Here is a 113,703-nt window from a genome sequence, read left to right as displayed (position 1 = left end):
CGGCGATGCCCGCCGGGAGCAGGCTGCTCATCGAGCCGACCCAGCTCTCCACCATCAGTAGATGTCCCACGTGTCCTCCAAGCCCTCCATCAAGGTGTAAATGATAACCATTATCGTTAATATGTCGATAGTCGAGCATCCGTTCGACCGGAACCTGATGAGGAAAACGCATGTTGTTGAGGAAAATCGTTGTGCCCATGGCTCTTTCACTGGCGGCGCTGACTGTCACGGCCGGGACCGGTCAGGCGCAGGCCCCCGAGCAGCCGGTCTCGTTCACCGCGCACGCCACCGACACCGCCTCGATCATCGAGATCGAGCACGGCGACCTGGTCGTGGCAGACGGCGCCCTCCAGGTCCGTGACCGCGCCGGCATGGTGGTGGCGGCCACCCCGCTGACCTTCACCCTCGACGACTTCCAGTTCCCGATCGCGGCCGAGATCAGCGGCGGCAAGGCCACCCTGACCCCCGAGCTGGACATGGCCAAGGCCGTCTACAAGCCGGTCGCGCTGCCGTTCGAGGACAAGGCGCCGTGGAAATCCGAATACGACCGCGAGCAGGCCGCCTGGTCGCGGATGACCAGCACCATCAGCCTCGGCGCCGCCATCGGCACCCTCGTCGGCGGCCTCGGCGGCGCGGCGGTGGGCTGTGTGCTCGGCGGGATCGCCGGGGCCACCATCGCCTCGGCCACCATCGTGGGCCTGTTCGGCCCGTTCATCCCCGCCGCCGCGGTCGGCTGTATCGGCGGCGTGCTTGCCATGGGTTCGCTGGGCGCGGTCGCCGGCCAGATCTTCATCACCGCGCCGGTGGCGGTCGGTGCGGCCATCCAGTACTTCACCACGATCAACCAGCCCTTCACCGCTCCGGCGAAGTAGGCGGCCGGTCCCGCGGCGGGGTCCGTCGCGGGACTGAGGGAATGCTGTGGAATCTCGTTACCGCCGCGAAGGGCCGCCCCGGCGGATTACGCTGCGGCCATGAGCTCTGCGGTCCATGGATTCACCGATGACGCACTGGGCACGCTCGACGCCGTCGGGGTGGCCAGGGCCTTGCGGGCGGGCGAGGTGACGCGCACGGAGGTGATCGCGGCGGCCGTGGCCCGCACCGAGCGGGTCGATCCGAGTCTGGACGCCGTCCAGGTGCGGTGTTTCGAGCGGGCCGCCGCGTCACCGGAGACCGCGGGCGTCTTCGCCGGGGTCCCGGCCTTCGTCAAGGACAACACCGATATCGCCGGGCTGCCCAGCTGCCACGGGTCGGCGGCGTTCACCCCGCACCCCGCCACCGCCACCGGGGGACCGGGCGCGCAGTTCCTGCATTCGGGCGTGGTGGTGCTGGGCAAGTCGACGCTGCCGGAGTTCGGTCTCACCGCCAGCACCGAGTTCATCGGCCGGGCGCCGACCCGCAATCCGTGGAATCCGGAGTACTCGGCGGGCGCGTCCTCGGGCGGGTCGGCGGCGCTGGTCGCGGCCGGTGTGGTGCCGATCGCGCACGCCAACGACGGCGGCGGCTCGATCCGCATCCCGGCCGCGGCCAACGGCCTGGTCGGGCTGAAGACCACCCGCAACCGGCTGCTGGACCAGCCCGGTGCGCGCAGCCTGCCGGTGCAGCTGGTCACCGAGGGCGTGCTCACCCGCTCGGTCCGCGACACCGCGCACTACCTGGCCGCGGTCGAGCAGTTCGCGCCGAATCCGAAGCTGCCGCCGGTCGGGCTGGTCGAGGGGCCCACCGCGCGCCGCCTGCGCATCGGCCTGATCACCGCCGATGTGCTGGGCCGCCCGGTCCACCCCGACAACGCCGCGGTGCTGGATTCGGCGGCGGCCGTGCTCACCGGACTCGGCCACGAGATCGTCGAGATGCGCCTGGACGTGGACCCACGCTTCGTCGAGGACTTCAAGCAGTACTGGGCGGTGATGGCCGCGGCCATGACGCTGTCGTTCCGGATCGGGCACCGCGGCTATTTCGACGCGGGCAAACTCGATCCGTTCACCAAGGGCCTGATCGGCCTGGTCAAGCGCAATCCGTTCGCCACCGCGGCGGCCACCTGGCGGCTGCGCTCGGGCACGGCCACCTACGACCGGCATTTCGCCGATGTCGACGTGCTGTTGACCCCGGTGCTCTCGCATCCGGCGCCGCGGATCGGCGAGCTGGCCCCCGGGCAGCCCTTCGAGGAACTGTTCACCAAGCTGGTCGACTACGTCGGGTTCACCCCGCTCAACAATGTCGGCGGTGGGCCGGGCATCTCGGTGCCGCACGGCCTGCTGCCCGTGGGTCTGCCGGGTTCGGTCCAGCTCGCCGCCCGCCGCGGCGACGAGCGGACCCTGCTCGACCTGGCCTATCAGCTGGAGGCGACGAGCCCTTTCCCCAGGATCGTCGACCGTCCGGCCGCCGCCGGCGCCGCCTGATCAGTTCGGCCGCGCCGCCACATTGATCGGGCGCAGCCGTCCGGGGCTGGCGGTCCCGGCCTCGAAGGCCCAGTGCTCCCCGGTCCAGCCGGGGTGGTCGAGCCGCCAGCGCTCGACCAGGCGCGCGTCCTCGAGCGAGGTGACGACGCCCGCCGAGCCGGTGTACTGCAACCGCTCGTACTTGTGACGGGTGATGGTGTCGACCGAGTCGACGGTGGCAAGCGAGGACATGGACCCTCCGGGGATCGCGAGGAACGGTGAGGTGTGTGACGAGAGCGCTCCCCGGACCGCTGGTCCGGGTGGCCGCGGTGGCGCGTCACCGCTCGAACCCGAGTATGCCGCGCACCGTCTCGACACGGTGGTCTTTTTGAAAATCCTGTTCTTCCGATTAACAGGTATTCGCCTGGGCATCGCGAAGATCGGCGAAAGGGTTACGCCTCACCAATTAGGGCGCACGCGTCCCGGCGTGACGACCTTTGCCAGCGCCTGCCTGACCTGCGAAAGCGTGTTCGCGCCGAGCGTTTCGCCCCAGCCGCGGGTGAATTCGGCGAGCGCGGCGTCGGCGGCCCTGGTGCACGCCCAGCCGCGTTCGGTCAGCGTGATCAGCCGGGCGCGCGCGTCGTCGGGATGGGGATTGCGGTCGGCGTAGCCCTTGGTCACGAGCTCCTCGACCAGCTGACTGGCCGCCTGCTTGGTGACGCCCAGATGCTCGGCGATCTCACCCACCGTCGCCCCGTCGGGCGCCATCCGCACGAAGGCGAAACCGTGCGCGGGGCGGATGTCGGGGAAGCCCGCGGCGGCGACACCGTCCTGCACCGCCCGGCTCACTTCGGCCGCCGCGGCGAGCAGCAGCAGCGGAAGGTCGCCGGTGGGCGGCGGATTCGTCGGCACGACAGCCATTGTGGCACTTGACAGGATAGTCAACCAGGTTGACCATATAGGCAAGTTGCTTGACTGATAGGAGAGATTCATGCCCGTCGTCCGCGCCGCCGACGCCCCCGTCCACGAGATCCACAACGCCCGCTTCACCTCGCTCATCCGCCCCGGCGTCGGCAGTGCCGAGCTGTGCGTCTGGCAGACCGAGGTCGCGCCCGGCTCCACCGGCGTGCCGCATCGCATCCTCGGCGAGGAAGCCTTCGTGTTGCTGTCGGGGGAGGTGACGCTGACCGTCGACGGCGAATCCGCCGACCTGCGTCCCGGCGACGCCGCCGTCGCCCCGGCGGGCGCGACCATCGCCCTCACCAACGCGTGCGCGGTGCCCGCGGCGCTGCTCGTCACCGTGCGGGCGGGGTTCGCTGCCGAGTTGCCCGATGGCTCGACCTTCACCCCGCCCTGGGCATCCTGAGCCGTCAACAGCCCTGTTTCGTGCCTTGAACTTGAAAGTTCGGTGACCCGAACAATATAATTCCGGAATGAGGGTTGGGTTTCACTGTGCGCCGGGCCGCCGGGCGCTGTCGGCAGTAGTTCTGAGTGTCCTGGCGATCGCGCTCACCGCCTGTGGTGGGGTGGGCGCCGAGGACGACGGCAAGAAGGTCGTCCTCACGACCTTCACCGTGCTGGCCGACATGGCCCGCAATGTCGCGGGCGACCATCTGCGGGTGGAGTCGATCACCAAGGTCGGGGCCGAGATCCATGGCTACGAACCCACCCCGGGCGACATCAAGAAGGCCGCCAAGGCCGACCTCATCCTGGACAACGGCCTGAACCTGGAGGCCTGGTTCGCCCAGTTCGTCGCCGACCTGGACGTGCCGCACGCGGTGGTCAGCGAGGGCGTCACCCCGATGGACATCGGCGAGGACGCCTACCGCGGCAAGCCCAACCCGCACGCCTGGATGTCACCGGTGAACGCGCAGATCTACGTCGACAACATGGTCCGCGCCTTCACCGACCTCGACCCGGACAACGCCGCCGCCTACCGCGCCAACGGTGACGCCTACAAGGCCGAACTCGGCGCCGTCCGCGACGACCTGACCGCCGCGGTGAACACCCTGCCCGCCGACCACCGCGCCCTGGTGACCTGCGAGGGCGCGTTCTCCTACCTGGCCCGCGACGCCGGGCTCACCGAGAAGTACATCTGGCCGGTCAACGCCGAACAGCAGGCCACCCCGCAGCAGATCGGCTCGGCCATCGACTTCGTGCGCCAGCGCGGGGTGCCCGCGGTGTTCTGCGAGTCGACGGTGTCCGACGCGCCCATGCAGCGTGTCGTCGAGGCCACCGGCGCCCGCTTCGGTGGCACCCTGTACGTCGACTCGCTCTCCGAGCCCGACGGCCCCGTCCCCACCTACCTGCAGCTCATCCGCCACGACGCGACCACCATCGCGACCGCCCTGTCCGGAGTGCCCAAGTGACCGCACCGGTTGTCGAGATCCAGGACGTGACAGTTCATTACGCAGACGTGCTCGCCCTCGACAATGTCGAGCTGACCTTGAAGTCGGGCCGCGTCTGCGGGCTGATCGGCATGAACGGCTCGGGCAAGTCGACCCTGTTCAAGACCATCATGGGCCTGGTCACCCCCGATCGCGGCCGGGTGCTGATCAACGGTCGCGCGCCCGCCGCCGCCCGCAAGGCTGGCACCCTCGGCTACGTCCCGCAATCCGAGGACGTGGACTGGAGCTTCCCGCTCTCGGTGCGCGATGTCGTGATGACCGGCCGCTACGGGAAGATGGGCTTCACCCGGCGCGCGAGCAGGGCCGACCGCGCCGCCGTCGCCGACGCGCTGGCCCGCGTCGACCTCACCGACCTGGCCGACCGCCAGATCGGGCAGCTCTCCGGCGGGCAGAAGAAGCGGGCGTTCGTGGCCCGCGGCATCGCCCAGGAAGCCACCATCCTGCTGCTCGACGAGCCGTTCGCCGGGGTCGACAAGCGGTCCGAGGCCACCATCACCGCGCTGCTGCGCGAGCTGGCCGCCGACGGCGCGACCATCCTCGTCTCCACCCACGACCTGCACGCGCTGCCCGCCCTGGCCGACGAGGCCGTGCTGCTCAACCGCCGGGTGCTCGAACACGGCGACCCGGATGTGGTGCTGCGCCCGGAGAACCTGGCCAAGGCCTTCGGCCTCGATGTGGACGCGTGAGGAAATCCTGATGAGTCTCGAAGAATTCTTCGTCGAACCGCTGCGCTACGAATTCATGGTGCGCGCGCTGGCGACCACGGTCACCGCGGCGCTGGTGTGCGCGGTGCTGTCGTGCTGGCTGGTGCTGATCGGCTGGTCGCTGATGGGCGACGCCGTCTCCCACGCCGTGCTGCCCGGTGTAGTGCTTGCCTACATCGTCGGCTGGCCGTTCGCGGTGGGGGCGGTGGTCTTCGGTTTCCTCGCCGTCGCGCTGATCGGCGTCGTGCGCGACACCAGCCGGGTCAAGGAGGACGCCGCCATCGGCATCGTGTTCACCACGCTGTTCGCCTTCGGCCTGGTCCTGGTCTCGGTGACCCCGAGCCAAACCGACCTCAACCACATCGTTTTCGGCAATCTGCTCGGCGTGAGCCGGGGCGAGATGGTCCAGATCATGATCCTGGCCGCCATCGTCCTCACGGCGCTGGTTCTCAAGCGTCGCGACTTCACCCTCTACGCCTTCGACGCCACCCACGCCCACGCCATCGGCCTGAACCCCCGCGTCCTCGGCACCGCCCTGCTGGCCCTGCTGGCCCTCACCTCGGTCGTCGCCCTGCAGGCCGTCGGCGTCGTGCTGGTCGTCGCCATGCTGATCATCCCCGGCGCCACCGCCTACCTGCTCACCGACCGCTTCTCCCGCATGCTGCTCATCGCCCCCACCATCTCGGTCCTCTGCGCCGTCACCGGCCTCTACCTCAGCTACCACCTCGACACCGCCGCCGGCGGCATGGTCGTGGTCACCCAGGGCGTGGCCTTCACCCTCGTCTACCTCTTCGCCCCCCGCCACGGCATCATCGGCCGCCGCCTCACCACCGCCCGCGCCCGCGCGGCGACGGCCGCCGAGGTGTAGGTCACCTGTCGGTCGGTGCTGCGATGATCGGGCGCATGGATGTGACCGGGGACGATGTTCGTGCCGTAGCTCTCGCGCTGCCCGAGGTCGGTGAGCATTTCGCCTGGGGGATGCCGATTTTCAAGGTCGCGGGGAGGCTGTTTCTCACGTTGCCGGAGGAGGAGAGCTCGATGGCGGTGCGGTGTCCGATCATCGATCGTGACGAGCTGGTGGCGGCCGAGCCGGAGAAGTTCTGGATCGCGGCGCACGAGGCGAACAATGCGTGGGTGCGGGTGCGGCTGGCTGCCCTCGACGACCGCGACGAGCTCGCCGCCATCGTCACCGATTCCTGGCGGCAAGCCGCGCCCCGCGCCCTGGTCGCCGACCAGGAGGGCGGTTAGACCGGGGTGATGGTGGCCTCGATGGTCTGGATCGAGTCGGTCGGGATGACGAAGGTCTCGACGATCTCGACGGTGGTCAGGCGCACGCCCGCGACACCGGTGTCGAGCAGGTAGCGGGTGGTGACGGTGTCCCCGGCTTCGGACATGGTCAGCTCGCGGATGCCCTGGATGACGCGGTACTGCGGGCCGTGCTCGAGATCGTGGGCCAGCTGCGGGCCGGAGTAGCCGGTCTGGAATCCGGCTTCGACGCGGGTCGCGTCGGGGGCGAAGGGGACGGCGCTCGCGTCGTGGGAGACCAGGGCGTCGAGGTAGCTGCGGGCGATGGCCTGGCGTGGGGTGTCGGCCGGATCCGCTTGCGCCGCAGCGCTTGCCGTGCCGAGGGTGAGCAGCACGGCGGCCAGGGCTGAAACGTGGGTGATTCGCATGCAGAGATGCTGGCGGTCCGGACCGGTCCGCGCAAGCGGGGACCGGTAGGCTCGGAGCTCCTATGGCACTCAGCGCAACCCTGCACCACTTCGCCGTCCAGCTCGCCGATGTCGACCGCGGCGTCTACACCGACCTCGAGCTGCGGGTCGCCCGCCACCCCTCGGAGACCCTCGAGTACATGGTCACCCGCATCCTCGCCTACTGCCTGCAGTACGAGGAGGGCATCGTGTTCAGCGAGGGCGGCATCTCGGCCACCGACGAACCCGCCGTGCAGATCCGTGACCTGACCGGCCGGGTCACCGCCTGGATCGAGGTCGGCGCGCCCGACGCCGACCGCGTGCACCGGGGCAGCAAACTCGCCGGGCGCGCGGCGGTCTACACCCACCGCGATCCGGCCAAGGTGCTGGCCCAGTACGCGGGCAAGAAGATCCATCGCGCCGAGCAGATCCCGCTCTACGGCGTCGAGCGCGCGTTCGTCGACGCGGCCGCCGCGCTCGTCGACCGCCGCAATACCGCCACCCTCTCGGTCACCGAGGGTGTGCTCTACCTGGACCTCAACGGCACCAGCCTGCGCGGGGAGATCGCCGAACACCGGCTGGCCTGAGCCCGTATCGTCGCCAGGGTGTCCGATCTCAGCGTGATGAGCCGGTTCGTGTTGCCCGCGTTCCTGCGGCTCACCCGCCGCAACCGCAAGTATCTCGACGTGGCCGCGGCGCACGCCTACATCGCGCAGTGCGCGGCCTCGCCCGCGAGCTACCTGCCGCCCAAGCGCCTGCGCGGGGTGACGGTGACGCGGACCGAGGATCAGGGGTGGCCGGTGTTCACCCTCACGCCGTCCTCGGGGCGCTCGCGCGGCGGGCTGGTCTACGCGCACGGCGGTGGCTGGGTGGGCGAGATCGCCACACCGCACTGGCGGCTGGCCGCGCGCCTGGCCGCCGAGCTGGATCTCACGGTCACCGTCCCCATCTACCCGCTGATCCCCACCGGCACCGCGGCCCAGGTGATTCCGTGGTTCGCCGGTCTCGTCCTGGACAGCGCCGAACGCCACGGCCCGACCTTCCTGGCCGGTGATTCCGCGGGCGGCCAGATCGCGCTGTCCACCGCGCTGCACCTGCGCGACACCGCCCAGGCGAAAGTGCCACGCACGGTGGTGATCTCACCCGCGGTCGACCTCACCCTCGAGAACCCCGCCATCGACACCGTCCTCCCCGACGACCCCTGGCTCGGCCGCGACGGCGCCCTGGTCTTCGGCAACCTCTGGCGCGGCGACCTGCCCATGAAGCACCCCATGGTGAGCCCCCTGTTCGGCGACTTCACCGGCCTCGGCCCCCTCACCGTCTACAGCGGCACCCACGACATCCTCAACCCCGACACCCGCCTGCTCGTCGACAAGGCCACCTCCGCCGGCGTCGACGTCGACTATCACGAGGCCACGGGCCTGGTCCACGTCTACCCCCTCACGCCGACACCCGAGGGTGCCCGCGCGCGGGACCATCTCGTCGCGACCCTCCGCGCCGACCTGGACGGCTGAGTGTCACGCCCGCTCAGCGCTGGGACAGGTGCAGGTTGAGCAGGATGGTGAGTTGGGTGACGGCCTGGTCGAAGGGGTGGGGGGACTTGAGGGCGCGGCTGTGGACGATGGTGCCCTCGATGGTGGTGAGCAGGAAGCCGGCCAGGGATACGGCGGTGGCGCGTTCGATGCCGGTGGCGACGATGCCGTCGGCCAGGCGGGCGGTCCACTCGGCGAAGGCCTGACCGGCCACCGACTGCACGGCCGGGTCCAGCTCGTCGAGGGCGGCCGCCATCATGAACGAGCCCGCGCTGAAATCGGAATCCTCGAGCGGGGTGCGCCAGAAGGCCAGCAGGTCGGTGAGCCACTGCTGCACCGAGGGTGTGGTCTGCAGGGAATCCGCCATGGCGCTGACGTGCGAGTACACCAGCCGCGACACGATGCGTGCCGCCGTCTGCACCAATTCGCCCTTGCCGGAAGGGAAGTGCTGATACAGCGAATTGCGTGAGGTGTTGCTGCGCTTGAGCAGCTCGCTCAGCGCGGCCGCGTGCACGCCGTGCTGCTGCACGGTGCTGATGGTGTGTTCGATCAGTCGGGCGCGTGGTCCGGCGGCCATCCGATCTCCTCCCAACCCTTGATTGAACCGATCGGTTCATGTTAGACCTATTCGACGTGAACCGATCGGTTCATATGGAGAGGATGCCATGCCCACCCCCATCGCCACCGCTGTTCCGATCACCCATACCGGAATTCTCGGCCTCGGCGTCTACCGCCCGCGCCGCGTCGTGCCCAATGCCGAGATCGTCGAGGCCATCGATTCCTCCGACGAGTGGATCAAGACCCGCTCCGGCATCGAGGCGCGGCACTGGGCCGACGACACCGAGACCATCGTCGGCATGAGCGTGGCCGCGGCCCGCGACGCGCTCGCCGCGGCCGGGATCGCCGCCGAGCAGGTCGACGCGGTGATCCTCGCGACCTCCTCGCAGATGGTGCTGGGCCCGTCGGCCGGTGCCGTGGTCGCCACCGAACTCGGCATGCACGACACCGCCGCCTACGACATCTCCGCAGGGTGCGCGGGCTTCTGCTACGCACTGGCCGACGCCGCGAACCTCGTGCGCGCGGGCCAGGCCCGGCACGTGCTGGTAGTCGGGGTGGAACGACTCTCCGACCTGCTCGACACCGCCGACCGCACCTGCGCGTTCATCTTCGCCGACGGCGCGGGCGCGGTGGTGGTCGGCCCGGCCGAGCAGGAGGGCATCGGCCCGGTCGCCTGGGGTTCCGACGGCAGCCGCACCTCGGCGATCAAACAGGACAAGGACTTCGCCGAGTACTTCGCCGAGGTCGCCGAGAAGGGCGCCGACGCGGTGCGGCCGTATATCCGGATGAACGGCACCGAGGTCTTCCGCTGGGCGGTGACCTTCCTGGAGAAGGCGTGCCGTGCGGCGCTGGCCAACGCGGGCGTGGCCGCCGACGCGCTGGACGCCTTCGTCCCGCACCAGGCCAACAGTCGCATCACCGACGCCCTCGTCCGCGTCCTGGACCTGCCGGAGTCGGTCGCCATCGCCCGCGACATCGTCGAGACCGGCAACACCAGCGCGGCGTCGATCCCCATGGCCATGGAACAGTTGCTGCGCACCGGCGCCGCCCAGCCGGGTGACACCGCCTTGCTGCTCGGTTTCGGCGCGGGCCTGGCCTACGCGGGCCAGGTGGTGCACCTGCCGCCGATCGCCTGAGCTCAGTCGGCCGCGTGGTCCGGGGCCCGGCCGGTGACGTAGTCCCTGGCCCAGCGGTAGTCGGGTTTGCCGCTGGGGGAGCGGGAGATGGTGTCGGCCAGCCAGATCCGGTGCGGGATCTTGTAACCGGCCAGGTGGGGGCGCAGATGGGCGCGCAGGGCGGCGGGGTCGAAGGGGTGGCCGTCGGTGAGCGAGATGACGACGGCCACCTGGTGTCCCCAGCGCTCGTGCGGCACCCCGATGACCACCGCGTCGTAGACGGCGTCGTGGGATTTCACCACCGCCTCGACCTCTTCGGGGAACACCTTCTCGCCGCCGGTGTTGATCACCATGTTGCCGCGCCCGATCAGCGTGATCGACCCGTCGGTCTCGGCACGCGCCCGATCGTCGGTGACCACGATGCGGGCGCCGTCCACGGTCTTGAACAGCCGTTCGGTGCGTTCGGGGTCTTTGTAGTAGCCCAGCGGCACGGCGCCGGTCTTGGCCAGCCAGCCCTCCTCGCCGGGTGCGACGGGCCGCCCGTCCGCGTCGACGACCACCGCGCCACGCCCGGTCCGCACCCGTGGCCCGCGCCCGGGATCGTCGTCCTTCTGCGCGAATCCGATACCGCCGAAACCGGTTTCGGACGAGCCGATCGAATCCGACACCATCGAGGCCGGGAACTGTTCGAGCAGCGCGTTCTTCACCGGTTGCGACAGCAGCGCCGCGCCGGAGGCGATCACCAGCAGCGAGGACGCGTCCACCGGCCGGGCGGCGAACTCGTCGAGCAGTGGGCGGGCCATGGCGTCGCCGGTGATCACCATGACGTGCGGCTGGTGGTTGGCCACGGCCTGCCAGATCTTCCCCGGGTCGAATCGCGGCTCGAACAGCACCGCGTTGCCCGACCACAGGGCGTTGAAGGTGGGCATCATGGCGGCGGCGTGGATGAGCGGCGGCAGCACGAACCAGGTGCTGGGCACGCCCTGCGCGCCGGTGGCCGACTGCTGGTACTCGTCGCGGACCGGCTCGCCGCTGTAGAAGTCGATGCCGCCACCGAGCACGCGCCACATGTCCTCCTGGCGCCACATCACGCCCTTGGGCAGGCCGGTGGTGCCGCCGGTGTACATCATGAACAGGTCGTCGGCGGTGCGGGTCACGGTGGGGCGGAAGGGTTTTCCCTGCGCGATCAGCGCGTCGTAGCGCAGGTCGCCCTCACCGGGACCGGTGGCGGCGCGGTCGTCGTCGACGCGGATCACCGTCCGCAGTGCCGGGGTCTGCGTGAGCGCCTCGTGCACCGCCTCGCCGTAACAGGCGTGGTAGAGCAGCACCTCGAGGTCGGCATTGCCGTAGACGTAGGTCAGTTCGGTCGGCCCGTAGCGGTAGTTGATATTGATCGGGACCGCGGCCAGCTTGAAGCAGGCGATCAGCGTCTCCATGGTCTCGATGCTGTTGTGCAGCTGGAAACCCACATGGGTGCCGTGGCCGACGCCGCGCGCGGCCAGCTGATCGGCCAGCCGGTTCGCCCGGATGTCGAGGTCGCGGAAGCTCAGCCGTCGCTCCTGCTGGATCAGCGCCACCCGCTCGGGCATGGCGTCGACGGCGTGTTCGAACAGGTCGGCGAAGTTGTTGGCCATGGTGCATCCATCTCTGGGGCGAAGCACTCACACGACGGTGAGCGGGAGGGGTTTTCCGCGATCGGTGAAGGTGAAGGCGGCGCCGGTGCTGAACCGGGTCACCGCGACCTCGGGGGCCTCGCGGAAGGGCTGGTCGGCCCGCGTGACGGTGACGGTCCAGCCGTCGGGGCCGGATTCGGTGACGGTAGTCGTGAAGCGGGGATTCACCCCGCGCACCAGGGCGTCGAGCGGGCGTGGGTCCTCGGGGGTGAGCAGGGCGGGCCAGGTGCCGTCGGCCAGGGCGTCGCTGGTGGCTGGAAGGCGCACGCGCACAGCCTCGTCCACGACGCGTACGTCTATCCCGGTGTAGCCCAGCGGATTCAGGGCCGGGTGCACGCTCAGCACCGTGGCCAGGGCGTGCGCGTCGTCGCCGAGGCCGAGGCAGCGGCGTAGGCGTTCGGAGGTCAGACCCGCGATGCCGGTGAGCTGTTTGCCGCCGATGACGCGGGCGGTGTCGTCGTCGGAGCGGTCGCGGATCGCGATCAGGAACCCGAGGGTCAGCAGGTGCTGTTGCAGGCAGATCTCCTCGGCCAGTCTGCGCAGGGCGCTGTGCGAGAAGTCGGCGAAGCGCAGATCGCTCAGCAGCGGGCCGGCGTAGTCGGCCCGGCCGTCCTCGGCGGTGTCGATCGCATTCAGTTGCTGCTGTGCCGCACGGGAATCCGCGACCAGCGCCGCGTTCCGGGGGGCCGGTGGTGGGACATGCGCGGGGTCGATGACGACAGTCCACGCGCACACCGGCGTGCGGTCGGCGGGCACCCGCGGCGGGCGGTGCACCGGCCTGACCTGAGCGTGCGCATTGGTGGCCAGGGCGGTCGCGTCGAAGGTGGGGTCCTCGATGTCGTGGCACATGGCCACCACGAACGGCTCGCCCATCGGCTCCACGTCGGCGAGCGCGCCGCAGTGGTCGAGCCAGAACTCGCCGTGGTCGTGGTCGTCCACCCGGAAGCGGAAGTCCATGAACTGCGGTGGGGCGCCGATATCGAGTTGCAGGCCCTTGAAGATGGTTTCGACGCTGTCGCCGGGGAAGCGCAGCGCGCGCTGCATGCGGCGGGTGTAGACGGGACTGGCCAGCTGCCATTCCTCGATGGCGACCGCGGTCATCCCCTCCCGGCCGAACGCGGCGATGGTGTGCGCCATGCCCGACCGGTCGATGAGATGACCGCACAGCAGCAGCTCGGGCACCAGTGCCGCGAGCTGATCGCGCGAGAGCGCGGCGAATCCGCTCATCGCTGTCACCAGAGCGGGGCCGGGGACTCGCCGATGCGATACCAGCCCGGCAGCGGCTGCGCCGACACCGAGCGTTCGATGCGCTTGTGCATGCCGGGGGAGAGCGCGTTGTCGGTGATCATGTCCAGGAACAGCGCCGACACATTGCCGAAGTCGAAGAAGTCGCGCTGCCAGGACCATCGGAAGTCGCCGCCGTAGCGGAACCAGCTGCCGCCGATGCCCTCGGGCGAGTACGGCCGCCCGTCGGCGCGGGTGTTCTCGTTGACCTGCTTCCAGAAGCCGATCACCGTGCCGCTGCGCTCGTCGACGACGAACTCCTGATACGGATACGTCCAGCCCTCGAGCCCCAGCATCTCCTGGCCGAGGGCCAGCTCGCGGATCTCCTCGCGGCCCACCGACATGAACTCCTGCTTGGGCCCGTAGTTCCAGCCGTAGGTGGCGTCGACGGTGTACATCTCGGCCAGCGGCCGCCAGTCCCCGGCGCGCTCGCAGTCCTGGTTGGCCACCACCCAGCGCCGGACCATCTCGTCGAGTTCGCCGCGATCGAAAGCTGTCATCGGTGGGTCCCTTTCGAGGAATCGGGCTCGTCGGTGATCGACAGCGCCCGGGTGGGGCAGTAGCGGATGGCGGCCCGCACAGCCGCGTGCTCGTCGGCGCCGGGGGAAGGGTCGACGATCTCGACGGTGCCGCGCTTGGGCACGGTGAACACCGTGGGCGCCTCGTCCTGGCAGACCCCGTGGCCCTGGCACAGGTCCGCGTCGACCTCGATCCTCATGCCGCACCCCCGTCGGACCGCAGCGGCGCCTCCGGCTGCACCTCGACCAGCACCATGTGCACCCCGCGCGGCATCGAGACCACGGTGGTGACGGCGTCGGCGAGGTGTTCGGGCTTGAGCATGTAGGCGTGCCGGGCGAAACCCCAGTCCTTCCAGTCCTGGAGCAGCGGACCGACCACCTCGGGGGTGGCGTCCATGCCCATGCCGGTCAGCGTGGGCCCCGGTCGCACCAGTGACGCGCGAATCCCGCTGCCCTCCAGCTCCATACGCAGCTGGGTGACCATCGCTTCCAGCCCGGTCTTGGCCGCGCTGTAGGCGCCGGTGCGCGGGCGGACGTGGTCGGCGCAGTCGGAACTGATCACCACCAGATCGCCGCGCCGCCGGGCCCGCATCCCGGGCAGCACCCGATGGATCAGGCGTTGCGCGCCGACCAGATGCACCTGCACCTGGAGCAGGAACCGCTCGGGGTCCATCTCGCCGACCAGCGCGAACTCGATGTCACCCGCGCCGGAGACCAGGATCTCGGCCGGACCGACGGCCTGCTCGGCGGCACCGACGAACGCGTCCACCGAGGCGGCGTCGGTGACATCGAGCCGGTACGCGACGGCCTCGCCGCCGCCCGCGCGGATCTTGGCGGCCAGCTCCTCGCACCGGTCGACCCGGCGCGCGCCCAGCGCCACCGGATGACCCAGCTCGGCCAGCGCGACGGCCGTGGCCGCGCCGATACCGGAGGACGCCCCCGTGACGAGGGCGGGTCTGCGGTCGGGATGAGGGGTGAAGCGGGGCATCAGCGGGCCTCCACGGTGATCGGAAGATGGGCGAAGCCACGGACATTCGTGGAATGCACGCGCGCGATCCCGGCGTGGCCGACCGTGAAAGCCGGTACCCGGGCGACGAATTCGCCGAGCACGATGCGGGCCTCCAGGCGGGCCAGATGCGCGCCGAGGCAGAAGTGCACCCCCGCACCGAAACTCGCGAGCGTCCCGCCGTCCTGGCGGTCGATCACATAGCTGTCGCCGTCGTCGAAGGCGGCGGGATCGCGGTTGGCCGAGCCGATCAGCAGCAGCACCTTGGCGCCGGCGGGGATGGTCGCGCCGTGGTAGTCGATGTCGACGGCGGCGGTGCGCGCGACGATCTGGCTGGAGGTGTCGTAGCGCAGGGTCTCCTCGACCCAGTCGGCCACCAGCTCCGGCTCGGCGACCACCTTGGCGTACTCGTCCGGATTCGCCGCCGCCCAGTACAGGGCATTGCCCAGCAGTTTGGTGGTGGTCTCGTTGCCCGCGACGACCATCAGGAACAGGAATCCGATGATCTCCTCGTCGGTGAGGCTGTCCCCGTCGATCTCGGCGTCCAGCAGGGCCGAGGTGAGATCGTCGGCGCGGGTGACGCGGCGCTGGGCGACCATCTCGGTGTAGTAGCCGAACAGGCGGATCGAGGCGTCGATGGCCTCCACCGGTACGTCGAGCACGCCCTCCGCGCGGTGTACCACCAGGTCGGCCAGCCGCCGGATCTCGGCCCGGTCGGGCTCGGGCACCCCCATCAGCTCGGAGATGACATCCATCGGCAGCTTGCCCGCCACCTCGTCGATCCAGTCGAAATCCCCGCGCGCGACGGCGGGTTCGAGATGCTCGAGGGTGATCTCGCGGATGCGGTCGGTCATCTCGGCGACGCGCTTGGGCGTGAAGCCCTTGAACACCAGTTTGCGCATGCGCATGTGCCGCGGGTCGTCCATGGCCAGAAACGACATCACCCGGTGCGCGTGTGGCCCCCAGGCCGCCGGATCCAGTGACACCCCGTTCGCGCTGGAGAGCCGTTCGCTGTCGCGGAAGGCGGCGAGCACATCGGCGTGGCGCGACAGCGCCCAGAAGTCGAGGTCCGGGTTGTGGTACAGCGGCGCCTCGGTGCGCAGACGGTGATAGGTCGGGTACGGGTCCTCGTGGAACCGGTAGTCGTACGGGTCGAAGGTCACGGGTTCCACAGCGGCGCTCGTCATCGCGAATACCCCGGTTCCGGAAGGTCGTCCCCGCCGCGGGCCGAGGTGTTCGACCCGCTGTGAGACACGTAGCTGGACATGTGTCTGGACGGTACCACCGACACTGGTTCGGTACAACGCTTTCGGTCTGGAAAGGGGGCTCGACCGGCCTCTGAGCTGGTCGGAGCCAACTGGTCAATAATCTGAACCAGTGTCTGGAATGTGGTCTAAATCATATGGTACGGTCCCTCGCATGGCAGGGGTAGACGGCGAGGTCACGGCCGCACCGGAGGGCGCGGGGCAGCTGCTCCGGCGCAATTTCTCCGAGACCGTCCTGTCGAGTGTCGTGACGCTGGGACGCGCCCTGCGGATGGGTGCCGCGGCGATCCATCTCGGCACCGTCGACGCGCTGCGGCTGCGTTTCCCGCTCGGCGAGACCCTGACCCAGGCCTGGTTCCTGTTGCGCGTCACCGCCGTGCCGAGTGTGCTGATGGCCGTTCCGTTCGGGGTCATCGTGTCCGCGCAGGTCGGCAATATCGTCTCCGAGCTCGGTGCCGATTCGATGATCGGCGCGGCGGGCGGGCTCGGGGTGATCAAGCAGGGCGCGCCGATGGCGACCGCCATGCTGCTCGGCGGGGCCGGGGCCGCCGCCGTCGCCGCCGATCTGGGCGCCAGGACCATCCGTGAGGAGATCGATGCGCTGCGGGTGATGGGGGTGGACCCGGTGCGCAGGCTGGTTGTGCCGCGCATCGCGGCGATGATGCTGGTGGCGCCGGTGCTCACTGTCGTGATCATCGTGGTCGGGATCGGTTCGGGCTTCGCGGTGGCGGTCTCGGCGCTGGATGTGACGCCGGGCAGCTACTGGCAGTCGTTCGGGGCGTTCACCATGCCGCTGGATGTGTGGGTCGCGCTGGTGAAGGCCGTGATCTTCGGGTTCCTGGTGGTGGTCATCGCCTGTCAGCGCGGGCTGGAGGCCGGCGGTGGTCCGCGCGGGGTCGCCGACGGGGTCAATGCCGCGGTGGTGATGTCGATCGCCGCCGCGGTGGTGCTCAACACCGTGATCACGCAGGTGGTCACGATGTTCTTCCCGGTGCGGATGGCCTGATGACGGCCGCGGGTGGGGTGTGGCGGCGTGGGCTGGGGCCGGTGGAGTCGATCGGGTTCGTGGTCGGCTTCGTCTGGCAGGTGCTGTCCTCGGTGCCGTACACGCTGGCGCACTACCGCAAGCAGACGATCACCACGATCACCGACATGACCTGGGGGCGCGGGTCGGTGATCATCGGCGGCGGGGTGGTGCCGCTGATGCTGCTGCTCGGCGCGGCCATGGGCGCCTCCATCGGGATCGAGGCGTTCAGCGCGCTGAACCTGCTCTCGCTCGGCCAGCTCAGCGGACTCGTCTCGGCCTTCGGGGTGACCAGGGAACTGGCGCCGATCGCGGCCGGGATCGGCTTCGCCGCGCAGGCGGGCTGCCGGATGACCGCCGAGATCGGCTCCATGCGCATCTCCGAGGAGATCGACGCCATCGAGTCGCTGGGCATCCGCTCGGTGCCCTTCGTGGTGACCACCCGGGTGATCGCCGGAATCGTCGCGGTGGCACCGGCATTCGTCGTCGCGCTGATCCTGAGCTACTTCTCCTGCGCGTTCGTGGTGACCACGATCCACGGCACCCCGACCGGCACCTACAACCACTACTTCGACCAGTTCGTGGTCGGCTGGGATGTGTTCGCCGCCGTCGTCAAGGTGACGGTGTTCGCGATCGCGGTCGTGCTGATCCACTGCTATCAGGGCTATTTCGCCACCGGCGGGCCGGAAGGGGTCGGCATCGGGTCGGGGCGGGCGATCCGCGCCAGCCTGGTCGCCATCATCGCCCTGGACATGCTCGCCACCATCGCACTGTGGGGATTCCGGTCTCCCGTCACATTCACCGGGTGATGCCATGCCTGCCTATGCCCTGCCGGGGACCGAGGTCGGTCCCGCGCGTGCCCGCCTGCTCGGGGCGCTGACCCTGGTGCTCGCCCTGCTCGGTGTGCTCGGCTGGCGGGCGCTGCCCGACGGCGGTCCCGGCGACGAGATCCGGGTCGCGCTGCTGGTCGGTGCGGTCGGGGCCGGGATCGAGCCGGGGACCCACGTCCGCCTCGACGGCGTCCGGGTCGGAACGGTCGAGACGATCGCTGCCGCCGGAGTGGGCAGGCAGCGGATCACGGTGGCGCTGAGCGGTTCCCAGCTGTTCGGTCTCACCGACGCGGTGGCGCTGGACTACGCGCCCGGCAATCTGTTCGGCATCAGCGCCGTCGAGCTGCGCGCGGGTACGGGCGGGACGGCGCTGCGCGACGGAACGGTCGTCGACCTCACCGGTCCCGGGGAACGGGTGCACGACGCCACCCTCTCGGCGCTGCTCACCGCCACCGGCGCGCTCACCGAGGAGGTGCTGACCCCGCGCCTGGCCGCCCTGCTGAGCACCGTCGCCCGCGACCTCACCGCCTTCACCCCGCTGTTCGAGGCCATCGGCAGCACCGCCCGCTCCTACACCGAGACCCGGCGGCTGGCGCCCTCGTTCCTGTTCGGGCAGTGGGGTTCCGCGTTGACCGGCCTGCCGCCGATGCTCACCGGCAGCCTCACCCTGCTCAACGCCGAATACACCAACGCGTACCTGAGCGTCCCCGACCAGCTCACCCGGTTCGGCGCCATGTTCGCCGGCATCCAGTACCAGCTGCTGCCCACGGTGACCCGGCTGCTCAGCACCTCCCGGCTGTACTTCGGCGGCATCCTGCCCATGATCGGCCTGGTCCTCGACCGCGTCGCCGGTTCGGTGAGCGACCCGCGACTCTCGGCGGGGGAGCTGGCCGACCTGCTCACCCGGCTCGACGCGGCTTTCGCCGACACCCCCGACGGCCCGGTGTTGCGCGCGGGAATCACCCTCGACGGTGTGCCCGCGCTGGCGGGGCCGCTGGCCGCACTGCTCGAGGCGGGCGGACGCTGATGCGGACCGGATCGCTGCTGCTGCGCGTGACGCTGGCCCTGGTGTTGACCGGGGTGGCGCTGGCCGGGGTGCTGCGCGTCATCGAACGACCCGTCGACGGTGAGACCGACACCTATACAGCACTGTTCACCGACGCCAACGGACTGCGCGACGGCGACGACGTGCGGTTGTACGGGGTGCAGGTCGGCAAGGTGGTCTCGGTCGAACTCGACGGCGCGTTGGCCCGGGTGCGTTTCACCGTGAGCCGGGACCGGGTGCTGTTCGCGAACAGCAGGATCGCCCTGCGCTACCAGAACCTCACCGGCTTCCGGTATCTGGAAGTCCAGCAGCCCGAGCAGCCCGCCGGTCGGCGTGATCCGGTGACGGTCTTCGGCACGGACGAGACGGTCCCGGATTTCGATATCACCCGGCTGTTCAAGGGATTACAGCCCGTGCTGGCCGAACTCTCGCCCGACGACCTCAACCGCTTCGCCACCAGCCTGCTCGCCGTGATCCAGGGTGACGGCTCCGGCGTCGGCCAGGCACTGAGCGCCATCGACACGCTCAGCCGCTACGCCACCGATCGGCAGGCGGTGCTGTCGACCCTGGCGGGCAATCTCGCCCAGGTCGCCGGGCAGCTCGGCGGGAGGTCGGGCAATGCCATGCGTCTGCTCACCAATCTCACCAACCTGTTCATCACCATCACCGAAAAGCTGCCCGGCCTGGTCGATTTCGCCAACGGCATCCCCGACGTACTGAAGCCCTTGCGCAGCATGCTGACCGTGTTCGGGGTGACCGGCACACCCCGGACGCGACCTCGATGCCGCACTGCGCCAGGCATTTCCGAATCCCGCCGAGGCGGTGGCCGCCTTCGACCGGCTGCCGGGTCTCGTCGAGGCGATGGCTCGTACGGTCCCGGCGAGCGGCCCCGGCCTCACCTGCACCCAGGGCACCGCTGCCGCACCGGCGCCGCTCCAGGTACTCATCGCCGGACAGGGGGTCGTGCTGTGTCACCGATGATCCGGAGCAGTGATCCGCGTGCCGCCGAAATACGTTGGGGGATAGGCGGACTCTGCGCGGCGGTGCTGCTGCTCGTCGCGATCGGCGTCGTGTACGTCACGGGGACCTCCGCGCGACACACCTATGTCGCCGAACTGAGCCAGGCCGGATCGGTCCGCCCCGGTGACGACGTGCGGCTGGCGGGAATCCCCGTCGGCAAGGTGCGGTCGCTGACGCTGCTGGCCGACCGGGTGCGGATGGAGTTCACCGTGTCGGCCGAGGCGTTTCTCGGCGACGCGACCACCCTCGACATCCGGATGCTGACCTTCGTCGGCGGCTACTACGTCGCCGTGCTCCCCGCGGGCACCGAACCCTTGGGCGAGAAGGTGATTCCCCGCGAGCGGGTGATCGTGCCCTACAACCTGACCCAGGCGTTCCAGGACGCGGTGGACCCGGTCCGGCGCATCGACGGGACGGTGTTGCGGCGGGACCTGGCCGCCCTGTCGGCCTCGCTGGACCGCAGTCCGGACGCCGTGCGCTCGGCCGTGCGCGCCGCCGGTGACCTGGTGACCATCCTGGACCGGCAGAGCGCCGACATCTCGCGCACACTCGCGCTGGCCGACGAGTACCTCACGGCGCTGGCGGCCAACGCCCAGGTGCTGGCGAACCTGATCGTCACCCTGGGCACGCTCGAGCAGATCATCCAGACCAACAAGGCGCAGGTCGCCGATTCACTGCGCGATCTGGCGGTGGTGCTGCGTGATCTCACGCCGCTGGGCGTGGCCTGGGACGAGTCGCTGAAACAGCGCGCGCGACCGCTGGCCGAGGCCATCCCCACCCTGGAGGACCTCGGCGGCAGGCTCGGCACGCTGCTGGACGCCGTGCGCGCGCTCGAACAGAGACTGCTCCCGCTGCTGCCCGCCGAGGGCGGCGTCCGGATCGACCGGTCCGGCACGACGATCGAGGTGCCCGCCCTGTGCGTGCCACTGCCCGGAGGTGGGTGCTGATGGGGACGGCGGTACTGGCCTCGCGCGGGGTCATGTCGGTGGCGGTGGTCGTCACGCTGGTGCTGGCCGGTGCGCTGGGGCTGCGGCTGAGCAGGCCGGAGCCGCCCACCCGGGCCTATTGCGCCGAGATGCCCGACGCCATCGGCTTGTACGAGGGCAGCGCGGTGACGGTGCTGGGTGTGCAGGTCGGCCGGGTCACCGGAATCCGGGTCGCCGGGGCTACCGCCCATGTCGAATTCACCGTCCGCGCCGACCGCGCGCTGCCGCCCGATGTCGGCGCGGTGACGGTGAGCGACACCCTGGTCGCCGACCGGCGCCTCGCCCTGATCGGCGCCGAACCCGACGGACCCGGCTGGAATCCGGGGACCTGCATCACCAGAACCCTGACACCCAAGAGCCTTTCGCAGACCTTCGACGCGCTCGCCCGGCTGGCCGACCAGCTCAACGGCGCCGACGCCACCGGCCTCGGCGCCGGGATCGACGCCCTCGACCGGGCCACGGCGGGTACCGGCGGCCAGGTCAACGACATCATCCTGGCCCTGAGCCGGGCACTGGACGCGCCCGACGCCGCCATCGGCCACCTCGGAGAACTCCTCGACGCCCTCGCCGCCCTGGCCCAGCGCGCCCGCGGCGGCTGGGGGCAGGTGGAGACCACCGTGAGCGGCTTGCCGCAGACCTTCGAGGACATCGTCACCATCGCCTTCCCACCGATCATCGAGATCGTCGACACGCTCTCGGATCTGCTGCCCCAGCTCAACGACGTGATCCTGATGTTCGGCGGGCCGGCCCTGCGGGCGGTGAACAGCGTGCCCGATCTGCCGCGCCTGATCGCGGCGGGTGTCGCCTCGCTCGCGGAGGTGATCGCGATGACCCCGACCATCGCCACCGGACTCGCGGGGGCCGTCGATCCGGTCAGCGGCACCGTCACTCTCGGCTACGCACCGCCGAGACTGGCTCTGGCACAGCAGGACACCGAGCGATTCTGTGCCGCACTGGCCGCTGTCACGGGGGAACGCTGCGCACTGTCGGACGGCGGTGTGGCGACGATCCCGGCCCTGCCCGCACTACTGGCGGGGGTGAGTGCCCGATGAGGTGGGTCGTGACGACGGTCCTCGCGGTCGCCCGGCGGGACGCGGGCTGTTGCGGTCGACCCGGCCGTGGACGTGCGGTGCGGACGGTCGTGTCGCTGTTGCTGGTCGGGGTGCTCGCCGGGTGCGGGTTCGGTCCGGACGATCTGCCCGGCGCCGGGATGTCCGGGGCGACCTATCCGCTGCGTATCGAATTCGCGAATGTGCTGAATCTGCCGCAGGGCGCGAAGGTGATCGCTTCGGGGGTGCGGGTCGGCAGCCTGACCGGGGTCACCCTGGTGGACGCGGTCACCGCCACCTCGGACCAGGTGCCACGCAGCGGATACGCCGTGGCCGAGGTCGTCATCGACCGCTCGGTGCGGCTGCGGCAGGGCACCACAGCCACCCTCCGCCAGGAGACCCCGCTCGGTGACGTGCACATCGCGCTTGCCGAACCCGCCACGGCGACACCGGAACTCGCTCCGGGCGCGACCATCCCGCTCACCGACACCACCCAGGCGCCGCCGATCGAAGACATCCTCGCCGGGCTGTCCACCTTCGTCGGCAGCGGCGCGGTGGGCGACTTCCAGCACATCGTGCGCACCATGAACGGCGTCTTCCCGGCCGACCCCCGCGACACCGCCCGCATCGCCGAGGTGCTGCGCGGCGACACGATCGACCTCGGCACCCACCTGGACTCCGTCGACGCGCTGCTCGACGGCATGGAAGCCACCGTCGAGGACGGGCTCCAGCACAATGTGCCGATCCTCGACGAGCTGCTCACCCCGTACGGCGTCGAGCACACCACCGACGCGGTGAACGCGCAGATCGGCGTCATCTTCGTGCTCACCGCGCTCGGCCCGGTCGCGCCGAGCGCGCAATGGCTGGGGCCGCTGCTGTCCTCGCTCGACGACACCACCCGCGCGCTGGTCCCCATGCTGCTGGGCCGCAGCCCGCTCGACACGACCGCGCCGTCGAACCTGAAGGCGCTGCGGGAGTTCATCGACACGGATCTGGTGCCGTTCGCCACGCGCGGACCGAAGATCGACCTGGTCGAGGTCACCGTCGCGCCCGCGCTCACGCCGGACGCGCGCAGCGCGCGCATCGTCGACACCCTGCGGATGATCGGGCTGGTGCGATGAACCTCCGGGCTGTGGTGTCACTGGCCGCCATCGCGGCGGTGCTGGTCTTCGGCGTGGGCTACATGTCGCTCGGCGTACTGCGGCTCGACCCGCGCATCGGCTACATGACCGCCGAACTGGCGCTGGACGAGACGGGCGGGATCGGCCCGAATGCGCCGGTGCTGCTGGCAGGCGTCCGGGTCGGGCAGGTCGAGACGGTACGCAGGCAGGCCGACGGGGTGCGGGTGCGGCTGCGCATCGATGATCGCCACCGCATCCCGCTGTCCGGCACGGTCCGTATCGAACAGCTCTCCGCCCTCGGCGAACCCTATGTCGCCTTCGCCCCGGCATCCGGCGACGGCCCGTATCTCGCGGACGGCCAGGTGATTCCGGCCGACCGGGTCCAGCTCCCGATGACGGTGACGGCGCTGTCGGCCCGGCTGGTGACGCTGCTCGACCAGCTCGACCCCGGCGCCATCTCACGCCTGGTCGGCACCGTCGACCAGGCGCTCACCGGCACCGAGGCCGCCGTGGGCACGCTGCAACGCTCCACGACCCTGCTCGCGGCCACGCTGCTCAGCCGCACCGCCACGATCCGCCAACTCCTCGCCGACATGCAGGCGCTCGGCGGCGACATGGCCTGGCTCGGACCGTCCCTGGGATCGGCGGGCCCGAACTTCGGCGAGTTCGGCGTCACCCTGAGTGCCATCGTCGAATCCGGTTCGGCCCTGGTCGAGAGCAGACCACTGGACGACTACTTCACCGGTGACGGTCTGGTGCCGTTCCTGGACGCACTCACCGCGCTGATCACCGAGATCGGCCCGAGCCTGGCACCCCTGGAACAGGTACTGGGCCCGGTGGTCGCCGACGCGGTGCACCGGGCGCCGGTCATCGACATCAGCGCGCTCATCAGCCAAGCCCTGCAGAACGTCGACGCCGAAGGCACCGTGCACTTCCGTCTCGGCATCAAATAGACCCCACCGAGGAACGCCCATGCCCGAAGCCACGCCCTCCCCGCGCACCGTTTCCGTGCGGCTCTCGACCGTGCTGGGCGCCGTCGCCCTCGCCGCGCTCACGATCGCCACCGTCACCTTCGCCCTGCTGTACTCCACGGCCGCGGGCAGCCTCGCCGAGCGCGACGCCAGGGCCGCCGACGACCGGCACGTCACCCAGCTCGCCACCGACTACGCCGTGGGCGCCTCCACCATCGACTATCGCGAGGTGCCCGCCTGGCTGGGAAGGCTGAAAACCGGCACCACCGGGCAGCTCGCGGCCAAGTTCGACGCCACCGCACCGCAATTGGAACAGATCCTGCTCCCGCTGCAATGGACCTCTACCGCCACCCCGCTCTCGGCGGCGGTGGTCTCGGAGTCCGGTGGCGTCTACCGGGTGAACGCCTACCTCGACGTCGTGTCCACCAGCGCGCAGACACCCGAGGGCACCCGCGCGACGGTCGCCTACGCGCTGACCATCGACCGGGCCGCGGGCTGGCAGATCACCGAGGTCGGCGGGCTGCAGAACACGCTGCCCGCCAAGTAGCTCAGTAGGCGATGAAGAGGATCTCGTCGGGGGTGTAGTCGTGGCCGGGATGGTTGGCGGCCAGGTGCTCCTGGGTCAGCGCGATGAGGTTCTCCTCGTCGGTGCCACGGATCTGCTCGCCGCACGGGCAGTTCAGGCGGGTCTTCATGCTGCTCTCCTCATTTCTGGACAGTAGTCCGGATTGTATTCCAGGTGGTGTGCTAGCGTCACCGCATGGGTGCTGTGGACGAGATCTCGGCCGGGGAACTGTTCGCGTTCGCCGAGCAGGTCACCGGGTTCATGCCTGCCGAGGAGGGGCGTGCTCTCTACGCGGCGGCCCGGGACCATGCCGGGGACGGCGTCATCGTGGAGATCGGGACGTACTGCGGGAAGTCGACCGTCTACCTGGCCGCCGCCGCGCGGGAGACCGGCGCGGCCGTGGTCACCGTCGACCACCACCGCGGTTCCGAGGAGCACCAGCCGGGCTGGGAGTACCACGACGCCTCCCTGGTCGACCCGGAGACCGGTGCCTTCGACACCGTGACGGCCTTCCGGCGCACCATGATTCGCGCGGGCCTCACCGATACCGTCACCGCGATCGTCGGCTCCTCCTCGGCCGCCGCGCGTATCTGGCGCACACCGATCCGCATGCTGTTCATCGACGGCGGCCACACCGAGGAGGCGGCCCAGCGCGACTACGACAACTGGGTGCACTGGATCGCCGGTGGGGGCCTGCTCGCCATTCATGATGTCTTCCCCGATCCCGCCGACGGTGGTCGTCCGCCCTTCCATATCTATCGTCGCGCACTCGACAGTGGCAAGTTTCGCGAAGTCTCGGTCACCGGGTCGTTGCGGATTCTGCGCCGCAGCGCGGGCTGCGGCTGACCGCTCAGCGGGTGTCGCGGAAGATGCCGTTGCCCGGGGTCGTGCGCGAGAGCGCGTCGGCGGCGAGGACGACGGCCGCCGCGGTCCAGGTGGTGCGTTCGACCGGCCAGCGTTCGCCGTCGGTGAAAACCAGTCCGGTCCAATAGGACCCGTCGTCTTCGCGCAGGTGCTGCATGGCGCCGAACAGCCTGGTCGCGTTGGCGGTGTCGCCGATCGCGTCCAGGGCCAGGACCAGTTCGCAGGTCTCCGCGCCGGTCACCCACGGGGCGTCGGACACACAGCGGATGCCCAGCTCGGGCACCACGAACTCGTCCCACCGCTGGGCGAGCCGGTCGTGGGCGGCCGCGCCGCGCACCGCGCCACCGAGCACCGGGTAGTACCAGTCCATCGAGTAGCGGCTCTTGTCCAGGAACGCCTCGGGATGATGCCGCAAGGCGTCGCCGAGCCTGGCCCGGGCCGCCGCCCAGTCCGGGCGGGGATCACCGACGAGCTCGGCCAGGGTCACCGCGCAGCCGAGACTGTGGAAGATGCTGGAGCTGCCGGTCAGCAGGGCTTCGCCGCTGGACCCGGATTCACCGGCCGACCAGTGGATCTCCCCGCGCGCGGTCTGCCGGCCGAGCACGAAGTCGATGCCCGCGCGCACCGTCGGCCACAGTTCGGCGGCGAAATCGTGGTCGCCGGTGACGGTGAACGCGTGCAGGACGCCGGTGGCGAGGTAGGCGCAGAAATTGGTGTCGGCGTCGTGGTTCTCGATCGCGCCCGCGCGAAACTGCGTCGGCCACGAGCCGTCGTCGCGCTGGGTCTTGGCCGACCAGATGTAGGCCGCGCGGGCGGCGTCCCGGTGACCGGTGACGGTCAGCGCCATGGCCGATTCGATGTGGTCCCACGGGTCGGTGTGCCCGCCGGTGAACCAGGGCAGCGCGCCGTCGGGTTCCTGTGCGGCGGCGATGGATTCGCCGGTGCGCCGGATCGCGCGCGCCGACAGGACGCCGGGGACCTCGGGCAGCCGCGGCGAGCGCGGCGACTCAGCGGGCATCGGCGGATACCACCGGTTTGGTGAAGTAGAGGGCGACGGACTTGCCGATCAGGGGATCGAGCAGGCGTTCGGCCGTGCGGGTGAGCGCGGGCGCGGACATCATGTCCCACACCAGCATCCGGTGATAGGCGCGGACCAGGGGATGGTCGTCGTCGCGGACACCGACCGCGCACTTGAGCCACCAGTACGGCGAGTGCAGGGCGTGGGCGAAGTCCTGATCGCGGTAGCGCAGGCCGCGTGCGGTGATGGCGGCGCGCAGTGCGTCGGCGCGGTAGATGCGCACGTGCCCACCTTCGTTGGCGTGGTACTCGTCCGAGAGTGCCCAGCAGATCCGCTCCGGCAGCCAGCGCGGAACCGTGACCGCCAGCGCGCCACCGGGTTTCAGCACTCGCACCAGCTCGGCGATGGCCTGCTCGTCGCGGGGGATGTGCTCGAGGATTTCCGAGGCGATGACCACGTCGAATTCGCCGTCACCGTACGGCAGGTCGAGTGCGTCCCCGCGCACCGTCTCGGCCTTGGCGTAGTCCGGGGCCTGGCCCTCGGCGGCCATGGCCTCGAACATCACCGCGACCTCGGCGAGGTCGTCGGCGTTCTGATCGAAGGCGACGATATCGGCACCGCGCCGGTAGGCCGCGAAGGAATGTCTGCCCGCGCCGCAGCCCACATCGATCACGCGGGAACCGGGGCCGACGCCCAGATGGTCGAAATCGACGGTCAGCACGGAGCCTCCTGGGAGTCGGCGGGCGGGGTCACCGGGCCGGGCCGGTGGTGGGCGGCGATGGCCCGGTCGTAGACGGCGACGGTTTGCGCGGCGACGGCGGGCCAGCTGTACAGTGCCAGCGCCCGGGCCCGGCCTGCCGTGCTCAGCCGCTCGCGTTCTTCGGCGTCGCCGAGCAGTTCGCCGAGGACGTCGGTCAGCGCGGGCACGTCCCCGGGGGTAACCAGCCGGGCGCAGTCACCGACCACCTCGGGCAGCGCACCGGCCCGGCTCGCCACCAGCGGTGTCCCGCTGGCCATGGCCTCCACGGCGGGCAGCGAGAACCCCTCGTACAGCGAAGGGATACAGGCGATCTCGGCCGAGGCGAGCAGTTCGGCGAGCTGGCCGTCGCTGAGCCCGCTCACCGGCGTGACGATATCGGCCAGGCCCAGCTCGGCGATCAGCTTCTCGGTAGGGCCGTTGGGTTCCAGTCTGGCGACCAGCCGCAACTCGACCTCGTGTGCTGTGCGCAGCCGGGCAACGGCATGGAGCAGGTGCGCGATTCCCTTGAGCGGTTTGTCCGCGCTGGCGACCGCGACGATCCGGCCGCGCACGCGGGGAGTCCCGCGCGGCCGGAACAGTGTGGTGTCGACGCCGAGCGGAACAGTGCGCAGCCGTGTGGGTTCCACGCCGAAGTCGGTGGCGATATCGGCGGCCGAGGACGCCGACACCGTGATCAGTTCGGGAATCCGCCGGGCCACCCGCTGCTGCATGCCGAGGAATCCGTACCAGCGCCGTACGAACAGCTTGCGCCGCCAGGGCGCGGCGGCGAGGTCCACCGCGCGGTCGCGGGTGATCGGATGATGCACCGTCGCCACCAGCGGCAGCGCGCGGGCGATGTCGAGCAGCCCGGAGCCGAGGCACTGATTGTCGTGCACCACATCGAAATCGGCGGTCCGCGAGGCCAGCACCCGGGCCACACGCAGGCTGAAGGTCCGCGGTTCGGGGAACCCGGCCGTCCACATGGTGGCCAGTTCCAGCAGGTCGATCCGGTCGCGCAGCTCGCGCGGGTGCGGGGTGCGGAAGGGGTCCTCGTCGCGGTAGAGGTCCAGGCTCGGCACCTCGGTCAGGCGCACGCGCGGATCGAGGTCCTCGGGATAGGGCTGACCGGAGAACACTTCCACCCGGTGACCGAGTTCGGCCAGGCCCTGGCTCAGATAGCGGACATACACGCCTTGACCACCACAGTGCGCCTTGCTCCGATAGGACAGCAGCGCAATCCGCATCAGGACCTCGTTCCGCTCGCGTAGTCGACCTGCCAGTGCTTGATGCCGTTGATCCAGCCCGACCGTAGCCGCTGTGGCTCGGCGAGCTGGGTCAGATCCGGCATCACCTCGGCCACGGCCTGCAAGATCAGGTCGATCTCGAGCCGGGCCAGGTTCGCCCCGACACAGAAGTGCGCGCCGGTCCCGCCGAAACCCAGGTGCGGATTGGGGTCGCGCAGGATGTCGAAGCGGAACGGGTCGGCGAAGGCGCCCTCGTCGAAATTGGCCGAGCTGTAGAACAAGCCGAGGCGCTGACCGGCGCGGATGTGCTGTCCGCCGAGTTCGGTGTCGGCGGTGGCGGTGCGCTGGAAGACCGTCACCGGGGTGGCCCAGCGGACGATCTCGTCGGGCGCGGTGCGCGGCCGCTGCCGCCGGTAGAGCTCCCACTGGTCCGGATGGTCGACGAAGGCCTTCATGCCGTGGGTGATCGCGTTGCGGGTGGTCTCGTTGCCCGCCACCGCCAGCAGGATGACGAAGAAGCCGAACTCGTCGGAGCCCAGCGCCTCGCCGTCCAGGTCGGCGTGCACGAGCTTGCTGACGATGTCGCCGGTGGGTTCCGCGCGCCGCTGTTCGGCCAGGTTCCAGGCGTAGCCGAGCAGCTCCGCGGAGGCCAGGGTGGAGGCGTCGGTGGTGGTGGCGTCGCCGTATTCGGGGTCGTCGTAGTTGAGCATCTGATTGGACCAGTCGAACAGCTTGCGCCGGTCTTCCTGCGGGACGCCGAGCAGTTCGGCGATGGCTTGCAGCGGCAGTTCACAGGCGACCTGCTCGACGAAGTCGCCGCCGCCGGTCTCGGCGGCGGATCGCACGATGGCGGCCGCCCGCTCGGACAGGGCCGCGCGCAACCCCTCGACCGCGCGCGGCGTGAAGCCCTGGGAGATGATCCGCCGGATCTTGGTGTGTCTGGGCGGGTCCATGTTCAGCAGCAGCGCGCCGGTGAGCTCGATCTGCTCGGGGGTCACCTCGCCGGGCAGCCGGATGACCGAGCCCTTGCGCTGGGAGGAGAACAGTTCGGCATTGCGCGAGACGGTCTTGATGTCCTCGTGGGTGGAGACCACCCAGTAGCCGCCGTCGCGGAACCCGCCGGACCGCTCATCGGTCTGGGCGTTCCACCACACCGGGGCGGTGCGGCGCAGTTCGGCGAACTCGCGCACGGGATTGCGGGTGGCCCACAGGGCCGGGTCGGTGAAATCGAATCCGGGAGGGATCACGGCCGGTCTCCTCGCCGCGCTCAGCGCTGCCTGCGGCGGTAGCGCACCCGGCACGGTTGCTCGAGCTGCACCACCATCTTGGAATGATCGTTGCGGTAGGTCTGCGGCGGTTGGGCCAGCTCGAACTCCCAGTCCCGCAGCAGGATCGAGAAGATCGCCTTGAGCTGCATGAGCGCGAACGGGGCGCCGACACAGCGGTGCCTGCCCGCGCCGAAGGGGATCCAGGTCCAGCGGTTGACGATGTCGTCCTGGCGCGGATCGAGATAGCGGCCGGGATCGAAGGCGTCCGGATTCGGGAAGTCCTCGGGGATGCGGTTCGAGACCGCGGGCGTGGCCGCGACCATGTCGCCGGGGGCGATGCGGTGCCCGCACACCTCGAACTCACCGCGCGCCACCCGCATCAGCACGATCAGTGGCGGATGCAGGCGCAGCGTCTCCTTGAGCGCGGCCTCCAGCTTCGGGATCTGGCGCAGCGCATGATGACTCACGTCGGCGCCGTCGGCGTAGAGCTCGTCGAGTTCGCTCACCACCCCGGCCAGCGTCTCGGGATGACGCAGCAGTTCGATGATCGTCCAGGCGGCGGTCCCGGAGGTGGTGTGGTGGCCGGCGAACATCATCGAGATGAAGATGCCGGTGATCTCGCTGGCCGAGAAACGTAGCGCGCCGTGCTCGTCGGTGATCGACACCAGCACGTCGAGCATGTCCCGATCATCTTTTCCCGCAGGGGGATTCGCGATGCGCTGGTCCATGATCGCCTGCACCAGCTCGACCAGGGCGGCCCGCGCGGCATCGCGGCGGGTGAAACTCTCGATGGGCGCGTAGGGATCGACGTAGGCCAGCGCGTCGGTGCCCTGCTCGAGCTCGTGATACAGGTGCGCGAAGCGGCCGTCGAGCTGCTCGCGGAACTTGCGGCCGATCAGGCAGGCCGAGGAGGTGTAGATGGTCAGTTCGGCGAAGAACTCGAGCAGGTCGATCTCGCCCGCGTCGGCCCAGCCCGCCACCATCCGGTCGACCTCGGCGGCGATGGTGCCCGCGTGCCCGCGCATGTGGTCGGCGCGCAGGGCCTGGTTGTGCAGCATCTCCTTGCGCCGCTCCGGGGGAGCGTCGAACACCACGCCCTCGCCGAAGATCGGCTTCATGAACGGGTAGGCGGCGCCCTGGTCCAGGTCGTCGTCACCGGCCCGGAAGAAGAACTCGTTGGCTTCGGCGCCGGAGAGCAGCACCACATCGCGGCCCGCGAGTTCGAAGGTGCCGACATCGCCGCATTCCGCGCGGACACGGCGCATCAGCGCGATCGGATCGGTGCGGAATTCGCCGAGGTGCCCGTGTTCGTCCGCGCCGCCGGACACGCGCCGAGGTTCGACCAGCGTCATGGGGAGATCCTTCCCGGAATACTGTCCAGACACGTTATGGACATGTGTCTGGACGGTACTACGGTTGCCGGTTCGCGACAAGGTTCGCGCGGTCAGCCCCCGGTGACCGGATCGGCCAGCAACCGGCGTGCGCAGGTGGCGAGCAGGTCGGCGACCTGGGCATACGAGAGCAGGCCCATCCCGCCCTGGAGCAGGGCGCCGGAGTACAGCAATTCGAGCGCGGCCAGGCGCTCGGGGTCGGGGGCGCCGAGCGCGTCGCCGAGCCTGCGGCGGATCTCCTTGCCGATGCGCAGGCGCAGATGCCGCACATCGGGGTCGTCGCCGAGCAGCGCGCTGCTGACCGCGCCCGCCAGCGCCGGTTCGTCGGCCACCAGCATCGACACCTCCCGCAGGACGGCGACCACGCGGGTGGCCGGGTCCTCGCCGCTCTCGGCCGGGGTGGGCAGGGCGACCAGGCGTCGCCAGTACACCTCCGAGATGAGGTGCTCCTTGGAGGAGAAGTAGGTGTAGGCGGTGGCGGTGCCGACCCCCGCCTCGGTGGCGACGAGCCGGATCGTGGTGCCCGAGTAGCCCTCCCGGGCGAGCACCCGCACCGCCGCGACGGTGAGCCGGTCGACGGTGTCGGCCTGCTTCTCGGTCAGCCGTCGCCGGGTCGCTTCGATGGCGGTCGGCGCGTTTTCGGACATGTGTCCGGATGCTACTACAGTCATATGTACAGACAAAGGCGGCCACCATGGTCTATATTCCGTACACCTGTCCAGACACCGTATCGGAGTCTTGCTATGAACGGCCTCGTCCCCGCCGGCGGCACGCCCCTGCTGATCGGCGGCACGCTGATCCCGGGTGGGTCCGGCGTCTTCCCGACCGTCGACCCCGCCACCGAGGAGGTGCTCGGCTACGCCGCCGACGCCTCGCCTGCCGACATGGACGCCGCCATCGCCGCGGCCCGCACCGCCTTCGACGAGACGGACTGGTCGCGCGACCCGGCCCTGCGGGCCCGCTGCCTGCGCCAGCTGCGCGAGGTGATGACCGCGCACCTCGAGCCGCTGCGCGAGCTCACCGTCGCCGAGGTCGGCGCCCCGGTCATGCTCACCAGCGGACCGCAGCTCGAGGGGCCGATCGCGGATCTGTCCTTCGCGGCCGACCTGGCCGAAAGCTACGAGTGGGAAACCGATCTCGGCACCAGGGACCTGATGGGAGTGGCCAGCAGGCGGGTGATCCGGCGCGAGGCGGTCGGCGTGGTCGGCGCGATCACGCCGTGGAACTTCCCGCACCAGATCAATCTGGCCAAGATCGGGCCCGCGCTGGCCGCGGGGAACACCGTGGTGCTCAAGCCCGCGCCGGATACGCCGTGGTGCGCGGCGGTGCTCGGGCCGCTCATCGCCGAGCACACCGATTTCCCGCCCGGGGTGCTCAATATCGTCACCTCGTCGGATCACGCGCTCGGCGCGCAGCTGGTCACCGATCCGCGCGTCGACATGATCACCTTCACCGGCTCCACCCGCACCGGCCGGTCGGTGATGGAAGGCGCGGCGGCCACGCTGAAACGCACCTTCCTGGAACTGGGCGGCAAGTCCGCGGCCATCGTGCTCGACGACGCCGATATCGCCGCCGCCGCGAGCTACACCGCGTTCACCGTCGCGGTGCACGCCGGGCAGGGCTGCGCGCTGACCACCCGGCTGCTGGTGCCGCGCGAGTCCTACGACCTCGCCGTCGCCGCGGCGGCGAGCGCGATGGCCGGGCTGGCCGCGGACGACCCGCGCAAACCCGGAACCGTCTGCGGACCGGTCGTTTCCGCGCAGCAGCGCGCGCGGGTGGAACGGTATGTGGAGCTCGCGAAGGCCGAGGGCGGGCGCGTGGAGACCGGCGGCGGCAGGCCCGCGGGCCAGGATCGCGGGTACTTCGTCGAGCCGACGGTGATCAGCGGCCTGGACAATTCCGCGACCGTCGCGCGCGAGGAGATCTTCGGGCCGGTGCTGGTGGTACTCGCCCACGACGGGGACACCGACGCGATCCGGCAGGCCAACGACTCGCCCTACGGACTCTCGGGTTCGGTGTGGGGCACCGACCCGGACCGGGTGAAGGCCGTGGTCGAGGGCGTGCGCACCGGGACGATGAGCGTCAACGGTGGGCTCTGGTACCACGCCGACGCGCCCTTCGGCGGCTACAAGCAATCCGGCATCGGCCGGGAGATGGGCGTCGCCGGTTTCGAGGAGTACCTCGAGACCAAGGTGATCGCCACCCCCGCCTGACCCACCGTCACCCCATCACGCAGGAGCTGAACACCATGGCACGTTTCACCGGACGCACCGCGATCGTCACCGGCGCGGCACAGGGCATCGGCGCGGTCTACGCCGAAGCGCTGGCCGCCGAAGGCGCGAATGTCGTTGTCGCCGATCTGAATACCGAACGCGGGCAGGACGTCGCCAAGCAGATCGTCGCCGACGGCGGCAGCGCGGTCTTCCGGCGCGTCGATGTGGCCGATCCGGACTCGGCGGTCGCGCTGGCGGAGTTCACCGTCGCCGAGTTCGGCGCCATCCACCACCTGGTCAACAATGCCGCCATCTACGGCGAGATGAAGCTGGACCTGCTGCTCACCGTCCCCTGGGACTACTACAAGAAGTTCATGAGCGTGAACTTCGACGGCGCGCTCAATGTGACGCGGGCGGTGTGGCAGCCTATGATCGCCGCGGGCGGCGGGTCGATCGTGAACCAGTCGTCCACGGCGGCGTGGCTGTACTCGGGTTTCTACGGGCTGGCCAAGATCGGGGTCAACGGGCTGACCCAGCAGCTGGCCACCGAGCTGGGCGGGTCCCGCATCCGGATCAACGCCATCGCGCCAGGGCCGATCGACACCGAGGCCACCCAGACCGTCACGCCGGGAAACCTGGTGAAGGACATGGTCTCCCGCATTCCGATCAAGCGGATGGGCACGCCACAGGATCTCGTCGGGGCCTGCCTGTATCTGCTCTCCGACGAGGCGAGCTGGGTCACCGGGCAGATCCTCAATGTCGACGGCGGGCAGATCATCCGATGAGCGACGGAACCGGCAGCGCCCCGGCCGGATTCATCGGCCTGGGCAATATGGGGGCGCCGATCGCGCAGCGGCTGCTGGAGTGGCCGGGCGGGCTCACCGTCTGCGATGTGCGGGCCGAGGCCACCGAACCGTTCGCCGCGGCGGGCGCGCGGGTGGCCGCCGATCCGGCCGAGCTGGCGGTGCACGCGCGGGTGATCTGCGTGACGGTGATCGACGACGCCCAGGTGCGCGAGGTCGTCACCGGACCGACGGGGATTCTGCGGAACGCGGTGCCGGGCACGGTGATCGCGGTGCACTCGACCATCAGCGACCGGACCGCACAGGAACTCGCGGCCCTGTGCGCGCAGCGGGGAGTGGAGTTCGTCGACGCACCGGTCAGCGGGGGCGGGCCCGGGGCGACCAGCGGCAGGCTGGCGGTCATGGTCGGCGGCAGCGCGGCGGCGGTCGCGCGGGTCCGCGGCCCGTTCGGGTGCTTCGCCGATCTCGTCGTGCACGCCGGTGAGGTGGGCGCGGGAACGCGGATGAAGCTGGCGCGCAATCTCTTGCACTTCATCTCGTTCACCGCCGCCACCGAGGCGCAGCGGCTGGCCGAGGCGGCGGGGCTGAGTCTGACGGCGCTGGGCAAGGTGGTGCGTCACTCCGACGCGGTCACCGGTGGGCCCGGCGCGATCATGCTGCGCGACACCACCGCACCGGTCGACCCCGACGATTTCTGGTTCCCCATCCTCGGCCACGTCCGCGACCTCGGCGAGAAGGACCTCTCGCTCGCCCTCGACCTCGGCGACCGGCTCGGCGTCGACCTGCCACTGACCCGCCGGGCCCGCGCCGACCTGGCCGCCGGACTCGGCGTGGCCGAACCCGCCCTCGACAAGGAGACACGATGAGCACCAACGGTTCCACGCCCGACGCGGCCCGGCAGCGCGGGCTGGACAAGATGAGCGAGGTCTACGGCTGGGAGTTCAGCGACGGTCCCGGCGACTACTTCGCCGTCACCGCCGATCACCTCTTCGGCGAGATCTGGTCGCGTCCGGCGCTGACCGTGCGCGAACGGCGGCTGCTGCTGCTCGGCGCGCTGACCGCGCAGGGGCACCTCGATGTCGCCGAGATCCAGATCGGCGCGGCCCTGCGCAACGGGGAGCTCTCCGAGGAGCAGTTGCGGGAGGTCGCGCTGTTCCTGTGTCATTACGTCGGGTGGCCCGCGGGGACGAAACTCGACGGCGCGGTCGGCAAGGTGGTCGCGCAGGAGCGCAAGAAGACGTAGCCGCGCGGGTGTGGGTCACCGCGACCGGGGCCGGGCAGAGTACCATCCGGACGCATGTCCGAAAGCGATTCCATCAACGTCGAAGCGACCCGGCGGCGGCTCAGCGGTAAACAGGCCGACACCGTCGACCGGCTGACCCGAGCCGCGCTGCAGGTGCTGGCACGCGATGGCTTCGCCGGCATGACGATCCGGCTGGTCGCGGCGGAGGCGGGCGTGGCCACGGCCACCGCCTACACCTACTTCTCCTCCAAGGAACACCTGGTCGCCGAGATCTTCTGGCGGCGGCTGGTGGCCTCACCCTCGCCGGTCAGCGAGGACCCCGACGCCACCGTGCGCGTGCTCGCCGAGCTTCGCAACATCGCACTGCTGGTGGCCGACGAACAGGAACTCTCCGGCGCGGTCACCAGCGCGCTGCTCGGCCACGACCCGGATGTCCAGCACCTGCGCACCCGCATCGGTATCGAGATCCGCGCGCGGCTGGTCCGCGCGCTCGGTCCGGCGGCCGACGACGAGATCGTCGAACTGCTGGAGATCATCTACGCCGGTGCGCTGGTGCGGGCGGGGATGGGTTATGAGTCGTACTCGGAGATCGCCGACCGGATCGAACGGGCGGCGCTGCGCATCCTGCGGCCCGCCTGACCGATTCCGGTCTCAGGCCGGGGTTTCCGCGGTACCGGGGCGGGGAGACCGCGCGCCGACGGGGACGGCGTAGGCGGTGCCGTTGCGGATGCCGAATTCGAAGCGGCAGGGGAACAGCGAGGGCAGACCGGTCGCGCGCAGGTCGTAGTTCGCGGCCAGGGTCTGCATCGCCCAGTTCTGCAGCGAATCGGGTAGTCGCAGGGTGGTGCCGTCGACGGTGGAGACGTACGCCTGGGTCCGTTCACCCTCGACGGGCAGGGGATTGCGCAGACCGACCGCGCCGATCTCCAGGATCCGTCCCGCGGTGTGCGAAGAAGCGACGCTCGGCAAATCCAACTCGATGTCGTCCATGCCGGAAACGGTAGCGCAGCAACTATCCAGGGAACATCGAAATCGCGTCCCCTTGACCGAAGTTCGCACAGGCTGCGAAGGGCCTCGCCACGCCCCTGCACCGTCACACGATCGCAAAGAACCGGCAAGGTTCCCGTTCCTGGACCTTCATCGGCGGGCCGTCGCGCCGTTCTCGGCACGCCATCGGGCAGGGCAATGCTTCGCTGCGAGCCTTCGAGGCGATCTTGCTCGAACCTGATGAGGGGAAGTATGAGAATCAACCGCTCCAACGGTGCGCGTGCGCTGGGCGCCACCGCGGCCGCCGCCATCGCATTCGGTGGTTTCGCCGCCGGTACCGCGGGCGCCGACGCCCACGTTCCGCTGCCGGACGGCCAGCGCAACGGACCCGGCGTCAGCATCACCCGCACCGGCGAGCGCGCCGTGATCTCGCCGTCGCTGGCGGCCAACGGCGCGGGCCGGGTGGCCTGGGTGTCGGGCACCGTCACCGCCGATGTCACCGCCACCCCCGAGGGCGAGGTCGGCCCCTACAACGGTCCCGCGGGCAAGGAGGGCTCCAACAACTCCTCCACCCACGGTGCCTCCCAGCTCAACACCGGTTACATCATCGGCTGCCAGGTGGCCATCGGTGACGACGCCATCTCCGCGGGCATCTCCGGCGGCATCGACCTGTCCGGCGGCAGCCTCGGCGGCTCGGTCGGTCTCGACATCGGGCCGGGCGAGGTCAAGTTCGTGCAGATCGAGAAGAAGGACATCCTGAAGGCGGGCGTCTACTCGGTCGAGTACCAGGACGTCGAGATCGAGGTCCAGGGCTGCGGCGGATACGCGCAGGCCCGCTCGTACTCCGTCGTGGAGATCATCGGCGACCACTACTCCAAGACCACGCTCTACGGTGCCCCGTTCAGCATCGGCTGAGCCCACCGACCCATCGATTTCGAGGAATGACATACATGATCGACCGTAAGAACACAGCCCGGCTGGCCGGTGTGGTCGGCGCGGCCGCCGTGACGTTCGGGCTGCTGTCCACCGGCGCCGCCAACGCCGACACCTTCGTCCCGCTGCCCGGCGGCGAGATCGTCAAGACGCTGTCCGACGGCACCGTCGTGACCGTGCGCCTGGTGGGCGAGTCGGCCAACATCAACCCGTCGATGGGCTCCACCCCGGTGCACCGCAATGTGTGGGTCTCCGGCAGCGCGCAGGTCGAGGTCGCCGGCGAGAACGCCGAGGGCGGCAAGATCTACCCCGGCTATGTGGTCGGCTGCCAGGTGAACATCGACGGCGGCGGCGTCGAGGGTGGCGTCGAGGGCGAATCCAGCTGGGACGGCGAGGATGTCAGCGTCGGTGCCAGCAGCGGCGCCGAGCTGAGCCTGGGCCCCGGCCAGGCGCAGTCGTTCTACGTTCTCGACATCGAGAAGGCCGACGACTACGGCAACGAGGACCACGGCACCAACAACAAGTTCAAGGGTGCCTCCGGCTCGGTGACCTGGGCCGACTCCACCATAGGCCTGAGCGGCTGCGCCGGCTACGCCCAGGCGCGCGCGTTCGTGAAGGTGAAGGTCGAGACCGCCAACGTGAATTCGGTGGTCACGCTCTGGGGCCAGCCGTTCAGCATCGGCTGACGCTCCACGAGGGGACAGAAGGGCCCGGCGCCGCGTGCGCCGGGCCCTTCGCCGTCAGGACACCAGTGCCGGAATCCGGAGTTCGAAACGCGCACCGCCACCGGGCCGCTCGGTGACGCGCAGACCGCCCCGATGCCCGGCCACGGTCTCGGCCACCAGGGCAAGGCCGATGCCGGTGCCCGCGGTGGTGCGCGAGGCGGTGACGAACCGGTGGAAGATCCGCTCGCGGTCGGCGACCGGGACGCCGGGGCCCGCGTCGTCGATGATCATCCGCACATCGTCACCGTCGCGGTCGACGGTGACGCCCACCAGGCCGCCGCCGTGGCGATCGGCGTTGTCGAGCAGATTCACCAGGGCGCGTTCGAGTTCCATCCGCCGCCCGCGGATGCGGTCCTCGGTGCGCACGCTGAGCAGGTCGGGGGCGGTGCCGCGACCGGCGAGCAGGTGGGTGAGCAGTTCGGCGGGGGAGAGCGGCGCGGGATCGGAGCGGTGGATGCCCGCCTCGGCGCGGGCCAGCGCGAGCATGTCGTCGAGGAGCCGGCGCAGGTAGGTGGTCTCGTCCACCAGCAGACCCAGTGCGGCGCGGGGACGTTCGGACAGTTCCTCGCGATGCCCGGCCAGCACGGTCGCGGTGGTGGTGAGGGTGGTCAGCGGGGTGCGCAGTTCGTGGCTGAGGTCCGAGACCAGCCGCCGTTCGTGCTCGATACGGCGCTGGAGCGAGTCGACCATGGCGTTGAACGAGTCGACGGTGGTGGACAGGTCCTCGTCGGCGGTGCGGGGCAGCCGCAGATCGTGTTCGCCCGAGGCGATCCGTGAGGCGGTGCCCGCGACCTGGCGCAGCGGACGCAGCACGTGCTGGGCGGCCCAGGCCCCCAGCGCCGCCGCGACGGCCACCGCGACGACCGCGCAGGCGAGCACGATGGTGCGCAGCATCCGCATGGTCGAGACCAGTTCCTGCAGCGGCGCGTATTCGTAGAGCACGGCCCGCGTGTCGACGCGCGCGCCCGCCCGCAGGTAGGGCTGCCCGCCGATCCGCACCTCGGTGGCCTCGGCCGGATGCCTGCCGATCACCTCGGCCAGCGGCGGGGGAGCGACATCGCTGCCCACGATGGTCCACTCGTCGTCCCAGTGCAGCAGGGCCATGGTGCCGGTGGGCAGATGCAGGGTCTGCAACGCCTGCTCCCCGGTGACATTCAGCTTGTCCAGCCGCAGCCGCAGCAACTCCGCGTGCACACCGGCCGCCCGCTCGACGGTCCGGACGCGTTGCGACTCCATATAACTGGTGCTGATCCCGTACACCGACCCGGCCAGCACCACCGCCAGCAGGCCCGCGCCGAGCACGAACGCCGCCATGACGCGGCCCCGCAGACCCCGGAACCGCGAGGGTAATCGGCCGCGCGGGTCAGGGCCGGACATCGAGGCGGTAGCCGAGCCCGCGCACGGTGACGATCAGGCACGGGTCGGCGGGATCGCGTTCGATCTTGGTGCGCAGGCGGCGCACGTGCACGTCGACGATGCGTTCGTCGCCGAAGAACCCACGGTCCCAGATCTTGTCGAGCAGCACCTGCCTGCTCAGCACCAGGCTGTCGTTGGCGGCCAGCTCGCACAGCAGCCGGAACTCGGTGAGCGTGAGATGCACGTCGCGGCCGTCGAGCTGCACCGAGCCGCGCTCCTGGCTCAGCACCAGCCCGCGCTGCGCGTCCAGGACCAGCTCGGTGCTCTCCCGCTCGACGGTGTTGCGGGTGCGCCTGCGCAGCGCCCTGATCCGCGCGGTGAGCTCCTTGACCTCGAACGGCTTGGTGACGAAGTCGTCGGCGCCCGCCTCCAGCGCCGCGACGACGTCATGGGTGTCGTCGCGGGCGCTGACCACGATGATCGGCACGTCGTGATCGCGGCGGACCTCCCGGATGCAGGTGTAGCCGTCCATCCCGCCGCCGAGCATCAGGTCCACGATCATCACATCGGGCGCCCCGTGCGCCCGGACCTTCTCCAGCGCGGCCTCGGCGATCTCCGCCTCGGCGACGACATACCCTTCGTCTTCCATCGCCAGCCGCAGCGACGTCCGAACCCGGGTGTCGTCCTCCACGATCATCAACTGTGCGCTCATTCATTGCCTCCGGTCCCGCATCCCTACGGTAGCGGGCCGGGGGCGGGCCCCGGCTAGGCGAGGGCGAAGCGCAGCAGCGCCTGCCGGTCGCCCTGCTTGATCTTGCCCTTGCGGTCGAGGACCTCGAGCTGCCAGACCGGGCCGTTGCGGAAGGCACGCGCGATGGCGTTGGCGTTCTCCGAGCCGAGCAGCGAGGGCCAGATGTCGGCGACCGGCTGGCTGTCGGCGCCGGTGGCGTCGTAGATCTTGAACGAGACGTTGTTGGCCTTCTCGAAGGAGGCGCCCTTCTTGAACGCCGCGGCGATGAAGACGATGGAGTCGATGGCGGCGGGGACCTGGGCGAAGGTGACGTGCACGGTCTCGTCGTCGCCCGCGGCGGCACCGGTCTGCTCGTCACCGGAGTGCAGGACCGCGCCGTTGCCGATGGGGTCGAGCGAGTCGAGTCCGGCGAAACGCACCGGCTCACCGCCCTGCAGCAGCACCGCGATCAGGTCCAGGTCCACCCCGCGCTTGCGCCGGGCGATGCCGAGCAGGCCGCCGCTGGAACCGGCCGACGGGTCCCAGCTCACCCCCACGCTCATCTTGGTGATGCCTGCGAGATCGGCTGCGCCGTCTTCTTTCTTGAGAGTGATCACGCTTCGAGGCTACCGACTCCCGGCGGCGGCGGTGCGGGGCAACGGAATTCACCACCAGCCCAGGATCGGCCGCAGCGCGCGCCCCAACGCGCCTGCGAGCGAGCGTGAATAGGAGGCGGTGAGGTGGTGTTCGTCGTGGTAGATCAGGGTGTTGCCCTCGGCGACCGCGCACAGCGCCGGGCGGCAGACCGCGTCGCTGAGGTCGATCGGGAAGACGCTGGGAAAGCGCGAGGCCGGTTCCAGTTGCGGGCTGATCGGGCTGAGCGCGTCGACGCGGCGCATGCCGCAGCTGGCCCGGTCCCCACCGGCGGCCAGGCAGTCGGCGGCGCGATAGCGCACGGTGCCGCGCCGCAGCCACGGGGTGTCGCGCACGGTGATCACGTTGAGGCCCTCGGCCGACAGCGCCGACCAGACGTCGAGGTATTCGGCGGGGGTTTCGTCACCGCCCGCGTCGCGGGGCCGGGTGCCGATCGTGAACACCCAGTCCGGCCGGTCGGTGCCGAGCCGGTCGATGACCTCGCGCGACCAGTCCCGGCAGTCCGGGATCGGCTCGCCGACGGCGCTGGCGTCCTCGGCGACGGTGAGCGGGCAGCCCATCTTCAGATACACCTGGATGCGGAAGGAGTGCTCGGCCGCGAGCACCTGCAGCGCGGGCAGCCAGTGCTCGGCGTGCGAACTGCCCACCAGCGCGAGGGTGCGCTCGGCGTCGGGGTCACCGTAGACGCAGGTGATCACCTCGCGGGTGTCCCAGTCGGCGATGCAGCCGTCGACCGTGGGTGGCGGCAGATCGTTGGGCGCGTCCAGCACGCTCGGGCGCATCGGCTCATCCGGGACCGGCGCCCCGGCCGCCAGCGCCTCGGCGCCCGGATACGCCTCGACCGCGAGTTCGGCGGCGGCGACGGCCGGTTCGGACCGGACCACCCCGTACTGCCAGACCGAGGTCACCGACAGCATCGAGACCAGCAGCACCGCCACGGTCGCGCCCGCCAGCTGCCGGGGCAGTGCTCTGCCCACGCCCGGCCTGCGCAACGGTTCCTCGATCCAGCGGTGGGTCAGCCAGGCCAGGCCCAGCGACACCGCGATCACCCCGCCGCCGCCGAGCAGGTCGATCTCGGCGTCGCCGCGGTCGGCCAGGAAGAAGATCAGGATCGGCCAGTGCCACAGGTACAGCGGGTAGGCGATATCGCCGAGCCACCGCGTCACGGGGTGGGCCAGCAGCCGGTTGGGGCCGGTCCACTCGGTGGCCGGGACGCGGTTGACCGACAGGATCACCGCGGCCGCGGCGCCCACCGGGAGCAGCGCCCACGGCCCGGGAAAACGGTTGGCGCCGTCGGCGATCAGCCAGCCGCACAGCACCACTCCGGCGACCCCGAGCATCGCGGCGATCCCGCGCAACCACCGCGGCAGCGACACCCACGGCGCCAGCACGGCCAGCGCCGCACCGGCGGCGAGTTCCCAGCCGCGCGCGGCGGTGTCGTAGTAGTTCCAGCCCTGATGGGTCGCCGCGCCCCGCAGCGCGTACTCGAACGACCACGCCGCCGCGGCCACCACGATCAGCCCGACCACCGGCCGCACCGCCCCGGGCCGGGACAGGCCGGCGCACAGCCGCGCCACGCCCGCGACGACGATCAGCGCCGCCAGATAGAACTGTCCCTGCACCGACATCGACCACAGATGCTGCAGCGGGCTCACCGACGGATCGGCGGCCAGATAGTCCGCCCAGCTCAGCGCCAGCTCCCAATTCTGGTGGTAGAACAGCGAAGCCACGGTCTGCGCCGCGATCGCCGACCACTGGGTGTAGGGCAGCAGCAGCGTCGAGGCCACCACGACCGCGGCCAGCACCACCGTCATGGCGGGCACCAGCCGCCGCGCCGTGCGCCGCAGCACCGACCACTCCCACGCCGGTTCGCCGCGCTCGGCCCGGCGCAGCAGCAGGCCGGTGAAGAAGAAGCCCGACAGCACCAGGAACACGTCGACTCCGCCGGAGACCCGGCCCATCCACACGTGGAAGACCACCACCAGGGTGATGGCCAGCCCGCGCAGTCCGTCGAGATCGGAGCGGTAGGAAGGCGCCGTCGCCCGCGCCGCGGTGGCCGGGCCGGAGCCGGTGACCGTCACCGGCGCGAACACGATGCTGTGCCCCCGCCGACGGCAAGTGAACCGGCATTCCGGAGAACGGCGAGCGACAAAAGCATGTCGAATCTCCTACCACGCGCCGAACCCGGTGTCACATCGTCGGCGGCGGAGGGCGCTGGGCCACAGGGTTTCCGGCCTGCGGGCCGGGGTCGAGCGCGCGGATGGCGCCCTCCACGGCGCCGAGCCGGTCGGCGAGCAGACCCAGCCCGCCGACCGCGCGCACGAGCGGATCGTCCGCGCTGCCGCCCAGGGCCCGATCCCGCACGTAGGCGGCCCGCACCGCGGCCCAGCGCTCGGCCTGGGCCGGGGTGAGCCTGCCGCGCAGTTCCGCGAGCGCGAGCAGGTTCGCCTCCGCGTCGGCCCCCAGGGTCTGCGCCTCGCCGCGATAGTGGTCGTCGATGAGCGCCTCGAGTTCCCGCTCGTTCATCACCGGTACCAGGCGGCTGGTGAGCCCGTTCATGTCCCGGTAGGACCCCTGCAACCGGAACGGCGGTGCGGTGCGCGCGCTGTCGGTGGTGGCGGCCGAGGCCAGGTAGGCGCGATTCACCGCCAGCACCACCTCGCGCACCCGCACCACCTTCGCCAGCACCGCGAGGATGTCGGTCAGCTCAGCCGGGGTGTACGGGTGGGTGAGCTGGTCGGTGCGCGCGGTGTCGTCACCGGCGGCCCGCCGCAGCAGCAGGTCCAGATCGGCGCGCTCGCGCGAAGCCAGCGGTGCGAGAACGGGATTGGTGGCCAGCGCGTTCTCCACATAGCTCAGCGCGAACAGATCGTCGCGTCCGGAGAGCACATCGCCGAGGTTCCACACATCGGCGCGATTGGCGAGCATGTCCGGAATCCGGAACCGTCTGCCCTGCTCGGTGTACGGGTTGCCCGCCATGCACACCGCGAACCGCTTGCCGCGCAGATCGTAGGTGCGGGTTCGGCCCTCCCACACCCCGTCGATGCGGCGCTGCCCGTCGCACAGCGACAGGAACTTCTGCAGCAGTTCCGGGGAGGTGTGCTGGATGTCGTCGAGATAGAGCAGCACATTGTTGCCCAGCTCGAGCGCGAAGTTGATCTTCTCCACCTCGCGGCGCGCGGTCGCGTCGGGCGCGGCCGCCGGGTCCAGCGAGTGCACCCGGTGACCGAGGGCGGGCCCGTCGACCTTGACGAAGATCAGCCCGAGCCGGGCAGCCACGTACTCCATCAGCGTGGTCTTGCCGTAGCCCGGCGGGGAGATCAGCAGCAGCAGCCCGGAGCGCACCGCCGCGGCGGCCGCGTCCGCGGTGCCGAGCTGGCGGGCCAGATTGTCACCGATCAGCGGCAGGTAGACCTCGTCGAGCAGCCGGTTGCGCACGAAACCGCTCAGCACGGCGGGCTTGTAATCGTCGAGCCGCAAACGCGTGCGCTCGGCGGCGAGCAGTTCGCCGCGGCGGCGCAGATGCGCGCGGAACACCGGTATCTCCTCGGTGCGGAACCTGTGGGCGCGCGCGGTCAGCTCGGCCAGGCGCACCGCCAGGCTGCCGTCGCGGAGGCGTGGATGCTCGCCGAGCAGCCCGTCCACCACGGTGTCCAGCGGTGCGGCACAGTCGAATCGGGGTACCGCCTGCCCGCACAGCGCGATCGCGACAGCCTCCGGGAGATGCTCGAGCTGCGCGGGATCACCGGCGCTCTCGGCATAGGCGCCCAGCCAGGTGGCGACCAGGTGGTACCGCTCGGCCGGATCGGCGTCCAGACCGCGCACCGCGGACTCGAAGTCGGCGTAGGCGGTGGGATGCGCCGCATCGAGCCTGCGCCGGAACCCGGCGAGCAGCTCCCCGGCGACCGCCGCGGTGACGAAACCCTCCGGCTCACCGGCGATCTCGTGGAACAGGTACGTGCCCGCGGATGCCGCGTCGATGTCGTCGAGGCCCAGCGACGCGCCGAATTCCGCGATGGCCCCGGTGAGTTCGCCGATCACCCGCGCCCGGGCGGTCGGTTCGGCGAAGATCGCCGCGGCCCTGGCGGTCGACACGATGCGCGTGGTGAGCTGCGCGCGGTGCCCCTCGGCCGGTTCGGGGCCGAAGCACCACCACAGCTGGGCGGCGGCCCGGTCGGCCGGGCGATAGCGCAACAGGCCCGCGCCCGTGTGCAAGTCGAGCAGTGCCGTGAGGATCACGGTGGCGTCGTGGTCGTGCACGCCGAGCTGGTATCCCTCGTCGTAGCGCTGTCGCGCCACCTCCCGCACGACGCCGTCGAGCTTGCCCGCCGCCGCGGCCTCGTGCAGATCCTCGAGCTCGTCCGCCGCCTGCGCGTCGGCCAGGATCGAGGCGGCCAGATGTTCGCCCCGGTACACGCGCGGCGTCTCCGAGACCAGCAGCTGCGACCACAGCGCCGCCGCCTCGGCACCGAACTCGTCGTCGGCCACCGGCGCCAGATAGTCGGTGCCGTTGATGCTGAAGACCAGCCCGCCCTCGTGCGGCACCAGCGCGAGATCCCACCGCGCGGAGGTCACCGCGAACCGGTGCCTGCCCAGCCGGATCGTCTCGCCCCCGTCGGCGTAGAGGTCGTCGCGGTCGCGCAGGATCCGGGCCGCCTCCTGCCGGGCCACCGTGATGCGGCCGTCGAGCTCCTCGGCGGCCACCACCTCGCCCGCCGCCCGCAGCTCGGTGATCGTGGCACGCAGCCGCAGCACCATCGCGTCGGCGGCGAAGTAGGCGTTCACCTCCTCGGCCGAAGCCAGTGCGGCACTGCGCCGTTCGATGCTCGACAGCATCCGCCGCGCCGCGTCCACGAGGCGCCGTGCCCGCTGGGTGCGTTCGTCGAGCAGGCTCTGGCGGCGGGTGGCGAAAGCCTCGTAGAGGTCGTCGCGGGTGGCCGCGATCCGCTCGGCGAAATCGTCGATCCCGCCGAAGCGGGTCTCCAGATCCTCCACCGTCCCCAGCAGCGTGGCGACCAGGTCGTCGCAGGTCTGCGGGGTGTCGGCGCGGGCGAGCGCGCTGGTGACGGCCTGGCCCAGCAGCGCGTACTCGGCGGCGAACTCGGCGCGGCCCTCGGCGGCCGCCAGCTCGCCGCGGCGCGCGTGCAGAGTGGCCCCGGCCCGGTTGACCGCGGCCAGGACCGTCGAGACCCGGTCGAGGATGCCGGTGCGCAGGGTGGCGTCGCCCACCTCGAGCCCGGTGACCACCTCGACCACCGTCTCCAGCTCCGCCGTCCGCTCGGCCAGCCACTCCCGCAGCGGCTGGGCTCCGGCCACCGTGGACACCGCCGCCGCCTGCGCGCGGGTGTCCTCGATCGCCACCAGATAGTCCGCGAAAGCCTCGGGGCCGCTGAGGAATTCGACGCACCCGCGGCCGGTGTCCGCCAGCGCCGCCGCCACCGACGCGGCCAGCTCGTCGAGCCGGTCGGTGTCGACGTAGCGCAGCGCACGCAGTGTCTCGACCCGGCCCGCGGCCCGGTGCAGGGCGGCGAGCTCCTCGACCCAGCCCTGGGCGGTCGGATGGCCGCCGCCGGTGCGCAGCAGTGTCGCGATCTGCTCGGCCGCCTCGGTCACGGCGGTTTCGGCCTGCTCGGTGCGAGCGGTGACCTTCGCGAACTCGTCCACCACCTGCGCGGCGGTATCGCGCAGCGCGCCCAGTGGCGCGGCCAGATCGCCGAACTCGGCCTCGGCGAGCCAGTGGTGATGATCGGTGGTGCGTCCGCAGGCGGCGACGATCGCCTCGAACACCTCGGTGCTCGGTGTCAGGTCCTCGACCATACGGCTCACCGACAGGCAGTCCGCCAGCCCGCGCACCAGCTCGGCATTGCCGATGCGGGCCAGCGGGCCGTCGCCGGTGGGCTGCCGCGCGGCATGGGTGTCGGAGACGAACGGCGTCTGCCACACCTGCAGGGTGTGCACCCGGGCAGGTTCGGCCGACACCGCGCGCAGGACCACCATCGTGCCGTCCTCGAACAGCGAATACCCGTGGCAGCTGATCGGGGTGGCGACCTGCTTGCGAATCATGTTGTAGGGCAGCAGCAGTGTGCGACCACGGGCCCCGGCGCGGAACACGTAGAGCACGTCCTCGCCGTTGGGCGCGCGCACCGTGGTCTCGTAGACCAGGTCGTCGACCTCGGTGTCGAAGGTCTTGTGCACCCCGGTCGCCAGGTAGTACCCGCCGGGGAAGACGATGCCCTGGTCCTCGGGCAGCAGCCGGCACGACAGGCCGATCCCGTCGAGCCGGGTGACGGTGCGGGTCCTGGTGTCGAAGACCAGGTGCCGACGCACCGTCTCCTTGTAGGGCCGGACCCGCAGCAGGATCAGCGCGCCCACCTCGGCGTAGTGCACCTCGGCGTCGGCCAGGCTCTGCAGCGGCTCGTCCACCGGCTCGGTGTGGACGCCGGTGGCGGTCTCGGTGTCGTTGTCCACCTTCACCGTCAGTGTGCCGCCGAGGGTGTCGACGAACACCTTGCCCAGGATCGACACGTGCGGATGACGCCCCGGCACCTGATCGTCGCGGGTGGCCTCGGTCCAGGCGAACTCGTGCGGGTCGGGGAACACGTGATCGCGTTCGCCGCGGCTGTCGAGGTAGCCGGGCGCCCCGGCCGAATCCACGCCCCAGCGCAGCACTTTGATGTCGTCGGCGCGCTGCCCGGTCTGGAACACCGCGAGCAGGCGCCCGCCGACCCGGCGCAGCCGCGACAGCCGGGTCTGCGCGTAGTACCGGTACAGCTCGGCGAAGTCGCGGCCGAAGCGCGGATCATCCAGCAGCCCCGCCGGATCGGCGGGGGCGAAACCCTTCTCGGCCCGGCGGAATCGGTGCACCGCGAACACATCGGCCACGTCCGTCGTGGGCTTCGATCCGGGAGAGGCGTTGTAGCCGAACAGCATCCGGCCGTCGGCCATGGCCAGCACGTCACGCGGCACACACGGCTGTTCGGTGTGGATCTGCTCGGTGCCCAGCAGCGTCAGCTCCACGCCGCCGAAGTCGGCGACGCGACGGTCGTTGAGTTCGGCACAGCGCGTGGACAATTCGCTCGCCTGCTCGCGCAGGCGGGCGTGCAGCACCTCGTAGGTGCCGCCGTCGAGGGCGGCACCCGCGGCCGGGGCGGTGATGTCCGCCCCGGCCGTGGCGTCCCGGTGCCGCTGCCGCGGCGCGCTCACTTGTCCAGCAGGATGTCGGGCGCGGTGCCGGTGTCCGGCGTGGAACCGTTGCGCGTGAGCAGCGAACCGACCACGGCGGTGGCGGCGGCACCGGTGTCGGAGTGCAGGAGACGGTCCAGACCCTTACCGAGCCCGATCGACCCGACCAGCCGGTCCAGGAACATCGATTCCCCGCCGACGATGTCGATCTTGGCATTGCCCAGCCCCGTGGCCAGCACCTCGGCCTGGGCCTGGGCGACGTCGACCTGCGCCCGCACGGTCGCCAGTTCGACCTCCTTCTGCAACTCGAGGCGCAGCCGGAATTCCTCGTGCTGGCGGGTGGCGTCGTCGAGCACCGCCATGGCGGCGGCCTTCTCGTGCAGACCCTCGGCCTCGCCCTTGAGCTTGTCGCGCAGGCCCTCGGCCTCGGCGAGATTGCGCTCGCGCAGCACCGCGGCCTCGGCCCGCCCCACCTTCTCGATGGCGTCGGCCTCGCGCTCGCGCACCTGCGCGGCACCCAGCCCGGGCGCGGCGGCTTCGGCCTGGGTGGCCTCGGCGAGCCGGATCTTGGCCTTGGCCTTCAGGTCCGCGGCCGCCACCTCGGCCTCGGCCAGCGTGATCGACTCCTTGGCCAGGAACTTCGCCGCCGCCTCGGCGGCCTCGGCGGCCTTGATGTCCTTGACCAGGTGTTCCTGCGCCTCGGCCTCGGCGCGGATGATGATGGCCTGGCGCTCGCGCTCGGCGGCCTCGGTCGCGCGCAGCCGGTTGATCTGCTCCTCCTGCTCGGCCACGGTCTTGTCCACCGCGACCCGCTCACGCACCACCTCGGCCACGGTGCGCCGCTCGGTCTGCACCTCGCGCTCGTTGGCGATGTGGGCCAGCGACACCGCCCGGTCACGGTCGGCCACCTCGAGCAGCCGGTCCTTCTCGATCCGCTCGGACTCGATGGCGATCACCCGCTCGCGGTTCTTCTCCGCGACGGCGATCTCGCGATCCTTGTTCTGTGACTGCACGGCCAGCGCTTCCTCGGTGCGCAGGAACGCGGTCTGCGCCTTGAGCCGTTCCTCGGCCTGCACCCGCTGGATCTCGGCGTCCTCGCGGGCCCGCAGCGTCTCCACCTCGCGGCGCTGGCGGTTCTCCGCGTCGGCCTGCTGACGTTCCAGCTCGAGCACCGCCTCGCGCGCCTCCACGTTCTGGCGGGTGATCTCCTTCTCCTCGTGGCGGCGGAACTCGTTGGTGCGCACGTGCTCGATGGCGGTGAGCTCGGTGATCTTGCGGATGCCCTGCGCGTCGAGGATGTTCTGGCTGTCGAGCTGGATGAGCGGGGTCTGCTCGAGGTAGTCGATGGCGGCGTCCTCGAGGCTGTAGCCGTTGAGGTCGGTGCCGATCACCGCCATGATCCGGTCACGGAATTCGTTGCGGTGGGTGTAGAGATCGACGAAGTCGAGGTGCTTGCCCACGGTCTTGAGCGCCTCGGAGAACTTGGCGCTGAACAGTTCCTGCAGCGTGGCCTGGTCGCTGGCGCGCTGGGTGCCGATGGCCTGGGCCACCTTGATCACGTCCTCGACGGTCTTGTTGACCCGCACGAAGAAGGTGATCCGGATGTCGGCGCGGATATTGTCGCGGCAGATCAGCCCGTCGCGTCCGAGCCGGGCCACCTCGATCGTCTTGACCGAGATGTCCATGTACTCGGCCTTGTGCAGCACCGGCAGCACGACAGCGCCGGTGAAGGTCACATCGACCTTGCGCATCTTGGAGATGATCAGCGCCCGGCCCTGGCTGACCTTCTTGAACAACCGGCTCACCAGGAACAACACGGCGAGACCGGCGAGCAGGACCAGGGCGATCAGCACCCCGAATCCGATGGCGATGGTGGACATTCAGTTCCCCTCCCATGCGGCCACCCAGAACGTTCCGGCGGCCGGGTCGTAGTCGTAGACAACGGCGGAATCCCCCTGTGCCAGGGGAGCGGTCGCGGCGTGCAGGGCACTCTGCCGGACCTGGATGACCGCCGACGATCCGTCGGCGGCGGTGAGCTCGGCCTGCCCGAACTCCTCGTCGACGCGGCCGGTGCGCACCCGGCACATCCGGCCGACGAAATCCCGGTGCGAGGCGGCGGGCACGGCACCGAAGACCCGGCGCAGCGGGAGCACCACCAGCCGGGTGCCCGCGACGGCGACCGGCACCGCGACGATCAGGACCCCGCAGCGCGCGAGTACCCCCGCGAGCCCGGACAGCCCGGCGACCGCCACGGTGCCGGCCAGTGTGGTGAACCAGGACAGCCCGACCAGCCCCGTCACGGCGACGGTCACCGGCACCCCGCCGAGCCCCAGCGCGTCGAGACCCTGTGTCGCGGAATCGGTCTCGACGGACTCGGTCTCGGTACCCCCGACGAGCACCAGCAGCCAGAACCCGATGACGACGAGCAACGCGAAGGTGAACAGCACCACCGGAAACGACAGTGCCACGCGCACGAACTCGAACAACCCCCACGATGCCATCGGTTTTTCCCCTCGCCGAACGACCCCCGGGAACCGAGTGGAATCCGGGGATTGCCGACCAGACTTCCCGGCGCACCTAAGGTAAAGATATCGTAAAGACCCAGCTCGCGCAACCGAATTGCCTGATCCCCATGGCATTTCCGGCCCGCGGCACCTGCGCCGAGACCCGGTGATTTCCGCTGGTATCGTCGTTTTCGACCAGGTAGTCGATAATTTTTGACGCGAAGGAGGGCGCGTGCCCGGGCCCCGGCGGACACAGGCGCAGCGGCGTGCCGAGACGAGTCGGGCGCTCATCGACGCGACCATCGAGACGATCGTCGAGCGGGGCTACGCCCACGTCACCGTCAAAGAGGTCTGCCGCCGCGCCGGCGTCTCGCACGGCGGGCTCTTCGGCCGCTTCGCGACCCTGTTCGACCTGATCGCCGCCGCCGCCGACGAAGTGGGCAGACGCCAGCGCGAATCCTTCGTCACCCGGATGAACCAGCTCCCGGACCGCTCGGATGTCACCTCGGTGCTGGCCCTGTGGCGCGACACCGCCCGCGACCCGATCAACACGGTCTGGCTCGAACTGACCATGGCCGCCCGCACCGACCCCGCCCTCCGGCAACGCCTCGAGGTGGTCCGCCTGGAATACGCCGCGGCCCTGGTCACCGGAGGCGTGAAAATGCCCGCCGCACAGGGCTTGTCACCCGAACAGGTGATCGCCCTTGGCTCGATCGTCGTCTTCTGCTTCGACGGCGACGCCCTGAGCACCGGCGCGTTCCCCCAACCGGAACTCGACGCGGCGCGACTCGAGGTACTCGGCACGATGGTCGGCCACTACCTGGACGCGAATCGCGGTCCGGACTGAGCGGGGCGCCCCCGGCACGCCCCGCCCGCCGGTGACTCAGCGTCCGGCGCCGAGCCGCTGCCCCAGCATGGTGCCCAGCAGTCCGGTGGCGAAATCCGGCAGGGTGGAGGCGAATTCGGGCTCCAGCGCGGAGGAGGTGACGGTCCGCACCGTGCAGCCGGGGCCCTGGACCGGGCCGTCACCGGTGAGCGCGCGGTCGAGCCAGGCGAAGGCGCCGCCCGCGCCGGTCAGCGCGACCATGCCGTGCACGCCCATCGGGGTATCCGGCACCGCGTCCCTGACCTGGGTGATCGAGGCGCCCGCGGCGCAGTAGCGGGCCACCAGCGCGTCCACCGCCGGGCCGTTGCTCACCTCGTCGAGCAGGCCGTTGAGGACGTACAGCGGCGCGGTGGGGATCTCGCTGCCGCGCTCGCGCAGATCGACTTCGCGGCGGATCACCGGATCGGCCATGAGCTCGTCGATCGGCGCGGTGAGCCAGTCGGCGACGCGGCGGAACCGGGTGCTACCGACGGTGGTCGCGGTGCAGCTCACCCGCGCCAGCTCGACGACATCCCGGCCCGCCGGGGTGAGGTAGGGCGCCACGTGCGCGGCGAATTCGGGGGAGTCCTTGCCGATCGAGGCCAGGCCGAGCGGTATCAGCCCGACCGTCGATCGCCCGTCGGCGGTGCGGATGGCGGCCTCGAGGTCCTGTACCGGCGCGCCGATCGCGAAGCCCGCGACCCGGAGTTCCGGTGCGTAGCGCGGCTGCACCTCGGCGGCCCAGCTCGTCGCGACGCCGCCGCCGGAGTAGCCCCACCCGGCCACCCGTGTCGCGGTGCCGGGCAGCCCAGCGGGGCGAAGTGCTCGGCCGCGCGGATGCCGTCGAGCACGGTGTAACCCATCAGCCGGGGCGTGAGGAAGCGGTCCTCGATGCCGCCGGGATCGGGCACGCTCACCGCCCAGCCCTTCGACAGCGCGGTGGCCACCAGCGCGGCTTCCGACGGCACCGTCGAGCGGCCGGACTGCTTCGCGGGGTCGAGCAGGTCGGTGAGGCTGCCGTGGGTCAGGGAGTACGACGGCATGCACTCGCGTCGCAGCGCGTCGTAGGCCATCTGGAACGACAGCAACGGCCGCGGCGTCGCGGGCCCGCGCGGGCGCAGGACCGTGGTGACCGCCGCGTACGGCCTGCCCTCGCCGTCGGTGGTCCGGTACAGCAGCTGCCAGCCCTCGGCGTCGATCGGGAACTGCTGCAACAGTTTCGCCACGACCGGCCTGCTGTCCAGGACGGTTCCCGGCGCGGTCTGCTCGTAGCCTCGCGGCGGCGTGTAGAAGTCGTCGTCGACCTCGGCTCCGGCCTGTCCGGCCGCCAGGGTCGCTGCCGCGATCAGCGCGCTCGCGATCAGCGCACCCCAGCGGCCACGGCGAACTCTGCGTGATCTCCGGCCGAATCGGCCTGCCCGCGTATGACTTTCCATGTGTCCAACTCTCGATCCGACAGCGGTGTCCGACGGGGTGCGCACCCGTGAGCTGGGACGGTACGGGAGACTGGGACCGAAATCAATATTTCGACCGTTCGCAATATTAATTGCGGGTTAGGGTGACGCGTGGCCGACGACATCCCCGCTCCCGAACGCCGTGACGACTGCTTGGCGCTGGTTCGGGCGGGTCTGGGGTTGGGTTCCGACGGGGTTCTCGCGATCAGTGTGCAGAGCGGGGGGCTGTTCAACTATCTGTTGCGGGTCGACACGCAGGCCGGGACCTATTTCTTCAAGCAGTATCTCGACGGGGTCGACAATCCGCTGTACTCCCCGCCGGAGATTCCGGCGATCGAGCGGGCGGAGCTGGCCGAGCGGGTGCAGCGGCTGGCGGCGGACGGGTCCGGGGTGGTGCCGGAGATCGTGGCGTTCGACCGGGGGCGGTGCGCCTTCCTGATGACGGCGGCGGCCGGGGAGCGGCCGCTCAACGATCATCTCGCGCGGGGCGAGCTGCCCGCCGGATTCCTGGATCGGCTCCCTGGCGTACTGGCGGGGCTGCACCAGCGGACCCACCGGCGCTTCACCGCGGATTCGGTGCTCGCCAACACCGCTTTCCGGGATTTCAAGCTCGGCTTGCAGTACGACGACATCACCGCGCGTCTCACCGCCGCGGAGGCCGATCGGGTGCTGCGCTGCCGCCGCGACTACCAGCGGCGCACCGACTGTGTCACGCACGGAGATCTCAACTCGCGCAACATCATCGTCTCCGGCTCCGCGCTCGGGGTGATCGATTTCGAGCAGTCGCACCTGGGCACTCCCGCTTACGATCTCGCCTACATCCTGTGCGAAGTGTTCATCAGCCGGGAGGTCTTCGATACGGACGCGGCGGGGGTGATCGGGGAATTCCTCGACCGGTACTTCGCGGATTTCACTGTGGCGAAACGTGATTCGGTGGAGACGGAGGTGACCCGGCACCTTGCGGTGCAGACGCTGTACCGGTTCTGGGGCCCCAGCCGCGCGGCGTGGACCGGGTATGTCGGCGATGACGATCGCGCGCGCGTCATCGCCGCCGCCAGGGCCCTGCTGATGACCGACGGCCCGGTCACCGCGGTGCTCGGCCGCTAACGCTCGCGGTCGGCGGGGGTGTAGGGGATATTGGCCGCGCGGTTCTGGTCGACGCGGATCGCCCGGCCCAATTGCGGGAACGCGCGCTGCGCGCAGGCCGGACGCTCGCAGATCTTGCACCCCGCGCCGATCGGGACGGCGGTGGTCTCGTCGTGGATCGGCAGCCCGTGCGAGTACACCAGCTTCTCGGCATAGGCGAGGTCGCAGCCCAGTCCGATCGCGAAATCCCTTTTGGGGGAGAGGTATCCGGGTGTGCTCTCGTCGGTGGTGCGCGCCAGCCACAGGTATTTGCGCCCGTCGGGCATCTCGGCGATCTGGGTGCGGATACGGCCGGGCGTGGTGAATGCCTCGTGCACCACCCACAGCGGGCAGCTGCCACCCACCCGGGAGAAGTGGAACGCGGTCGCGGACTGGCGTTTCGAGATATTGCCCGCCCGGTCGGTGCGGACGAAGAAGAACGGCACCCCGCGCTGATTCGGCCGTTGCAGGGTGGACAGCCGGTGACACACCGTCTCGAAGCCGACCTCGAACATCGACGACAGCAGATCGATGTCGTAGTGCAGTTCCTCGGCGGCATTGCGGAAACGTGTGTAGGGCAGGATGAGCGCGCCCGCGAAGTAGTTGGCCAGGCCGATGCGGAGCAGATCGCGTGAGCCCGCGGGCATCGTCACCGCCGCGACCAGGGACTCGATGGTTTCGGCGTGGGTGAGGAAGGCCAGCTGGGTGGCGAGCTGGAAGGCCCGCTGTCCCGGAGAGAGCCTGCGGGCCAGCACGATGCGCCGGGTGTCGGGATCGTAGACGCGTTTGGGGCCGGGGTCGGTGGGGTCGTCGGTGCGGATGGTGACGCCGATGCCGTGGCGCTGGTGCAGCAGGCGGGTCAGTTGCAGGTCCAGGCCGCCGATGCTGAGCCGGTTGTCGGTGAACAGGTGCTCGGCGGCGTGGTCGAGTTCGGGGATGTGGTTGCGGCGGTCGTAGAAGAAGTCGCGCACGTCCTCGTAGGGGGTGGCGGTGCCGGGGGTGACGGTGACGCCCTCGATATCGGCGGAGAACTGCTCCATCTGCTGGGTGGCCCCGCGCAGCCGCCGGTGCAGGCTCACCAGCAGCCGGGCGGCGGCGGGGGTGCGGGTCATCAGGTCGTCGAGTTCGGCGGTGGAGAGGGTGACCGCGTCGGGGTCCTCGGCGAAGACGTCCTGCAGGTCGGCCAGCAGGCGGGCGTCGGTGTCGGCGGCGAAGAAGCCCATGTCCAGGTCGAAGGTGGCATTGAGCCGCAGCAGCACCTGCACGGTGAGCGGGCGCTGATCGTTCTCGAGCTGGTTGACGTAACTCACCGATAGCCCGAGCACCTTGGCCATCCCCGATTGGGACAGCCCTCGTTGTTCCCGCAGCGTCCGCAGCCGTGCGCCCGCGTACATCTTCTGCATGCCGCCAATGTAGCAGCCGCAACTTTCACAACTTCCACAAATTTGCTGGCCAGCCTCCACAAAATTTGGCATTTGCGGTGTATTTCGCCGTATTCACCGCGTGTGTAACGTGCGAAACAGATCAGTGAATTTCCCGCTTCTGGAGGCCGCCACCGTGAAGAACCATCTCGTCCGCACCCACCGCTCCGCCGAGGACTTCCCCCGTGAGGACCACCTCGCGTGGCGGATCGCCGAGGTTGCCGCCGACGCGGTCGAGGTGACCACCGACACCGAGGAGATGATCGTCAACCGGATCATCGACAACGCCTCGGTGGCGGCGGCCTCGATCACCCGGCGCCCGGTCGCCAACGCCCGCGCCCAGGCGCTGGCCCACCCGTACGGTCCCGGTGCCGCCGTGTTCGGCGTGCCCGGCCGGTTCTCCCCGGAGTGGGCCGCGTGGGCCAATGGTGTGGCGGTGCGTGAACTCGACTTCCACGACACCTTCCTGGCCGCGGAGTACTCGCACCCCGGTGACAACATCCCGTCGATCCTGGCCGTGGCCCAGCACGCGGGCCGCGGTGGTCGCGAGCTGATCCGGGGCCTGGCCACCGGCTACGAGATCCAGGTCGACCTGGTCCGCGCCATCTGCCTGCACGAGCACAAGATCGACCACGTCGCCCACCTGGGCCCCTCGGCCGCCGCCGGTATCGGCACCCTGCTGGGCCTGGACACCGAGACCATCTACCAGGCCATCGGCCAGGCCCTGCACACCACCACCGCCACCCGCCAGTCCCGCAAGGGCGAGATCTCGAGCTGGAAGGCGTACGCGCCCGCCTTCGCCGGGAAGATGGCGGTGGAGTCGGTCGATCGCGCGCTGCGTGGCGAGGGCGCGCCGTCGCCGATCTGGGAGGGCGAGGACGGCGTGATCGCCTGGCTGCTGGGCGGTCCGAAGGCGGAGTACTCGGTGCCGCTGCCCGGCCCGGGCGAGGCCAAGCGCGGCATCCTCGACACCTACACCAAGGAGCACTCGGCCGAGTACCAGAGCCAGGCCCCGATCGACCTGGCCTTCCGCCTGCGCGCGCGCGTCGGCGACCTGGACCAGATCGCGACCGTCGTGCTGCACACCAGCCACCACACCCACTACGTGATCGGCACCGGCTCCAACGACCCGCAGAAGTTCGATCCGAAGGCCTCGCGCGAGACCCTCGATCACTCGATCATGTACATCTTCGCCGTCGCCCTGCAGGACGGCGTCTGGCACCACGAGCGGTCCTACGCCCCCGAGCGGGCCCAGCGCCCCGACACCGTCGAGCTGTGGAACAAGATCTCCACCGCCGAGGACCCGGAGTGGACCCGTCGCTACCACTCGACCGACCCGAACGAGAAGGCCTTCGGTGCCCGCGCCGAGGTCACGCTGAAGAGCGGTGAGGTGATCGTCGACGAGCTGGCCGTGGCCGACGCGCATCCGCTGGGGGCGCGCCCGTTCGCCCGCGAGCAGTACATCGCCAAGTTCCGCACCCTGGCCGAGGGCGTCATCGACCCGGCCGAGCAGGACCGTTTCCTCGATGTCGCCCAGCGCACGCCCGAGCTCACCGCCGAGGAGCTGGGTCAGCTGAACTTCACCGTCTCCGACGAGGTGCTGGCTCGCGCGCCGAAGCTGCCGAAGGGCCTGTTCTGATGACCGGCCTGCTCGCCGCGCCGACCTCGGCCACCGACAAGCGGATCGCGTTGCGGGCCGGACTCGCCTCGGACCGCATCCAGCGTCTGCCGGGCGCGTTCAATCCACTGGTGGCCAAGCTGATCCAGGAGATCGGCTTCGAGGGCGTCTACGTCTCCGGCGCGGTGGTCTCGGCCGACCTGGCGCTGCCCGATATCGGGCTCACCACGCTGAGCGAGGTCACCGAGCGCGGCAGGCAGATCGCGCGGGTCACCGACCTGCCGGTGCTCATCGACGCCGACACCGGTTTCGGTGAGCCGATGAGCGCGGCGCGCACGGTCACCTTCCTCGAGGACGCGGGCATCGCCGGCGCGCACTTCGAGGATCAGGTGAACCCGAAGCGCTGCGGTCACCTCGACGGCAAAGCTGTCGTGCCGGTGGCGGAGATGGTGCGCAGGCTGCGCGCGGCGGTCGCGGCCCGGCGCGACCCGAACTTCGTGATCTGCGCGCGCACCGACGCCGCCGGGATCGAGGGTATCGACGCGGCGATCGAGCGGGCGAAGGCGTATGCCGAGGCGGGTGCGGACCTGATCTTCACCGAGGCACTGCACACCCCGGCCGATTTCGAGAAGTTCCGGGCGGCGGTGGACACCCCGCTGCTGGCCAATATGACCGAGTTCGGCAAATCCGAACTGGTCCCGGCGGCCACGCTGGAGAAGATCGGCTACAACGCCGTCATCTATCCGGTGTCCACCTTGCGGCTGGCCATGTTCGCCGCCGAGGCGGGCCTGCGCGAGATCTTCGAGCAGGGCACCCAGGCCGGTCTGCTCGACCGGATGCAGCACCGTTCCCGGCTCTACGAACTGCTGCGGTACGAGCGCTACAACGAATTCGATTCCGACATCTTCAATTTCGCGTTGCGAAAGGACCAGTGATGACCGACATCGCTGTACCCACCATCTACAAGGGCCTGGCCGGGGTCGTCGTCGACACCACCGCGATCTCGAAGGTGGTCCCGGAGACGAACTCGCTGACCTATCGCGGCTACGCGGTGCAGGACCTGGCCGCGCACTGCTCGTTCGAGGAGGTGGCCTACCTGCTGTGGAACGGGGAGCTGCCCGATCACCGCGAGCTGGAACGGTTCTGCCAGCAGGAACGGGCCTCGCGCCGGGCCGACCGGTCGCTGCTGTCGCTGGTGGCCAAGATGCCGGACAACTGCCATCCGATGGACATCGTCCGCACCGCCATCAGCTATCTGGGCGCCGAGGACCCGGCCGAGGACGACAACTCGGCCAAGGCCAACCGCGCCAAGTCGCTGCGCATGCTCGCGGTGCTGCCGACCATCGTGGCCGCCGACCACCGCCGCCGCCGCGGCCTCGACCCGATCCCGCCCCACTCGCACCTGGGATACGCGGAGAACTTCCTGAACATGTGCTTCGGCAGCATCCCGTCACGGGAGCTGGTCAAGGCCTTCGAGGTGTCGCTGATCCTCTACGCCGAGCACAGTTTCAACGCCTCGACCTTCGCGGCGCGCGTGGTCACCTCGACGCTGTCCGACATCTACAGCGCGGTCACCGCCGCCATCGGCGCGTTGAAGGGCCCGCTGCACGGCGGCGCCAACGAGGCGGTCATGCACGACATGCTCGAGATCGGCGATCCCGCGCTGGCCGAGGAATGGCTGCGAAACAAGCTGGCGCACAAGGAAAAGGTGATGGGCTTCGGCCACCGGGTCTACAAGAACGGTGACTCCCGGGTGCCCACCATGAAGCAGGCGTTCCTCGATATCGCCGCCGCCACCGACGGCGACAAATGGGTGCGGATGTACGAGACGCTCGAACGCACCATGACCGAGGCCACCGGCATCAAGCCGAATCTCGATTTCCCGACCGGTCCCGCCTACTACCTGCTCGGTTTCGATATCGAGGTGTTCACCCCGATCTTCGTGATGAGCCGGATCACCGGCTGGACCGCGCACATCATCGAACAGGGCGAGTCCAACGCGTTGATCCGGCCACTGAGCGAATACGTCGGGGTGCCGCAGCGCACGGTCGTCGCCTAGAAACTCCCAGTCATCGGCGGTCCGCACCAACCGTGCGGGCCGCCGTTTCGTACCCGGCGCACCCTCGCTGACGCCCCGACTCGACAAGGTCGACATGTTCTCTCGAATCCTGGTAGCCAACCGTGGCGAGATCGCCATTCGCGCCTTCCGCGCCGCCTACGAACTCGGCGCGAGCACCGCCGCGGTGTTCCCGTACGAGGACCGCAATTCCCCGCACCGGCACAAGGCCGATCAGTCGTATCAGATCGGCGTGGAGGGTCATCCGGTTCGCGCGTATCTGTCGATCGAGGCGATCATCGACGCGGCCAGATCCGCAGGCGCCGACGCCATCTACCCGGGGTACGGGTTCCTGTCGGAGAATCCCGAATTGGCGGCGGCATGCGCGCGCGAGGGCATCACCTTTGTGGGGCCCTCGGCCGAGGTACTGGAAATGGCGGGGAACAAGGCCACGGCCATCGCGGCGGCGAAGGCGGCCGGACTGCCGGTGCTGACCTCGAGTGAGCCGTCGGCGGATATCGAGGAATTGCTCACCGCTGCCGCCGAATTGGAGTATCCGATCTTCGTCAAGGCGGTCGCCGGGGGCGGTGGCCGCGGGATGCGCCGGGTGGCGGAACCCGAGCAGCTGCGGGAGGCGATCGAGGCCGCTTCGCGCGAGGCCGAGTCGGCCTTCGGCGATCCGACCGTGTTTCTCGAGCAGGCGGTGGTGAATCCGCGCCATATCGAAGTGCAGATCCTGGCCGATCGGTACGGCAATGTGATGCACCTGTTCGAGCGGGACTGCTCGTTGCAGCGGCGGCACCAGAAGGTGATCGAGCTCGCGCCCGCGCCGAATCTGGATCCGGCACTGCGGGAACGGATCTGCGCCGACGCGGTGGCGTTCGCGCGGCAGATCGGCTATGTGAACGCCGGCACGGTGGAGTTCCTGCTCGACGAACGCGGCAATCACGTGTTCATCGAGATGAATCCGCGCATCCAGGTGGAGCACACGGTGACCGAGGAGATCACCGATGTGGACCTGGTGCAGGCGCAATTGCGGATCGCGGCGGGGGAGTCCCTGGCCGAGCTGGGATTGAGCCAGGAGACGGTGACGATTCGCGGCGCCGCCCTGCAATGCCGGATCACCACCGAGGACCCGGCCAATGGTTTCCGACCCGACACTGGGCGGATCACCGCGTACCGGACGCCGGGCGGCGCGGGGGTGCGGCTCGACGGTGGCGCCACCGTGGGCGCGGAGATCGGGGCGCATTTCGATTCGCTGCTGGTGAAACTCACCTGCCGGGGCCAGGATTTCCCGGCGGCGGTCGCGCGGGCACAGCGGGCGGTGACCGAATTCCGCATTCGCGGCCTCGCGACGAATATCCCCTTCCTGCAAGCGGTCCTGGACGATCCGGATTTCCGGGCGGGGAAGGTGAACACCTCGTTCATCGACGCGCGCCCGGATCTGGTGACGCGGCGGGTGTCGGCGGACCGGGCGTCCAAGATTCTCGACTATCTGGCCGATGTGACGGTGAACAAGCCGCACGGTGAGCGGCCGACCACGGTGTACCCGCACGACAAACTGCCCGCCATCGACCTGACGCAGGCCCCGCCGGACGGATCGCGTCAGCGGCTGCTGGCGCTCGGACCCGAGGGTTTCGCCCGCGCCCTGCGGGAGCAGAAGGCACTCGCGGTCACCGACACGACATTCCGTGACGCCCACCAGTCGCTGCTTGCCACGCGGGTTCGTACCAGTGGGCTGCTCGGTGTAGCCGGGCACGTCGCGCGGCTGACTCCCGAACTGCTCTCGATCGAGGCGTGGGGTGGCGCGACCTACGATGTGGCGCTGCGGTTCCTGCACGAGGACCCGTGGGAGCGATTGGCCGCACTGCGCGAGGCGGTGCCCAATATCTGCTTGCAGATGTTGTTGCGCGGGCGGAATACGGTGGGGTACACGCCCTATCCGGAACAGGTCACGCGGGCATTCGTCTCCGAAGCCGCATCCACCGGTGTCGACATATTCCGGATCTTCGACGCGCTCAACAATGTGGAACAGATGCGGCCCGCCATCGCGGCTGTTCGCGAAACCGGCAGTGCTGTCGCGGAAGTCGCGTTGAGTTACACCGGTGATCTGCTCGATCCCAACGAGCAGCTCTACACCCTCGACTACTACCTCAAGCTCGCTGAGCAGATGGTGGACGCGGGTGCGCATGTGTTGGCGATCAAGGACATGGCCGGGCTCCTGCGGGCACCGTCGGCCGCCAAGCTCGTGACGGCACTGCGCAGCAACTTCGATCTGCCCGTGCACGTGCACACCCATGACACTCCGGGTGGGCAGCTCGCGACGTATCTGGCGGCGTGGCAGGCAGGTGCCGACGCCGTGGACGGTGCGTCGGCGGCCATGGCCGGGACGACCTCGCAGCCCGCCCTGTCGGCGATCGTCGCGGCCGCCGCCCACACCGAGCGCGACACCGGCCTGAATCTGCAGAACGTCTGCGACCTCGAGCCGTATTGGGAGGCGTTGCGGAAGGTGTACGCGCCGTTCGAGTCCGGGCTTCCGGCGCCGACCGGGCGCGTGTACACCCATGAGATTCCGGGTGGTCAGCTGTCGAACCTGCGTCAGCAGGCGATCGCTTTGGGGTTGGGTGACCGGTTCGAGGAAGTCGAGGCCAAGTACGCGGCAGCGGACCGGTTGTTGGGTCGCTTGATCAAGGTGACACCCTCGTCGAAGGTCGTCGGTGATCTGGCTCTGGCGCTGGTGGGTTCCGGTGTGGAGATCGAGGACTTCGCTGCTGATCCGGGTCGTTATGACATTCCGGATTCGGTGATCGGTTTTCTGCGTGGTGAGCTCGGTACCCCGGCTGGTGGCTGGCCGGAACCGTTCCGCAGCAAAGCGCTGGCCGGGCGCAGCGAACCCAAACCCGAAGTCGCGCTGACGGCCACCGATCGGGCCGGGCTCGACGGATCATCGGACGAACGCCGCGACACCCTCAACCGGCTGCTGTTCCCCGGCCCGACAGCCGAATTCCATGCTCACCGCGAGAAGTACGGCGACACCACGGGTCTGTCGGAGAACCAGTTCTTCTACGGTCTGCGCCGGGGCGAGGAGCATCGGGTGCAGCTCGAGAAGGGTGTCACCCTGCTCATCGGCTTGGAGGCGATCTCGGAGCCGGACGAGAAGGGCATGCGCACGGTCATGTGCATCATGAACGGGCAGTTGCGCCCGGTCGCGGTGCGTGACCGTTCGATCGCCTCGGAAGTTCCGGTCGCGGAGAAGGCCGACAAGAACAACCCCGGCCACCTCGCGGCCCCATTCGCCGGGGTTGTGACTCTCACTGTGGCCGAAGGAGATTCGGTCGCCGCCGGTGATTCGATCGGCACCATCGAAGCAATGAAGATGGAAGCGGCCATCACCGCGCCGCGCGCCGGTATCGTCGAACGGGTCGCCACGGCGAAGGTGCAGCAGGTCGAGGGCGGCGACCTACTCGTGGAATTGGGGGACGTCGATGACCGGTGATCGAGAGCCCGAGACGACCGGTGCGCCACCGGCATCCTTGCGCGCCCGCACCCGTTCGGTCGCGCAGCGCCTGCGCGACCACGGGGGCGGCCGCGTACCGTTCTCGGTCGAATTCAACCCGCCCCGCGACACCGCCGGGGAGGCCCGGTTGTGGCGCACGGTCCGCGAATTCGAGCGCATGCACCCGGCCTTCGTCTCCATGACCTACGGCGCGGGTGGCTCCACCAAGGACCGCACGGTACGCATCACCGGTGAACTGGCCACCGAGACCACGCTGCTGCCGGTCGCCCACCTCACCGCCGTCGGGCACAGCATCGCCGAGTTGCGCTCGCTGGTCGGCTCCTACGCCGACTCGGGCATCCGCAACCTGCTCGTGCTGCGCGGCGACCCGCCCGGTGACCCGCTGGGCGCCTGGCGCAAGCACCCCGCCGGCGTCGAATACGCCGAGGAACTGGTGCGCATCGTGCGCGACCTGGGCGACTTCCACGTCGGGGTGGCCTCGTTCCCGCAGGGCCACCACCGCTCACCCGACCTCGACCACGACACCCGGTTCCTGGCCGCGAAACTGCGTGCGGGCGCGGACTATTCGATCACCCAGATGTTCTTCGACGTAGAGCACTATCTGCGGCTGCGCGACCGGGTGGTGGCCATGGACCCGGTCGAGGGCGCCAAACCGATCATCCCCGAGCTCATGCCCATCACCTCGCTGCGCACGGTGCAGCGCGCCGAGGAACTCAGCGGCCGCGCCCTGCCCCGATCGGTGATGGCGCGGCTGGAGAAGGCCGCGGGCACCGGGCCCGAGGAGGACCGGGCCGCCGTGCGCGCCGAAGGCGTCCGGATCGCCACCGAGATCGCCCAGCGGCTCATCGACGAGGGCGCCCCCTGCCTGCACTTCATCACCCTCAACTTCGCCAAGGCCACCCGCGAGGTCCTCACCAACCTCGGCTACGCCACCCACACCACCACCTCGGCCGTGGCCTGACCACCGATCAGCACGCTCCGGCCACGGCCGGGTAATTCACTCGACGGGTGATCGCGGCGTTGTTAGCGTGGTCGGCATGCACTTGTTCTTCCTCTGAGATTCCAAGGCCGCTTCCGCCTCGGCGGACAGCCGACGGCCCTCTCTTCGATGTTCCGTCGCGCGCTCGGCGCGCGTCCATCGACCAGGGCACCCCCTCCGTTTGTGACGGAGGGTGCGGTGTGCCCGGAGGAAAACATGACCTCTCGAATTCGGCCTGCCCGTGCGCGGGCACAACTGACCTGCACCGATATCCATGTCCAGCGCGGTGACCACGTGGTGCTCGACGGCGTCGAGCTGACCGTCTCGCCCGGCGCGCGGTGGGCCGTCGTCGGCGAGAACGGGCGCGGCAAGTCCACACTGCTGCACGTGCTCGCCGGAGAACTCGCCCCCGACCAGGGCACCGTCGCCCGGGTGGGCACGCTGGCGCTGGCCACCCAGGAGATGCCCGACCACGACGAACGCACCGTCGGCGCCGTCGTCGACGAGCACCTCGCGGCTGCCCGCGCCGCCATGCGCGCACTCGACGAGGCGACCGAAGCCATGACCGAAGGCCGTCCGGGCGCCGACGAGGACTACAGCGCGGCGCTCGACCTCGCCCAGCTGCTCGACGCCTGGGACGCCGACCGCCGCGTCGACATCGCCCTGGCCGGTCTCGGCGCCGTCACCGACCGCGACCGGCCGCTGGCCACCCTCTCGGTGGGGCAGCGCTACCGGGTGCGGCTGGCGGTGTTGCTGGCCGCCGGTGACGATTTCCTGCTGCTGGACGAACCGACCAACCACCTCGACCGGGCCGCGCTCGACTTCCTCACCGATCAGCTGCGCGCCTTCGCGGGCGGAGTGGTCGTGGTGAGTCACGACCGCGCGCTGCTCACCGATGTCGCGCAGTCGTTCCTCGATCTCGACCCCACCCGCGACGGCAAGCCTCGCGTCTACGGGGGCGGCTACGCCGGATACCGGGACGGGCGCCGGGCCGAGCGGGCGCGCTGGGCCGAGGAATACGACCAGCAGCAGACCGAACGCGCCCGCCTGGCCGATGATCTCTCGGCGGCGCAGAACCGCTTGGTCAGCGGCTGGCGGCCGGACAAGGGCACCGGCAAGCACGCCCGCGCCACCCGCGCGGGCTCGGTGGCGCGCGCGGTGCACCGGCGCCAGGACGAGCTGGAACGGCATCGCGTCACCGCACCCACCCCGCCCCAGCGGTTCGGGATGCCCGAACTGCCCGCCCGGGCCGGGGTCACGCTGGTGCGCGCGGAGGACGTCACAGTGGCCGGGCGGTTGCCCGGACCGGTCGCACTGGCGCTGGACTCCGGCGACCGGCTCGTGATCAGCGGTGCCAACGGTGCGGGCAAATCCACGCTGCTCGGCGTGCTGAGCGGGATCGTCGCGCCGTCGACCGGTCTGTTCCACCGGGCGCGCAAGGCGCGAATCCACCTGCTGCGGCAGGAATCCCGGTGGCCGCTGCGGCGCCGGGCGCGCGAGGTGTACGAGACGCATCTCGCGGAGCTGGTCACCGCGGGGATGCTCGACGAGAGCGAACGGGTGGCGCTGAGCGCGCTCGGCCTGCTGACCGCGCACGAGGCGAACAAGCCGATCGGCGAGCTGTCCATGGGGCAGCAACGCCGCCTCGACCTCGCCTGCGCTCTGGCCGCCCGTCCCCATGCGCTGCTGCTCGACGAGCCGACCAATCACCTGTCCAGCACGCTGGTCGACGAACTCACCGAGGCGCTGCGGGTCACCGAGGCCGCGGTCGTCGTCGCCACCCACGACCGGCAGCTGCGGCGGGATCTGCGGGACTGGCCCCGGCTGGAACTGGGCGCCACCTCCGCCGCACGATGCTGATCGGCGGGTGAACGCACCGGCCCCGGATGTCCGGGGCCGGTGCGCGGTCAGCCCCGCGCGGCCAGCGCGTCCACCTCGAACAGCATGCCGGGCAGGGCGAGCGCGGCGACGCCGAGCAGGGTCTGGGCGGGCGGCCTGTCACCCCAGATCTCGGCGATCTGCTCGCCGAGGACGGTCAGCTTGTCGAGATCGTGGTCGACGATGAAGGTGCGCAGCTGGGCGACATCGGCGTAGTCGAGACCTGCCGAGCGCAGGGCGGTGCCGAGATTGGCGAACGCGCGCGCGACCTGTCCGGCGAAATCCTCGGTGGTGGTGTGGCCGTCGGCGTCGGAGTCGTACTGACCGGCGATCAGCACGAGCTCACCGGTCACCCTGGCGACGTGGCTGTAGCCGAATCCGGTCGGATCGTGCAGCTCGGCCGGGTTGCTGATGTGCACAGACATGGAACTCTCCTGATATCGATCGAATGGTCTCCCACGGGGGAGACGGAACACGCGGCCGGAGTGTGACAGGAGGGTCCGCCGGTGCGGCGCGAGCGGCGGCGACGATACTGGGCGCAGTGCTCCATCTGAACCCGATGCGGTAGGAGAGGAACTCACATGAGCGGCATCCGATCGGTCATGGCGGTGGTCGCCGCCGTCGGGGTCGGCGCCGGGGTATTCGGCGCGGCGCCCGCCACGGCGGCCGAGAAGCCCACCGTCGTCCTGGTGCACGGCGCCTTCGCCGACACCACCAGCTGGGACGGGGTCGCCGCGAACCTGCGCGCCGACGGCTATTCCGTGGTGGTCCCGGCCAACCCGCTGCGCGGCCCGGCCAACGACGCCGCGGCGATCGAGCAGGCCATCGCCGGGATCGACGGGCCGATCGTGCTGGTCGGGCACTCCTACGGGGGCACGGTGATCACCAATGTGGACGATCCCGATGTCACCGCCCTGGTCTACATCGCCGGGTTCGCGCCCGTCGAGGGCGAGCCCGCGCAGCTGGCACTGGACCCGATCCGGTTCCCCGGCAGCCGGTTGCTGCCGCCGGTCCTGCAGCTCACCGTCGTCGACGACAGTCACGGCGTGAACGGCAAGAACCTCGACGCGTATGTCGACCCCGGCTCGTTCCACGAGGTGTTCGCCGGTGACGTCAGCGATGCCACCGCCGCCGACATGATCGCCCACCAGCGCTCCATCGCCGTCGCGGCGAATATCGAACCCTCGGGCCCGGCGGCGTGGACGCGGCTGCCGAGCTGGTACCTGGTCTCCGGCGACGACCTGGTCATCCCGCCCGCCTCGCAGCGCTACATGGCCCAGCGCAGCGGCGCGCGGACCTCGGAGATCGCGGCCTCGCACGCGTCGCTGGTGTCCGAACCCGCGGCCGTCACCGCCGTCATCGAAACGGCCGCCGCGGGCTGAGTCAGCGCGCGGTGGCGGACAGCACCGTCGACATGGCCGCGCGCCAGTCGGCGAGCAGCTGGTCGCGGTGGTTGGTGCTGAGGATGGTGGTCAGGGCCAGGCCGCGGAAATAGGTGAGGGTCATCTCGAAGACGGTGTCGAAGTGCGCCGGGAGCGGGTCGGGGACCCGGCGCACGATCGACGCGCGGATGGTGGCGTGCAGATCGCGCTGATGACGCAGCAGGGCCGCGCGCAGGTCGGCGTCGGTGCGCGCCGCCACCCACAGTTCCAGCAGCGCGCCGAACAGGGGCGTGGCGAAACTGCGCCACAGCGCCGCCATCCAATCCGGTTCGCCCACAGGCTCTTCGGCGGTGCGCACCTCGATGATCTGCTGATCGGACAGGTGACGCACCGCGTCGACGAGCAGATACGCCTTGTTCGGGTACTGGTGCAGCAGCGCGCCGCGCGAGACGCCCGCCCTGGCCTGGATGGCGCCGATGCTGGTGGCGGCGTAACCGTCCTCGATCAGGCTGGCGACGGCGGCGGCGAGAATGCGCTCACGCGTGCTCTGGCTGCGTGCGGCGTCGCTGCGCCGCCGGCCTTCGGTAGGGGGAGCCATGCGGAGTATCTTGGCAGGTCTTGACGGCAGTACGATCGGACTGTTTCATTGCGGATATGACCGCCCCCACTGTCCTGGTCGAACGCGACGGCCCGCTGGTCCTCATCGGCATCAATCGTCCCGAGGCGCGCAATGCCGTCGACGGGCCCACCGCCGCCGCGCTCGCCGCGGCCTTCCGCGACTTCGACGCCGACCCCGACGCGGCGGTGGCCATCCTGTACGGCGTGGGGGAAACCTTCTGCGCGGGAGCCGATCTCAAGGCGATCGGCACCGAGCGCGGCAATGTCGCCGGGGTCGAGGGCGACGGCCCGATGGGCCCGACCAGGATGCGGCTGAGCAAGCCGGTCGTCGCCGCGATCTCCGGCTACGCCGTGGCCGGTGGGCTGGAACTGGCTGTCTGGGCCGACCTGCGGGTCGCCGACGAGGACGCGGTGCTCGGCGTGTTCTGCCGCCGCTGGGGTGTGCCGCTGATCGACGGCGGCACCGTGCGGCTGCCCCGGCTGATCGGGGAGAGCCACGCCATGGACCTGATCCTCACCGGCCGCCCCGTCGACGCCGCCGAAGCGCACCGGATCGGCCTGGTCAACCGCGTCGCCCCGCGCGGTCGGGCGCTGGCGGCGGCCCGCGACCTCGCCCTGGAACTCACCCGCTTCCCGCAGACCTGCCTGCGCCAGGACCGCCTGTCCATGCTCGAACAGGCGGGCCTCACCGAAAACGACGCCCTGGCCAATGAATTCGCGCGCGGCATGACCTCGCTGCAGTCCGACACCCTTGCCGGTGCCGCCCGCTTCACGGCGGGCGCGGGGCGTCACGGCGACTTCACCTCGGAACACCAAGCCTGATGACACCGGCGGGGTGATCACCTGTCGCGGCGGGAATCAGCCGAGCAGTTTCGCCTTCGCCGCGGCGAATTCCGCGTCCGAGAGCGCACCGGCATCGCGCAGCTGACTCAGTTTCGTCAGCTCGGCGACCACATCCGTGCCGCCCGCGGGTGGTGCCGGGGGCGGGGGAGGCGGCGGCGCGTAGGCCGGTTGCGGTGGGGGCGCCTGCTGTTCGGCGTAGGCCTGCTGTTCGGCGGCCCGGCGGCGGGCCCGGTTGTTGACCGCGTTGGAGGTGGCCTGCGCGGTTCCCGCGACGACCGCCGTGCGGGCCACCGTGCCCAGCAGTCCCGGCCGCCCGACGCGGCCCATCCGAAGTGGCATCTCGATTCCTCTCTAGGCGGTGGCCGCGGCGACGGCGGCCTCGACCGAGTCGCGCGGCACCTGGACGTGCAGGGCCACTTCCCCGTCGGCGCCGCGGACCGCGGCGGCCAGGCGGGTGGCCCAGGTCTCCTCGAACACCACCACCACGGCGGTGGATTCCGGTGCCATCGACGCGCGGACCACGGCGAGGTCCTCGTCGCTGACCAGGTCGATGTCGGCGGCGGTCAGGCCGGTCAGGCCCACCTGGTCGAGATCGTCGTCGATCTCGAGCTCGGTGACCGCGCCCGCGGCGTCCATCGACAGCACGATCAGATCGAGCAGCGTCACCGTGCCGTTGCCGACGACCTCGGCGAGCGCGTCGGTGACCGCCGCGTCGACGGTGGTGCCGGGAAAGGTCAGCACGACGAACTCGACCGGGCCGAGTACTGGAGTTGCTCCCATATCCGCATCGTGCGCGGGACGGGCCCGGCGCGCTTCACCCGAATCGGGTGAATCCTCCGCCCGAGTTCACCCGTCGCGGGTGAGGTGCGCGCCGCGACCACGACGAATACTGCGGAGGGGATCGTCTCGGCCACGGGCCGGACCGCACAGTCTTCGTCGCCAGGAAAGGGAACCGATGAGCGGCCAGAACAGCGCGACCGACAGTATCCGACAGGGCAACGACAGCCTGCTGACGCGGCTGCCGTTCGACGACAGCCAGGACTTCGCCGACGCCGAACGTGGATTCGTCGCCGCGCTGACACCGGGGATCGTGAAGAACGATGCGGGCGAGGTGGTCTGGGACAGCGACGGGTACGCCTTCCTCGACGAGGACTGCCCGCCCACGGTGAACCCGAGCCTGTGGCGTCAGTCGAAACTGTGCGCGCTGCAGGGGCTCTACGAGGTCACCGACGGCATCTACCAGATCCGCGGGCTCGATCTGTCGAACATGACCCTCGTCGAAGGCGAGACAGGCGTGATCGTCATCGACCCGCTCATCTCCGCCGAGACCGCCGCCGCCGGACTGGCCCTCTACCGCGAGCATCGTGGCGAACGACCGGTCACCGGTGTCATCTACTCGCACTCCCATATCGACCACTTCGGCGGCGTGAAGGGCGTGACCACCCAGGAGACGGTCGACGCGGGCAACTGCCCGATCATCGCGCCGGTCGGGTTCACCGAGCACGCCGTCGAGGAGAACGTCTACGCGGGCACGGCGATGGCCCGGCGCGCGGCCTACATGTACGGCGCCGCGCTGCCGCGTGGCCCGCTCGGCGCGGTCGGCGCGGGCCTGGGACCCACCACCTCGACCGGCACGCCGACACTGATCTCGCCGACCGTCTACATCGACCACACCGGCCAGACCGTCACCGTCGACGGCGTCCAGGTCGAGTTCCAGATGACCCCCGGCACCGAGGCCCCCTCGGAGATGAACTTCTACTTCCCCGCCCGCCGGGCCCTGTGCATGGCCGAGAACGCCACCCACACCCTGCACAACCTGCTGACGCTGCGCGGCGCGCTGGTGCGCGACCCGCACGTGTGGGCGAAGTACCTCACCGAGGCGATCAACCGCTACGCCGCGCGCGCCGATGTCGTGTTCGCCTCGCACCACTGGCCGACCTGGGGCACCGAGCGGCTCACCGAATTCCTCTCGGTGCAGCGCGATCTCTACGGCTACCTGCACGACCAGACCCTGCGCGCCCTCAACAAGGGCGCCACCGGCATCGAGATCGCCGAGGACATCCAGCTGCCACCCGCGATCGAGAACGCCTGGTCGACGCACGGCTACTACGGCTCGGTGAGTCACAATGTCAAGGCGATCTACCAGCGCTACATGGGCTGGTTCGACGGCAACCCCTCGACGCTGTGGCAGCACCCACCCACCGAGGGCGCGCGCCGTCACCTCGAGTACATGGGCGGTGCCGAGGAGGTGCTGGCCAAGGCGCGGAAGTCCTACGCCGAGGGCGACTTCCGCTGGGTCGCCCAGGTGCTGAACTACGTGATCTTCGCCGATCCGGGCAATGCCGAGGCCAAGGCGCTGCAGGCCGACACCCTCGAACAGCTCGGTTTCGGCGCCGAGAACGGCACCTGGCGCAACTTCTTCCTGATGGGCGCCTACGAGCTGCGCCACGGCAGCGTCGGAACGCCGACCGCCACCGCCGCGCCCGACATCATGGCCGAACTGTCGGTGGAGCAGGTCTTCGACGCCATCGCCCTGCGTATCGACGGGCCCAAGGCCTGGTCGGCCTCGATCGTGCTGGACTGGCGGATCACCGACACCTCTACCGTGCACCGCACCCAGCTCCGCAACGGTCTGCTGGTGCACTTCGACGTCGACGGTGAACTCCCGGAGCCCGACGCCACCTTCGCCCTCACGGCGGCGGACCTGCGCGCTGCCCTGCTGGGCGGCCAGGACCTGCGGCAGATGATCGCCGACGGCCGCGTGAAGGTCACCGGGGACGCGGGCAAGCTGGCCGAGCTGGTCGGCTATCTCGACGTCCCCGATCCGGATTTCGCCATCGTGACGCCCTGAGTCCGCTGCGCCGGGCCGGGCCGGCCCGGCCCGCGGCTGGCCGAAGGAGCTTGCGATGCGAAACCCCTTCGCGGGACAGCGCATGACGAAGGCCGACATCGGCGCCGGCGTCCCCGGCGCCATCGCGGGCGTGCCCGACGGCATGGCATCGGGTCTGCTCGCGGGTGTGAATCCGGTGCACGGGCTGTACGCGAGCATGGCGGGCCGGTTCTTCGGCGGGTTCGGGACGAGTACGCGGCTGATGGTCGTCACCACCACCAGCGCGTCGGCGCTGGCCGCGGGCTCCACGCTCACCGAGATCGCGCCCGAGGACCGCTCCGCCGCGCTGGTGCTGCTCACCCTGGTCGCCGGAATCGCCATGATCGTCGCGGCGGTGCTGCGGCTGGGCCGCTACACCCGGTTCGTCTCGCACTCGGTGATGACCGGGTTCCTGCTCGGCATCGCGGCCAATATCGTGCTCGGGCAGCTGCCGGTGCTGCTCGGGGCGCCGTCGGAGGGCTCGGTGGCGGCGCTGAAGGCGCTGCACGTGCTGACCCATCCCCGCGGGATCGACTGGCGTTCGGCGTTGGTCGGGGTCGCCGCGATCGTGCTGCTGGTGGTGCTGAGCCGGGGCCGGTTGCGCAGCGTCGCCTCGCTGGGTGCGCTGGTGGTGCCGACCGCGGTGGTCCTGGCGTTCGGGTGGGACGAGGTCGCCACCGTCGCCGACGCGGGCGCGATCCCGACCGGCGTCCCGCTGCCGCACCTGCCCGACCTGAGCGTGTTGTCGCCGTCGCTGCTGGCCGGTGCGCTGGCGGTGACCGTCATCGTGCTGGTGCAGGGTGCCGGTGTCGCCGAATCGGCACCCAACCCGGATGGTTCCCGGTCCCGGATCGACCGCGACTTCTGCGCGCAGGGCATCGGCAATATCGCGGCGGGACTGTTCCGTGGGATGCCGGTGGGCGGATCGCTGGGGCAGACGGCCATCAATGTCACCTCCGGCGCGCGCACCCGCTGGGGCTCGGTGTGGTCGGGGCTGTGGATCCTGGTGATCCTGGTGGCGCTGACCGGGCTGGTCGGCAAAGTCCCCATGCCGACGCTGGCCGCCATTCTCATCGTGGCCGCCGCGGGCGCGTTCGACATCGACCGGCTGGTGGCGATCTGGGGCAGCGGCTCGATCTCGCGCACCGCGCTCGGGGTCACCTTCGTCGCCACGCTGCTGCTGCCGGTGACCGCCGCGGTCGGGGTGGGCGTGGGGCTCTCGCTGCTGCTGCAACTCAATCAGGAAGCGATGGACCTGAAGGTGGTGCGGTTGCGGGTGGAGGGCGACCGGCTGGTCGAGGACACCCTGCCGAAACGGCTGTCCGACAACGAGATCGTCATCATGGATGTCTACGGCAGCCTCTTCTACGCCGGGGCGCGCACCCTGCAGACCCGGTTACCCGACCCGGCCGGGGCCCACGATCCCATCGTCATCCTGCGGCTGCGCGGGCGCACGAGCGTGAGCGCGACCTTCCTGCACGTGCTCGCCGACTACGCGCGCCGCCTCGACGAGGTGGGCGGGCGTCTCTACCTCAGCGGTGTCGACCCGCGCATTCGCGCCGTGTGGACCGATCAGCTGCTCGCCGGCCAGGGGGTCTCGATCGAGTTCTTCCCCGCGACCCACACCCTCGGCGAATCCACGCTGGCGGCCTACGCCGACGCCGAGATCCGGCTGCACGGACACGGAAGGGACTGACAATGGGCGGACTGCTGCTCCTGCTGGTACCGGAGATCGTCGGGCTGATGATCACCCCGGGCGCGGTGGTCGGCTGTGTGCTGTTGCTGCGGTCGAAGTTCCCGGTGCGCAACGCCTCGGCGTTCGGGGGCGGGTTCCTGGTCGTCTACCTGCTGGTCGCGCTGTCGGCGGTGCTCGGCGGCGCCTCCGATCCCGGCTCCACCCCCGCCGAGGTCTCCCACAGCGCGGGGCTGATGGTGGGGTTGCTGTTCCTGGCCGGTGGCTGCTGGGTGCTATTGCGCAAACCCGTCGCCCGCCGGACCGGCCGGCCGCGTCTGCTCACCGAACTCGAGACCGCGGGCCCGCGCAAGGCCTTCGCCATCGGCCTGGTCCTGGGCATCCTGAACCCGAATGTGTTCATCATGCTCTCGGGCATGAGCATCGTCTCCAGCGCGAGCGTCTCGATCGGGGCGTCGCTGGTCGCCACGCTCGTGCTGCTGATCGCGGCCGCGGCCGACTTCCTGATCCCGATCGGGGCGTATCTGATCGGCGGCGAGCGCACCGAACGTGGCCTGGTGGCGGTCGAGACCTGGATGCTGCGGCACAGCCGGGAACTGACGCTGGGCGTGCTGTTCGGATTCGGCGCCCTGTTCACGATCCGCGGTGCCGTCGCGCTGCTGGGCTGACGGCTCGACACGGAAAGGGTGCACACAGAACAGTCCCCGGTAGTCTCCATCGAATCCATGAATCGCAGTCGTCGCTGCGAATCCGGTACTCGACTGGCTTGCCGGGGGCCTGGGCCAGATCCTGAAAAACAATCACTCGATGGGCAAACGTCTCTGTCTACCGTGTGGTTCTCTTCCGGTGCTCTGGTGTATATCCAGTGTGCTCCGGATTTGCCAGGAGTCAATACCCTGACCGGACAAATCTCCGGAAAACGGCCAAACCCACCACACTGCACCCGGCGCCAGCGGCGACGACCGCATGCCAGCCCAGCTGAGACCACACCGCGGTACCGAACGCGGACCCGGCACTGATCCCCGCGAACCTGCTACCGAAGTACAGGGTGTTGAGTTTGCTGTGGTCGCGTGGGTCGGCGTGGAACAACGCGGCCTGGTTGACGACCTGGTTGGACCACAACCCCACATCGATCACGATCGCCGCGACCACCACCACCGGCCACGGCGGCGGTGCCGCGATGAGCAGCCAGCCCAGCAGCAACGCGGCCAGCACCGCGGTCTGCGTGCCACGCACCCCGTACCGGTCGGCGAGGCGCCCGGCGATCGGCGAGGCCGCCGCGCTCACCGCCGCGACGAGCCCGAACGCCCCCACCGCCGCGGGCCCGAACCCGAACGTGGCCTGCAGTTCGAAGGGAATCGTGTTCCAGAAGACGCCGAACGCGACCCCGATCACGGCACCGGACAGGCAGATCCCCGCCACCGATCGATCACGCAGCAGCCCCACCGTCGAGCGGAGCAACCGCGGATAACCTCCGGCCCACGCGGGTAGCGGACGTCGACGGCAAGCCCCGCACGAGCAGCACCATCACCGCGACCAGAATCCCCAGCGAACACCAGTACGCGCTGCGCCATCCACTCCACTCGGCCAGCGCCCCGGCATAGGCCCGCGAGCAGACGATTCCCAGCAGCAGCCCGGCCTGGAGGTACCCGACGATGCGCCCGCGCTCGGTATCCGGGCCGAGCAGCACCGCCAATGGGATGACGACCTGCGGGATCGGGGTGAACACCCCGAGCAGGAATCCCGCGACGATCAGCGCGGGTGTCGGTCTCGGCGCCGGTCGCGCCTACGGCAACTCGCGGCTTCGGATCGCCGGACCTCACGGACCGGGAGCTGGTGGGGGAGAGGTGGTTGTTACGCGCGGGGTGGGTCGGGGTGATCCACGCGCAACAGGATCTCCCTACGGTTCCGGATTGCCGTAAGTGCGGTGAGGTGGAAACGGCGGGCTCGCAGGGGTCGGGGCTGAGGAGGTCGGGTTTCGTGGCGGGTGACGGGCTTCGTGGGCGATCCGCAGCTACGCCACATAGACTGCTCGATGTGTCGAATCTGCGGATCAGCGAAGTAGCAACTCTGATGGGTGTCAGTGATGACACCGTCCGGCGGTACATCGACCTGGGCAAGCTCGCGGCGATCCAGCTCGACAACGGCCGCAAGGGCGTCGAGGGACGCGAACTCGCCGAATTCCTGCAGCGTGAGCGCGAGGCCGTGCCACCCGGTGCCGCCGTGGCCACCTCGGCGCGCAACCGGATGCAGGGCATCGTCACCCGGGTCGTCAAGGACACCGTCATGGCGCAGGTGGAGATGCAGGCGGGCCCGTTCCGGCTGGTGTCGCTGATGAGCCGCGAATCCGTCGACGAGCTCGGTCTCGAGGTCGGCAGTGTGGCCGTCGCTTCGGTGAAGTCCACGCACGTTGTTGTTGAAATCCCGGAAAGTTGATGAGGTAGAACATGATTCGCACACTTCGCGCGGCGGCGATCGCCGGTGTGATCGCCGTGGCCGCGGTCGGCTGTGGCAACGACACCGACGCGGCGCCCGCGGGTGATCAGGTCGGCGGCACCGTCACGGTGTTCGCCGCCGCCTCGCTCACCGAGACCTTCACCGAGCTGGGCAAGCAGTTCGAGGCCGCGCATCCCGGCACGAAGGTGGTGTTCAACTTCGGGGCCAGTTCGGCGCTGGCCGAGCAGATCAAGCAGGGCGCCCCGGCCGACGTGTTCGCCTCGGCGGCGCCGAAGAACATGCAGCAGGTGGTCGACGCGGGCGAGATCACCGCCGCGCCAGTGGTCTTCGTGCGCAACCGGCTCGAGATCGCCGTGCCCAAGGGCAATCCGAGCCAGATCACCGGCCTGACCGATTTCGCGAATCCCGACGAGAAGATCGCGCTGTGCGCCGAGCAGGTGCCGTGCGGCGCCGCGGCCAAGACCGTGTTCGAGGCCGCCGGGATCACCCCGCAGCCCGACACCCGCGAGTCCGATGTGAAGGCGGTGCTGACCAAGGTGACCCTCGGTGAGGTCGACGCCGCGCTGGTCTACCGCACCGATGTGCAGGCCGCGGGCGACAAGGTCGACGGGATCGACTTCCCCGAGTCCACCAAGGCGGTCAACGACTATCCGATCGCCCCGCTGGCCAAGGCGCCCAACAGCGCCGCCGCCGCGGCCTTCGTCGAGTTCATCGGCTCGGACAAGGCCCGCGCGGAGTTCGCCGAAGCCGGTTTCGACACCCCGTGACCGGCATCGCGCGGCGGCGGGCGGTCCGGGGTCGGCGACCGCTGATCCTGGTGCTGCCCGCCGTCTGCGCGCTGGCCTTCCTGATCCTGCCGATGATCGGGCTGCTGGTGCGGGCGCCGTGGCGCACCCTGCCGGAGCGGCTGATGAGCGCGGAGGTCGGGCAGGCGCTGCGACTGTCGCTGGTGTGCGCCACCTCGGCCACGGCGGTGTGTCTCGTGCTCGGCATCCCCCTGGCGTGGCTGCTGGCCCGCGGTGAGGTGCCGGGCCTGGGCATCGTGCGCGCCCTGGTGACGGTGCCGCTGGTGCTGCCACCGGTGGTCGGTGGTGTGGCGCTGCTGCTCGTCCTCGGCAGGCGCGGGCTGGTCGGCAGCTATCTCTACGACTGGTTCGGTTTCTCGCTGCCGTTCACCACCGCCGGGGTGATCGTGGCCGAGGCGTTCGTCGCGATGCCGTTCCTGGTCATCTCGGTGGAGGGCGCGCTGCGGGCGAGCGACCCGCGCTACGAGGAGGCCGCCGCGACCCTGGGCGCCTCGCGCTGGCTGACCTTCCGCCGCGTCACCCTGCCCGCGGTGATGCCCGGTGTCGTCGCCGGAGCCGTGCTCTGCTGGGCCAGGGCGCTGGGCGAATTCGGCGCCACCATCACCTTCGCCGGCAGCTTCCCCGGCACCACCACGACCATGCCGCTGGCGGTCTACCTCGCCCTGGAGACCGACCCCGCCGACGCGATCGTGCTGAGCCTGGTGCTGCTCGCGGTCTCGGTCGCCGTGCTGGCCGCCCTGCGCGACCGCTGGACTCGAGGACCGCTGTGAGCCTGGACGCCGAACTGCGTATCGCCCAGGGCGATTTCACCCTCGACCTCGCCTTCACCGTGGCACCGGGCGAGGTGGTCGCCCTGCTCGGCCCCAACGGCGCGGGCAAGACCACCGCGCTGCGCGCCCTGGCCGGGCTCACCCCCCTCACCGGTGGCCGCCTGCGGCTCGACGAGCGGATCTGGGATGAACCACCCGCCCGGTTCGTGCCCGCCGAGCACCGGTCGGCGGGTGTGGTCTTCCAGGACTATCTGCTCTTCGCGACCATGAGCGCCCTGGACAATGTGGCCTTCGGATTGCAGGCGCGCGGGATGCCGCGCAAGCTCGCCCGGCAGCGCGCGGCGGGCTGGCTGGAGCGGGTCGGTCTGGCTCAGCACGCTTCGGCCAAGCCGCGTTCGCTGTCGGGCGGACAGGCCCAGCGGGTCGCGCTGGCCCGAGCGCTGGCCACCGATCCCGCGCTGCTGCTGCTCGACGAGCCGCTGGCCGCCCTGGACGCCAGCACCCGCCTGCAGGTGCGCGCCGAACTCGGCCACCACCTCGCCGACTTCCCCGGCCACACCGTGCTGGTGACCCACGACCCGCTCGACGCCATGGTGCTGGCGGATCGGCTCGTCATCATCGAGAACGGCCGTGTCGTGCAGCAGGGCCCACCCGTCGAGGTGGCCCAGCGGCCCCGCACCGACTACGTGGCGAACCTGGTCGGCTTGAACCTGTATCGCGGTGTCGCCGAAGGTACTTCGGTGACGCTGGCCGGGGGCGGAACGCTCACGATCCCCGAATCCGCCACCGGCCCGGTCCATCTCGCGTTCCCGCCGAGCGCGGTCGCCCTGTACCCCGAACCGCCCGTGGGCAGTCCGCGCAACACCTGGGAGACCACCGTCGCCGGGGTCGAGCAGCACGCCCATCTGACCCGCATCCGCCTGGCGGGCAGCCCGGCGGTGCTCGCCGAGGTCACCCCCGCCACGGTCGCGGACCTGCGGGTGCAGAGCGGTATGCGGCTGTGGGCCTCGGTCAAGGCGACCGAGATCCGCACCTATCCGGCCTGAGCCGTCCCGCCCGGCGCGGCGGCCGCCAGCACGTACACCCACGCCTCGTCGCCGGACCGCAGCGGCAGCAGCACGCGGGTGTAATCGTCGACCTCGTAGGCGTCGGCGGCCGCCAGATCGTCGTCGCCGACCTCGAACGCCGTTCCCGGCACGCCCGCCGTCGGGTCCGCGGGCACCAGCACCGGGTGCACCGCCGACCCGCTGGTGGCGATCACCGCCGGATCGGTGATGGTCACCTCGGCCAGCGTGAACCCCGCGATCTCGGCGGCCCGCCCGCGCAGCAACCGCCCGAACACGGCCTGCTGGACCTCGGGTTGACGCAGGGTGCCGTAGGAGAACAACAAGGACTCGGTCATACCGGGGAATCGAACGCATCCGCGTCGCGCACCGCAAGGTGATCTATCCCTCATCGGCCTGTGCCGGGGTCGTGCCACGGCTCGCGTCCGGGTGGTTCGTCGCGCTGACCTGGGGGTTGACGCTGTCCACCGCGAACGCACAGCACTCCGTAACTGCGGGTGAGTTCTCGGTGATCAATCGGCAATTGCGGAGACACTGTGGGGCAATAACCGAAAATGAGGATATTTCCATGGTTGGAGGTGGTGGGTTGACCGAGATCGTGCCCGGTGCTGCGGAGGTCGCGCCGGCGGTGCCGTCGGCTGTCTATGTCTCGGTCCTGAGCCTGTCGCGCATCCTGCGCCGCGGCCTCGCGCCGCTCACCCCGGTGACCAGGGTGCTGGCCGACGCGGTCGGCGCGACCCTGGCCGCCCCGCTGGTGGCGACCGCGGCCGAGCCGCCGATGGACGCCGCCGCCCTCGACGGCTACGCGGTCAGCGGTCCCGGACCGTGGTGGACCGTGCGCCCCGAGCGCGTGCATCCGCGCATGGCCGCCCTCAACGACGGTGAGTCGGCGCGCATCGCGCACGGCACCCCGACGCCGATGGGCGCGACCGCCGTCATGCGCGCCGAGGACGTGATGTTCTCCCGGGTCTCGGGCCGCGTCGTGCTGATGCGCGCGCCGCACGCGCCCCTGCGCGACGACACCCGCGTGCGCGGCGAACAGTGGCACGCGGGCACGGTGCTCGCCGCCGCGGGCACGCGGGTCGGCCCCGCGGTCGTCTCGGTGGGGTCGAGCGCCGACATCGTCACCGCCACCGTGCGCGGGCCGGTCTCGGCCGACGTGCTGGTCACCGGCAGCCGGTTCGCCCCCGGCCCGCGCGGCGAGGACGCGGTGACCCCGGTCGTGGCCAGCTTCCTGGCCGCGGGCGACATCCGCTGCCGCAAGGTCTGGCAGATCGCCGACGGCGAACTGCTGCGCGCCTGGTTCGCCATGCCAGCGGGCGCCGAACTGGTGATCGTGGTGGGCGCGCTCGACGAGATGCGCTGTCTGCTCACCGAGGTCGGCGCCGAGATCGTGGTCGACGGCGTGATGATCCGGCCCGGCGGCGAGCAGCTGATCGCGCGGCTGCCCGACGGCCGCACCCTGATCGTGGTGCCCGCCAACCCCTTCGAGGCGATCACGGCGTTGATGGTCACCACCCGCTGCGTGGTCGACGCGCTGACCGACCGGGTGCCCGGCAAGATCCGCGGCAGGCTCGTCGACCGGTCCTCCCCGCCGGGCCAGACCACCGACATCGTCCCGGTGACCCAGGTCGAGGGCGGGGTGTGGCGGGCCACCGGCGCCGTCGGCATCCCGCACCTGGCCCACCTGGTCACCGCCCAGGCGCTGGCGCTGCTACCACCGGGAAGCGCGCGCGGCACACTGGCCGAGCTGATCCTGCTCCCGCGATGAGCGGCACCGAGACCGTGCGCACGGTCTGCTCCTACTGCGGCGTCGGCTGCGGCATCGCCCTCGAGGTCGGCACCGGCGCCGACGGCGCCAAGATCGTGCGCAAGGCGCCGGGCGACAAAGCGCACCCGGCCAACGGCGGACGGCTGTGCACCAAGGGCGGCAGCCACGCCGACCTGCTGAAGGCAGGCGAGGGCAGGCTCGGCACCGCCCTGGTCCGTGCCACCCGCGGCACCGAACCGATCGCCACCGCCGTGGACAAGGCCATCGCCGACACCGCCGCCCGGCTGCGCGCGATCATCGACGAGCACGGCCCCGACGCGGTGTCGTTCTACGTCTCCGGCCAGATGACCCTGGAAGCCCAGTATCTGGCGAACAAGCTGGCCAAGGGTTTCGTCGGCACCAACCAGATCGAGTCGAACTCGCGGCTGTGCATGGCCAGCGCGGGCAGCGGCTACAAGCTCTCCCTCGGCGCCGACGGCCCGCCCGGTTCCTACGAGGACTTCGATCACGCCGAGGTCTTCTTCGTCATCGGCGCGAATATGGCCGACTGCCACCCGATCCTGTTCCTGCGCATGATGGATCGGGTCAAGGCGGGCGCGAAGCTGATCGTGGTCGATCCGCGCCGCACCGCCACCGCCGAGAAGGCCGACCTCTACCTGCAGATCACCCCCGGCACCGATCTGGCTCTGCTCAACGGCCTGCTGCACCTGCTGGTGGAGGCCGGGCACGTCGACAGCGAGTTCGTCGCGGAGTTCACCGAGGGCTACGACGGCCTGCCGGAATTCCTCGCCGACTACGACCCCGCCACGGTCTCGGCGCTGACCGGCCTGGCCGTGGAGGATCTGCGCGCGGCCGCCGAGCTGATCGGCACGGCGAAGGAGTGGATGAGCTGCTGGACGATGGGCCTCAACCAGTCCACCCACGGCACCTGGAACACCAACGCCCTGGTCAACCTGCACCTGGCGACCGGGGCGATCTGCCGGCCGGGCAGCGGCCCGTTCTCGCTCACCGGCCAGCCCAATGCCATGGGCGGGCGCGAGATGGGGTACATGGGCCCGGGTCTGCCCGGCCAGCGCGCCGTGTTCTCCGATGCGGACCGGGCCTTCGTCGAGGACCGCTGGAACCTCGCGCCGGGCACCCTGCGCACCGAGGTCGGGACCGGCACCATCGACATGTTCGCGCGCATGGCCGAGGGACAGATCAAGGCCTGCTGGATCATCTGCACCAATCCCGTTGCCACAGTGGCCAATCGCAAGACCGTGCTGGCCGGGCTGGAGGCCGCGGAGCTGGTGATCACCCAGGACGTGTTCGCCGACACCGAGACCAATGCCTACGCCGACGTGATCCTGCCCGGCACGCTGTGGATCGAGCACGAGGGGGTGATGATCAACTCCGAACGCAATCTCACGCTGGTGCAGAAGGTCATCGACCCGCCCGGTGACGCCCTGCCGGATTGGCAGCTCATCGCCCGGATCGCCTGCGCCATGGGCTATGCCGACGCGTTCACCTACGACGACGCCGAGCAGATCTTCGAGGAGATCAAGGGCTTCTGGAACCCGCGCACCGGCTACGACCTGCGCGGCGCCACCTACGAACGGCTGCGCACGGAACCGCTGCAATGGCCGGTCGCCCCGGACGGCCCCGCCCGCAACCCGATCCGCTATCGCAACGACGGCATCAGCCAGGAGCTGCGCACCCGCGAGGACGGCACCACCCCGCGCCTGTGGTTCCCGACCGCCTCCGGCCGCGCGGTGTTCTTCGCCCGCCCGCACCTGGAACCGGCCGAACTCCCCGACGACGACTACCCGTTCCTGCTCAACACCGGTCGCGTGCAACACCAATGGCACACCCTCACCAAGACCGGCCGCATCGCGAAACTCAACAAACTCAACCCCGGCCCCTTCGCCGAGATCCATCCCGACGACGCCGCCCGGCTGTCGGTGGCCGAGGGCGACTGGCTCGAGATCGCCTCCCGGCGCGGCAGGGCGGTGCTGCCCGCCGTGGTCACCGACCGGGTGCGGGTCGGCGATGTGTTCGCGCCGTTCCACTGGAACGACCTGTTCGGCGAGTACAAGGCCGTCAACGCCGTCACCAACGACGCGATCGACCCCATCTCCCAGCAGCCGGAGTTCAAGGTGTGCGCGGTGCGGCTGGCCAAGGTGCCCGCGCCGATCGTCATCGAACCGCAGGAGCCGCGCGCGGCCGACCCTCAGCCGGTGGCCGATGCGCTGCCCCCGGCCGACATCGGCGGGTCGGCGCCCGCCCTGCGACCGGCGGTTCCCAGCCTGGTCTACACCGCCGCCGACCTGCTCGGCATCGGCAATCTGGCCACTCCGGAACTCTCGGCCACCGAACAGGGCTATCTGGCCGGATTCCTGGCTGGTGTGGCCCGGCACGAGACGGCGGTGGTCCCGGTACTGCCGCCCGGCAATCCGCTGCACCCGGCCAATGCGGCCTGGGTCGAGGGCATGCTCGCGGGTGTCTTCGGCGCTCACCAACCGATCCCGGAGCGTGCAGCCCCCGTGATCACCGCCCCGGCCACCACTGCACCGCCGGAGACCGCGGCCGCGCCCGCGGTCCGGCCCCTGTTCGTGCTGTGGGCCTCGCAGACCGGCAATGCCGAGGACTTCGTCACCGGCACGGCCGTCGCCGCGATCAGCGCGGGTGGCCGCGAACCCGTCGTCCGCACCATGGACGACATCACCGTCGCCGACATCCCCGCCGATGCCGACCTGGTGATCGTGTCGAGCACCTTCGGCGACGGCGACGCCCCCGACAACGGCGCGGCGTTCTGGAACTCGCTGACCGGCGCGGGCGAATCCGCCCTCGCCGGACGACGTTTCGCGGTCCTGGCCTTCGGCGACTCCAACTACGACGCCTTCTGCGGCCACGGCCGCCGCCTGGACGAACGTTTGGCCGAACTGGGTGCCGAGCGCATGGTGGCCCGCGTCGACTGCGAACCCGACTACGAGGACGCGGCACAGGGCTGGCTCACCCAGCTGCTGCCGGTCCTCGCCGCCGCACCGTCGGCCGGTGCCGCACCGGCACCCACGTCGGCCCCCGCGTCGGCGGCCCGGCCGGTGGTGGTCCTGTGGGCGTCGCAGACCGGCAATGCCGAGGACTTCGTCGCCGACACCGCGGTCCCGTCCATCACCGCCGCGGGCCACGCCCCGGTTGTGCACGCCATGGACAGCATCACCCTGCCTGACCTACCCGCGGGCGCCGACCTGGTGGTCGTGTCGAGCACCTTCGGCGACGGCGACGCCCCCGACAACGGCGCCGGATTCTGGCAGTCGCTCGACGGTGCGGGCGAATCCGCCCTCGCCGGAACACGTTTCGCTGTCCTGGCCTTCGGCGACTCCAACTACGACGCCTTCTGCGGCCACGGCCGCCGCCTGGACGAACGTTTGGCCGAACTGGGTGCCGAGCGCATGCTGGCCCGCGTCGACTGCGAACCGGACTACGAGGACGCGGCCGCGGCCTGGCTCACCGAGCTGCTGCCCGCCCTGACCGCCCCGGCGACCGGTCCGGCCGAGCAGCAGCCCGCCGCCGCACCAGGCGGGATCGCCGCCCCGCCCGCACCCGCCGGGACGGCGTTCGCCCCGGTCGCCGGAACCGCCGCCCCCGCACCGGGATCGGCGACCACCGCGGTCCGCGGCGACGCCCCCACCGGGCGGCTCGTCGGCAACCGGCTGCTGAGTCTGCCCGGCGCGCAGAAGGAAGTCCGCCAGTTCACCTACGACCTGTCCGGTTCGGACCTGACCTACGACGTCGGCGACGCGCTCGGTGTCCGCCCGGCCAATGATCTGGGCCTGGTCTGGGAGTTCCTCGCCGTCACCGGCATGGACCCGGCCACCACCGTGGAGGTGCCCAAAGCGGGTGCCATGCCGCTGTCGATCGCGCTCGAGGGCTATCTCGATCTGACCAGGACCACCACCGAACTGCTGCGTTTCGTCGCCGACCACACCGGTGACCGCACCGTGAAAACCCTGCTGCGCCCGGACAACAAGGGCGAGCTGGCCAAATGGCTGTGGGGGCGTCAGCCCGCCGATATCGCCGCCGAGTTCGCGCTCACCGCCCAAGCGCAGGAGTGGGTCGGGCTGTTCAAACGGCTTCAGCCCCGGCTGTATTCGATCTCGTCGAGTCCGCTGGTGGACGCGACACGGGTGTGCACCACCGTCTCGGTGATCCGCTACGAGAGCGTGACCGGGCGGGCGCGTGGCGGGCTGTGCTCGTCGTATCTGGCCGACGCCGAACTCGAGCAACCGCTGGTGCTGCACGTGCAGTCGGCGCCGCACTTCCGGCCGCCCGACGACCCCACCGTCCCGGCCGTCATGATCGGGCCCGGCACCGGCGTCGCACCGTTCGTCGGCTTCCTCGAACACCGCCGCGCCCGCGGCGACCAGGCCGCCAACTGGCTGTTCTTCGGCGAACAGCACGAGGCCACCGACTTCTACTACCGCGACGAACTCGAACAGCTCCAGCGCGACGGCGTGCTCTCACGACTGGATCTGGCCTTCTCACGGGACCAGCGCGCCAAGATCTACGTCCAGGACCGGATGCGTGAACACGGTGCGCAGCTGTGGAAGTGGATCGCCGACGGCGCGCACTTCTACGTCTGCGGAGACGCCTCCCGCATGGCCAAGGATGTCGATGCCGCCCTGCGCGAGATCGTCGCCCACCACGGGAACATGGCCGAGGACGACGCCGACGCCTACGTCAAGAAGCTCGCCACCGACAAACGCTACGTGCGCGACGTCTACTGAGACAGCGAAAGCCCGTGCCCCCGGCGGGGAGGGCACGGGCTTTCCGGCGGGGATCAGGCCGCCTCGACCACCTCGCGCTTGGGCGCGGTCTTGTAGTGGGTCATGTAGATCATCAGGCCGGTGAAGAACAGCCCGCCGACGATATTGCCGAGCACCGTCGGGAGCTCGTTCCAGACCAGGTAGTCGGCCCAGGTGAAGTCCGCGCCCAGCAGGATGCCGACCGGGAACAGGAACATGTTGACCACCGAGTGCTCGAAACCCATGGCGAAGAACAGCATGATCGGCAACCACATCACCGCGATCTTGCCCAGCACGTCCTTGGCCAGGAACGCGCCGACCACCCCGGTCGACACCATCCAGTTGCACAGCACACCCCGCACGAACACCGTGATCCAGCCCGCCACACCGTGATCGGCGTAGCCGAGCGTGCGGTCCGAACCGATGTGCGACAGCTTCTGCCCGTAGGCCGCGAAGGCGTTGGCGGCGTCGGTGATCGGGGTGTCGAAGCAGTAGGTGACATACACCGCGGTGAGCAGCGCGACGGTGAAGGCGCCCGCGAAGTTACCCAGGAACACCAGCCCCCAGTTGCGCGCGATGCCGCGCAGCGTCACGCCCGGCCGCTTGGCCAGATACGCCAGCGGGGTGAGCACGAAGACACCGGTCAGCAGGTCGTAGCCGAGCAGATACAGCAGGCAGAAGCCCACCGGGAACAACAGCGCGCCGATGATCGGCTGGCCGGTGTCCACGGTCATCTTCACCGCGAACGCGGCGGCCAGGGTCAGCAGCGCTCCGGCCATGTACGCGCGGATCACGGTGTCCCTGGTCGACATGAAGATCTTCGACTCACCCGCGTCGATCAGCGCGTGCGCCAGCTCCGACGGTTTCACATAGGTCAACGGTGCCTCCTACGACAGCGATCACCGTCGCGGTGACCGCTGAACAACGTAGGGAGCGGGTGTTTCGCCGGTGCGAACGACAAAGTTCGCCGGGTTAAGGACTGCTCGCCGCCCGGCCCGCGGGCACGGTGAGGTGCGCCCGGCTCACTTGCCGAAGCGGCGCTGCCGTCCGGCGTAGGAACGCAGCGCGCGCAGGAAATCGATCCGGCGGAAGGCGGGCCAGTAGCAGTCCAGCCACTGCATCTCGGCATAGGCCGACTGCCACAGCAGGAAACCGGACAGGCGCTGCTCGCCGGAAGTGCGGATGATGAAGTCGGTGTTCTCGCCGGCGGGGGAGTAGAGGTGGCGGGAGATGTCGTCGACGTCGAACTTGTCGATCAGATCGAGCGGGTCGCCGCCCGTGCCGATGTGCTGGCGGAACGCGCGCTTGACCGCGTCGACGATCTCGCGTCTGCCGCCGTAGCCGACCGCCACGTCGACCTTGGTGCCGCCGCGCCCGGTCGTCTCGGCGGCGGCTTCCTTGAGCACCCGCGCGGTGTCACCGGGGAGCAGATCCAGCGACCCGATCACCTGCACCTCCCACGGGCGGCCCGCCGCGGAGATGTCACGCACGGTCGCCTCGATGATCTCGATCAGCGGCCCGAGCTCCTCGGACGGCCTGCCGAGATTGTCGTCGGAGAGCATGAACAGGGTGACGTGCGCGATGTCGGCGGCGGTGCACCATTCCAGGAACTCCACGACCTTGGCGCCCCCGGCCTTGTAGCCCTCCCGCACGTCGTCGTGCCCGGCCTCGCGGGCCCAGCGCCGATTGCCGTCGAGCATGATCCCGATGTGCTGCGGCCGCGGGAGCCCGACCAGGGTCGTCGCGAGGCGACGCTCGTAGACCGTCTCCATCGGCTGACGCAAGAACAAGGGCAGAAGCTTCATTCAACTCTTCTTAATGTCGCGGTTTTCCTGACAGCACCTCGAATCGGGGCAGTATAGCGAGGAGCAGGCCGGGCGAAGAGTCGGGCCGCTTCAGGGCAGGACGTTGGGGATGAGGTGCGGCGCCTGCTGCGCGAGCGCGGTCCCGATCATGGCACCGGCGTAGTACCCGGCGTAGGTCCCCGCGACACCACCGACGATGCCGCCCGCCACCGCGCCGACGGGCACGGCCAAACCGCCGGTCGGCACGGCCAGCGGCGTGGCCAGCGCGGTGCCGCCGAGCACGCCGACGGTGGCGCCCGCGAGTCCGCCGATGACCTGGCCTGCGGTGGAGCCGAGGTAGGTGGCGTTCTCGATCGGGCTGGCGATCGGGGCGGCGGTGGCGATGGGATCAGCGGCCGGTGCGTGTGCGGCGGCGACCGGCTGGGCGTGTGGCCCGTCCGCCGGTTCGGCGTACGGCGCGACGACCGGCTGGGCGTGTGGTGCGATGCCCGGCTCGGCGACGGGCGCGGCGTCGCTCGCGAGCTGCGCGTCGGCGGTGAAGTCGTCAGTGGTGGAGATCAGCTGTGCCACACGGTGTTCGGTGGCGGCGTCGACCGGGACGGGCCGGGTGGAGGGGTGTGCCGCGACCCGATCCTGTTGCGCGGCACCGCCGTACTGCGGTACTGCCGCGTCGAACTGCTGGGCGTCGACCGAGGAGTGCGGCCCGGCGGCGTACCGCGACTCTTGCGCGGCCGTGATGTCCGGCAGGTCGGCGTCGGTGACCGTCTGCGCGGCCTGCGCCACTCCCGGACCGACGCCGAAGGCGATCGCCGCGGGCAGGGCCACCGCCGCGGGCAGCCCCCGCAGGGCCTTGCGCTGCTTGCTCACCGCGCGATGTCGTCCAGCCATGTCCAGTCCTTCCGCAGTCCGGTCTGTCGCCTGGCTCATCGCCACCCGATCGCCCGGCGCTACCCGGGTGTGATCTGTTTCGCCCCGGCGGTGATCGGCTATGACACTCCGCCGCTGTTCCATTCGTCCAAGCCCCGGCCTCACCACCGCTCCTAGCGTGGGCCTATGACGACCTCCACCGACACCGCCCTGCTGACAGTCCTCGACGACTGGCAGACCGCCATCGTCGCCAACGACGCCGACGCCATCGCCACCTTCATGACCGACGACTGGATCATCGTCTCCGAAACCGGCATCACCCCCGCCGCCCGCTTCCTCGACCTGGTCCGCTCCGGCGCCCTCACCCACTCCGCGATGCAACGCGTCGGCGAACCCCACATCCGCCACCACGGCGACACGGCCCTGCTGACCACCCGCGTCACCAACACCGCCCACTTCCAGGGCCGACGCTTCGACGCCGACGAATGGACCACCGACGTCTTCCTCCGCACCGGCGACCACTGGCGGTGCGCCCTCACCCACATCACCACCCGCAAACCGGACTGAACGGCTGCGCGGAAACTCCGCGTGACCGACGGAACATGGTGCGAGCACGAGGAATTGGGCGTCCAGTAGTACGCTCGGACTGCTCGTCCCGCACTCCGCGAGCCGAGCGGCACGGGGGTGTGTGATGGTCATGTCGGGGCGGAATCTCAGCGGACAGCCGGTGGACGGCGCGGAGCCGATCGGAAGCAGCCGCTTCGATGGTTGGCCCGTCTTCACCACGATCACGGCCCTGCTGGGGGTGATGACCCTGGTGGTCCTGACCGTCGCGGGCTGGGACACCGACGGCTACCGGCTGCTCATCCGCTCAACCGCCAGAACCTCCCTGGTCCTGTTCCTGTCCGCCTTCCTGGCCCTCGCGCTGCACACGCTGCGGCCCGCCGAGCCGACACGCTGGCTGGTGCGAAACCGTCGCTACCTGGGCCTGTCCTTCGCCATGTCACACGGCATCCACCTCGCCGCGATCATCGCCCTCGCCACCACCGACTCGCCCACCTTCTGGACCCTGGCCTCCGCCCTGTCGATCATCGTCGGCGGCCTGGGCTACCTCGCCATCGTGTTCCTCGTCGCGACATCGTTCGACCGGGTCACATCCTGGTTCCGCACGGACCGCTGGCACTCCGTCGTCGGCGCGGGCACCTGGCTCATCTGGTTCCTCTTCGTCTACATCAACGCCAGCCGCATCCCCGGAAACCCCTGGTACGCAATCCCTGTCGCGATCCTGGTCGGCGCCCTCGTGGTGCGTATCGCCGCACGGCGATCCTCCGGCGACGGGCCCAGCGTAGCCGTGTGAACGATCGCCGATCGGAAATCTAGCAGCGCTAGACATGATGACGAACGAGTGTTACCTTTGCTCTAGCTTCTAGCGACGCTAGAATTCGGAGAAGGGAAACCGAAATGCTCATCGTCACCGGCCAGATCGTCGCCGTCGCCGCTGTTCTCGCCAATGCCGTCGTCTACGGCACCGATGTCTGCGGGGCCGTGATCACCCGGTCCGTCTATCGCAAGCTCGACGACGCGACCGTCACCCTGAGTGCGGGGTGGGGGCACTACTACGGCGACAAGCGGATGCCGGTGGTCGGTGCGGGCGGCGTGGTCGCCGCGGTGCTCACCGTGGTGATCGCGCTGGTGGCCGGGCAGATCGGCGCGGCCGTGGCGGCGGGGATCGCGGTGGCGGCGCTGCTCACCTGGCTCGCTTTCTATGTGCGCGTGGCCAAGCCGATCAACACCCGGCAGACCGCCGCCGCGCAGAGCGGCATCATCCCACCGGATGCCCGTGCGCTGCAGGACAAGTGGGACAGCATCCTGAAATACCGCGTCGCCCTCCAGTTCATCGCCCTCGCTGGACTCTGCGTCGCGCTCATCCTGTTCTGATCCCCGCCCCGACATCTCTCCGAGGAGTACTCGACATGACCTTCACTGCCAAGGAGTAGCAGTTCCTCGCCGAGGCCGGAATCGGCCGCCTGGCCACGGTGTCGCCCGACGGGATCGTGCAGAACAACCCGACCAACTACCGGGTCAACGCCGACGGCACCGTCGACATCGGCGGCATGCGGATGCGCGCCAGCCTCAAGTTCCGCAATGTCGCAGCGGGCAGCCGCGTCTCGTTCGTCATCGACCAGCAGCTCTCCCTGGACCCCTACGTGATCCGCGGCATCGAGATCCGCGGCACCGCCGTAACCCTCGACGACGAAGAGCCCCCGTTCCCACCGCAGGAACGCACGATCATCCGCATCCACCCCGAACGCATCATCTCCTGGGGCATCGACGGCGGATCCTTCGACTTCACCGGCCGCGCCGCGGGGTAACCGCGCGATCGCCCCCATCGGAGCATAACGGCCGAGGGCGCCGGGCTCAGCCGGGGGCCCGGTGCGGTGTCGCCGCTCTCCGCAGGACTCCCGATGCGCGGCACATGTGGTCGCTGGTTGATTGCTGGTGACAGTTTCGGTCTCTGTTCGATGTCAGGTCGACCGCTCGCCCATGTCTGTGACTTACCGTCTACTTACCGGTTTCGGATGCGTTGATCAGCACGGATGCGGAAGGGGTCGGAGATGGACGAAGTGGGATCGTTTCATTCGCCAGGGAGATGCCAGCACGCCGTTCGGGTGCGGTCACGGCGGCCTCTGGGCGTGGTGGAGCTGGTGACCGGAGCGATGCTGCTCACCGCGGCCGGTGCCGGGATGCTCGGCCCGCTGACCGCCGCGATCCTGATCCAGCGCAGTGGCGCCACCGAGGACGGCACCGCCGTCGGTGCTTCGCTGACGCTGGCGATCCTCGCCGTGGCGGTGACCCTCGCTGTCGCCGCGGCACTGTTCGTCGTCGCGTGGCAGCGTAGTCGCGGCACGCCGAGCCCCGCGGACGCCGAGCTGTCGCCGCATGTATCCGCGGAGGAAGTCGCTGTCCCGCCCAGGAGTCCCCGTTCGGCCCTGCTGACGCGGGTGGGATACCCGGCGGGTGTGGCGAGGCCGGCCGTCGTGCGGGTATCGCGATGACCGATTCCCAACACGGGCGGCCAGTGCGGGACCGGGTCGCGACAGCGGCGGGGTTTGTCGGTGCCGCTCGGTAATCTGCCCGCGACGAGAGGACGTGCGGGCAGGCATGGGGGCCAAAGAGAATTGGATCGCGGTGCGGGGGAAGTCCGCAGAGATGGTCTTCGCGGAGATGGGACTGCGGCCCACCGGGGAACGCTCGGAGTTTCCGGACATCGGAACCTGCTCGGCGGCAATGCTGCCGGGTGGGTGGTTGCTCATCGCGCAGGGACACGACAGTCAGGAACTCTTGGCGGCAACCGATCTCCCGCGGCTCTCGCGCGGGTGTGACCTGGTCACGTGTTCGCTGCTCGAGAATGTCGCGTGGAGCAAAGCCACCGGATGGTCGGACGGCCGCCAGACCTGGTCGATCACCTACGATCCCGAGTCGACCGGCGCGATGGCCGAGGGCGAAGGCGACCTTCCCCCGGGCTTCCCGGCGATCTGCGAACGACTGTGGCCGACCGGAGACTTATGGCAGATCCCGGTGGACATGGCCGAGGAACTCACCGGCTATCTGTACTGCCGGATGGCGGAAACAGACAGAGACGAACCAGCTTTCGAAGGTCTCGTCTCCGACGGCACACCACCGGATTTCGGCGATGCCCTGGACGTGGTGGCAGCGGGGCTGGACGCGGCCGGGTTCGTTCGCGTCTCACCGCCGGACGGCGCCGGGCCGACCGATTTCGCCGCCGACACCGCGCTCCCCGGAGTGCGCGCGCGTACGTGGTCGCGGACCGGCCGTTCCACGACTACGGCCGGATACTGGTCGACGGTGATCTCGAACTAGTTGCTCCGGAGGTCGGACAGGTACTGGCCACCATGCCTGCCGAAGTGTGGGGCGGCTCCCCGGCGCCTGACGCACTCCAGGGCCGTCTCGACACCGTGCGCCTGGCGCTTTTCGCCACCACCACATGGGCCGATGGTGGCGGCTTCGAGCCCGCCGCCTTCGTCGCCACGGCAACCGGCGACCCGGCCGCGGAATGGCTACGCACCCGAGCGGACCCGGCCCGCCTCACCGCCCGAGCGCGCCACCGAGGCACCGCCGACCTCTTACACGCGGTCGTCGTGCTGGACCTGCTGAACGGCCGCACCGAGCAAGCGCGCGCGTCGATGCGCTGGTACCGATGGCGCGGATGGCTCCGCTTCGCCGACACCCGCGCCCAGATCAAAGCCTTCGACCGCGCCCTGCGACAACGCTTCCCCGACTACGCCGCCCGTCGGTGAGCTGCCGCCGAGGGACCGGCCCCGTCATTCGGGATCGGGTGTCCAGCCGAGCTGGTGGAGACGGTCCATCGCGGCGTCGAGCACGCCACGGCCGGGCGAACCCTCCCGCCACCACACCGACCACATGACGTCGATCGACAGCGAAATGGTCGTGTAGTGGCCTTCGTCGTCGGTGATGCCGGACACCAGCCCGTCCCGCACGGCGACGACCGAGATCGGCGTCCAGAATCCGGGGTCAGGTTTGCCGACCCATGCTCCTCCGTCTCGCCGTTGCACAGAAACGCGCAGGTCGCGGCAGTTGTTGTCGAAGTCGTCGACGATGAACGCATCGCCGGTCGGTGCCAAGGAGTCGGGCAGCCGGGCGAGCGTGTCGTAGACGTGGATCTCGCTCCAGCCGGACCATCGGCGCGTGGACCCCTCGTCGAATTCCGTCAGCTGATCGTCGACCATCGTCGTCATGGTCGACGCGTCGACGGTCTCGACGTCGATGACCACCGCGTCCGCGCAGATCGGCTCCGGTTCCCTGTCCGGTGTGTTCAGGTACCAGTAGTCGTTGTTCTCGGGTCTGCTGGTGATCCACGCGCCATCGTCATCGTGTGTCACGCACCGGAACATCCCGAACTCCAGCGGAAGGAACAGATCGCGCGACAACTCCAGGATCGCCGCCACCGCATGCCGCGCCGCGTCCCGCTCGCGATCCACCGGAAGGACATGCGGCGCGCGCGGCCACTCGAGCTCGCGATAGACCCGCGGCGGCCCGAAGGGCGATTTGTAGATGTGATGTCCGGAGTTGTCGACCTGCACCGGATCAGCCTGCTCCGCAAGCGGTTCCCGCGGCAATTGAGTTGTCGGGGCTACAACGAGAATCAGCTGTCCGGCAAGCCGGTTCTGCGGATCGCCGCCAGGGGATACGGGGTCTGTCTGCTCTCGAAACGGAACTCGCGGTAGTAGTCGGTCATCACCGCGGCGATCGGGGCGTGGCGGAGGAGGATCGCGGCGATCGGCGCCGGAATATCCGGCGGCGGTTCCCCTCGGGCGCAGGCGCGCACGAACGCGACGCGGTCGTCGCGCCCGTACCCGTACAGCGCGGTGGCGAGCCACTGGACCAGGTGGGTTCGGGTGTAGGCGTGGTCGTAGGACCGGTGTGCCGTGAAGAAGCCGGACTCCTCGGTCGACAGGTCGAACCCGGAGGAGATCGCGAGTCCGTTATCGGTGAAGAACAGCCGCTCACCGTCGGTGAGAATGTTCTGGAAGTGGGCGTCGAAATGCAGCAACCCGCGGGCGTTCATGAACGAGACTCCGGCCTGTAGCTCCCTTTCCACCATCGCGCACGCCCGCACGGCCGTCTCTCCACCGGCCTTCACCCGGGTGTCCAGCCAGTCGTGCAGGTTCTGCGGGATGTACTCGAGGAACAGAGCGATGCACGCCGAGGAGTCCCGGATCGCCTCGAGCCGGTGACGCACCGCTGCGCCGCCACCCCAATAGGCGACGACGTTGTCCACGTCGGCCAGTTCCTCGGGCAGCATCGGCCCGGCGTGCGGCAACATCCGCCAGTGATACATCAGGGGAAAGCCCGCATGATCCTGCGCGAGAAACCAATTCGTCGTCATGGTGTGCACGGCCAGTTCCCGCCACGCTCCCCACCCCGGGCTGCCGGGGACTCCGAGACCGAAGTGCAAGAAGCTAGGGAGGCCGAAGAGATTCGCGGTGGACCCGATGTTGTCCGGCTGCCGCTCCAGATCGGTCAGCGGCAGCCGTTTCACGAAGACCGGGGTTCGGTCGACCTCCAGCAGTTCCGAAGTCCCGCCGATCCCGGAACCCCATGGCGTCGCGGTCTCGAGCAGGTCGCCCAGCTCGCGGTCACTGCACCGCGCCAGTGCGGACGAGACGGCACTGTAGGTAGCCGAGCGCGCACCAGCCGACATGTCGAATCCCGGGTCCGCCGCCGTCAACTGTGCTCGTCCCACTCCAGACCCAGTCGAAATGCTTGGAGATCCGCGGTGGTGGGTGACATCCAAGCGCGGAAACGCAATTGACGGCCCGGATGGGTGACGCCCCCGGCGCGCACCGCCGCCTTCGTGTCGGCGGCGATCTCGAGCCCGGAGTTCCGGGCGTGGGGATACATCCGGGCGCGTAGTTCGCCCTCCTCCCGGATCTCCAGACGGTGTGCGGCGTAGGCGCAGAACCAGCCCCGCACGAGCCAGTCCGGGCGATCGGGGATGGTCAGCTGCCAAATGACATACGTCGCATGTGGATACAGGAGGGGGAGGTCCCAGTTCAAGGAGTCGAACAGGGCATCGAGATCCGACTCGAACCGAGCGAGGTCGGCCGTCGTCGGCTCCTTGGCGCCGATGACTCCGACGTCGTAGCGGCGCGACTCGTCCGGCCACGCCAGCCAGCGGCAGTACGGCTCCCACGTTCCACGCCAGGACGCCGTGTGGTCGGCTTCATCGCGGGCCGCCGTCGGCTCGATGGTCACCCGCACCGAGCTCGGGTCGAGCCTGCGATACAGGATGACGGTTCTCCCGTCGCGACGCCAGATGGCCCTGGCCTCCGGGCCACCCACCAGGTCCGGGGCTTCGAGTAGCTCGACGCAAGCGCTGAGAGCGCCGATGAACATCGAGTCCCGCTGCTCGTGCGGACAGGTGAAAGTCAGTTCCAGACTGCGGAATTCACCGAATCCGAACTTCTCGTCGGCGCTGTCAGCCCTGATCGCGGTGAGTCGCGCATCGGCGGCCTCCGCCAGGAGATCCCCGGAATCCGTGACGGTGGGCGACCCGACGGTGGTCATCGGCTTTTCCATGTCGGTCCGCGACCAACGGCCGAAGTCCGATCGGAGCAGCGCGGGAAGGATGTCGGCGAGCGATCCGAGGTCCGCGGGTCGGCCCCAATTGTCCGCCCACCACGTGGCGAGCTCTCGCTCAGCCGACTCGCGTTCTGCCCCAACCGGATTCACGAGATCACTCACAGGGCTGCAGCCTACCGGTCCCGATCAGACGACTTTCCGTGTCGACCGAGTTCGGTCAGCGTTCGGCTCGGGCGGGTCGATATGTGTTGCCGTACAACACATCTGCGAGTCCGCACCGGGCTGATTCGCCGAGAGGTGCGGGCCGGGTCCTGCGCGACTGTTAATCTCCGGTCGGCCCGCGATCGGCGGGAGTGTGTGTGAGGGGGATGCCCGATGCGGGCTGTGTACTGGCTGCTGGTTGGTGTAGCGATCGCGATCGGCGGCCTCGCGAACGGATTCGACAAACTGACCGAGACCACCGTGTCGTGCGGCCACGAGCAGATGAGCCGCGGCGACCGCTGCCAGGAGATCGGCTCCTCGGTGCAGGTGCGCAGCTACGCCGAGCAGCGATCGGCCAATCAGAACGAAGGTCTGGTCTCGCTGGTCGTCGGCTTCGTCGCGGCGGTGGGATGCCTGATCTTCCTGGTCATCGTGATCAGCCAGTACCTCGAGTCCCGTCGCAGGACCTGACGCGATCCGCTCGGCGAGGGACACCTGATCCGCGAGACAACCGTGGACGTGCCCCCACCTGCGGTGGGAAGCTCGAAGGAGTGGATCCCTAGACCCGAGGGAGCGTGCGACATGGTGGAGCGGACGAACGGGGCGCGGCGGCCGGAGAGCATCCGGAATGTGGCGCTGGTCGGTAGCAGCGGTGCGGGGAAGACGACGCTGGTGGAGGCGCTCGCGTTGGCGACCGGGACGGTGAACCGGGCCGGCCGGGTGGAGGACGGGACGTCGCTGTCGGATTACGACGAGGTCGAGCGGCGGCAGCACCGGTCCGTGCAGGTGTCGGTGGTTCCGGTGCTGTGGGGCGGGGTGAAGATCAATCTGATCGATACGCCGGGATGCCCGGACTTCGTCGGCGAACTGCGGGCCGGGTTGCGAGCGGCGGACGCGGCGCTGTTCCTGGTGTCGGCCGCCGACGGCGTCGAAGGCGTGGCGGGGGCGACGCGGGAACTGTGGGCCGAATGCGCGCGGGTGGGGATGCCGCGGGCGATCGTGATGACGCACCTGGACACGGCCCGGGCCGAGTACGCGGACCTGGTCCAGACCTGTCAGGCGCTGCTGACCGACTCGGCGGGCGACACCGTGCTGCCCCTGCACCTGCCGGTCTACGGACCGAAGAGCGCCGACGGGCACCGACCCGCGATCGGACTCCTGGAACTGCTCGAACGCCGGGTCGCCGACTATCGCGGCGGCACGCGGGAGCGCACCGAACCGTCCGCCGAACAGCTCACCGAAATCGACCCGGCTCGCGACCGGCTGATCGAGGCGATCATCGCCGAGAGCGAAGACGAAACGCTGATGGACCGGTACCTCGACGGCGAGTCCGTCGAACTCGACACCCTGGTCGGCGACCTGGAACGCGCCGTGGCGCGCGGCAGCTTCCACCCGGTGCTGTTCGCGGCCCCGGCGACCGAGGACACGGAACAGGGCCTCGGCACACTCGAACTGCTCGAACTGATCACCGGCGGGTTCCCGACCCCGGTCGAACACCCGCTCTCGGCCGTATCGGGCGGCAACGGCGCCCCGCCCACCGCACTGCGCTGCGATCCGGACGGCGAACTCGCCGCCGAGGTCATCCGGACCTCCTCCGACCAGTACGTGGGACGGATCTCGCTGGTGCGGGTCTTCTCCGGCACCCTGCACAGCGAGGACACCGTCCACGTCCGTGGACCCGGGCACGACGCCGACGACCGGGTCGGCGGCATCAGCGCGCCGTCGGGCAAACAGCAGCGGACCCTGGGCGAGGCCGTCGCCGGCGATATCGCGTTCGTGAGCAAGCTCGGCCACGCGGAAACCGGCGACACGCTCTCGGGCACGGGACAGACCCTGCTGATCGAACCGTGGCAACTGCCGGAACCGCTCCTGCCCGTGGCGATCCGGGCGCAGGGCAAAGCCGACGAGGACAAGCTCTCGCAGAGCCTGACCCGGCTCGTCGCCGAAGACCCGACACTGCGACTGGAGAACAACGAACACACCCACCAGCTGGTGCTGTGGTGTCTGGGGGAGGCGCACCGGGATGTCGCGCTGGAGCGGTTGCGCGGGCGGTTTGGGGTACGCGTGGACGTGGAACCGTTCCGGGTGGCCTTGCGCGAGACCCTGTCCGCGGCCGCCGAGGGCAACGGCAGGCTGGTGAAACAGTCCGGCGGGCACGGGCAGTACGCGGTGTGCCGGATCCGGATGGAACCGCTGCCGCAGGGGACGGGCTTCGAGTTCGTCGACCGGGTGGTCGGGGGTGTGGTGCCGCGCCAGTTCATCGGATCGGTCGAGAAAGGGGCGAAGGCGCAGGCCGCGCGCGGCGTCACGCCCGGCTGTCCGCTGGTGGATGTGCGGGTGACCCTGGTCGAGGGCAAAGCGCACTCGGTCGACTCCTCCGACGCCGCCTTCCAGACCGCGGGCGCCCTGGCCCTGCGCGACGCGGCCGAGACGGCGGGCACCCGGCTGCTCGAACCGGTCGCCGCGGTGCGCGTCGCCGTGCCCGACGACCACCTGGGCGCCGTCCTCGGCGACCTGTCCACCCGCCGCGGCCGCATCCTCGGCACCGAACCAGCCGAAACCGGCCGCACCCACATCCGCGCCGAGGTCCCCGAACTCGAACTGAGCGGGTATGTCATCGACCTGCGGTCCCTCACCCACGGATCGGGATCGTTCACCCGCACCTACCTGCGACACGAACCGATGCCAGTCGCCGCGGAACGGGCGCACCGGCAAGGTGCCGAGGCGCCCGTCTGACCGACCTCACCGACCACGCGGCAGGGTGGATCAGCCCAGGTCCGGGTGGCCGACCCACTCGACGATGCTCCAGCCCTTCTGTGGGCTGCCCTGGAGGACGACGCGGCCGCCGTTGCGCATCGGGTCGGTGCCGAGCTTGTTCTTGTCGGCGTTGCCTGCGTTCATCATCGACCAGAACATGATGGTGCCGCCGTGCGAGAAGATCACCGGGTTGGCGCAGCCTCGGCGCTGGACATCGAGTAGGGCCTGGTCGACGCGGCCGTCGAACTCGTTGCCGTCGATGGAGCCCGGAATCCGGGCGGTCAGGTCGCCGGAGAGCCACTTGACCGGCGCCTGCAGGTACCCCGACAGAGCCTCGGTCTCCGGGGTGCCTTCGTATTCGCCCGCCTCGATCTCCCGGAAACCCGGCTGAATGCCCAGGCTCAGACCCTGCTCGGCGACGGTCGGCGCCGCGGTCTGCTCGGTACGCACCATGGTGGACGCGAAAGCGCAGTCGTAGTCCTTGCCGGCCAGCTGAACGGCCAGATTGTCTGCCTGTGCCCGGCCGCGTGCGGTCAGGTCGGGTCCGGGCACCTTGGTGTCGATCAAGCCGGAGGTGTTACCGAGGGACTCGGCATGGCGGACCAGGGTGATGACCATGTCGCCGCTGCCGCCGGAGCTGCCGAAGTCGATATCGGCGGACGCGACGCCGGTGGTAGCGGTAGTGGCCGCAGCAGCCAGCACCGCAAGAGACAGTCGAAGAGATCGGATTCGCATGGGTGGGAGTGAAGCGGCTACTTCCCCGAGGCGAATACGGGACTTCCCGGTCAACGGGATCTTTCGCGCCCGGGAACGCGGCGGTGCCCGGTGTGCTCCGGGCGGCTCGAAGCCAGGAAACTGTGCGCGAGAGGGGACTTGAACCCCTACGTCCGTGGACACCAGAACCTAAATCTGGCGCGTCTGCCAATTTCGCCACTCGCGCTTGGATGTGTACGACCGTCCAAACTCTACCGGGCAAAACCGGCTACGCGAAGCGTCGCGGCGGCGTGGCGTACCGGTGGGTAACACTACCTGGGGTTATAACGATTCGGTAAACCTCAATGTGAGGGGCGCTCATGTTTCCGGATGGTGACGTGGGGTCTCACCTGCGGGTTCAAACATGAGGCGGGGTCATGTTTCAGATTGAAATGGTACGGACGTGCCGAAATACTCGGCGGTAGCTGCTGTGGCGGGGGGAAACGTGAGGCTTTCCTCATGATTTTGTGCGATCGTGGCTCGCAACAGGCCCGAAGGGCTGCCGGATACGTGTGCGTGCCGTCGGTGGGCGGAATGCCAGGAGAAGGAAGTCGAGCGTCTTGACGATCAACGAGAGCGCCGAGCTCGGAACAGGATCCGGGCAGGTCTTGGGTGCCCGGGTGTCGCTGCTGGAACAGCTGCGCAACGGAGTGGGATACGCGCTGGCGTTCGGTGGGCAGGGCGCGCAGTGGCTCGCGGAGCTCGAGGAGATCGGTCGTGACAGTGCGCTCGAGCCCGAGCTGACCGCGCTGGTCCGCGAGGCCGCGACGCTGATCGAGCCGGTCGCCGCGCAGTTGCTGGTGGTGCGTCCCAGCGGCTTCGATCCGATGGGCTGGGTGCTGGAGAGCGAGCTGGACGAGCCGGAGGAGCCGTCCTCGGCGCCCGCGGCCGCGGTGTTGCGCTCGGCGGCGGTCTCCATGCCGGGCGTGCTGCTCACCCAGCTCGCGGCGGCGCGCGCGCTGCGGCTGCAGGGGCTGGACCCGGCCGAGAACGCGCCGGTCGCGGTGATCGGGCACTCGCAGGGGTTGTTCGCGGCCGCGGCGGTCGAGGCGGGCGGGGCGCGCGATGCCGAGCTGCTGGCGATCGCCCAGCTGGTCGGCGCGGCTGCGGGGCTCGTGGCGCGCCGGCGCGGGTTGATGCCGGTCGGTGAGCGCTCGCCCATGGTCGCGGTGTCGAATGTCGATCCCGAGGAACTGCGCGCGATCGTCGCCGAGGTCGCCGAGGGTGTCGACCCCGCGATCGCGGCGGTGCTCTCCATTCGTAACGGGCGTCGACGGGTGGTGCTCTCGGGCGCGCCCGCGCAGCTCGACCGGGTGCGGGCGCGTTGCGCGCAGCGCGCCGAGGAGCAGACCCGCGAGCGCGAGGCGAAGGTGCGCGGTGGGGCCGTGTTCGCGCCGGTTTTCGAGGACGTGCCGGTCGACGTCGCCTTCCATCACCCGGCGCTGGCCGAGACCGTCGACCTGGTCGCGGGCTGGGCCCGGCAGTGCGAGCTCGACGCCGAGTTCGCCGCCGCGCTGGCCCAGCAGGTGCTCGTCGACCCGATCGACTGGGTCGGCACCGTCGACGCCGTCGTCGCGGCGGGCGCGCGCTGGATTCTGGAACTGGGCCCCGGCGATCTGCTCTCCCGGGTGACCGGCGGTTCGCTCAAGGGCACCGGCGTCGGCGTGATCGCCGCCGCCACCCGCCCCGGTCAGCGCAGCCTGCTCACCCCGGGTGCCGCGCCGGAATCCGCCACCCCGTGGTCGGCGTTCGCGCCGAAGCCGGTGCGCCTGCCCAACGGCCGGGTGGTCGTGGAGACCGCGTTCACCAGGCTCACCGGGCGTTCGCCGATCCTGCTGGCGGGCATGACCCCGACCACCGTCGACGCGAAGATCGTCGCCGCGGCGGCCAATGCGGGGCACTGGGCCGAGCTGGCCGGTGGCGGCCAGGTCACCGAGCAGATCTTCGCCGCCCGGATGACCGAGCTGCGCAAGCTGCTGCAGCCGGGCCGGGCGGTGCAGTTCAACTCGCTGTTCCTCGATCCGTATCTGTGGAAGCTGCAGCTGGGCGGCAAGCGCCTGGTGCAGAAGGCGCGGGCGGCGGGCGCACCGCTGGACGGCGTGATCGTCACCGCGGGCATCCCCGAACTCGACGAGGCCGTCGCGCTGATCGGTGAGCTGGGCGAGGCGGGCATCAGCCATGTCGCGTTCAAGCCGGGCACCGTCGCCCAGATCCGTGCGGTGCTGCGCATCGCCGACGCGGTGCCGGACTACCCGGTGATCATGCACATCGAAGGCGGCAAGGCCGGCGGGCACCACTCCTGGGAAGATCTCGACGACCTGCTGCTGGCCACCTACGCCGAGCTGCGTGAACACACCAATGTGGTGGTCTGCGTGGGCGGCGGCATCGGCACGCCCGAGCGCGCCACCGACTATCTCACCGGCACCTGGGCCACCCGGCACGGCTACCCGGCGATGCCGCTGGACGGCGTGCTCGTCGGCACCGCCGCCATGGCGACGCTCGAGGCGACCACCGCCCCCGAGGTGAAGCAGCTGCTCGTCGACACCCCCGGCACGCCGGAGTGGGTGGGCGCGGGCACCGCGCGCGGCGGGATGGCCTCGGGCCGCAGCCAGCTCGGCGCCGACATCCACGAGATCGACAACGCCGCCTCGCGCACCGGCCGCCTGCTCGACGAGGTCGCCGGCGACGCCGAGGCCGTGGCGCGGCGCCGCGCGGAGATCATCGCCGCGCTCGACGCCACCGCCAAGCCGTACTTCGGTGACGTGGCCACCATGACCTACCAGCAGTGGCTGGAACGCTATGTCTCGCTGGCGGTGTCGAGCGAGGTGCCGATCTCCTTCGACTGCGGCAGCGACATCGGCGAGGCCCTGCTCGACGCCACCCGCTCGGACTGGCTCGACATCAGCTGGCGCGATCGTTTCGCGGAGATGATGCGCCGCACCGAATCCCGGCTGCACCCGGCCGACAGTGGCGAGATCGAGACCCTCTTCGCCGACGACGCGGACTTCGACCACCCGGTGCAGGCGCTGTGCGCGCTCGAGAAGCAGTACCCGGCGGTCGCCGAGACCGTGCTGCACCCGGCGGATGTGCCGTTCTTCGTGGCGCTGTGCAAGACGCCGGGCAAGCCGGTGAACTTCGTGCCGGTGGTCGACGCCGACGTGCGGCGCTGGTGGCGTTCGGATTCGCTGTGGCAGGCCCACGATCCGCGCTACTCGGCCGATCAGGTGTGCATCATCCCGGGCACCGTCGCGGTCGCGGGCATCACCCGCGTCGACGAGCCGGTGGGTGAGCTGCTCGACCGCTTCGAGCGCGACACCGCGCAGGCGCTGGTCGCCGAGGGGCAGACCCCGGCGCCGGTCGACGCGCGTCGCGTGGCGGGTGTGGTGGCGGGCCCGATCGACACCGTGCTGGCCGCGCCCGACGTGCAGTGGGCCGGGCGCACCACCGTCAACCCGGTGCACCGCCTCGGTGACCTGGCCGAATGGGTCGTGGAGCAGGGGAGCGCGGTGCATCCGCGCACCGGCGCGACGCTGACCGAAACCACCGGGCCCGAAACCGAATTCAGCTATGTCGAGCTGTCGGTGCCGCTTGCCCGCCCGACCGGTCAGGGCTCGGAGGCGGCAGCTCGCGTAACCACGCAGAGCCCCCGATCGGGCGAAGTCGGACAGAGCCGTGACGCGGTGACCATCCGGATCACCGTGCCGGTGAGTGTGTACTCCGGTGGCGCGCCCGTGATCACCGAGGCCGATGCCGAAGCCGCCATGTCGGCGCTGCTCGGGGTGGCCGCCGGGCAGGCGCTGCCCGAGGTGAAAGCCGGTGCGGCGCACCTGAACCTGGCCTGGACGCCGGATCTGGTGGCCGACCACGCGGGCGTCACCGGTTCGGGGCTGCCCGCCACGCTGAGCACCCTCGGCCGCACCGCGCCCGATGTGCTCGTCGGCGCCTGCTGGCCCGCGGTGTTCGCGGTGCTCGGCGCGGCCCGCACGCCCGCCGGTGGCTCGGCGATCGAGGGCATGCTCGACCTGGTGCACCTGGATCATCAGATCGAGCTGCTGAACGAACTGCCCTCCGAGACCAGCATTCTCGTGGTGCGGGCCGAGGGCGGCGAGGTGGTCGACACCGATATGGGCCGCGTGGTCGAGGTGGCCGTGTCGGTCGGGCTCATCCTGGATCAGGGGCTCGAGCCCACGCCGCTGGCCCGGCTGGTCGAGCGGTTCGCGATTCGGGGACGCAACGGCGCGGGCGAGCTCACCGATCCGCCGCGCGCGGCCGGTGCGGTCTCCGACGCGGCCACCGACACCCCGCGTCGCCGTCGTCGCGACGTCACCATGGCGGCCCCGCGCGCCATGCACGCCTTCGCCGCCGTCTCCGGCGACCACAACCCGATCCACACCTCCGAGGCCGCCGCCAAGCTGGCCGGGCTCGGCAGCCCGATCGTGCACGGCATGTGGCTCTCGGCCGCCGCCCAGCACGCGGTGGTCGCGGTGGATCCCGAAAGCTCCGTTCCCGCACGCACTCTCACCGCCTGGACCACCCGGTTCCTTGGCATGGTCCGTCCCGGCGCGACCGTGGACGTGCGGGTGGAGCGGATCGCGGTGGACGCGGGCAGCGAGATCGTGGAGGTCTCCTGCCGCGTCGACGGTGACCTGGTCATGACCGCGACCGGGCGCACCGCCGCCCCGAAGACCGTCTACGCCTTCCCGGGCCAAGGCATCCAGCGCAAGGGGATGGGTCTGGACGCGCTGACCCGCTCGAAGGCGGCCAAGAAGGTCTGGGAGCGCGCCGACGCGCACACCCGCGCGGCCCTCGGGTTCTCGATCCTGGCGGTGGTGCGCGACAACCCGACCTACCTCAAGGCCCGCGGCGTCGAGCACCGGCACCCGGACGGCGTGCTGCACCTGACCCAGTTCACCCAGGTCGCCATGGCGACCCTCGGTGTTGCCCAGGTCGCCGAGCTGCGTGAGGCGGGTGCCTTCGTCGAGGGCGCCATGCTGGCCGGGCACTCGGTCGGTGAGTACAACGCGCTCGCCGCCGTGGCCGGGGTGCTGCCCCTGGAAGCCGTGCTCGAGGTGGTGTTCCAGCGTGGTTCGGCCATGCACGAACTGGTCCCGCGCGACGCGCAGGGCCGCAGCGACTACCGGATGGCCGCCATCCGGCCCTCGCAGATCGGGCTGCCCGACGCCGAGGTGATCGACTTCGTCGCCGAGGTCGGGCGGACCGCAGGGGAGTTCCTCGAGGTGGTGAACCTGAACCTGCGCGGCTCGCAGTACGCCATCGCGGGCACGGTCGCCGGGCTCGAGGCGCTGGAAGCCGAGATCGACCGGCGCCGCGAGGAATTCGGTGGCAAGCGCGCGTTCATCCTGGTGCCCGGCATCGACGTGCCGTTCCACTCCTCGGTGCTGCGCGACGGTGTCCCGGAGTTCCGGCACAAGCTCGAGCAGCTGCTGCCGACCGAGATCGACCCGCAGGTGCTGGTCGGGCGCTACATCCCGAACCTGGTGCCGCGCCCGTTCTCGCTCACCCGCGAATTCCTCACCGAGATCGCCGAACTCGTGCCCTCGGAGCCGCTGGCCGCCGTGCTGGCCGACTTCGACAGCTGGGCCCGGCGCGGCGCCGAACTGTGCCGGGTGGTGCTGATCGAGCTGCTGGCCTGGCAGTTCGCCAGCCCGGTGCGCTGGATCGAGACCCAGGACCTGCTCTTCGGCGACCCCGCGCACGGCGGGCTCGGCGTGGAGCGGTTCGTCGAGATCGGTCTCGGCGCCACCCCGACCGTGGCGAACCTGGCCTCGCAGACGCTGAAGCTGCCCGCGTTCGGGGCGGCGACGGTCGAGGTGGTCAATGTCGAGCGCGACGCCGCGGTCGTCTACGCCACCGACACCGATCCCGCGCCGGTCGAGGAGATCGAGGAGACACCGGCCGCCGAGGCGGCGCCTGCCGCGGCTCCGGTCGCCGCGGCCGCCCCGGTCGCCACCGGCGGGCCGCGTCCCGACGACATCGCCTTCACCGCCGCCGATGCCACCCGCGTGCTCATCGCGCTGTGGACCAAGCTGCGGCTGGACCAGATCGGCCCGGTCGACACCATCGAGGGCCTCTGCGACGGTGTGTCCTCGCGGCGCAATCAGCTGCTCGTCGACCTCGGCGCGGAGCTGTCGCTGGGCGCCATCGACGGTGCCGCCGACGCCGACATGGGCGCGCTCGCGGGCACCGTCGAACGCCTGGCCCGCACCTACAAGCCCTTCGGCACCGTGCTCACCGACGCGATCGGCGATCACCTGCGCAAGGTCTTCGGACCCTCCGGCAAGCGGCCCGCCGCCATCGCCGACCGGGTCAAGAAGACCTGGGAACTGGGCGACGGCTGGGCCAGCCACGTCACCGCCGAGGTCTCGCTCGGCACCCGCGAGGGCGCCAGCGTGCGCGGCGGCGACCTGGGCGGACTCGCCGGTGGCGCGCTGAGCGACGCCGCTTCCGTCGACGCCGCCATCGACGCGGCCGTGCAGGCCGTGGCCGCCCGGCGCGGGGTCGCGGTCTCGCTGCCCGCCGCCGGTGGTGGCGCCGGTGGCACCGTCGACGCGGCCGCGCTCGGCGAGTTCACCGAGCAGATCACCGGACGCGACGGCGTGCTCGCCACCGCGGCCAGGGTCGTGCTCGAACAGCTCGGGCTCAGCGAGCAGGTCAGCGCGCCGGAGGCCACCCCCGACACCCTCGTCGACCTGGTCTCGGCCGAACTCGGCACCGACTGGCCGCGACTGGTCGCGCCCGCGTTCGACGCCCGCAAGGCCGTGCTCATCGACGACCGCTGGGCCACCGCGCGCGAGGACCTGGCGAACCTGTGGCTCGGTGACGACGCCACCACCGCCGAACTGCCGATCACCGGTTACGTCGGCGCGGGCGAAGCCGTGGCCGCGCAGGCCGGCTGGTGGCGTCAGCGGGCGATGCACGAGGCCCGCTCGGTGCTGGCCGGGGTCTACGGTCAGATCGCCGAGGCCGCGCTCGACACCTCCGAGCCGGGCCTGTGGTCCGGCGACGTCGCCGTGATCACCGGAGCCAGCAAGGGTTCCATCGCGGCCGCGGTCACCGGCAAGCTGCTCGCCGGCGGCGCGACCGTGGTGGTCACCACCTCGCGCCTGGACGACGAGCGCCTGCGCTTCTACCGCTCGCTCTACCGCGGCAACGCCCGCCACGGTGCGGCGCTGTGGGTGGTCCCGGCGAACATGGCCTCCTATGCCGACCTCGACGCGCTGATCGACTGGATCGGCACCGAGCAGGTCGACACCGCGGGCGGCGCCAAGATCAAGACCAAGGACGCGATGACCCCGACGCTGCTGCTGCCGTTCGCGGCACCGCGCGTCGCCGGTGACCTCAACGACGCGGGCGCCCGCGCCGAGATGGAGATGCGCGTGCTGCTCTGGTCGGTGGAACGGCTGATCGGTGGCCTCTCGGCCCTCGGCGCCGACCACGACGTGGACGCGAAACTGCATGTGGTGCTGCCGGGTTCGCCCAACCGCGGCCTGTTCGGCGGCGACGGCGCCTACGGCGAGTCCAAGGCCGCGCTCGACGCGGTGGTCACCAAGTGGCGGGCCGAGAAGTCCTGGGCCGACCGGGTGACCCTGGTGCACGCGCTGATCGGCTGGGTGCGCGGCACCGGGCTGATGGGCCACAACGACCCCATGGTCGAAGCCGTGGAGAAGGCCGGGGTGCACACCTGGTCGACCACCGAGATGGCCGCCGAACTGCTCAAGTGGTGCACCTCGCGGGCCCGTCAGGTGACCGCCGCCGGGCCGCAGCAGATCGACCTCACCGGTGGACTGGCCCGGGTCAAGCTGGACCTGCCCGCGCTGGCCAAGCAGGCCCAGGAGGCCGCGTCGGCGAGCGAGGAGGAGGCGGCCACCGCCGCCACCATCGCCGCGCTGCCCGCGCCGCCGACCCTGAGTTCGGCGCTGCCGGTGCCGGAATGGGGTGAGGTGACCGCCGAGCTCAGCGAGATGGTCGTCATCGTCGGCGCGGCCGAACTCGGCCCGTACGGCTCCTCGCGGACCCGCTTCGAGATGGAGGTCGAGGACAAGCTCTCGGCCGCCGGTGTGCTCGAACTGGCCTGGACCACCGGGCTGATCCGCTGGGAGAACGACCCGAAGCCGGGCTGGTACGACACCGAATCCGGTGATCTCGTGCCCGAGGCCGAGCTGGCCGAGCGCTACCACGACACCGTCGTCGAACGCTGCGGTGTGCGCCGCTACGAAGACGACGGCGCCATGCTCGACAACGCGGCCCCGCTGCTCACCTCGGTCTTCCTCGATCAGGACCTGCGCTTCACCGTCGCCAACGAGGCCGAGGCCCGCGCCTTCCACAGCGCCGACCCCGAGCACACCGTGATCACCCCCGTCGCCGATTCCGGCGACTGGACCGTGACGCGCAAGGCGGGCACCGAGATCCGCGTGCCGCGCAAGGCGAAGCTGTCGCGGGTGGTCGGCGGGCAGATCCCGACCGGCTGGGACCCGACCATCTGGGGTGTCTCGGCCGACATGGCCGCCTCGGTGGACCGGGTGGCGCTGTGGAACATCGTCTGCACCGTGGACGCGTTCGTCGGCGCCGGATTCAGCCCCGAGGAACTGATGAGCTGGGTGCACCCCAGCCTGGTGGCCAACACCCAGGGCACCGGCATGGGTGGCATGTCCTCGATGCGCTCGCTCTACGTCGACAACCTGCTCGGCGAGCCGCGCCCGAACGACATCCTGCAGGAGGCGCTGCCCAACGTGGCGCTGGCGCACGTGGTGCAGTCCTACGTGGGCAGCTACGGCGCCATGGTGCACCCGGTCGCGGCGTGCGCCACGGCGGCGGTGTCGGTGGAGGAGGCCGTCGACAAGATCCGGCTCGGCAAGGCCGAGGTCGTGGTCGCCGGTGGGTACGACGATCTGGGCATCGAGGGCATCGTCGGCTTCGGTGACATGTCGGCCACCGCCGACTCGGCGGCCATGCGCGCCAAGGGCATCAGCGACCGGTACTTCTCCCGCGCCAACGACCGCCGCCGCGGCGGGTTCGTGGAGTCGCAGGGTGGCGGCACCGTGCTGCTGGCCCGCGGTGACGTGGCGGTGGAGATGGGCCTGCCGGTGCTCGGCGTGCTCGCCTTCGCGCAGTCCTTCGCCGACGGCGTGCACACCTCCATCCCGGCACCGGGACTGGGCGCGCTGGGCGCGGGTCGTGGCGGCCGGGAATCGCGGCTGGCGGCCGAACTGCGCAAGCTCGGGGTGAGCCCCGACGACATCGCGGTGATCTCCAAGCACGACACCTCCACCGCCGCCAACGATCCCAACGAGTCCGAGCTGCACGAACGGCTCGCGGGCGCGCTGGGCCGCAGCGAGGGCGCACCGCTGTTCGTGGTCTCGCAGAAGAGCCTCACCGGCCACGCCAAGGGCGGTGCGGCGGCCTTCCAGCTCATCGGCCTGTGCCAGGTGCTGGAAAACGGTGTGGTGCCGCCGAACCGGAGCCTGGACTGCGTCGACGAGAAGATGCAGGCCTACCCGCACCTGGTGTGGGCGCGCGAGCCGCTGCGCTTCGGCGAGAAGTTCGCGCTCAAGGCCGGTCTGGTGACCTCGCTGGGCTTCGGGCACGTCTCCGGGCTGCTCGCGGTGGTGCATCCGCAGGCGTTCCTGGGCGCCATCGCCCCGGCGGCGCGGGCGGAGTACCAGGAGCGGGCGCAGGCGCGTCAGCTCGCCGGACGGCAGCGCTTCGCCGAGGCGATGTGCGGTGGCGCGGCGCTCTACGAGCGGCCCGCGGATCGCCGCCTCGGCGCGGAAGGCACTCCGGCCCAGCAGATCCGGCAGCGCGAGGCCGACATGCTGCTCGCGGCGCAGGCCCGCCTCGACGAGGAAGGTGTGTACCGGGTCGGTTCGGCTCCGCAGCCCAGCGAAGCGCCGTAGGCTGCCGCTTCGTGACGATTCTCGGAATCGGTTTGGACTTGGTGACCATCTCCGAGTTCGCCGAGCAGCTGCAACGGTCGGGCACGACGATGCTCAGGGAGAGCTTCACCGCCGGTGAACGCCGCTACTGCCAGAGCAAACAGACCGACCCGGCCCGCAGCTTCGCCGCACGCTGGGCCGCGAAGGAGGCGGTGCTCAAAGCCTGGGCATCGTCTCGCTTCGCGCGCAGCCCGCAGATCGGGGACAACCCCTATCCGCTGATCGAGGTCGTCAACGACGCCTGGGGCAGGCCGAGCATCAAACTGCACGGCCTGGCCGCGGAATTCCTGCCTCGCGCGCGGGTGCACCTGTCGCTGACCCACGACGGCGACACCGCGGCCGCCATGGTGGTCCTGGAAGACCCGGGCGAACTCGCCGATCTGATCGAGGGCCGGGAAACGACCCGCTAGCCATCGCGCACCGTCACTCCGTGGCGGTGCGCGATTCCTTTTCGGCCACCAGCAGATAGGCGACCATGAGCCGCTTGAGTTCGGCGACGGCGTCGGCATTGGACTGTTCGTCCTGGACCGAGAAGTTCAGCATCGAGTAGACGACGTGCACCAGCACCTCGGCCATCATGGTGCGCCGGGCGCGCGGGGTGCGCGGGGTCAGCGGCCGCAGCATCTGCGAGACCACCTCGGCGAATTCCTTCTCGTGCAGCGCGCCGGTGGCCCGGGTCGACGGGGTCGACTGCATCGCCAGCCACACCTCGCGCCGCGAGGGATCGGTGGTCCACAGGTTGGCCAGGTGATCGACGAACTGGTTCATGTGGCGCAGCCAGTCCAGCGAGGGCACCTCGCCGTGGAAGTCGGCCAGCTCCCGCGACACCGCGACCAGGTCCTGGCGGTTGAGCTCGCAGACGATCACGTACTTGTTGGCGAAGAACTGGTAGAGGGTGCCGATCGGCACCTCGGCGCGCTGGGCGACCTCTTCACAGGTGAACGACTCGAAACCCACCTCGACCAGCAGTTCCCGTGAGGACTGCAACAGCGCGTCGAACTTGCGCTTGCTGCGCTCCTGGGTCGGCCGCTTGCGCGGCATCAGCTCCTGGGGGTCGTCCTGCAATTCCAGCGCAGGGTCCGGACGGCTCTGCTTGGACCGGGCCCGCGCGTGTACTTCCACTCATCCAGGCTAGCGGTACCTCGACGTTCCCGACACGCGCATACCGACAGCGTGTCAACAACGGGTCGGCGATCGGGTGATATTCCACCCATCCGGCCCGTGACCGGTGACGAATCATCAGATGAGCGTGCGTGCATCCGCGCGGGCCCTGTGCGGCCCCGGTCCGCACCGATTCACACAGTTTCGCAGGGGAAGGCAAGACTTGTGGCAGCAGGATCTGTGGTAACCCTCGGCGTCAGCACCGAGCGAGGAGCCGTGCACGCGGTCGCGTTCGCGGAATCCGGTGGCACCCTCACCGATCGGATGGTGTTGCGCCGCACCATGCGTGCCGGTGGCGACGGCAAGGCGGAGGTGGCCGCGGCGGTGCACACCGCGCTCGACGCGCTCGCCGCCGAACTCGACGACGACTGCGAGATCGCCGGAGCGGCAGTGAGTTACCGCGACGCGGCCGAGCGGCGCGCGATCGTCACCCGGCTGGCGACCAGCGACTGGAACACCGCCTCGCTGGTCTCGGCGAAATCGGCGCACCTGTTCGTGGCCGGCGCGATGACCTGGCTCGACGAGTTCGACAATCTGCTGGTCTACGAGGCGGTGCCCGGCTACCAGGCCATGACCCTGGTCGACCCCGGCCGCCACCGGGTGCTCGCCGCCTACGCGCAGACCGGCGCGCCCACGCCCGATGCCCTGCGCGCGGGCGTGTCCGCGGCCTGGGACCAGTTCGACGCCGCCTCGGTGAAGCCCGGCGCGGTGGTGCTGGTCGGCTCCTCGGCCGACGCGCCCGCGGTGCGCGAGGCGGTCGCAGGGTTCGGGGTGCCGGTGCTGCCGTGTCGGCTGGCACCGTTCGCGCCGGCCGCGGGAGCGGCGCTGGTGGCACTCGGTGACGCCACCGAGGTGCCGGTCGCGGTCGCGCCGCGGTCCAAGCGGGGGACCGCGCTGGTCGCGGCGGCCGCGAGCGTGCTGGCCGGTGGACTCGTCGCGGGCGGGTCCTACGCGGTGATGAACACCGGGCCGACCGCGGTGGACAACACCGCGGTGTCCTCGGAGCCCGGCGCCGCCCCGGCGGGTCCGGTAGCGCCGAAGGCCGCCGACATCCAGCAGACCGTCGACGCCGGATCGGCGGAGACCGGCGCGGTACCGCAGGCTCCGGAGCTGTCCGACACCTCGCAGTACGAGACGGTGTCGCCGAACCCGCAGCTGGTCGACCCCGCCGAGTTCCCGCTCGACTATCCCACCCAGCTCTACGGTGACGCGCCGCAGGAGGACCCGCTGCCGCTCGAGCCCGCGGCGCCGCTGGTGCCGCAGATCCCGGCCGCCGCGCCGACCGTGCCCGGCACCGGTATCCCGATGAGCATGCAGCCCGCGCAGTCCGTCACCCCGGAGGGACCACAGTCCCAGTCCGCCGACTGAACACACCGAGGGCCCGCGACGATCGCGGACCCTCGCTGCGTCAGGCGCGGGTACGGCGGCGGAACAGCGCACCGGCGCCGAGATATCCGGCCAGGGCGATGCCCGCGCACCAGAGCACGGCGAGCAGGGCGCTGTCGCCGATCGGCGTGCCCATGAGCAGCCCGCGCATGGTCTCGATCACCGGTGTCACCGGCTGGTTCTCGGCGAACCCGTGCAGCCAGGTCGGCATCGACTCGGTGGGTACGAACGCGCTGCTCACGTAGGGCAGGAACATGAACACGAAGGTGAAACCGTTGGCCGCCTCCGGATTCCGCGCGAGCAGGCCGAGCGCGGCCGCCAGCCAGGACAGCGCGAAGATGAACAGGGCGAGCAGCCCGACAACCCCGAGCCAGCGCAGCGGATCGGCGGTCGGCCGGAAGCCGATCAGCATCGCCACCCCGATCACGAGCCCCGAGGTGATCAGATTGCGCAGCACGCTCTCGACGACGTGCCCGGTGAGCACCGCCGAGCGGGCGATGGCCATGGCCCGGAACCGGTCGATGATGCCTTCGGCGAGGTCGGTGGACAGCGCGACGGCCGTGGTGGACGCGCCGAAACCCGCGCACAGCAGGATGATTCCGGGCACCACGTAGTCGACGTAGGCGCCGCGGCCCATGCTCATCGCACCGCCGAAGACGTAGATGAACATGAGCAGGATGATCACCGGCAGCGCGACGGTCATGATCATCATGTCGGGGCTGCGCAGGGTGTGCCGGATATTGCGGTCGAGCATCGTGGCGGAGTCTTGCAGGGCGTTCATGCGGCGGCCGCCGATCGGGGCTGACCGGTCAGGGCGAAGAAGACGTCGTCGAGGTCGGGGGTGTGCACGGTCAGCTGTTCGACGGCGATGCCGAGTTCGGCGAAGCGGTCGAGCAGGTGTTTCATCTGCGCGGCGCTGCCGTCGGAGGGCACCTGGAGGGTCAGCTGGTCGGGGTCGGCGTGGCCGCCCACCGCGACCGACGCCGCGGCGGTGAGCACCCGTGGGTCGGCGAAGCGCAGGCGCAGGTGTCCGCCGGGGACCAGCCGCTTGAGTTCCTCGGCGGTGCCGTCGGCGACGATGCGTCCGCCGTCGAGCACGGCGATCCGGTCGGCGAGCTGGTCGGCCTCCTCCAGGTACTGGGTGGTGAGGAAGATCGTCGTGCCGCTCGCGGCGAGTTCGCGGATCGAGGTCCACAGGTCGCGGCGGCTGCGCGGGTCGAGCCCGGTGGTCGGCTCGTCCAGGAAGACCATGCGCGGGCGGCCCAGCAGGCTCATCGCGAGATCGAGGCGGCGGCGCATTCCGCCGGAATAGGTGTTGACGGGCCGGTCCGCGGCGTCGGTGAGGTCGAAGCGGTCGAGCAGATCGGCGGTGCGGCGCCGGATCTCGGACCTGTCCAGATGCAGGAGCCTGCCGACGAGCCGCAGATTTTCGGTACCGGTGAGGACACCGTCGACGGCGGCGTACTGGCCGGTGACGCCGATCAGCCGCCGGACCTCGTCGGCCTCGGTGACCGCGTCGTGCCCGAAGACGTCGATCTGCCCGCTGCCGGGCTGGATCAGGGTGGCCAGGATGCGGACCAGGGTCGTCTTGCCCGCGCCGTTCGGGCCGAGCAGGGAGAAGACGGTGCCCGCGGCGACGGTCAGGTCCAGATCGTCGAGGACGACGTGATCACCGTAGGACTTGCGCAACCCGCTGATGGTGAGGGCGGGGACGGGATGGGAGGGCATGAGGTTCTCCGATCGAGAAACTGTTTATGTGATAAACGTAGTTTATAGAGTAAGCAGTTGATGAGCGCAAGGGTGGCCACCGCTAGAGTCGAGGCGAGCGGAGGAGGTAGGAGTCGATGACGACGTCCGGCGACACGGCGTTACCCAAGGCGGTCGAGCTGATGTGGGGGCTCGGGCAGTCCGGCGCGCGCGGCCCCCGCCGCGGCCTCACCCTCGATCAGATCCTGGACGCGGCCGTCGAGGTGGCCGACGCGGAGGGGTTCGCGGCGCTGTCGATGGGCCGGGTCGCCAAGCAGCTCGGCTTCACCGCCATGTCGCTGTATCGCTATGTCGACAGCAAGAACACACTGATCGATCTGCTGATGGACCGGATGGTCGGGCAGCCGCCCGTCATCGCGCCGGGGACGTCGTGGCGGGCGGGGCTCGAGCAGTGGGCGCTGGCCGAATTCGACCGGATCGGGCGGCATCCGTGGTGGATGGACATCCCGATGTACCGGCCGCCGATGGGCCCCAACAATATGGCCTGGCTCGAGACCGCGCTGGGCGTGCTGGCCGGGGCGGCGGTGCCGATGCCGGTGAAGTTGCAGCTGGTGATGAACGTGTCGATGTTCGTGGTCAGCAAGCGGCGGTTCCTGCGCGACCTGGAGGTGGACGAGGGCGACGACTACGCCACGGTGATGGCCAGGGTGCTCGACCCGCAGCGCTTCCCGTCGGTCTCGGCCGCCCTCGCCACCGCCGCGTTCGATGACGACGACGACATCGATTGGGAGCGGGCCGATTTCGAATTCGGTCTGGCCCGCTTGCTCGATGGTTACGAGGTGTACATCGCCGGATTCGGCGACTGACTACACCGACAGGTCGCGGCGCAGTTTCGCGACGTGGCCGGTGGCGCGCACGTTGTACTGGGCCACCTCGATGACGCCCTTCTCGTCGACCAGGAAGGTCGAGCGGATGACGCCGGTGACGGTCTTGCCGTACATCGTCTTCTCGCCGAACGCGCCCCATTCCTTGAGCACGTCGCGCTCGGGGTCCGACAGCAGCGGGAAGGTCAGGCCCTCGGCGTCGCGGAACTTGGCCAGCTTGGCGGGCTTGTCGGGGGAGATACCGACGACGTCGATGCCCGCGCCGCCGAGCTCGGCGAGGTTGTCGCGGAAGTCGCAGGCCTGCTTGGTGCAGCCAGGAGTACTGGCGGCCGGGTAGAAGTAGACGATCACCTTGCGGCCGCGATAGTCCGACAGCGACACGTCCTTGCCGTCGGCGTCGGGCAGCGTGAAATCGGGGGCGGGGTCTCCGGGGGAGAGGCGATGGTTGTCGGTCACCACCGCACGGTATCCGACCGGCCCGGTCGGGGGCATGGATAGACTCGTCGGCGAGCAGCAGACATTTACCTGGAGGTGACGGTG

General features: G+C 70.3%; 104 protein-coding genes, 1 tRNA gene and 2 pseudogenes (2 of these 107 running past the window's edge). 59 read left to right on the top strand and 48 right to left on the bottom strand.

Features of this window, described 5'->3' with window-relative positions; all coding sequences use genetic code 11:
• Nucleotides 1-70 carry the start of an ATP-grasp domain-containing protein gene (locus ACFC06_RS26505; protein ID WP_375937209.1) on the bottom strand. 1,190 nt of this gene lie to the left of the window's left edge, so only the first 70 of its 1,260 coding nucleotides appear in the window; it begins with the start codon at nt 68-70; its stop codon lies off the left edge, out of view.
• Between the two features lie 127 nt (nt 71-197).
• On the opposite strand from ACFC06_RS26505, the gene ACFC06_RS26500 reads away from it, so the two are divergent.
• Both ACFC06_RS26500 and ACFC06_RS26495 read left to right on the top strand, forming a co-directional pair.
• The gene (locus ACFC06_RS26500; protein WP_375937206.1) at nt 198-872 is read left to right on the top strand and encodes a hypothetical protein; all 675 of its coding nucleotides are present in this window, start codon (nt 198-200) and stop codon (nt 870-872) included.
• 99 nt (nt 873-971) lie between these two features.
• Nucleotides 972-2,396 carry an amidase gene (locus ACFC06_RS26495; protein ID WP_375937203.1) on the top strand — a complete coding sequence of 475 codons (1,425 nt, stop codon included), beginning with the start codon at nt 972-974 and terminating at the stop codon, nt 2,394-2,396.
• Here ACFC06_RS26495 and ACFC06_RS26490 read toward each other — a convergent pair whose 3' ends face one another.
• Both ACFC06_RS26490 and ACFC06_RS26485 read right to left on the bottom strand, forming a co-directional pair.
• Complete coding sequence (locus ACFC06_RS26490; RefSeq protein WP_375937200.1) at nt 2,397-2,627, bottom strand: hypothetical protein; 231 nt, start codon at nt 2,625-2,627, stop codon at nt 2,397-2,399.
• 207 nt (nt 2,628-2,834) lie between these two features.
• Complete coding sequence (locus ACFC06_RS26485) at nt 2,835-3,296, bottom strand: MarR family winged helix-turn-helix transcriptional regulator (RefSeq protein ID WP_375937197.1); 462 nt, start codon at nt 3,294-3,296, stop codon at nt 2,835-2,837.
• A 70-nt stretch (nt 3,297-3,366) separates the two neighbouring features.
• On the opposite strand from ACFC06_RS26485, the gene ACFC06_RS26480 reads away from it, so the two are divergent.
• From ACFC06_RS26480 to ACFC06_RS26460, 5 genes are all read left to right on the top strand, one after another.
• The gene (locus tag ACFC06_RS26480; protein ID WP_375937194.1) at nt 3,367-3,741 is read left to right on the top strand and encodes a cupin domain-containing protein; all 375 of its coding nucleotides are present in this window, start codon (nt 3,367-3,369) and stop codon (nt 3,739-3,741) included.
• Between the two features lie 67 nt (nt 3,742-3,808).
• Entirely contained in the window at nt 3,809-4,744 is a 936-nt protein-coding gene (locus tag ACFC06_RS26475) for a metal ABC transporter substrate-binding protein (protein WP_375937191.1), read from the top strand.
• On the top strand, nt 4,741-5,469 hold the full coding sequence (locus tag ACFC06_RS26470) for a metal ABC transporter ATP-binding protein (RefSeq protein ID WP_375937188.1): 729 nt from the start codon (nt 4,741-4,743) through the stop codon (nt 5,467-5,469). The genes ACFC06_RS26475 and ACFC06_RS26470 overlap by 4 nt, the downstream gene beginning before the upstream one ends.
• Nucleotides 5,470-5,479: 10 nt before the next feature.
• Entirely contained in the window at nt 5,480-6,355 is an 876-nt protein-coding gene (locus ACFC06_RS26465) for a metal ABC transporter permease (protein ID WP_375937185.1), read from the top strand.
• Between the two features lie 35 nt (nt 6,356-6,390).
• Nucleotides 6,391-6,735, top strand: a complete 345-nt coding sequence (locus tag ACFC06_RS26460) for an MmcQ/YjbR family DNA-binding protein (protein WP_375937183.1) — start codon at nt 6,391-6,393, stop codon at nt 6,733-6,735.
• Here the strand turns inward: ACFC06_RS26460 and ACFC06_RS26455 are convergent.
• On the bottom strand, nt 6,732-7,160 hold the full coding sequence (locus tag ACFC06_RS26455) for a hypothetical protein (protein ID WP_375937180.1): 429 nt from the start codon (nt 7,158-7,160) through the stop codon (nt 6,732-6,734). The genes ACFC06_RS26460 and ACFC06_RS26455 overlap by 4 nt on opposite strands.
• Nucleotides 7,161-7,222: 62 nt before the next feature.
• Between ACFC06_RS26455 and ACFC06_RS26450 the strand changes: the two genes are divergently transcribed.
• Both ACFC06_RS26450 and ACFC06_RS26445 read left to right on the top strand, forming a co-directional pair.
• A complete protein-coding gene (locus ACFC06_RS26450; RefSeq protein WP_375937177.1) occupies nt 7,223-7,765 on the top strand; it encodes a YaeQ family protein in 543 nt (180 codons plus the stop codon).
• Nucleotides 7,766-7,783: 18 nt separating this feature from the next.
• Complete coding sequence (locus tag ACFC06_RS26445; protein ID WP_375937174.1) at nt 7,784-8,692, top strand: alpha/beta hydrolase fold domain-containing protein; 909 nt, start codon at nt 7,784-7,786, stop codon at nt 8,690-8,692.
• 13 nt (nt 8,693-8,705) lie between these two features.
• Here ACFC06_RS26445 and ACFC06_RS26440 read toward each other — a convergent pair whose 3' ends face one another.
• Nucleotides 8,706-9,287 carry a TetR/AcrR family transcriptional regulator gene (locus ACFC06_RS26440; protein ID WP_375937171.1) on the bottom strand — a complete coding sequence of 194 codons (582 nt, stop codon included), beginning with the start codon at nt 9,285-9,287 and terminating at the stop codon, nt 8,706-8,708.
• An 88-nt stretch (nt 9,288-9,375) separates the two neighbouring features.
• Between ACFC06_RS26440 and ACFC06_RS26435 the strand changes: the two genes are divergently transcribed.
• Entirely contained in the window at nt 9,376-10,404 is a 1,029-nt protein-coding gene (locus ACFC06_RS26435; protein WP_375937168.1) for a beta-ketoacyl-ACP synthase 3, read from the top strand.
• Nucleotides 10,405-10,406: 2 nt separating this feature from the next.
• On the opposite strand, the gene ACFC06_RS26430 is transcribed toward ACFC06_RS26435, so the two are convergent.
• The 6 genes from ACFC06_RS26430 to ACFC06_RS26405 are packed head-to-tail and all read right to left on the bottom strand — an operon-like array spanning nt 10,407 to nt 16,051.
• On the bottom strand, nt 10,407-12,017 hold the full coding sequence (locus ACFC06_RS26430) for an acyl-CoA synthetase (protein WP_375937165.1): 1,611 nt from the start codon (nt 12,015-12,017) through the stop codon (nt 10,407-10,409).
• A gap of 27 nt (nt 12,018-12,044) precedes the next feature.
• Complete coding sequence (locus tag ACFC06_RS26425; RefSeq protein ID WP_375937162.1) at nt 12,045-13,283, bottom strand: hypothetical protein; 1,239 nt, start codon at nt 13,281-13,283, stop codon at nt 12,045-12,047.
• A gap of 5 nt (nt 13,284-13,288) precedes the next feature.
• Nucleotides 13,289-13,840 carry a nuclear transport factor 2 family protein gene (locus ACFC06_RS26420; RefSeq protein ID WP_375937159.1) on the bottom strand — a complete coding sequence of 184 codons (552 nt, stop codon included), beginning with the start codon at nt 13,838-13,840 and terminating at the stop codon, nt 13,289-13,291.
• Nucleotides 13,837-14,058 (bottom strand): ferredoxin, encoded by a 222-nt coding sequence (locus ACFC06_RS26415; RefSeq protein WP_375937156.1) that lies wholly within the window; start codon nt 14,056-14,058, stop codon nt 13,837-13,839. Before ACFC06_RS26415 ends, ACFC06_RS26420 begins: the two co-directional genes overlap by 4 nt.
• Nucleotides 14,055-14,846 carry an SDR family oxidoreductase gene (locus ACFC06_RS26410; RefSeq protein ID WP_375937153.1) on the bottom strand — a complete coding sequence of 264 codons (792 nt, stop codon included), beginning with the start codon at nt 14,844-14,846 and terminating at the stop codon, nt 14,055-14,057. The genes ACFC06_RS26415 and ACFC06_RS26410 overlap by 4 nt, the downstream gene beginning before the upstream one ends.
• Nucleotides 14,846-16,051 carry a cytochrome P450 gene (locus tag ACFC06_RS26405; protein WP_375937150.1) on the bottom strand — a complete coding sequence of 402 codons (1,206 nt, stop codon included), beginning with the start codon at nt 16,049-16,051 and terminating at the stop codon, nt 14,846-14,848. Before ACFC06_RS26405 ends, ACFC06_RS26410 begins: the two co-directional genes overlap by 1 nt.
• A gap of 232 nt (nt 16,052-16,283) precedes the next feature.
• On the opposite strand from ACFC06_RS26405, the gene ACFC06_RS26400 reads away from it, so the two are divergent.
• The 8 genes from ACFC06_RS26400 (at nt 16,284) to ACFC06_RS26365 (ending at nt 24,722) form a co-directional block, all read left to right on the top strand.
• Nucleotides 16,284-17,135, top strand: a complete 852-nt coding sequence (locus ACFC06_RS26400; RefSeq protein ID WP_375937147.1) for an MlaE family ABC transporter permease — start codon at nt 16,284-16,286, stop codon at nt 17,133-17,135.
• Entirely contained in the window at nt 17,135-17,962 is an 828-nt protein-coding gene (locus tag ACFC06_RS26395; protein WP_375937144.1) for an ABC transporter permease, read from the top strand. The genes ACFC06_RS26400 and ACFC06_RS26395 overlap by 1 nt, the downstream gene beginning before the upstream one ends.
• 4 nt (nt 17,963-17,966) lie before the next feature.
• A complete protein-coding gene (locus ACFC06_RS26390; protein WP_375937141.1) occupies nt 17,967-19,010 on the top strand; it encodes a mammalian cell entry protein in 1,044 nt (347 codons plus the stop codon).
• Nucleotides 19,010-20,995, top strand: coding sequence for an MlaD family protein (locus ACFC06_RS26385; protein WP_375937138.1), 1,986 nt, complete (start codon nt 19,010-19,012; stop codon nt 20,993-20,995). Before ACFC06_RS26390 ends, ACFC06_RS26385 begins: the two co-directional genes overlap by 1 nt.
• Nucleotides 20,995-22,086, top strand: coding sequence for an MlaD family protein (locus ACFC06_RS26380; RefSeq protein WP_375937135.1), 1,092 nt, complete (start codon nt 20,995-20,997; stop codon nt 22,084-22,086). Before ACFC06_RS26385 ends, ACFC06_RS26380 begins: the two co-directional genes overlap by 1 nt.
• 77 nt (nt 22,087-22,163) lie before the next feature.
• Nucleotides 22,164-23,204 (top strand): MlaD family protein, encoded by a 1,041-nt coding sequence (locus tag ACFC06_RS26375; protein WP_375937133.1) that lies wholly within the window; start codon nt 22,164-22,166, stop codon nt 23,202-23,204.
• A gap of 11 nt (nt 23,205-23,215) precedes the next feature.
• A complete protein-coding gene (locus ACFC06_RS26370; RefSeq protein ID WP_375937130.1) occupies nt 23,216-24,157 on the top strand; it encodes an MlaD family protein in 942 nt (313 codons plus the stop codon).
• A gap of 19 nt (nt 24,158-24,176) precedes the next feature.
• Nucleotides 24,177-24,722: a hypothetical protein gene (locus tag ACFC06_RS26365; protein WP_375937127.1), complete on the top strand. Its 546-nt coding sequence runs from the start codon at nt 24,177-24,179 to the stop codon at nt 24,720-24,722.
• A 1-nt stretch (nt 24,723) separates the two neighbouring features.
• On the opposite strand, the gene ACFC06_RS26360 is transcribed toward ACFC06_RS26365, so the two are convergent.
• The gene (locus ACFC06_RS26360) at nt 24,724-24,870 is read right to left on the bottom strand and encodes a DUF1059 domain-containing protein (protein WP_278263066.1); all 147 of its coding nucleotides are present in this window, start codon (nt 24,868-24,870) and stop codon (nt 24,724-24,726) included.
• A 65-nt stretch (nt 24,871-24,935) separates the two neighbouring features.
• Between ACFC06_RS26360 and ACFC06_RS26355 the strand changes: the two genes are divergently transcribed.
• Entirely contained in the window at nt 24,936-25,586 is a 651-nt protein-coding gene (locus ACFC06_RS26355) for a class I SAM-dependent methyltransferase (RefSeq protein WP_375937122.1), read from the top strand.
• A 4-nt stretch (nt 25,587-25,590) separates the two neighbouring features.
• Here the strand turns inward: ACFC06_RS26355 and ACFC06_RS26350 are convergent, their stop codons facing one another.
• The 6 genes from ACFC06_RS26350 to ACFC06_RS26325 form a co-directional block, all read right to left on the bottom strand.
• Nucleotides 25,591-26,622, bottom strand: a complete 1,032-nt coding sequence (locus ACFC06_RS26350) for a prenyltransferase (RefSeq protein WP_375937119.1) — start codon at nt 26,620-26,622, stop codon at nt 25,591-25,593.
• A complete protein-coding gene (locus ACFC06_RS26345) occupies nt 26,612-27,343 on the bottom strand; it encodes a class I SAM-dependent methyltransferase (RefSeq protein ID WP_375937116.1) in 732 nt (243 codons plus the stop codon). The genes ACFC06_RS26350 and ACFC06_RS26345 overlap by 11 nt, the downstream gene beginning before the upstream one ends.
• Nucleotides 27,337-28,605 carry a glycosyltransferase family 4 protein gene (locus tag ACFC06_RS26340; protein ID WP_375937113.1) on the bottom strand — a complete coding sequence of 423 codons (1,269 nt, stop codon included), beginning with the start codon at nt 28,603-28,605 and terminating at the stop codon, nt 27,337-27,339. Before ACFC06_RS26340 ends, ACFC06_RS26345 begins: the two co-directional genes overlap by 7 nt.
• A complete protein-coding gene (locus tag ACFC06_RS26335) occupies nt 28,605-29,852 on the bottom strand; it encodes a cytochrome P450 (protein ID WP_375937110.1) in 1,248 nt (415 codons plus the stop codon). Before ACFC06_RS26335 ends, ACFC06_RS26340 begins: the two co-directional genes overlap by 1 nt.
• A gap of 20 nt (nt 29,853-29,872) precedes the next feature.
• Entirely contained in the window at nt 29,873-31,225 is a 1,353-nt protein-coding gene (locus tag ACFC06_RS26330; RefSeq protein ID WP_375937107.1) for a cytochrome P450, read from the bottom strand.
• A 92-nt stretch (nt 31,226-31,317) separates the two neighbouring features.
• On the bottom strand, nt 31,318-31,911 hold the full coding sequence (locus ACFC06_RS26325; RefSeq protein ID WP_375937105.1) for a TetR/AcrR family transcriptional regulator: 594 nt from the start codon (nt 31,909-31,911) through the stop codon (nt 31,318-31,320).
• Nucleotides 31,912-32,007: 96 nt separating this feature from the next.
• Between ACFC06_RS26325 and ACFC06_RS26320 the strand changes: the two genes are divergently transcribed.
• From ACFC06_RS26320 to ACFC06_RS26300, 5 genes are read left to right on the top strand one after another with little or no spacing between them, the layout of a single operon-like run.
• Nucleotides 32,008-33,477: an aldehyde dehydrogenase gene (locus tag ACFC06_RS26320; RefSeq protein ID WP_375937102.1), complete on the top strand. Its 1,470-nt coding sequence runs from the start codon at nt 32,008-32,010 to the stop codon at nt 33,475-33,477.
• 35 nt (nt 33,478-33,512) lie between these two features.
• Nucleotides 33,513-34,262: an SDR family oxidoreductase gene (locus tag ACFC06_RS26315; RefSeq protein WP_375937099.1), complete on the top strand. Its 750-nt coding sequence runs from the start codon at nt 33,513-33,515 to the stop codon at nt 34,260-34,262.
• Nucleotides 34,259-35,146 carry an NAD(P)-dependent oxidoreductase gene (locus tag ACFC06_RS26310; protein WP_375937096.1) on the top strand — a complete coding sequence of 296 codons (888 nt, stop codon included), beginning with the start codon at nt 34,259-34,261 and terminating at the stop codon, nt 35,144-35,146. The genes ACFC06_RS26315 and ACFC06_RS26310 overlap by 4 nt, the downstream gene beginning before the upstream one ends.
• Entirely contained in the window at nt 35,143-35,523 is a 381-nt protein-coding gene (locus ACFC06_RS26305; RefSeq protein ID WP_375937093.1) for a carboxymuconolactone decarboxylase family protein, read from the top strand. The genes ACFC06_RS26310 and ACFC06_RS26305 overlap by 4 nt, the downstream gene beginning before the upstream one ends.
• A gap of 54 nt (nt 35,524-35,577) precedes the next feature.
• The gene (locus ACFC06_RS26300; protein WP_375937090.1) at nt 35,578-36,162 is read left to right on the top strand and encodes a TetR/AcrR family transcriptional regulator; all 585 of its coding nucleotides are present in this window, start codon (nt 35,578-35,580) and stop codon (nt 36,160-36,162) included.
• A gap of 12 nt (nt 36,163-36,174) precedes the next feature.
• On the opposite strand, the gene ACFC06_RS26295 is transcribed toward ACFC06_RS26300, so the two are convergent.
• Complete coding sequence (locus ACFC06_RS26295) at nt 36,175-36,513, bottom strand: hypothetical protein (RefSeq protein WP_375937087.1); 339 nt, start codon at nt 36,511-36,513, stop codon at nt 36,175-36,177.
• Between the two features lie 249 nt (nt 36,514-36,762).
• Between ACFC06_RS26295 and ACFC06_RS26290 the strand changes: the two genes are divergently transcribed.
• Both ACFC06_RS26290 and ACFC06_RS26285 read left to right on the top strand, forming a co-directional pair.
• A complete protein-coding gene (locus tag ACFC06_RS26290; RefSeq protein WP_375937084.1) occupies nt 36,763-37,425 on the top strand; it encodes an MspA family porin in 663 nt (220 codons plus the stop codon).
• A gap of 35 nt (nt 37,426-37,460) precedes the next feature.
• Nucleotides 37,461-38,129 (top strand): MspA family porin, encoded by a 669-nt coding sequence (locus ACFC06_RS26285; protein ID WP_375937081.1) that lies wholly within the window; start codon nt 37,461-37,463, stop codon nt 38,127-38,129.
• A gap of 54 nt (nt 38,130-38,183) precedes the next feature.
• Here the strand turns inward: ACFC06_RS26285 and ACFC06_RS26280 are convergent, their stop codons facing one another.
• From ACFC06_RS26280 to ACFC06_RS26250, 7 genes are all read right to left on the bottom strand, one after another.
• Nucleotides 38,184-39,482 carry a sensor histidine kinase gene (locus ACFC06_RS26280; RefSeq protein ID WP_375937078.1) on the bottom strand — a complete coding sequence of 433 codons (1,299 nt, stop codon included), beginning with the start codon at nt 39,480-39,482 and terminating at the stop codon, nt 38,184-38,186.
• Between the two features lie 49 nt (nt 39,483-39,531).
• Nucleotides 39,532-40,236, bottom strand: a complete 705-nt coding sequence (locus tag ACFC06_RS26275) for a response regulator transcription factor (protein ID WP_375937076.1) — start codon at nt 40,234-40,236, stop codon at nt 39,532-39,534.
• A gap of 53 nt (nt 40,237-40,289) precedes the next feature.
• The gene (locus ACFC06_RS26270; RefSeq protein ID WP_375937073.1) at nt 40,290-40,871 is read right to left on the bottom strand and encodes a TerD family protein; all 582 of its coding nucleotides are present in this window, start codon (nt 40,869-40,871) and stop codon (nt 40,290-40,292) included.
• A 48-nt stretch (nt 40,872-40,919) separates the two neighbouring features.
• On the bottom strand, nt 40,920-42,989 hold the full coding sequence (locus ACFC06_RS26265; RefSeq protein WP_375937070.1) for an acyltransferase family protein: 2,070 nt from the start codon (nt 42,987-42,989) through the stop codon (nt 40,920-40,922).
• Nucleotides 42,990-43,098: 109 nt separating this feature from the next.
• A complete protein-coding gene (locus ACFC06_RS26260; protein WP_375937068.1) occupies nt 43,099-48,111 on the bottom strand; it encodes a DNA repair ATPase in 5,013 nt (1,670 codons plus the stop codon).
• Nucleotides 48,108-49,970, bottom strand: coding sequence for an SPFH domain-containing protein (locus ACFC06_RS26255; protein WP_375937066.1), 1,863 nt, complete (start codon nt 49,968-49,970; stop codon nt 48,108-48,110). Before ACFC06_RS26255 ends, ACFC06_RS26260 begins: the two co-directional genes overlap by 4 nt.
• The gene (locus tag ACFC06_RS26250; RefSeq protein WP_375937063.1) at nt 49,971-50,591 is read right to left on the bottom strand and encodes a hypothetical protein; all 621 of its coding nucleotides are present in this window, start codon (nt 50,589-50,591) and stop codon (nt 49,971-49,973) included.
• A 235-nt stretch (nt 50,592-50,826) separates the two neighbouring features.
• Between ACFC06_RS26250 and ACFC06_RS26245 the strand changes: the two genes are divergently transcribed.
• Nucleotides 50,827-51,441, top strand: coding sequence for a TetR/AcrR family transcriptional regulator (locus ACFC06_RS26245; RefSeq protein WP_375937060.1), 615 nt, complete (start codon nt 50,827-50,829; stop codon nt 51,439-51,441).
• 36 nt (nt 51,442-51,477) lie between these two features.
• On the opposite strand, the gene ACFC06_RS26240 is transcribed toward ACFC06_RS26245, so the two are convergent.
• A complete protein-coding gene (locus tag ACFC06_RS26240) occupies nt 51,478-52,245 on the bottom strand; it encodes a lipase family protein (RefSeq protein ID WP_375937057.1) in 768 nt (255 codons plus the stop codon).
• Nucleotides 52,246-52,289: 44 nt separating this feature from the next.
• A pseudogene (locus ACFC06_RS26235) lies at nt 52,290-52,502 on the bottom strand (lipase family protein); the annotation flags it as partial.
• A 522-nt stretch (nt 52,503-53,024) separates the two neighbouring features.
• On the opposite strand from ACFC06_RS26235, the gene ACFC06_RS26230 reads away from it, so the two are divergent.
• Entirely contained in the window at nt 53,025-54,020 is a 996-nt protein-coding gene (locus ACFC06_RS26230; protein ID WP_375937054.1) for a phosphotransferase family protein, read from the top strand.
• Here ACFC06_RS26230 and ACFC06_RS26225 read toward each other — a convergent pair.
• Nucleotides 54,017-55,441: a short-chain fatty acyl-CoA regulator family protein gene (locus tag ACFC06_RS26225; RefSeq protein WP_375937051.1), complete on the bottom strand. Its 1,425-nt coding sequence runs from the start codon at nt 55,439-55,441 to the stop codon at nt 54,017-54,019. The two genes, ACFC06_RS26230 and ACFC06_RS26225, sit on opposite strands and share 4 nt — an antisense overlap.
• Nucleotides 55,442-55,595: 154 nt before the next feature.
• Between ACFC06_RS26225 and prpD the strand changes: the two genes are divergently transcribed.
• The 6 genes from prpD to ACFC06_RS26195 all read left to right on the top strand — a co-directional run bounded on the left by prpD (nt 55,596) and on the right by ACFC06_RS26195 (nt 65,489).
• Nucleotides 55,596-57,098, top strand: coding sequence for a 2-methylcitrate dehydratase PrpD (prpD, locus tag ACFC06_RS26220; protein WP_375937336.1), 1,503 nt, complete (start codon nt 55,596-55,598; stop codon nt 57,096-57,098).
• Nucleotides 57,098-58,012 carry a methylisocitrate lyase gene (gene prpB / locus ACFC06_RS26215; protein WP_375937048.1) on the top strand — a complete coding sequence of 305 codons (915 nt, stop codon included), beginning with the start codon at nt 57,098-57,100 and terminating at the stop codon, nt 58,010-58,012. Before prpD ends, prpB begins: the two co-directional genes overlap by 1 nt.
• Nucleotides 58,012-59,136 (top strand): bifunctional 2-methylcitrate synthase/citrate synthase, encoded by a 1,125-nt coding sequence (locus ACFC06_RS26210; RefSeq protein ID WP_375937045.1) that lies wholly within the window; start codon nt 58,012-58,014, stop codon nt 59,134-59,136. The genes prpB and ACFC06_RS26210 overlap by 1 nt, the downstream gene beginning before the upstream one ends.
• 94 nt (nt 59,137-59,230) lie before the next feature.
• On the top strand, nt 59,231-62,629 hold the full coding sequence (locus ACFC06_RS26205; RefSeq protein ID WP_375937042.1) for a pyruvate carboxylase: 3,399 nt from the start codon (nt 59,231-59,233) through the stop codon (nt 62,627-62,629).
• A complete protein-coding gene (locus ACFC06_RS26200; protein WP_375937039.1) occupies nt 62,619-63,611 on the top strand; it encodes a methylenetetrahydrofolate reductase in 993 nt (330 codons plus the stop codon). The genes ACFC06_RS26205 and ACFC06_RS26200 overlap by 11 nt, the downstream gene beginning before the upstream one ends.
• Before the next feature lie 234 nt (nt 63,612-63,845).
• Entirely contained in the window at nt 63,846-65,489 is a 1,644-nt protein-coding gene (locus ACFC06_RS26195; protein WP_375937036.1) for an ABC-F family ATP-binding cassette domain-containing protein, read from the top strand.
• Nucleotides 65,490-65,536: 47 nt separating this feature from the next.
• Here the strand turns inward: ACFC06_RS26195 and ACFC06_RS26190 are convergent, their stop codons facing one another.
• Nucleotides 65,537-65,932 carry a RidA family protein gene (locus tag ACFC06_RS26190; RefSeq protein ID WP_375937033.1) on the bottom strand — a complete coding sequence of 132 codons (396 nt, stop codon included), beginning with the start codon at nt 65,930-65,932 and terminating at the stop codon, nt 65,537-65,539.
• 156 nt (nt 65,933-66,088) lie between these two features.
• On the opposite strand from ACFC06_RS26190, the gene ACFC06_RS26185 reads away from it, so the two are divergent.
• Nucleotides 66,089-66,889 (top strand): alpha/beta fold hydrolase, encoded by an 801-nt coding sequence (locus ACFC06_RS26185; protein ID WP_375937030.1) that lies wholly within the window; start codon nt 66,089-66,091, stop codon nt 66,887-66,889.
• Nucleotide 66,890: 1 nt separating this feature from the next.
• On the opposite strand, the gene ACFC06_RS26180 is transcribed toward ACFC06_RS26185, so the two are convergent.
• Nucleotides 66,891-67,487: a TetR/AcrR family transcriptional regulator gene (locus ACFC06_RS26180; RefSeq protein ID WP_375937027.1), complete on the bottom strand. Its 597-nt coding sequence runs from the start codon at nt 67,485-67,487 to the stop codon at nt 66,891-66,893.
• A 56-nt stretch (nt 67,488-67,543) separates the two neighbouring features.
• Between ACFC06_RS26180 and ACFC06_RS26175 the strand changes: the two genes are divergently transcribed.
• A complete protein-coding gene (locus tag ACFC06_RS26175; RefSeq protein WP_375937025.1) occupies nt 67,544-68,329 on the top strand; it encodes a crotonase/enoyl-CoA hydratase family protein in 786 nt (261 codons plus the stop codon).
• Nucleotides 68,330-68,365: 36 nt separating this feature from the next.
• On the opposite strand, the gene ACFC06_RS26170 is transcribed toward ACFC06_RS26175, so the two are convergent.
• On the bottom strand, nt 68,366-68,689 hold the full coding sequence (locus ACFC06_RS26170) for an SHOCT domain-containing protein (RefSeq protein WP_375937022.1): 324 nt from the start codon (nt 68,687-68,689) through the stop codon (nt 68,366-68,368).
• Nucleotides 68,690-68,701: 12 nt separating this feature from the next.
• Entirely contained in the window at nt 68,702-69,130 is a 429-nt protein-coding gene (locus tag ACFC06_RS26165) for a DUF6325 family protein (RefSeq protein WP_375937019.1), read from the bottom strand.
• A gap of 175 nt (nt 69,131-69,305) precedes the next feature.
• Here ACFC06_RS26165 and ACFC06_RS26160 point away from each other — a divergent pair, with 175 nt between their 5' ends.
• From ACFC06_RS26160 to ACFC06_RS26150, 3 genes are read left to right on the top strand one after another with little or no spacing between them, the layout of a single operon-like run.
• Nucleotides 69,306-71,201, top strand: a complete 1,896-nt coding sequence (locus ACFC06_RS26160; protein WP_375937016.1) for an alkyl/aryl-sulfatase — start codon at nt 69,306-69,308, stop codon at nt 71,199-71,201.
• A 55-nt stretch (nt 71,202-71,256) separates the two neighbouring features.
• Nucleotides 71,257-72,915, top strand: a complete 1,659-nt coding sequence (locus ACFC06_RS26155) for a SulP family inorganic anion transporter (RefSeq protein ID WP_375937013.1) — start codon at nt 71,257-71,259, stop codon at nt 72,913-72,915.
• 2 nt (nt 72,916-72,917) lie between these two features.
• Nucleotides 72,918-73,580: a GAP family protein gene (locus ACFC06_RS26150; RefSeq protein ID WP_375937010.1), complete on the top strand. Its 663-nt coding sequence runs from the start codon at nt 72,918-72,920 to the stop codon at nt 73,578-73,580.
• A gap of 220 nt (nt 73,581-73,800) precedes the next feature.
• On the opposite strand, the gene ACFC06_RS26145 is transcribed toward ACFC06_RS26150, so the two are convergent.
• Together ACFC06_RS26145 and ACFC06_RS26140 are read right to left on the bottom strand one after the other, a co-directional pair.
• On the bottom strand, nt 73,801-74,373 hold the full coding sequence (locus tag ACFC06_RS26145) for an MFS transporter (protein WP_375937007.1): 573 nt from the start codon (nt 74,371-74,373) through the stop codon (nt 73,801-73,803).
• A complete protein-coding gene (locus ACFC06_RS26140; protein WP_375937333.1) occupies nt 74,342-74,665 on the bottom strand; it encodes an MFS transporter in 324 nt (107 codons plus the stop codon). Before ACFC06_RS26140 ends, ACFC06_RS26145 begins: the two co-directional genes overlap by 32 nt.
• 284 nt (nt 74,666-74,949) lie before the next feature.
• On the opposite strand from ACFC06_RS26140, the gene ACFC06_RS26135 reads away from it, so the two are divergent.
• From ACFC06_RS26135 to ACFC06_RS26120, 4 genes are read left to right on the top strand one after another with little or no spacing between them, the layout of a single operon-like run.
• Nucleotides 74,950-75,348, top strand: a complete 399-nt coding sequence (locus tag ACFC06_RS26135; protein WP_336083579.1) for a TOBE domain-containing protein — start codon at nt 74,950-74,952, stop codon at nt 75,346-75,348.
• An 11-nt stretch (nt 75,349-75,359) separates the two neighbouring features.
• The gene (gene modA, locus ACFC06_RS26130) at nt 75,360-76,136 is read left to right on the top strand and encodes a molybdate ABC transporter substrate-binding protein (RefSeq protein WP_375937004.1); all 777 of its coding nucleotides are present in this window, start codon (nt 75,360-75,362) and stop codon (nt 76,134-76,136) included.
• The gene (gene modB / locus ACFC06_RS26125; RefSeq protein ID WP_375937001.1) at nt 76,133-76,945 is read left to right on the top strand and encodes a molybdate ABC transporter permease subunit; all 813 of its coding nucleotides are present in this window, start codon (nt 76,133-76,135) and stop codon (nt 76,943-76,945) included. Before modA ends, modB begins: the two co-directional genes overlap by 4 nt.
• Complete coding sequence (locus ACFC06_RS26120; RefSeq protein ID WP_375936998.1) at nt 76,942-77,991, top strand: ABC transporter ATP-binding protein; 1,050 nt, start codon at nt 76,942-76,944, stop codon at nt 77,989-77,991. Before modB ends, ACFC06_RS26120 begins: the two co-directional genes overlap by 4 nt.
• On the opposite strand, the gene ACFC06_RS26115 is transcribed toward ACFC06_RS26120, so the two are convergent.
• Nucleotides 77,979-78,347 (bottom strand): gamma-glutamylcyclotransferase family protein, encoded by a 369-nt coding sequence (locus ACFC06_RS26115; RefSeq protein ID WP_375936995.1) that lies wholly within the window; start codon nt 78,345-78,347, stop codon nt 77,979-77,981. The two genes, ACFC06_RS26120 and ACFC06_RS26115, sit on opposite strands and share 13 nt — an antisense overlap.
• Nucleotides 78,348-78,577: 230 nt before the next feature.
• Here ACFC06_RS26115 and ACFC06_RS26110 point away from each other — a divergent pair, with 230 nt between their 5' ends.
• Together ACFC06_RS26110 and ACFC06_RS26105 are read left to right on the top strand one after the other, a co-directional pair.
• On the top strand, nt 78,578-79,780 hold the full coding sequence (locus ACFC06_RS26110) for a molybdopterin biosynthesis protein (RefSeq protein WP_375936992.1): 1,203 nt from the start codon (nt 78,578-78,580) through the stop codon (nt 79,778-79,780).
• Nucleotides 79,777-84,546, top strand: a complete 4,770-nt coding sequence (locus ACFC06_RS26105) for a molybdopterin-dependent oxidoreductase (protein WP_375936989.1) — start codon at nt 79,777-79,779, stop codon at nt 84,544-84,546. Before ACFC06_RS26110 ends, ACFC06_RS26105 begins: the two co-directional genes overlap by 4 nt.
• Before the next feature lie 53 nt (nt 84,547-84,599).
• Here ACFC06_RS26105 and ACFC06_RS26100 read toward each other — a convergent pair whose 3' ends face one another.
• The 3 genes from ACFC06_RS26100 to ACFC06_RS26090 all read right to left on the bottom strand — a co-directional run bounded on the left by ACFC06_RS26100 (nt 84,600) and on the right by ACFC06_RS26090 (nt 87,257).
• A complete protein-coding gene (locus ACFC06_RS26100) occupies nt 84,600-85,442 on the bottom strand; it encodes a formate/nitrite transporter family protein (protein ID WP_375936986.1) in 843 nt (280 codons plus the stop codon).
• 144 nt (nt 85,443-85,586) lie between these two features.
• Nucleotides 85,587-86,369, bottom strand: a complete 783-nt coding sequence (locus tag ACFC06_RS26095; RefSeq protein WP_375936983.1) for an isoprenyl transferase — start codon at nt 86,367-86,369, stop codon at nt 85,587-85,589.
• Between the two features lie 90 nt (nt 86,370-86,459).
• A complete protein-coding gene (locus ACFC06_RS26090) occupies nt 86,460-87,257 on the bottom strand; it encodes a hypothetical protein (protein ID WP_375936980.1) in 798 nt (265 codons plus the stop codon).
• Nucleotides 87,258-87,422: 165 nt separating this feature from the next.
• On the opposite strand from ACFC06_RS26090, the gene ACFC06_RS26085 reads away from it, so the two are divergent.
• The 7 genes and pseudogenes from ACFC06_RS26085 (at nt 87,423) to ACFC06_RS26055 (ending at nt 91,555) form a co-directional block, all read left to right on the top strand.
• Nucleotides 87,423-87,803 (top strand): nuclear transport factor 2 family protein, encoded by a 381-nt coding sequence (locus ACFC06_RS26085; RefSeq protein WP_375936977.1) that lies wholly within the window; start codon nt 87,423-87,425, stop codon nt 87,801-87,803.
• Between the two features lie 130 nt (nt 87,804-87,933).
• Entirely contained in the window at nt 87,934-88,593 is a 660-nt protein-coding gene (locus ACFC06_RS26080; RefSeq protein ID WP_375936974.1) for a hypothetical protein, read from the top strand.
• A gap of 104 nt (nt 88,594-88,697) precedes the next feature.
• A complete protein-coding gene (locus ACFC06_RS26075; RefSeq protein WP_375936971.1) occupies nt 88,698-89,174 on the top strand; it encodes a DUF1772 domain-containing protein in 477 nt (158 codons plus the stop codon).
• Between the two features lie 71 nt (nt 89,175-89,245).
• Nucleotides 89,246-89,608, top strand: a pseudogene (locus ACFC06_RS26070) (PPOX class F420-dependent oxidoreductase); the annotation flags it as partial.
• A 333-nt stretch (nt 89,609-89,941) separates the two neighbouring features.
• The gene (locus ACFC06_RS26065; RefSeq protein WP_375936968.1) at nt 89,942-90,292 is read left to right on the top strand and encodes a hypothetical protein; all 351 of its coding nucleotides are present in this window, start codon (nt 89,942-89,944) and stop codon (nt 90,290-90,292) included.
• A 106-nt stretch (nt 90,293-90,398) separates the two neighbouring features.
• Nucleotides 90,399-91,118, top strand: coding sequence for a hypothetical protein (locus tag ACFC06_RS26060; protein ID WP_375936965.1), 720 nt, complete (start codon nt 90,399-90,401; stop codon nt 91,116-91,118).
• Nucleotides 91,119-91,150: 32 nt separating this feature from the next.
• Nucleotides 91,151-91,555: a hypothetical protein gene (locus ACFC06_RS26055; RefSeq protein ID WP_375936962.1), complete on the top strand. Its 405-nt coding sequence runs from the start codon at nt 91,151-91,153 to the stop codon at nt 91,553-91,555.
• Nucleotides 91,556-91,579: 24 nt separating this feature from the next.
• Here the strand turns inward: ACFC06_RS26055 and ACFC06_RS26050 are convergent, their stop codons facing one another.
• Genes ACFC06_RS26050 through ACFC06_RS26040 form a run of 3 tightly spaced genes read right to left on the bottom strand, consistent with a single transcriptional unit; the run spans nt 91,580 to nt 94,523 of the window.
• Nucleotides 91,580-92,395: a hypothetical protein gene (locus ACFC06_RS26050; RefSeq protein ID WP_375936959.1), complete on the bottom strand. Its 816-nt coding sequence runs from the start codon at nt 92,393-92,395 to the stop codon at nt 91,580-91,582.
• Nucleotides 92,396-92,421: 26 nt separating this feature from the next.
• The gene (locus ACFC06_RS26045; RefSeq protein ID WP_375936956.1) at nt 92,422-93,573 is read right to left on the bottom strand and encodes a protein kinase family protein; all 1,152 of its coding nucleotides are present in this window, start codon (nt 93,571-93,573) and stop codon (nt 92,422-92,424) included.
• Nucleotides 93,504-94,523 carry a hypothetical protein gene (locus tag ACFC06_RS26040; protein ID WP_375936953.1) on the bottom strand — a complete coding sequence of 340 codons (1,020 nt, stop codon included), beginning with the start codon at nt 94,521-94,523 and terminating at the stop codon, nt 93,504-93,506. The genes ACFC06_RS26045 and ACFC06_RS26040 overlap by 70 nt, the downstream gene beginning before the upstream one ends.
• Before the next feature lie 213 nt (nt 94,524-94,736).
• On the opposite strand from ACFC06_RS26040, the gene ACFC06_RS26035 reads away from it, so the two are divergent.
• Together ACFC06_RS26035 and ACFC06_RS26030 are read left to right on the top strand one after the other, a co-directional pair.
• Nucleotides 94,737-95,033, top strand: a complete 297-nt coding sequence (locus ACFC06_RS26035; protein ID WP_375936950.1) for a hypothetical protein — start codon at nt 94,737-94,739, stop codon at nt 95,031-95,033.
• Between the two features lie 111 nt (nt 95,034-95,144).
• Nucleotides 95,145-97,298 (top strand): elongation factor G-like protein EF-G2, encoded by a 2,154-nt coding sequence (locus tag ACFC06_RS26030; protein WP_375936948.1) that lies wholly within the window; start codon nt 95,145-95,147, stop codon nt 97,296-97,298.
• Nucleotides 97,299-97,328: 30 nt separating this feature from the next.
• Here the strand turns inward: ACFC06_RS26030 and ACFC06_RS26025 are convergent, their stop codons facing one another.
• Both ACFC06_RS26025 and ACFC06_RS26020 read right to left on the bottom strand, forming a co-directional pair.
• Complete coding sequence (locus ACFC06_RS26025; protein WP_375936945.1) at nt 97,329-98,021, bottom strand: histidine phosphatase family protein; 693 nt, start codon at nt 98,019-98,021, stop codon at nt 97,329-97,331.
• Between the two features lie 156 nt (nt 98,022-98,177).
• Nucleotides 98,178-98,259: transfer RNA gene (locus ACFC06_RS26020), tRNA-Leu, on the bottom strand.
• Between the two features lie 373 nt (nt 98,260-98,632).
• Between ACFC06_RS26020 and ACFC06_RS26015 the strand changes: the two genes are divergently transcribed.
• The gene (locus ACFC06_RS26015; RefSeq protein WP_375936942.1) at nt 98,633-107,986 is read left to right on the top strand and encodes a fatty acid synthase subunit beta domain-containing protein; all 9,354 of its coding nucleotides are present in this window, start codon (nt 98,633-98,635) and stop codon (nt 107,984-107,986) included.
• An 11-nt stretch (nt 107,987-107,997) separates the two neighbouring features.
• Nucleotides 107,998-108,435 carry a holo-ACP synthase gene (locus tag ACFC06_RS26010; RefSeq protein WP_189032848.1) on the top strand — a complete coding sequence of 146 codons (438 nt, stop codon included), beginning with the start codon at nt 107,998-108,000 and terminating at the stop codon, nt 108,433-108,435.
• A gap of 13 nt (nt 108,436-108,448) precedes the next feature.
• Here ACFC06_RS26010 and ACFC06_RS26005 read toward each other — a convergent pair whose 3' ends face one another.
• Nucleotides 108,449-109,066, bottom strand: coding sequence for a TetR family transcriptional regulator (locus ACFC06_RS26005; RefSeq protein ID WP_375937330.1), 618 nt, complete (start codon nt 109,064-109,066; stop codon nt 108,449-108,451).
• 285 nt (nt 109,067-109,351) lie between these two features.
• Here ACFC06_RS26005 and ACFC06_RS26000 point away from each other — a divergent pair, with 285 nt between their 5' ends.
• A complete protein-coding gene (locus ACFC06_RS26000) occupies nt 109,352-110,554 on the top strand; it encodes a hypothetical protein (protein WP_375936938.1) in 1,203 nt (400 codons plus the stop codon).
• Between the two features lie 40 nt (nt 110,555-110,594).
• On the opposite strand, the gene ACFC06_RS25995 is transcribed toward ACFC06_RS26000, so the two are convergent.
• Both ACFC06_RS25995 and ACFC06_RS25990 read right to left on the bottom strand, forming a co-directional pair.
• Nucleotides 110,595-111,353 (bottom strand): ABC transporter permease, encoded by a 759-nt coding sequence (locus ACFC06_RS25995; protein ID WP_375936935.1) that lies wholly within the window; start codon nt 111,351-111,353, stop codon nt 110,595-110,597.
• Nucleotides 111,350-112,300 carry an ATP-binding cassette domain-containing protein gene (locus ACFC06_RS25990; protein WP_375936932.1) on the bottom strand — a complete coding sequence of 317 codons (951 nt, stop codon included), beginning with the start codon at nt 112,298-112,300 and terminating at the stop codon, nt 111,350-111,352. The genes ACFC06_RS25995 and ACFC06_RS25990 overlap by 4 nt, the downstream gene beginning before the upstream one ends.
• Nucleotides 112,301-112,416: 116 nt before the next feature.
• Between ACFC06_RS25990 and ACFC06_RS25985 the strand changes: the two genes are divergently transcribed.
• Nucleotides 112,417-113,145: a TetR/AcrR family transcriptional regulator gene (locus tag ACFC06_RS25985; protein ID WP_375936929.1), complete on the top strand. Its 729-nt coding sequence runs from the start codon at nt 112,417-112,419 to the stop codon at nt 113,143-113,145.
• Here ACFC06_RS25985 and bcp read toward each other — a convergent pair whose 3' ends face one another.
• Nucleotides 113,146-113,619, bottom strand: a complete 474-nt coding sequence (gene bcp, locus ACFC06_RS25980) for a thioredoxin-dependent thiol peroxidase (protein ID WP_375936926.1) — start codon at nt 113,617-113,619, stop codon at nt 113,146-113,148.
• Between the two features lie 75 nt (nt 113,620-113,694).
• Here bcp and ACFC06_RS25975 point away from each other — a divergent pair, with 75 nt between their 5' ends.
• Nucleotides 113,695-113,703 carry the start of a DUF3618 domain-containing protein gene (locus ACFC06_RS25975; RefSeq protein WP_375936923.1) on the top strand. Its footprint extends 225 nt past the window's final position, so the window shows 9 of its 234 coding nt (coding positions 1-9); its start codon is at nt 113,695-113,697; the stop codon falls past the right edge of the window.

Origin of the sequence: Nocardia sp. NPDC056064 (genome assembly GCF_042266925.1) — a bacterium.
Taxonomy (GTDB): domain Bacteria; phylum Actinomycetota; class Actinomycetes; order Mycobacteriales; family Mycobacteriaceae; genus Nocardia.
The sequence above is the reverse complement of the archived record's forward strand: the minus strand, read 5'-3'. Positions and strand labels throughout refer to the sequence as shown.

Coding starts and splice junctions, on each gene's coding strand:
- ACFC06_RS26500 (WP_375937206.1), top strand. CDS start 198: ATGGCTCTTTCACTGGCGGCGCTGACTGTCACGGCCGGGACCGGTCAG.
- ACFC06_RS26495 (WP_375937203.1), top strand. CDS start 972: ATGAGCTCTGCGGTCCATGGATTCACCGATGACGCACTGGGCACGCTC.
- ACFC06_RS26490 (WP_375937200.1), bottom strand. CDS start 2,627: ATGTCCTCGCTTGCCACCGTCGACTCGGTCGACACCATCACCCGTCAC.
- ACFC06_RS26485 (WP_375937197.1), bottom strand. CDS start 3,296: ATGGCTGTCGTGCCGACGAATCCGCCGCCCACCGGCGACCTTCCGCTG.
- ACFC06_RS26480 (WP_375937194.1), top strand. CDS start 3,367: ATGCCCGTCGTCCGCGCCGCCGACGCCCCCGTCCACGAGATCCACAAC.
- ACFC06_RS26475 (WP_375937191.1), top strand. CDS start 3,809: ATGAGGGTTGGGTTTCACTGTGCGCCGGGCCGCCGGGCGCTGTCGGCA.
- ACFC06_RS26465 (WP_375937185.1), top strand. CDS start 5,480: ATGAGTCTCGAAGAATTCTTCGTCGAACCGCTGCGCTACGAATTCATG.
- ACFC06_RS26460 (WP_375937183.1), top strand. CDS start 6,391: ATGGATGTGACCGGGGACGATGTTCGTGCCGTAGCTCTCGCGCTGCCC.
- ACFC06_RS26455 (WP_375937180.1), bottom strand. CDS start 7,160: ATGCGAATCACCCACGTTTCAGCCCTGGCCGCCGTGCTGCTCACCCTC.
- ACFC06_RS26450 (WP_375937177.1), top strand. CDS start 7,223: ATGGCACTCAGCGCAACCCTGCACCACTTCGCCGTCCAGCTCGCCGAT.
- ACFC06_RS26440 (WP_375937171.1), bottom strand. CDS start 9,287: ATGGCCGCCGGACCACGCGCCCGACTGATCGAACACACCATCAGCACC.
- ACFC06_RS26435 (WP_375937168.1), top strand. CDS start 9,376: ATGCCCACCCCCATCGCCACCGCTGTTCCGATCACCCATACCGGAATT.
- ACFC06_RS26430 (WP_375937165.1), bottom strand. CDS start 12,017: ATGGCCAACAACTTCGCCGACCTGTTCGAACACGCCGTCGACGCCATG.
- ACFC06_RS26425 (WP_375937162.1), bottom strand. CDS start 13,283: ATGAGCGGATTCGCCGCGCTCTCGCGCGATCAGCTCGCGGCACTGGTG.
- ACFC06_RS26420 (WP_375937159.1), bottom strand. CDS start 13,840: ATGACAGCTTTCGATCGCGGCGAACTCGACGAGATGGTCCGGCGCTGG.
- ACFC06_RS26415 (WP_375937156.1), bottom strand. CDS start 14,058: ATGAGGATCGAGGTCGACGCGGACCTGTGCCAGGGCCACGGGGTCTGC.
- ACFC06_RS26410 (WP_375937153.1), bottom strand. CDS start 14,846: ATGCCCCGCTTCACCCCTCATCCCGACCGCAGACCCGCCCTCGTCACG.
- ACFC06_RS26405 (WP_375937150.1), bottom strand. CDS start 16,051: ATGACGAGCGCCGCTGTGGAACCCGTGACCTTCGACCCGTACGACTAC.
- ACFC06_RS26400 (WP_375937147.1), top strand. CDS start 16,284: ATGGCAGGGGTAGACGGCGAGGTCACGGCCGCACCGGAGGGCGCGGGG.
- ACFC06_RS26395 (WP_375937144.1), top strand. CDS start 17,135: ATGACGGCCGCGGGTGGGGTGTGGCGGCGTGGGCTGGGGCCGGTGGAG.
- ACFC06_RS26390 (WP_375937141.1), top strand. CDS start 17,967: ATGCCTGCCTATGCCCTGCCGGGGACCGAGGTCGGTCCCGCGCGTGCC.
- ACFC06_RS26385 (WP_375937138.1), top strand. CDS start 19,010: ATGCGGACCGGATCGCTGCTGCTGCGCGTGACGCTGGCCCTGGTGTTG.
- ACFC06_RS26380 (WP_375937135.1), top strand. CDS start 20,995: ATGGGGACGGCGGTACTGGCCTCGCGCGGGGTCATGTCGGTGGCGGTG.
- ACFC06_RS26365 (WP_375937127.1), top strand. CDS start 24,177: ATGCCCGAAGCCACGCCCTCCCCGCGCACCGTTTCCGTGCGGCTCTCG.
- ACFC06_RS26360 (WP_278263066.1), bottom strand. CDS start 24,870: ATGAAGACCCGCCTGAACTGCCCGTGCGGCGAGCAGATCCGTGGCACC.
- ACFC06_RS26355 (WP_375937122.1), top strand. CDS start 24,936: ATGGGTGCTGTGGACGAGATCTCGGCCGGGGAACTGTTCGCGTTCGCC.
- ACFC06_RS26350 (WP_375937119.1), bottom strand. CDS start 26,622: ATGCCCGCTGAGTCGCCGCGCTCGCCGCGGCTGCCCGAGGTCCCCGGC.
- ACFC06_RS26340 (WP_375937113.1), bottom strand. CDS start 28,605: ATGCGGATTGCGCTGCTGTCCTATCGGAGCAAGGCGCACTGTGGTGGT.
- ACFC06_RS26330 (WP_375937107.1), bottom strand. CDS start 31,225: ATGACGCTGGTCGAACCTCGGCGCGTGTCCGGCGGCGCGGACGAACAC.
- ACFC06_RS26325 (WP_375937105.1), bottom strand. CDS start 31,911: ATGTCCGAAAACGCGCCGACCGCCATCGAAGCGACCCGGCGACGGCTG.
- ACFC06_RS26320 (WP_375937102.1), top strand. CDS start 32,008: ATGAACGGCCTCGTCCCCGCCGGCGGCACGCCCCTGCTGATCGGCGGC.
- ACFC06_RS26315 (WP_375937099.1), top strand. CDS start 33,513: ATGGCACGTTTCACCGGACGCACCGCGATCGTCACCGGCGCGGCACAG.
- ACFC06_RS26310 (WP_375937096.1), top strand. CDS start 34,259: ATGAGCGACGGAACCGGCAGCGCCCCGGCCGGATTCATCGGCCTGGGC.
- ACFC06_RS26305 (WP_375937093.1), top strand. CDS start 35,143: ATGAGCACCAACGGTTCCACGCCCGACGCGGCCCGGCAGCGCGGGCTG.
- ACFC06_RS26300 (WP_375937090.1), top strand. CDS start 35,578: ATGTCCGAAAGCGATTCCATCAACGTCGAAGCGACCCGGCGGCGGCTC.
- ACFC06_RS26295 (WP_375937087.1), bottom strand. CDS start 36,513: ATGGACGACATCGAGTTGGATTTGCCGAGCGTCGCTTCTTCGCACACC.
- ACFC06_RS26290 (WP_375937084.1), top strand. CDS start 36,763: ATGAGAATCAACCGCTCCAACGGTGCGCGTGCGCTGGGCGCCACCGCG.
- ACFC06_RS26285 (WP_375937081.1), top strand. CDS start 37,461: ATGATCGACCGTAAGAACACAGCCCGGCTGGCCGGTGTGGTCGGCGCG.
- ACFC06_RS26280 (WP_375937078.1), bottom strand. CDS start 39,482: ATGGCGGCGTTCGTGCTCGGCGCGGGCCTGCTGGCGGTGGTGCTGGCC.
- ACFC06_RS26275 (WP_375937076.1), bottom strand. CDS start 40,236: ATGAGCGCACAGTTGATGATCGTGGAGGACGACACCCGGGTTCGGACG.
- ACFC06_RS26255 (WP_375937066.1), bottom strand. CDS start 49,970: ATGTCCACCATCGCCATCGGATTCGGGGTGCTGATCGCCCTGGTCCTG.
- ACFC06_RS26250 (WP_375937063.1), bottom strand. CDS start 50,591: ATGGCATCGTGGGGGTTGTTCGAGTTCGTGCGCGTGGCACTGTCGTTT.
- ACFC06_RS26225 (WP_375937051.1), bottom strand. CDS start 55,441: ATGCAGAAGATGTACGCGGGCGCACGGCTGCGGACGCTGCGGGAACAA.
- prpB (WP_375937048.1), top strand. CDS start 57,098: ATGACCGGCCTGCTCGCCGCGCCGACCTCGGCCACCGACAAGCGGATC.
- ACFC06_RS26210 (WP_375937045.1), top strand. CDS start 58,012: ATGACCGACATCGCTGTACCCACCATCTACAAGGGCCTGGCCGGGGTC.
- ACFC06_RS26205 (WP_375937042.1), top strand. CDS start 59,231: ATGTTCTCTCGAATCCTGGTAGCCAACCGTGGCGAGATCGCCATTCGC.
- ACFC06_RS26200 (WP_375937039.1), top strand. CDS start 62,619: ATGACCGGTGATCGAGAGCCCGAGACGACCGGTGCGCCACCGGCATCC.
- ACFC06_RS26195 (WP_375937036.1), top strand. CDS start 63,846: ATGACCTCTCGAATTCGGCCTGCCCGTGCGCGGGCACAACTGACCTGC.
- ACFC06_RS26190 (WP_375937033.1), bottom strand. CDS start 65,932: ATGTCTGTGCACATCAGCAACCCGGCCGAGCTGCACGATCCGACCGGA.
- ACFC06_RS26185 (WP_375937030.1), top strand. CDS start 66,089: ATGAGCGGCATCCGATCGGTCATGGCGGTGGTCGCCGCCGTCGGGGTC.
- ACFC06_RS26180 (WP_375937027.1), bottom strand. CDS start 67,487: ATGGCTCCCCCTACCGAAGGCCGGCGGCGCAGCGACGCCGCACGCAGC.
- ACFC06_RS26175 (WP_375937025.1), top strand. CDS start 67,544: ATGACCGCCCCCACTGTCCTGGTCGAACGCGACGGCCCGCTGGTCCTC.
- ACFC06_RS26170 (WP_375937022.1), bottom strand. CDS start 68,689: ATGCCACTTCGGATGGGCCGCGTCGGGCGGCCGGGACTGCTGGGCACG.
- ACFC06_RS26165 (WP_375937019.1), bottom strand. CDS start 69,130: ATGGGAGCAACTCCAGTACTCGGCCCGGTCGAGTTCGTCGTGCTGACC.
- ACFC06_RS26160 (WP_375937016.1), top strand. CDS start 69,306: ATGAGCGGCCAGAACAGCGCGACCGACAGTATCCGACAGGGCAACGAC.
- ACFC06_RS26155 (WP_375937013.1), top strand. CDS start 71,257: ATGCGAAACCCCTTCGCGGGACAGCGCATGACGAAGGCCGACATCGGC.
- ACFC06_RS26150 (WP_375937010.1), top strand. CDS start 72,918: ATGGGCGGACTGCTGCTCCTGCTGGTACCGGAGATCGTCGGGCTGATG.
- modA (WP_375937004.1), top strand. CDS start 75,360: ATGATTCGCACACTTCGCGCGGCGGCGATCGCCGGTGTGATCGCCGTG.
- ACFC06_RS26115 (WP_375936995.1), bottom strand. CDS start 78,347: ATGACCGAGTCCTTGTTGTTCTCCTACGGCACCCTGCGTCAACCCGAG.
- ACFC06_RS26110 (WP_375936992.1), top strand. CDS start 78,578: ATGGTTGGAGGTGGTGGGTTGACCGAGATCGTGCCCGGTGCTGCGGAG.
- ACFC06_RS26105 (WP_375936989.1), top strand. CDS start 79,777: ATGAGCGGCACCGAGACCGTGCGCACGGTCTGCTCCTACTGCGGCGTC.
- ACFC06_RS26095 (WP_375936983.1), bottom strand. CDS start 86,369: ATGAAGCTTCTGCCCTTGTTCTTGCGTCAGCCGATGGAGACGGTCTAC.
- ACFC06_RS26090 (WP_375936980.1), bottom strand. CDS start 87,257: ATGGCTGGACGACATCGCGCGGTGAGCAAGCAGCGCAAGGCCCTGCGG.
- ACFC06_RS26085 (WP_375936977.1), top strand. CDS start 87,423: ATGACGACCTCCACCGACACCGCCCTGCTGACAGTCCTCGACGACTGG.
- ACFC06_RS26080 (WP_375936974.1), top strand. CDS start 87,934: ATGTCGGGGCGGAATCTCAGCGGACAGCCGGTGGACGGCGCGGAGCCG.
- ACFC06_RS26075 (WP_375936971.1), top strand. CDS start 88,698: ATGCTCATCGTCACCGGCCAGATCGTCGCCGTCGCCGCTGTTCTCGCC.
- ACFC06_RS26060 (WP_375936965.1), top strand. CDS start 90,399: ATGGGGGCCAAAGAGAATTGGATCGCGGTGCGGGGGAAGTCCGCAGAG.
- ACFC06_RS26055 (WP_375936962.1), top strand. CDS start 91,151: ATGCCTGCCGAAGTGTGGGGCGGCTCCCCGGCGCCTGACGCACTCCAG.
- ACFC06_RS26035 (WP_375936950.1), top strand. CDS start 94,737: ATGCGGGCTGTGTACTGGCTGCTGGTTGGTGTAGCGATCGCGATCGGC.
- ACFC06_RS26030 (WP_375936948.1), top strand. CDS start 95,145: ATGGTGGAGCGGACGAACGGGGCGCGGCGGCCGGAGAGCATCCGGAAT.
- ACFC06_RS26005 (WP_375937330.1), bottom strand. CDS start 109,066: ATGCCGCGCAAGCGGCCGACCCAGGAGCGCAGCAAGCGCAAGTTCGAC.
- ACFC06_RS25995 (WP_375936935.1), bottom strand. CDS start 111,353: ATGAACGCCCTGCAAGACTCCGCCACGATGCTCGACCGCAATATCCGG.
- ACFC06_RS25990 (WP_375936932.1), bottom strand. CDS start 112,300: ATGCCCTCCCATCCCGTCCCCGCCCTCACCATCAGCGGGTTGCGCAAG.
- ACFC06_RS25985 (WP_375936929.1), top strand. CDS start 112,417: ATGACGACGTCCGGCGACACGGCGTTACCCAAGGCGGTCGAGCTGATG.